Source organism: Barnesiella sp. An22, assembly GCF_002159975.1.
In the GTDB taxonomy this organism is placed as follows: domain Bacteria; phylum Bacteroidota; class Bacteroidia; order Bacteroidales; family Barnesiellaceae; genus Barnesiella; species Barnesiella merdigallinarum.
The window spans coordinates 1-115,343 of sequence record NZ_NFJR01000002.1 but is presented as its reverse complement, the minus strand read 5'-3'; the positions used below and the strand labels follow the sequence as shown (position 1 = coordinate 115,343).

General features: G+C 54.5%; 87 protein-coding genes and 3 tRNA genes (1 of these 90 running past the window's edge). 32 read left to right on the top strand and 58 right to left on the bottom strand.

Translation table 11 applies throughout. From position 1 onward, the window contains the following. Both B5F38_RS03045 and B5F38_RS03040 read left to right on the top strand, forming a co-directional pair. Positions 1-1,717 carry the 3' portion of a family 10 glycosylhydrolase gene (locus B5F38_RS03045; RefSeq protein WP_158096832.1) on the top strand. It extends 65 nt beyond the left edge of the window, so the window shows 1,717 of its 1,782 coding nt (coding positions 66-1,782); its start codon lies beyond the left edge, outside the window; it ends in the stop codon at positions 1,715-1,717. Between the two features lie 125 nt (positions 1,718-1,842). Beyond that, positions 1,843-3,246, top strand: a complete 1,404-nt coding sequence (locus B5F38_RS03040) for a mechanosensitive ion channel domain-containing protein (RefSeq protein ID WP_087407857.1) — start codon at positions 1,843-1,845, stop codon at positions 3,244-3,246. On the opposite strand, the gene mfd is transcribed toward B5F38_RS03040, so the two are convergent. Together mfd and polA are read right to left on the bottom strand one after the other, a co-directional pair. Further along, positions 3,185-6,529 carry a transcription-repair coupling factor gene (mfd, locus tag B5F38_RS03035; RefSeq protein ID WP_087407856.1) on the bottom strand — a complete coding sequence of 1,115 codons (3,345 nt, stop codon included), beginning with the start codon at positions 6,527-6,529 and terminating at the stop codon, positions 3,185-3,187. The genes B5F38_RS03040 and mfd overlap by 62 nt on opposite strands. A 79-nt stretch (positions 6,530-6,608) precedes the next feature. Further along, positions 6,609-9,398: a DNA polymerase I gene (gene polA, locus B5F38_RS03030; protein WP_087407855.1), complete on the bottom strand. Its 2,790-nt coding sequence runs from the start codon at positions 9,396-9,398 to the stop codon at positions 6,609-6,611. Between the two features lie 117 nt (positions 9,399-9,515). Here polA and B5F38_RS03025 point away from each other — a divergent pair, with 117 nt between their 5' ends. After that, the gene (locus B5F38_RS03025; protein ID WP_087407854.1) at positions 9,516-10,490 is read left to right on the top strand and encodes a polyprenyl synthetase family protein; all 975 of its coding nucleotides are present in this window, start codon (positions 9,516-9,518) and stop codon (positions 10,488-10,490) included. 95 nt (positions 10,491-10,585) lie between these two features. On the opposite strand, the gene B5F38_RS03020 is transcribed toward B5F38_RS03025, so the two are convergent. After that, positions 10,586-12,259, bottom strand: a complete 1,674-nt coding sequence (locus B5F38_RS03020; RefSeq protein ID WP_087407853.1) for a nucleoside kinase — start codon at positions 12,257-12,259, stop codon at positions 10,586-10,588. Positions 12,260-12,442: 183 nt separating this feature from the next. On the opposite strand from B5F38_RS03020, the gene B5F38_RS03015 reads away from it, so the two are divergent. Further along, on the top strand, positions 12,443-14,266 hold the full coding sequence (locus B5F38_RS03015; protein WP_087407852.1) for a Na/Pi cotransporter family protein: 1,824 nt from the start codon (positions 12,443-12,445) through the stop codon (positions 14,264-14,266). Between the two features lie 82 nt (positions 14,267-14,348). Here the strand turns inward: B5F38_RS03015 and B5F38_RS03010 are convergent, their stop codons facing one another. Next, the gene (locus B5F38_RS03010) at positions 14,349-15,047 is read right to left on the bottom strand and encodes an NAD-dependent deacylase (protein ID WP_087407851.1); all 699 of its coding nucleotides are present in this window, start codon (positions 15,045-15,047) and stop codon (positions 14,349-14,351) included. A 244-nt stretch (positions 15,048-15,291) separates the two neighbouring features. Between B5F38_RS03010 and B5F38_RS03005 the strand changes: the two genes are divergently transcribed. Then, positions 15,292-15,876 carry an FKBP-type peptidyl-prolyl cis-trans isomerase gene (locus B5F38_RS03005; RefSeq protein ID WP_087407850.1) on the top strand — a complete coding sequence of 195 codons (585 nt, stop codon included), beginning with the start codon at positions 15,292-15,294 and terminating at the stop codon, positions 15,874-15,876. A gap of 94 nt (positions 15,877-15,970) precedes the next feature. After that, positions 15,971-16,768, top strand: a complete 798-nt coding sequence (locus tag B5F38_RS03000) for an FKBP-type peptidyl-prolyl cis-trans isomerase N-terminal domain-containing protein (protein ID WP_158096831.1) — start codon at positions 15,971-15,973, stop codon at positions 16,766-16,768. 158 nt (positions 16,769-16,926) lie between these two features. On the opposite strand, the gene B5F38_RS02995 is transcribed toward B5F38_RS03000, so the two are convergent. From B5F38_RS02995 to B5F38_RS02965, 7 genes are read right to left on the bottom strand one after another with little or no spacing between them, the layout of a single operon-like run. Then, positions 16,927-18,036, bottom strand: a complete 1,110-nt coding sequence (locus B5F38_RS02995; protein WP_087407848.1) for an ABC transporter permease — start codon at positions 18,034-18,036, stop codon at positions 16,927-16,929. Positions 18,037-18,051: 15 nt separating this feature from the next. Beyond that, complete coding sequence (locus tag B5F38_RS02990; RefSeq protein ID WP_087407847.1) at positions 18,052-19,155, bottom strand: ABC transporter permease; 1,104 nt, start codon at positions 19,153-19,155, stop codon at positions 18,052-18,054. Positions 19,156-19,159: 4 nt separating this feature from the next. Further along, entirely contained in the window at positions 19,160-19,903 is a 744-nt protein-coding gene (locus tag B5F38_RS02985) for an ABC transporter ATP-binding protein (RefSeq protein WP_087407846.1), read from the bottom strand. Then, positions 19,900-20,823, bottom strand: a complete 924-nt coding sequence (locus tag B5F38_RS02980) for an ABC transporter ATP-binding protein (protein ID WP_087407845.1) — start codon at positions 20,821-20,823, stop codon at positions 19,900-19,902. Before B5F38_RS02980 ends, B5F38_RS02985 begins: the two co-directional genes overlap by 4 nt. 12 nt (positions 20,824-20,835) lie before the next feature. Continuing rightward, positions 20,836-21,738 carry an HlyD family efflux transporter periplasmic adaptor subunit gene (locus B5F38_RS02975; RefSeq protein ID WP_087407844.1) on the bottom strand — a complete coding sequence of 301 codons (903 nt, stop codon included), beginning with the start codon at positions 21,736-21,738 and terminating at the stop codon, positions 20,836-20,838. Between the two features lie 29 nt (positions 21,739-21,767). Beyond that, on the bottom strand, positions 21,768-23,021 hold the full coding sequence (locus B5F38_RS02970) for a TolC family protein (RefSeq protein WP_087407843.1): 1,254 nt from the start codon (positions 23,019-23,021) through the stop codon (positions 21,768-21,770). A gap of 47 nt (positions 23,022-23,068) precedes the next feature. Then, entirely contained in the window at positions 23,069-23,722 is a 654-nt protein-coding gene (locus tag B5F38_RS02965; RefSeq protein ID WP_087407842.1) for a TetR/AcrR family transcriptional regulator, read from the bottom strand. A gap of 296 nt (positions 23,723-24,018) precedes the next feature. Between B5F38_RS02965 and B5F38_RS02960 the strand changes: the two genes are divergently transcribed. Further along, on the top strand, positions 24,019-24,480 hold the full coding sequence (locus B5F38_RS02960; RefSeq protein ID WP_025278550.1) for an Lrp/AsnC ligand binding domain-containing protein: 462 nt from the start codon (positions 24,019-24,021) through the stop codon (positions 24,478-24,480). A 139-nt stretch (positions 24,481-24,619) separates the two neighbouring features. Here the strand turns inward: B5F38_RS02960 and B5F38_RS02955 are convergent, their stop codons facing one another. The 6 genes from B5F38_RS02955 to pnp all read right to left on the bottom strand — a co-directional run bounded on the left by B5F38_RS02955 (position 24,620) and on the right by pnp (position 32,815). Further along, positions 24,620-25,993, bottom strand: coding sequence for an MATE family efflux transporter (locus tag B5F38_RS02955; protein WP_087407841.1), 1,374 nt, complete (start codon positions 25,991-25,993; stop codon positions 24,620-24,622). Positions 25,994-26,010: 17 nt separating this feature from the next. Then, a complete protein-coding gene (locus B5F38_RS02950; protein ID WP_087407840.1) occupies positions 26,011-27,822 on the bottom strand; it encodes a 4-hydroxy-3-methylbut-2-en-1-yl diphosphate synthase in 1,812 nt (603 codons plus the stop codon). A 27-nt stretch (positions 27,823-27,849) separates the two neighbouring features. Continuing rightward, positions 27,850-28,356, bottom strand: a complete 507-nt coding sequence (gene purE / locus B5F38_RS02945) for a 5-(carboxyamino)imidazole ribonucleotide mutase (RefSeq protein WP_087407839.1) — start codon at positions 28,354-28,356, stop codon at positions 27,850-27,852. Positions 28,357-28,378: 22 nt separating this feature from the next. Then, positions 28,379-28,993, bottom strand: a complete 615-nt coding sequence (locus B5F38_RS02940; protein ID WP_087407838.1) for a hypothetical protein — start codon at positions 28,991-28,993, stop codon at positions 28,379-28,381. A 25-nt stretch (positions 28,994-29,018) separates the two neighbouring features. Continuing rightward, positions 29,019-30,488: an RNA polymerase factor sigma-54 gene (gene rpoN / locus B5F38_RS02935; protein WP_087407837.1), complete on the bottom strand. Its 1,470-nt coding sequence runs from the start codon at positions 30,486-30,488 to the stop codon at positions 29,019-29,021. A 161-nt stretch (positions 30,489-30,649) separates the two neighbouring features. After that, a complete protein-coding gene (gene pnp, locus B5F38_RS02930) occupies positions 30,650-32,815 on the bottom strand; it encodes a polyribonucleotide nucleotidyltransferase (protein ID WP_087407836.1) in 2,166 nt (721 codons plus the stop codon). A gap of 268 nt (positions 32,816-33,083) precedes the next feature. On the opposite strand from pnp, the gene B5F38_RS02925 reads away from it, so the two are divergent. The 3 genes from B5F38_RS02925 (at position 33,084) to B5F38_RS02915 (ending at position 35,491) form a co-directional block, all read left to right on the top strand. After that, on the top strand, positions 33,084-34,226 hold the full coding sequence (locus tag B5F38_RS02925) for a redoxin domain-containing protein (protein WP_158096830.1): 1,143 nt from the start codon (positions 33,084-33,086) through the stop codon (positions 34,224-34,226). A gap of 169 nt (positions 34,227-34,395) precedes the next feature. Next, positions 34,396-34,866, top strand: coding sequence for a transcription elongation factor GreA (greA, locus tag B5F38_RS02920; protein WP_087407834.1), 471 nt, complete (start codon positions 34,396-34,398; stop codon positions 34,864-34,866). 229 nt (positions 34,867-35,095) lie between these two features. Beyond that, complete coding sequence (locus B5F38_RS02915; RefSeq protein ID WP_087407833.1) at positions 35,096-35,491, top strand: HIT family protein; 396 nt, start codon at positions 35,096-35,098, stop codon at positions 35,489-35,491. Positions 35,492-35,611: 120 nt separating this feature from the next. Here the strand turns inward: B5F38_RS02915 and B5F38_RS02910 are convergent, their stop codons facing one another. Genes B5F38_RS02910 through aroQ form a run of 5 tightly spaced genes read right to left on the bottom strand, consistent with a single transcriptional unit; the run spans position 35,612 to position 39,791 of the window. Next, positions 35,612-36,853, bottom strand: a complete 1,242-nt coding sequence (locus tag B5F38_RS02910; RefSeq protein ID WP_087407832.1) for an ABC transporter permease — start codon at positions 36,851-36,853, stop codon at positions 35,612-35,614. Between the two features lie 9 nt (positions 36,854-36,862). After that, complete coding sequence (gene rbfA / locus B5F38_RS02905; RefSeq protein ID WP_087407831.1) at positions 36,863-37,198, bottom strand: 30S ribosome-binding factor RbfA; 336 nt, start codon at positions 37,196-37,198, stop codon at positions 36,863-36,865. A gap of 55 nt (positions 37,199-37,253) precedes the next feature. Next, complete coding sequence (locus tag B5F38_RS02900; RefSeq protein ID WP_087407830.1) at positions 37,254-37,889, bottom strand: O-methyltransferase; 636 nt, start codon at positions 37,887-37,889, stop codon at positions 37,254-37,256. After that, positions 37,886-39,352 (bottom strand): pyruvate kinase, encoded by a 1,467-nt coding sequence (gene pyk / locus B5F38_RS02895; RefSeq protein WP_087407829.1) that lies wholly within the window; start codon positions 39,350-39,352, stop codon positions 37,886-37,888. The genes B5F38_RS02900 and pyk overlap by 4 nt, the downstream gene beginning before the upstream one ends. Positions 39,353-39,365: 13 nt before the next feature. Beyond that, positions 39,366-39,791, bottom strand: coding sequence for a type II 3-dehydroquinate dehydratase (gene aroQ / locus B5F38_RS02890; RefSeq protein WP_087407828.1), 426 nt, complete (start codon positions 39,789-39,791; stop codon positions 39,366-39,368). Between the two features lie 395 nt (positions 39,792-40,186). Here aroQ and xerD point away from each other — a divergent pair, with 395 nt between their 5' ends. The 4 genes from xerD to B5F38_RS02870 all read left to right on the top strand — a co-directional run bounded on the left by xerD (position 40,187) and on the right by B5F38_RS02870 (position 46,300). Then, positions 40,187-41,113, top strand: a complete 927-nt coding sequence (gene xerD, locus B5F38_RS02885) for a site-specific tyrosine recombinase XerD (RefSeq protein WP_087407827.1) — start codon at positions 40,187-40,189, stop codon at positions 41,111-41,113. A gap of 139 nt (positions 41,114-41,252) precedes the next feature. Beyond that, complete coding sequence (locus B5F38_RS02880; protein WP_087407826.1) at positions 41,253-42,935, top strand: tetratricopeptide repeat protein; 1,683 nt, start codon at positions 41,253-41,255, stop codon at positions 42,933-42,935. Between the two features lie 176 nt (positions 42,936-43,111). Further along, positions 43,112-45,562, top strand: a complete 2,451-nt coding sequence (locus B5F38_RS02875) for a YfhO family protein (RefSeq protein WP_087407825.1) — start codon at positions 43,112-43,114, stop codon at positions 45,560-45,562. Positions 45,563-45,574: 12 nt separating this feature from the next. After that, positions 45,575-46,300 (top strand): hypothetical protein, encoded by a 726-nt coding sequence (locus B5F38_RS02870; RefSeq protein WP_087407824.1) that lies wholly within the window; start codon positions 45,575-45,577, stop codon positions 46,298-46,300. A 6-nt stretch (positions 46,301-46,306) separates the two neighbouring features. Here the strand turns inward: B5F38_RS02870 and ribF are convergent, their stop codons facing one another. Beyond that, positions 46,307-47,230, bottom strand: a complete 924-nt coding sequence (gene ribF / locus B5F38_RS02865; protein WP_087407823.1) for a riboflavin biosynthesis protein RibF — start codon at positions 47,228-47,230, stop codon at positions 46,307-46,309. Continuing rightward, entirely contained in the window at positions 47,227-47,862 is a 636-nt protein-coding gene (locus B5F38_RS02860) for an HAD family phosphatase (protein ID WP_087407822.1), read from the bottom strand. The genes ribF and B5F38_RS02860 overlap by 4 nt, the downstream gene beginning before the upstream one ends. A 278-nt stretch (positions 47,863-48,140) precedes the next feature. Here B5F38_RS02860 and B5F38_RS02855 point away from each other — a divergent pair. Continuing rightward, positions 48,141-48,214: transfer RNA gene (locus tag B5F38_RS02855), tRNA-Ile, on the top strand. Between the two features lie 199 nt (positions 48,215-48,413). Here the strand turns inward: B5F38_RS02855 and B5F38_RS02850 are convergent. The 20 genes from B5F38_RS02850 to recF form a co-directional block, all read right to left on the bottom strand. After that, positions 48,414-49,835: a Gfo/Idh/MocA family oxidoreductase gene (locus B5F38_RS02850; RefSeq protein WP_241147794.1), complete on the bottom strand. Its 1,422-nt coding sequence runs from the start codon at positions 49,833-49,835 to the stop codon at positions 48,414-48,416. An 88-nt stretch (positions 49,836-49,923) separates the two neighbouring features. Then, on the bottom strand, positions 49,924-52,185 hold the full coding sequence (locus B5F38_RS02845; protein WP_087407820.1) for a putative Ig domain-containing protein: 2,262 nt from the start codon (positions 52,183-52,185) through the stop codon (positions 49,924-49,926). Positions 52,186-52,272: 87 nt separating this feature from the next. Next, complete coding sequence (locus B5F38_RS02840; RefSeq protein ID WP_087407819.1) at positions 52,273-53,019, bottom strand: endonuclease/exonuclease/phosphatase family protein; 747 nt, start codon at positions 53,017-53,019, stop codon at positions 52,273-52,275. Positions 53,020-53,030: 11 nt separating this feature from the next. Continuing rightward, on the bottom strand, positions 53,031-53,768 hold the full coding sequence (locus B5F38_RS02835; RefSeq protein WP_087407818.1) for a GDSL-type esterase/lipase family protein: 738 nt from the start codon (positions 53,766-53,768) through the stop codon (positions 53,031-53,033). A gap of 7 nt (positions 53,769-53,775) precedes the next feature. After that, positions 53,776-54,612, bottom strand: a complete 837-nt coding sequence (locus tag B5F38_RS02830) for an endonuclease/exonuclease/phosphatase family protein (protein ID WP_143240891.1) — start codon at positions 54,610-54,612, stop codon at positions 53,776-53,778. 31 nt (positions 54,613-54,643) lie between these two features. Then, positions 54,644-56,302, bottom strand: coding sequence for a RagB/SusD family nutrient uptake outer membrane protein (locus B5F38_RS02825; protein ID WP_087407816.1), 1,659 nt, complete (start codon positions 56,300-56,302; stop codon positions 54,644-54,646). A gap of 28 nt (positions 56,303-56,330) precedes the next feature. Further along, the gene (locus B5F38_RS02820) at positions 56,331-59,666 is read right to left on the bottom strand and encodes a SusC/RagA family TonB-linked outer membrane protein (RefSeq protein ID WP_158096829.1); all 3,336 of its coding nucleotides are present in this window, start codon (positions 59,664-59,666) and stop codon (positions 56,331-56,333) included. Between the two features lie 279 nt (positions 59,667-59,945). After that, entirely contained in the window at positions 59,946-60,923 is a 978-nt protein-coding gene (locus B5F38_RS02815; protein WP_087407814.1) for a FecR family protein, read from the bottom strand. A gap of 54 nt (positions 60,924-60,977) precedes the next feature. Beyond that, complete coding sequence (locus tag B5F38_RS02810) at positions 60,978-61,574, bottom strand: RNA polymerase sigma-70 factor (RefSeq protein WP_087407813.1); 597 nt, start codon at positions 61,572-61,574, stop codon at positions 60,978-60,980. Positions 61,575-61,672: 98 nt separating this feature from the next. Next, the gene (locus B5F38_RS02805) at positions 61,673-62,278 is read right to left on the bottom strand and encodes a WG repeat-containing protein (RefSeq protein WP_087407812.1); all 606 of its coding nucleotides are present in this window, start codon (positions 62,276-62,278) and stop codon (positions 61,673-61,675) included. 197 nt (positions 62,279-62,475) lie between these two features. Continuing rightward, a complete protein-coding gene (gene kbl, locus B5F38_RS02800) occupies positions 62,476-63,669 on the bottom strand; it encodes a glycine C-acetyltransferase (protein WP_087407811.1) in 1,194 nt (397 codons plus the stop codon). Between the two features lie 6 nt (positions 63,670-63,675). Further along, positions 63,676-64,632: an NAD-dependent epimerase/dehydratase family protein gene (locus B5F38_RS02795; RefSeq protein WP_087407810.1), complete on the bottom strand. Its 957-nt coding sequence runs from the start codon at positions 64,630-64,632 to the stop codon at positions 63,676-63,678. A 127-nt stretch (positions 64,633-64,759) separates the two neighbouring features. After that, positions 64,760-65,884 (bottom strand): Fic family protein, encoded by a 1,125-nt coding sequence (locus B5F38_RS02790; RefSeq protein ID WP_087407809.1) that lies wholly within the window; start codon positions 65,882-65,884, stop codon positions 64,760-64,762. A 291-nt stretch (positions 65,885-66,175) separates the two neighbouring features. Further along, entirely contained in the window at positions 66,176-67,987 is a 1,812-nt protein-coding gene (locus B5F38_RS02785) for a DEAD/DEAH box helicase (RefSeq protein WP_087407808.1), read from the bottom strand. A gap of 256 nt (positions 67,988-68,243) precedes the next feature. Then, complete coding sequence (locus B5F38_RS02780; protein WP_087407807.1) at positions 68,244-69,296, bottom strand: tyrosine-protein phosphatase; 1,053 nt, start codon at positions 69,294-69,296, stop codon at positions 68,244-68,246. An 84-nt stretch (positions 69,297-69,380) separates the two neighbouring features. Beyond that, entirely contained in the window at positions 69,381-70,325 is a 945-nt protein-coding gene (locus B5F38_RS02775) for a carbohydrate kinase (RefSeq protein WP_087407806.1), read from the bottom strand. Between the two features lie 13 nt (positions 70,326-70,338). Then, the gene (locus B5F38_RS02770) at positions 70,339-70,956 is read right to left on the bottom strand and encodes an SIS domain-containing protein (protein ID WP_087407805.1); all 618 of its coding nucleotides are present in this window, start codon (positions 70,954-70,956) and stop codon (positions 70,339-70,341) included. A gap of 250 nt (positions 70,957-71,206) precedes the next feature. Then, a complete protein-coding gene (locus tag B5F38_RS02765; RefSeq protein WP_087407804.1) occupies positions 71,207-71,650 on the bottom strand; it encodes a thioesterase family protein in 444 nt (147 codons plus the stop codon). A 10-nt stretch (positions 71,651-71,660) separates the two neighbouring features. Next, a complete protein-coding gene (locus tag B5F38_RS02760; RefSeq protein WP_087407803.1) occupies positions 71,661-71,951 on the bottom strand; it encodes a DUF721 domain-containing protein in 291 nt (96 codons plus the stop codon). Beyond that, positions 71,948-73,054 (bottom strand): DNA replication and repair protein RecF, encoded by a 1,107-nt coding sequence (gene recF / locus B5F38_RS02755; RefSeq protein WP_087408040.1) that lies wholly within the window; start codon positions 73,052-73,054, stop codon positions 71,948-71,950. The genes B5F38_RS02760 and recF overlap by 4 nt, the downstream gene beginning before the upstream one ends. A gap of 254 nt (positions 73,055-73,308) precedes the next feature. Here recF and B5F38_RS02750 point away from each other — a divergent pair, with 254 nt between their 5' ends. The 4 genes from B5F38_RS02750 (at position 73,309) to B5F38_RS02735 (ending at position 74,746) form a co-directional block, all read left to right on the top strand. Then, complete coding sequence (locus tag B5F38_RS02750; protein ID WP_087407802.1) at positions 73,309-73,980, top strand: tetratricopeptide repeat protein; 672 nt, start codon at positions 73,309-73,311, stop codon at positions 73,978-73,980. An 82-nt stretch (positions 73,981-74,062) separates the two neighbouring features. Next, positions 74,063-74,554 (top strand): 6,7-dimethyl-8-ribityllumazine synthase, encoded by a 492-nt coding sequence (ribH, locus tag B5F38_RS02745; RefSeq protein WP_087407801.1) that lies wholly within the window; start codon positions 74,063-74,065, stop codon positions 74,552-74,554. A 27-nt stretch (positions 74,555-74,581) separates the two neighbouring features. Beyond that, positions 74,582-74,664, top strand: a tRNA-Tyr gene (locus tag B5F38_RS02740). Between the two features lie 9 nt (positions 74,665-74,673). Continuing rightward, positions 74,674-74,746, top strand: a tRNA-Gly gene (locus B5F38_RS02735). 327 nt (positions 74,747-75,073) lie between these two features. On the opposite strand, the gene B5F38_RS02730 is transcribed toward B5F38_RS02735, so the two are convergent. From B5F38_RS02730 to B5F38_RS02670, 13 genes are all read right to left on the bottom strand, one after another. Beyond that, entirely contained in the window at positions 75,074-75,754 is a 681-nt protein-coding gene (locus tag B5F38_RS02730) for a hypothetical protein (RefSeq protein ID WP_087407800.1), read from the bottom strand. Positions 75,755-75,796: 42 nt separating this feature from the next. Continuing rightward, entirely contained in the window at positions 75,797-76,078 is a 282-nt protein-coding gene (locus tag B5F38_RS02725; RefSeq protein WP_087407799.1) for a hypothetical protein, read from the bottom strand. Further along, complete coding sequence (locus B5F38_RS02720) at positions 76,075-76,347, bottom strand: hypothetical protein (protein ID WP_087407798.1); 273 nt, start codon at positions 76,345-76,347, stop codon at positions 76,075-76,077. Before B5F38_RS02720 ends, B5F38_RS02725 begins: the two co-directional genes overlap by 4 nt. 39 nt (positions 76,348-76,386) lie before the next feature. Beyond that, positions 76,387-76,887: a hypothetical protein gene (locus B5F38_RS02715; RefSeq protein WP_087407797.1), complete on the bottom strand. Its 501-nt coding sequence runs from the start codon at positions 76,885-76,887 to the stop codon at positions 76,387-76,389. Between the two features lie 63 nt (positions 76,888-76,950). Next, entirely contained in the window at positions 76,951-80,187 is a 3,237-nt protein-coding gene (locus tag B5F38_RS02710; protein ID WP_087407796.1) for a glycoside hydrolase family 2 TIM barrel-domain containing protein, read from the bottom strand. Between the two features lie 48 nt (positions 80,188-80,235). After that, a complete protein-coding gene (locus B5F38_RS02705) occupies positions 80,236-81,096 on the bottom strand; it encodes a helix-turn-helix domain-containing protein (RefSeq protein WP_087407795.1) in 861 nt (286 codons plus the stop codon). 186 nt (positions 81,097-81,282) lie between these two features. Beyond that, positions 81,283-83,430 carry a tetratricopeptide repeat protein gene (locus B5F38_RS02700; protein WP_087407794.1) on the bottom strand — a complete coding sequence of 716 codons (2,148 nt, stop codon included), beginning with the start codon at positions 83,428-83,430 and terminating at the stop codon, positions 81,283-81,285. Between the two features lie 95 nt (positions 83,431-83,525). Next, complete coding sequence (locus B5F38_RS02695; protein WP_087407793.1) at positions 83,526-84,617, bottom strand: hypothetical protein; 1,092 nt, start codon at positions 84,615-84,617, stop codon at positions 83,526-83,528. Between the two features lie 105 nt (positions 84,618-84,722). Beyond that, positions 84,723-85,808 carry a gliding motility protein GldN gene (gldN, locus tag B5F38_RS02690; RefSeq protein ID WP_241147793.1) on the bottom strand — a complete coding sequence of 362 codons (1,086 nt, stop codon included), beginning with the start codon at positions 85,806-85,808 and terminating at the stop codon, positions 84,723-84,725. 31 nt (positions 85,809-85,839) lie between these two features. Then, positions 85,840-87,414 carry a gliding motility protein GldM gene (gene gldM, locus B5F38_RS02685; protein WP_087407791.1) on the bottom strand — a complete coding sequence of 525 codons (1,575 nt, stop codon included), beginning with the start codon at positions 87,412-87,414 and terminating at the stop codon, positions 85,840-85,842. A 4-nt stretch (positions 87,415-87,418) separates the two neighbouring features. Then, positions 87,419-88,456 (bottom strand): gliding motility protein GldL, encoded by a 1,038-nt coding sequence (gldL, locus tag B5F38_RS02680; RefSeq protein WP_087407790.1) that lies wholly within the window; start codon positions 88,454-88,456, stop codon positions 87,419-87,421. A gap of 34 nt (positions 88,457-88,490) precedes the next feature. Then, on the bottom strand, positions 88,491-89,906 hold the full coding sequence (locus tag B5F38_RS02675) for an SUMF1/EgtB/PvdO family nonheme iron enzyme (RefSeq protein WP_087407789.1): 1,416 nt from the start codon (positions 89,904-89,906) through the stop codon (positions 88,491-88,493). A gap of 9 nt (positions 89,907-89,915) precedes the next feature. Then, complete coding sequence (locus B5F38_RS02670) at positions 89,916-90,863, bottom strand: type IX secretion system membrane protein PorP/SprF (RefSeq protein ID WP_087407788.1); 948 nt, start codon at positions 90,861-90,863, stop codon at positions 89,916-89,918. Between the two features lie 463 nt (positions 90,864-91,326). Here B5F38_RS02670 and B5F38_RS02660 point away from each other — a divergent pair, with 463 nt between their 5' ends. The 5 genes from B5F38_RS02660 to B5F38_RS02640 are packed head-to-tail and all read left to right on the top strand — an operon-like array spanning position 91,327 to position 96,067. Further along, the gene (locus B5F38_RS02660; protein WP_087407786.1) at positions 91,327-92,781 is read left to right on the top strand and encodes a lipopolysaccharide biosynthesis protein; all 1,455 of its coding nucleotides are present in this window, start codon (positions 91,327-91,329) and stop codon (positions 92,779-92,781) included. Next, positions 92,778-93,728 carry a glycosyltransferase family 2 protein gene (locus B5F38_RS02655; protein ID WP_087407785.1) on the top strand — a complete coding sequence of 317 codons (951 nt, stop codon included), beginning with the start codon at positions 92,778-92,780 and terminating at the stop codon, positions 93,726-93,728. The genes B5F38_RS02660 and B5F38_RS02655 overlap by 4 nt, the downstream gene beginning before the upstream one ends. Further along, complete coding sequence (locus B5F38_RS02650) at positions 93,719-94,633, top strand: glycosyltransferase (RefSeq protein ID WP_087407784.1); 915 nt, start codon at positions 93,719-93,721, stop codon at positions 94,631-94,633. The genes B5F38_RS02655 and B5F38_RS02650 overlap by 10 nt, the downstream gene beginning before the upstream one ends. A gap of 4 nt (positions 94,634-94,637) precedes the next feature. Further along, positions 94,638-95,321 (top strand): CatB-related O-acetyltransferase, encoded by a 684-nt coding sequence (locus tag B5F38_RS02645; protein WP_206422468.1) that lies wholly within the window; start codon positions 94,638-94,640, stop codon positions 95,319-95,321. Then, positions 95,318-96,067, top strand: coding sequence for a glycosyltransferase family 2 protein (locus tag B5F38_RS02640; protein WP_162611667.1), 750 nt, complete (start codon positions 95,318-95,320; stop codon positions 96,065-96,067). Before B5F38_RS02645 ends, B5F38_RS02640 begins: the two co-directional genes overlap by 4 nt. A gap of 57 nt (positions 96,068-96,124) precedes the next feature. Here the strand turns inward: B5F38_RS02640 and B5F38_RS02635 are convergent, their stop codons facing one another. Continuing rightward, complete coding sequence (locus B5F38_RS02635; RefSeq protein ID WP_087407782.1) at positions 96,125-97,714, bottom strand: DUF6377 domain-containing protein; 1,590 nt, start codon at positions 97,712-97,714, stop codon at positions 96,125-96,127. Positions 97,715-98,086: 372 nt separating this feature from the next. Here B5F38_RS02635 and B5F38_RS02630 point away from each other — a divergent pair, with 372 nt between their 5' ends. The 8 genes from B5F38_RS02630 (at position 98,087) to metG (ending at position 115,207) form a co-directional block, all read left to right on the top strand. After that, on the top strand, positions 98,087-99,916 hold the full coding sequence (locus B5F38_RS02630) for a glycoside hydrolase family 13 protein (protein WP_241147798.1): 1,830 nt from the start codon (positions 98,087-98,089) through the stop codon (positions 99,914-99,916). A 167-nt stretch (positions 99,917-100,083) separates the two neighbouring features. Next, the gene (locus B5F38_RS02625) at positions 100,084-102,267 is read left to right on the top strand and encodes a glycoside hydrolase family 97 protein (protein WP_087407780.1); all 2,184 of its coding nucleotides are present in this window, start codon (positions 100,084-100,086) and stop codon (positions 102,265-102,267) included. A 185-nt stretch (positions 102,268-102,452) separates the two neighbouring features. Next, positions 102,453-105,515 carry a TonB-dependent receptor gene (locus B5F38_RS02620; protein ID WP_087407779.1) on the top strand — a complete coding sequence of 1,021 codons (3,063 nt, stop codon included), beginning with the start codon at positions 102,453-102,455 and terminating at the stop codon, positions 105,513-105,515. 20 nt (positions 105,516-105,535) lie between these two features. Next, on the top strand, positions 105,536-107,173 hold the full coding sequence (locus B5F38_RS02615) for a RagB/SusD family nutrient uptake outer membrane protein (protein ID WP_087407778.1): 1,638 nt from the start codon (positions 105,536-105,538) through the stop codon (positions 107,171-107,173). Between the two features lie 40 nt (positions 107,174-107,213). Further along, on the top strand, positions 107,214-108,323 hold the full coding sequence (locus tag B5F38_RS02610; RefSeq protein ID WP_087407777.1) for a SusE domain-containing protein: 1,110 nt from the start codon (positions 107,214-107,216) through the stop codon (positions 108,321-108,323). Positions 108,324-108,350: 27 nt separating this feature from the next. Continuing rightward, positions 108,351-110,324, top strand: coding sequence for a SusF/SusE family outer membrane protein (locus tag B5F38_RS02605; protein WP_087407776.1), 1,974 nt, complete (start codon positions 108,351-108,353; stop codon positions 110,322-110,324). Between the two features lie 136 nt (positions 110,325-110,460). Further along, positions 110,461-112,515, top strand: a complete 2,055-nt coding sequence (locus tag B5F38_RS02600; protein WP_087407775.1) for an alpha-amylase family glycosyl hydrolase — start codon at positions 110,461-110,463, stop codon at positions 112,513-112,515. A 649-nt stretch (positions 112,516-113,164) separates the two neighbouring features. Continuing rightward, positions 113,165-115,207, top strand: coding sequence for a methionine--tRNA ligase (gene metG / locus B5F38_RS02595; protein ID WP_087407774.1), 2,043 nt, complete (start codon positions 113,165-113,167; stop codon positions 115,205-115,207). The last annotated feature ends 136 nt before the right edge of the window (positions 115,208-115,343 follow it).

Sequence of the window (115,343 nt, the reverse complement as noted above, 5' to 3'; positions counted from 1 at the left end):
GCCCAAACGAGAATTACGGGCTACGTGGCTGGCCTCGGTAAGCAATATCGACTGGCCCAAATCGACTCAGACGGCCGCACAGCAGCAGGCTGCACTGGTCGAGATACTCGACGGTATGCAGGCGGCCCGCATGAATGCCGTCTACATGCAGGTGCGTCCCATGTGCGATGCGCTGTATCAGTCGGCCTACGAGCCGTGGTCGCAATACCTCACCGGCACGCGAGGCAAGGATCCCGGCTACGACCCGCTGGCATTTGCTATCGACGAGGCACACAAGCGGGGCATGGAGCTGCATGCCTGGATCAATCCCTATCGTTACGAGAGCGTGAAGAACATGCACGGGGCCGATGACCCCATCCGCAAGAATCACCCCGAATGGTTGCTCGAGTATTCGTCGAGCTATATCCTCGACCCGGGCAATCCCGAAGTGACCGCCTATCTGGTCGATGTCATCGAGGATATTATCACCCACTACAACGTCGACGGCGTTATCTTCGACGACTATTTCTATCCCTACGAGGGAACTACCAACCAAGATGCCTATTCGCAGAGCCTCTACAAACCGGCCGGCAAGGATGTGGGCGACTGGCGTCGCGAGAATGTAAACACCTTGATGGCCGACATATACAGTATGATTCAGGCGACGAAGCCTACCGTGAAATTCGGTATCGGGCCCTTCGGTATCTGGGGCGGTCCGCAGAGCGTGGCCAACGCCTACGGCATCGACTACCTGAACACGAGCGGCGGCACGAGCGCCTATTCGCAACTCTATTGCGACGGGGTGGCCTGGCTGAAGGCCAAGAGCATCGACTACATCTCGCCGCAATGCTACTGGCCCAGCTTCAACACCCGGGCCTGGGGCTACAAGACGCTGGTGCCCTGGTGGGCCGGAGTGGCCGAGGTGATGGGGCGCCACTTCTACTCGAGCATGCGCATCTCGACCATGCCGCAGAGCGCTCCGCAACGCCGCAGCATCCTGCAACGGCTTCGCATCACCGAGAGCGAATACGACAACCTCTCGATGGTCGAGCGGTCGGTAGCCGCTACGGCTGCTCAGGGGACCGAAGAGTGCGGTTTCGAGGTGGACATGAATCGGTCGACCGACCTGCTGGGGGCTCCGGGCCATGTCTTCTTCAACACGACCCAGTTTTTCAGCTATGGTCTGGCCGACTATCTGGCCGAGGAGAAGTTTACCCAACCCGCCCTGACCCCGCTCATGTCGTGGAAGACACCCCAAACGCTCCCCCGGATTACCGATATAACCCTCTCTGGCAACACCCTTTCGTGGCAGGCACCCGGGGCCGACGAGACCATACGATATGCTCTCTATTATGTGCCTAGCCGGGTGGTCAACAGTCCTGCCACGTATGAAAAGTCGACCTATCTGCAGCAGATTACCTGGGAGACGAGTGCCGACGTGTCGTCGTGCACGCAGTCGGGCTACTACTTTGTGGTGACGGCTATCGATGCCGCCGGCAACGAGTCGGAGCCCTATGTGAAGACCCCTTCGGGCATACAGACCGGCCGGGCCGAATCGCTGGCCGTGTATGGGGCGCAAGGTGTCGTGTGCGTATCGGCTCCCGAGGCGACGACCGTGCGGGTCTATGCCGTTACCGGGCAACTGGTGCGCGAGGCCGAGGTCGAGCGGGGCACAACCGAGATTACCCTTCCTGCCGGGCTCTACATAGTCAATGGCTACAAAGTAGTCGTTCGGTAGTTGCTTTTAGTTTTTTATGAAGATGGAGCTTCTCTCGTTTTTGGGGAGAAGCTCCTTTTTTTGTGTGAGGGTGGGGTGAACCCTACGAGCCGGTGCGGCGTTTTTAGAAGAAAAAAACGGAAACGATGAATAAAGCGTACGAGATAGCCGACCGGCTCATGGCCTGGGTGTCGGATTTGTTGCAGCGGTTCACCGGCGAGCCTTCGCCGGTGTGGGACCAGATTGTGTACAGCCTGCTGGTCTTTGTCATTGCGATTGTGGTGGGCCGCATCTTGCGGGCCATCGTGATTTACGGGATTCACCTCGTGGCCCGCTATCGGGGCGGCAGTTTGATGAAGGGGCTGGTCAAGGCGCACCTCTTTACCCGACTGACGCACATCATTCCGCCGTTGGTCATCCTGTCGCTGTTGCCGTTTGCCTTTCACGGCACGCCGGCCTTCCTGAAACTTATCGAGAAACTCTGCTGGATTTATGTGTTGGGGGTGATTGTCTTCTCCCTCAATACGCAACTGTCGGTCTTTTGGGAAATCTATTCGAGCCGTACGACCCTGCGCAACCGTCCCATGAAGGGGATGATTCAGATTATCCGGGGGCTGTTGGCCGGTTTCTGGGTAATCGTGTCGGTCTCGATTCTCATCGAGCGGTCGCCCATGGCGCTCATTACGGGACTGGGTGCTTTTGCCGCGGTGCTGATGCTGGTGTTTAAGGATAGCATTTTGGGTTTTGTAGCCGGGGTACAACTGTCGCAAAACGACATGATTCGCAACGGCGACTGGATTGTGGTGCCGGGCGGCAGTGTAAACGGCATTGTCATCGACGTGTCGCTCGACACGGTGAAGGTGCAGAATTTTGACAATACAATCGTGACCCTGCCGCCCTATTCGCTCGTATCGGGCGAGGTGCAGAACTGGCGGGGCATGACCGATGCGGGTGGCCGGCGCATCATGCGCTCGTTGACCATCGACATCAGCACGGTAAAATTCTGTACGCCCGAGTTCCTGGAAAAGATGAAGGAGGTGGCGATTTTGCGCGATTTCATCGAGAAAAAGGAGGCTCAGCAGCAGCGGGGCGTCGTCGAAAATACCCAGAACAGCGAGGGTTTGGTAAACGGAACCATCGAGACCAACCTGGGTCTCTTCCGGGCTTATATGACCCTCTATTTGCAGCAGCACAAGTTTATCGGTAGCCAGATGCTTCTGATGGTGCGGGCCCTCGACCCGACCGACAACGGCCTGCCGTTGCAGCTTTACTGCTTCTCGACCAATACCGATTGGGTCAGCTACGAGTCGATTCAATCGGAGATTTTCGAACACTACATGGCCATCATGCCTACGTTCGGGCTCTATCCCTTCCAGAATCCATCGAGTCGCGACTACATCAATGCCGCCTTGATTACGGCCGGTCATCACCCCGACGAGATGTGGGGGATACCCTTCGGTACGATGCGTGCGTCCGGTTCGCCGGCGGCTAAACCGGATCGGTCTGCAGCACCTCCTCAAGCACCGCAACCGCCGATTCCACCGAAGTAATGTCCTTGATGGCCAGCGAGCGGCGACCCTTTATCTCGCGCAGTTTGCATTGACGCGGGTTCTTCTGCAGGTAGGCCAGTATGCGGCCGAAGGCAGCCGACTGGTAGTAGGCCACGTGTTCGTCGGAGACAAAGTAGAGGTACATCTGCCCCTGTTTCAGCCCCACCTTTTCGATACCCAGCTGCTTGGCGAGCCGCCGCAGACGCACGATGCGTATCAGCTCCATGGCCTCGTGGGGGATGCGGCCAAAGCGGTCTTCGAGCCGTTCGCAGAACTGGCGGATGTCGGTCTCGCGCTCCATGTTGTCGAGCTCCTGGTAGAGCGAGATGCGCTCCGACTCCTGCGGCACGTAGTCGGCCGGGAAGAGTACCTCGAGGTCCGACTCGATGGTACACTCCGAGACAAACTCTTCGGGTTTCGCGTCGGAGTCGGCACCGTAGTAGAGGTCGCTGAACTCGTCGTTTTTCAACTCGTCGACCGCCTCTTTCAGAATCTTCTGGTAGGTTTCATACCCCAAATCGGCGATGAAACCGCTCTGTTCGGCCCCCAGCAGGTTGCCGGCGCCCCGGATGTCGAGGTCCTGCATGGCGATGTGTATGCCGCTGCCCAGCTCCGAGAAGCTCTCGATGGCCTGCAACCGGCGGCGGGCATCGACCGAGAAGGTGTGGCGGGGCGGGGTGAGCAGGTAGCAGAAGGCCTTGCGGTTGCTGCGGCCCACACGGCCTCGGAGCTGGTGCAGCTCGCTCAACCCGAAGTTCTGGGCATCGTTGATGATGATGGTGTTGGTGTTGGGCATGTCGATGCCCGACTCAATGATGGTGGTGGCCAGCAGCACGTCGTAGTCGTAGTTGACAAAGTCGATGATGGCCTGCTCCAGTTTCTCGGGCGGCATCTGTCCATGGCCGATGACCACGCGGGCATCGGGTACCAGGCGGTGTATGGTGTTCTCGAGTTCGTAGAGTTGCGGGATGCGGTTGTTGACGAAGAACACCTGTCCGCCGCGGCTCATTTCGAAGTTGATGGCCTCCTTGATAATATCGTCGTTGAAGGCGTGCACCTCGGTCTGTATGGGGTAGCGGTTGGCCGGCGGGGTGGTGATGACCGAGAGGTCGCGCGCCCCCATAAGCGAGAACTGCAGGGTGCGGGGAATGGGGGTGGCCGACATGGTGAGGGTGTCGACGTTGACCTTCATCTGTTTGAGTTTCTCCTTGACGGCTACGCCGAATTTCTGTTCCTCGTCGATGATGAGCAGCCCCAGGTCGTTGAATTTCACATCTTTCCCGATGAGCTTGTGGGTACCGATGATGATGTCGATTTTGCGGTCGGCCAGGTCTTTGAGTATCGCTTTCACCTCCGACGCCTTGCGGGCCCGGCTCAGGTACTCGACCCGCACGGGGAACTCCTTGAGCCGCTCCTTGAACGTCTGGTAGTGCTGGAAGGCCAGCACGGTAGTAGGCACGAGCACCGCCACCTGCTTGTTGTCGCAGGTGGCCTTGAAGGCAGCCCGTATGGCAATCTCGGTTTTGCCGAATCCCACATCGCCGCAGATGAGCCGGTCCATGGGCCGTTCGCGCTCCATGTCGGCCTTGACCTCGGCGGTCGATTTTATCTGGTCGGGGGTATCTTCGTAGATAAACGAGGCCTCGAGTTCCTGTTGCAGGAACGAGTCGGGCGAAAAGGCGAAGCCCTTCTCCTGCTTGCGGGCGGCATAGAGCTTGATGAGGTCGCGGGCAATCTCTTTCATCTTGCCCTTGGTCTTCTCCTTCATGCGCTCCCAGGCGCCGCTGCCCAGCTTGTTGACGCGGGGCGTCTCTCCCTCTTTCCCCCGGTATTTGGCCAGCTTGTGCAGGGCGTGGATGCTCACGAAGATAATGTCGTCGTTCTGGTAGGTGAGCTTGATAACCTCCTGCATCTTGCCGTTGATTTCGGTGCGGATGAGTCCGCCGAAGCGGCCGATTCCGTGGTCGACGTGCACGATGTAGTCGCCTACCTCTATCTGGTTGAGCTCCTTGAGCGAGAGGGCCAGTTTGCCCGAGCGGGCATGTTCGCTCTTGAGGGTATACTTGTGGAAGCGGTCGAATATCTGGTGGTCGGTGAAGCAGCACATCTTCAGATCGTTGTCGACGAACCCCTCGTGCAGCGTCTTCAGCACGGGGGTGAAGGTAATCGATTCGCCCCGCTCCTCGAAGATGGCCTGGAGCCGTTCGATCTGTTTTTCGCTGTCGCTGAGGATGTAGATGGTGTACTTTTTCTCGATGAATTGGGAGAACGACTGGCTCACCAGGTCGAAATTCTTGTGGTAGACCCCTTGCGGTGCGCAGTCGAACCGCATGACGGCGGGAGTCTTCGCCTCGCTCGAGGTACCGTAGTCGATGCGGCGGAACGACAGCGCCTTTTGGCGGAAGGCCGCAGGGTCGATAATCTTCTTCATGGCGTCGCGGTCGCCCTCCTCGGCAATGAGGGTCTGCTCCGAGAGCGACTCCGAGGCGACGGCCTCTATCCGGTCGAGTGCCCACGAGAGGTTGTGGCATACGAGAATGGCGTTTTTGTCGATGAAATCGAGCATCGAGATGCCTGAAGCCTCCTTCCCGCAGACATTCGAGACGATGTAGACCTCGTCGAGCCGTTCGGTCGAGAGCTGCGTCTCGACCTCGAAGGTGCGGATGCTCTCTACCTCTTTCCCGAAGAAATCGATACGGTAGGGCAACTCGTTGGTAAACGAAAAGACATCGAGTATACTGCCCCGCACGGCAAACTGCCCCGGCTCATACACATAGTCGACCTCGCTGAATCCCAGCTCGCGCAGCTTGTCGGCCAGAGCCACGATGTCGTACTTGCTCTTTTTGTCGATGTGGAGCGTCTGGTCCGACAGCGTATCGACCGGCACCACCTTCTCGGCAAGAGCCTCGGGATAGGTGATTACCAGCAGGGAGTCGCCTTTCTGGTTCAGCCGGTTGAGCACCTCGGTCCGCAGGATTTCGGAGGGAGGGTCGGGCTGTCCGTACTTGATGTCGCGCTTGTAGCCCGAGGGGAAGAGCAGGATGCGGTCGCTGCCGTTGATCTGCACCAGGTCGTTGTAGAGGTAGCCGGCTTCGTCGAGGTCGTTGGCGATGATGAGGTGCGGCTTCTTGTTCTCCAGCAAGTTGGAGAAGAGCAGAGCCGGGGCCGAGCCTTCGAGTCCCTGAATGAAGATGTTTTTTCTCTTGGAGTCCTTGACCAGCGATAAAAACGCATCACGCCTCGCCGACGTATTGAAGCGTGCAGAAAAACTTTGAATGTCCATGTTTATCGTTTACTAAACCGGGAAACAAAGTTACACAATTATTCGTCGTTACGAGGCGTATCGCGCTGTTATTTTGGGGTCAATGGGCCTCGAGCCAGTTGTGGCCGGTACCATAGTCGGCAACCAGCGGTACCTGCAAGGGGTAGGCGTTCTCCATCTCGTGGCGTACGATTTCCTGCACCCGTTCGAGTTCGTCGGTCGGGACGTTGAAGTTGAGTTCGTCGTGCACCTGCAGAATCATGCGGCTCTTCAGCCCCTCCTCTTCGAATCGCCGGGCGATGCGAATCATGGCAATCTTGATGATGTCGGCGGCACTGCCCTGGATGGGGGCGTTGATGGCGTTTCGTTCGGCATATCCCCGCACCACGCTGTTGTGCGAATGGATGTCGGGGAGCATGCGCTTGCGGCCGCAGATGGTCTCGACGTAACCCTTTTCGCGGGCCACCTCGATGCTCTTGTTCATGTACTCCTTGATTTGCGGGTAGCTCTCGAAATAGCCGTCGATTAGCTCTTTGGCCTCGCTGCGGGAGATGTTGAGCCGTTCGGCCAGCCCGAATACCGAGATGCCGTAGATGATGCCGAAGTTGGCCGTCTTGGCCTTCCGGCGCATGTCGGCCGTGACTTCACCGATAGGTACCTTGTAGATTTTGGCAGCCGTGGCGGCGTGGATGTCCGACCCCTCGCGGAAGGCCCCGATCATGTGCGGGTCGCCGCTCAGGTGGGCCATGATGCGCAGCTCTATCTGGGAGTAGTCGGCCGAGAAGAAGAGGCATCCCGGGTCGGGCACGAAGGCGCGGCGAATCTCGCGTCCCTCGTTGTCGCGTATGGGGATGTTCTGCAGGTTGGGGTTGCTCGAACTGAGGCGCCCGGTGGCGGTGACTGTCTGGTTGAACGAGGTGTGAATCTTCCCCGTCTTGGGATTGATGAGCTCGGGCAGGGCGTTGATATAGGTGCTCAGCAGCTTGCGGATGCCGCGCTGGTCGAGAATCTTGCCCACGATGGGATGCCGCGAACGCAGTTTCTCCAGTATCTCTTCGGTGGTGGAGTATTGTCCGGTCTTGGTCTTCTTGGCCTTCTCGTCGATTTTGAGCCGTTCGAAAAGAATCTCGCCCACCTGTCGGGCCGAACTCACGTTGAAGGTGGTACCGGCCAGCTGGTAAATCTCCTGTTCGAGTTCGCCTAGGCGGCGGGTGAGCAGGTCGGACGAGCTTTTCAGTTCGGCCGTGTCTACATTGACACCGGCAATCTCCATGTCGGCGAGCACTCGGGTGAGGGGCATCTCCATCTCGTAGAAGAGCTTCTCCATCTTATCTTTGGCCAGCTCCTTTTCGAGCCGGTTTTTCAGTTGCAGGGTCACGTCGGCATCCTCGGCGGCATAGGGGTAGACCTGCTCGACGGGTACCTGCCGCATGGAGAGCTGCTTTTTCCCCTTCGGGCCGATGAGTTCTTCGATTTCCACTGTCTTGTAACCCAGATAGATGCTGGCCAGATAGTCCATGTTGTGGTACTGTTCGGGTTGCAGCAGGTAGTGGGCCACCATGGTGTCGAAGAGGTTGCCTTTGACCTCGACCCCGTAGTTGTGCAGCACGATGTAGTCGTATTTGATATTCTGCCCGATTTTCAGCGAAGCGGGGTTTTCGAGAGCCGACTTGAAGATGCGCACCGTTTCGCGGGCCTTCTCCTGGTCGTCGGGCACGGGTACGTAGTAGGCTTCGTGCTCCTTGAGGGCAAACGAGAGTCCTACCAGTTCGACGCTCATGGGGTCGACTCCGGTTGTCTCGGTGTCGAAGGCAAAGGCCGGGGCGCAGGCCAGCAGGGCGGCGAGGTCCCACATCTTTTCGGCGGTATCGACGAGGTGGTAGGTGTGGGGTACGGTGTGGATGTCGGCCAGCTTCGACTCGGCCGGCTTTTCGTCGGCAGCCTCTTCGGCAGGTTGCGGAGCCTGGTCGAAGAGCGAGCGCTGCGGGGCCGGTTTGGGCGCGGCGGCCGTGGCCGCTTTGTTGCCCAGCACCCGTTCGGTGAGGGTGCGGAACTCCAGCTCTTCGAAGATGGGGCGCAGCTTCTCGCCGTTGACCGGTTCGCGGCGCAGGGCCACTTCGTCGAAGGTCAAGGGTACATCGGTGCGGATGGTGGCCAGGAATCGGGAGAATTCGATCTGCTCGCGGTTGGTCTCGATTTTGGTCTTGAGGGCCCCCTTCAGCCGGTCGGTGTGGGCCAGCAGATTCTCGATGCCGCCAAAGTCGGCGATGAGTTTCACGGCGGTCTTCTCACCCACGCCGGGGCAGCCCGGTATGTTGTCGGAACTGTCGCCCATGAGGCCCAGAATGTCGATGACCTGCTCGGGCGAGTCGATGCCGTATTTGGCCTTTATCTCGTCGGGGCCCAGTATCTCGAAGTCGCCGCCGAACTTGGGGCGATACATGAAGATGTGGGGCGATACCAGTTGTCCGTAGTCCTTGTCGGGGGTCATCATGTAGGTATCGAAATCCTCCTTCTCGGCCAGTTTGGCCAGAGTGCCTATCACGTCGTCGGCCTCGAAGCGGGGCACCTCGATGATGGGGATGTTGTAGGCCTCGATAATCTGCTTGATGATGGGCACCGAGTAGCGTATCACCTCGGGTGTCTCCTCACGCTGGGCCTTGTATTGCTCGTAGGCCTCGTGACGGAAGGTGGGACCCTGGGGGTCGAACCCCACGGCGATGTGCGAAGGATTCTCTTTCTTGAGCAACTCTTCGAGTGTATTGACAAACCCCAGAATGGCCGAAGTGTTTACACCTTTGGAGTTGATTCGGGGGTTCTTGATGAATGCGTAGTAAGAGCGGTAGATGAGCGCGTAGGCGTCTAACAGAAATAGTCTTTTCTCTTGCATGTCGGATATGCGGTTTGTAGATAAGAATTAAAAAAGCGTCATTGCAATGCGGTAAAATTACGATAAAAATACGGATTCTTTTGTTTTATTACTATTTTTGCAGCAGAATAAATTGATATGGATAAACTTTTGGTCATACGGCAACCTATAACCGACGAGCTCGACTTACTGAATAAGACCCTTACCGAGACACTGCACACGAACAGTCCCTTGATGAACGAGGTAATCAACACCTATCTCGAGAGTAAAGGCAAGCAGATAAGGCCTATTCTGGTATTGTTGTGCGCAAAACTGTTCGGCCCGGTACCACGCGAAGCAATCGATGCCGCCGCCTCGCTGGAGTTGTTGCACAACGCCAGCCTGATACACGACGATGTGGTAGACGAGTCGCAGAAACGCCGGGGGCTGCCTACGATCAACCATCTGTACGACAACCGCATTGCGGTGCTGACGGGCGACTATTTCGTGTCGTGTGCCCTGGCCTGTTCGGTGCGGACCAACCAGATGGCCATCATTGCCAGTTTGGGTGTGTTGGGTCGCGAGCTGGCTCGCGGGGAGATAGACCAGCTCTCCAATGCCCGGGAACATCGCCTTGACGAGGATGCCTATTTCGAGGTAATTCGCCGCAAGACGGCATCGCTCTTCTATGCCTGCATGCAGGTGGGCGCCTTGGCGGCCGGAGCCTGCGAAGCCGATGTAGAGCGGTTGGGGCAGTTTGGCGAAAAGCTGGGCCTCTGTTTCCAGATTAAAGACGACATATTCGACTATTTCGAAGACAAGGTGATAGGCAAACCCACCGGCAACGACCTGCGCGAAGGGAAGCTCACCCTGCCGCTCATCCATGCCATTACACAGGGTAAGGGCGAGGAGAACGAACGGATGCGGGCCTTGTTGAACGAGGAGCATCTCTCGGCCGAGAGTGTGCACACGCTCATCGAGTATGCCAAACGCGAGGGTGGTATCGACTATGCCTACGAGACCATGAAGCGGATACGCAACGAGGCCGTGGCTCTGCTCGAGGGATTCCCCCCTTCGGAGACGGTCGATGCGCTCATCTCCATACTCGACTATACGATCGAGCGCGAAAAGTAAGAAGACAGTTTTCTTTCCAGGAGACCAGAGAGATACGACAACGGGACTGCTCACGAGGGCAGTCCCGTTGGTCGTTTATGGGGTGAATGCAGGTATCAATATTTGAAGCTGCTGCCGCCGAGGAACTCGCGCAGAAGCGAGGTGGGCGGTATCTCGCGCTGGTTGATCGACTGGAAGTAGCCCAGGAAGTGGAGCAGACGGTGAGCCTCGGCATATTCGCGGCAGTTGTGCGGCACGGCGCTGAGAATGGGCTGTGCATAATCTTTCATCACGGCCAGCTCGAAGAGGAGCGACGAGTTGAACATGGCGTCGGCATTCTCCTGGTAGGGGAAAATCCACTTCTCTTCGCCTCGGCGCACGCTACCCCAGCGGGCTATGGTGCTTTGGGCCGAGGCACCGCGGTATTTGAAGTCGCGGATGATGCGGCGCAGCAGCCGGTTGTCGGCCGTGGGTATCCAGTTGTGGTCGTCGATTGAGATGGTGGTGAGGGCCGAGACGTAGATGCGGTACTTCAGGTGCGGCTCGATTTGAGGCGTCAGGTCGGGATTCAGCCCGTGGATGCCTTCGAGAATGAGCACGGCCCCCTCGTCGAGCTTCAGGGTGTTGCCTCGGTATTCGCGGCTGCCGGTCTCGAAATTGTAGGTAGGCATCGGTACCGTCTCGCCTTGCAACAGCCGGTTGAGGTCTTTGTTGAAGAGGTCGAGGTCGAGGGCATAGAGCGACTCATAGTCGTAGTCGCCCGTCTCGTCGCGGGGCGTATCCTCGCGGTTGACAAAGTAGTTGTCGAGCGAGATGGCCACCGGCTTGAGCAGGTTGGTCATCAACTGTATCGAGAGCCGTTTGGAGAAGGTGGTCTTACCCGATGACGAGGGCCCCGAGATGAGCACGATGCGGGTGCCCTCCTCGTGGTATCGGCGGGTGATGTCGTCGGCAATCTTGCTGATTTTCTTCTCGTGCAGCGCCTCGGCCACCTTGATGAGGTCGGTCGCCTGGCGGTTCTCGACCACTTGGTTCAGGTCGCCGATGTTGCTCAACCCCACGATGTGATTGAAGGTGAGGTACTCCTTAAAGGCGTTCAACATCTTCTCTTGCGGTTCGATAGGAGCCGGCGTGGTGGGGTCGTCAGGGGTAGGAGGCACGAGCAGCACCCCGCCGTTGTACTTGATCAAGTCGAAACCCTGCAGGTAGCCTGTCGAGGGGGTGAGCCAGCTGTAATACGAGTCGGCCAGTCCGTCGAGGGTATGGTATTGGGTGTAGAGCTGGCGGGTCGACTGCAGCAGTTCCACCTTGTCGAGCATGCCTTGTGCCCGGAATACCTCGATGGCATCGGCCGTGTGGCACTCGATTTTCTCGAAAGGAATGTCGGCTGCGATAATCTGGGCCATGCGCTCCTTGATGCGGGCGATAGTTTCGGGTTTCAGTGCCTCGGGGTTGTCGAGCAGACAGTAGTACCCGTGCGAAAGGGAGTGTTCGATGCGCAGTCGTGTGCCGGGCACGATGTCGCGGATGGCCTTGTACATGACAAAGCAGAGCGAGCGCACGTAGGTGCGCATGCCCGAGGGGTGGGTAATGTCGAGAAACTCTATGTCCTTGGGGCCGTATACCCGGTATCTCAACTCTTCGGTCTTGTTGTTGACATAGGCACATACCGGACGATGAGCCAGTTGCGGTTTGGCCATTTCGTAAATTTCGAGCAGCGATTCACCGCCTTCTACGCGAATGGTCTTTCCGGTGTTTACACAAAAAACGTCAAATTTTTCTCTTTCCATCGTAGTTTTCAGCTCAGGGTAGAGCCTTCTTTAATTCGTTAATAAAAGTAAAACAACAATCTTTCCTCTGGGCAACTATTTTTATTTGTATAAATTTGCAAACGAATGCTTTTTCCAGATGCAAGATTGAGTGTTAAATATACCACAAAGAGGATAATAAAACAACTTATTTAAGAAACTTTTATGGAGTACACATTTCTGGACTTCTTGACCTTAATCGGGTCGGTAGGCTTGTTCCTGTATGGCATGAAGGTCATGAGTGAGGGGTTACAGAAGGTGGCGGGCGACAGGCTGCGCAATATCCTGGCTGTAATGACGAAGAATCGGTTTTCAGGAATGTTTACCGGTATATTGATAACAGCATTGATACAGAGCTCGTCGGCCTCGACGGTGATGGTGGTGAGTTTCGTCAATGCGGGTCTGATGACTCTGGGGCAGTCGATGGCCGTCATCATGGGTGCCAATGTGGGAACCACCGTTACGGCCTGGATTATCTCTATCTTCGGGTTCAAAGTCAACATCACGCTGTTTGCCTTGCCTCTGATTGGTATAGGCACTCCGTTGCTCTTCTCGGGCAGCAGCACCCGCAAGTCGTGGGGCGAGTTTCTCATCGGCTTCTCGTTCCTCTTCATGGGTCTCGATTACCTGAACCACTCGGTCCCCGACCTGAAAAGCAATCCCGAGATATTCGAGTTCCTCACCTCGTATACCCAGATGGGTTTCCTCTCTATCCTGATATTCTGTGCCGTGGGCGCTATTGTGACGATGATTGTGCAGGCCTCGAGTGCCACGCTGGCCATCTCGCTCATCATGTGCAGCAAGGGATGGATTACCTTCGACATCGCCGCCGCCCTGATTCTGGGCAGTAACATAGGTACCACCATTACTCCGCTGCTGGCTTCGATCAGTGCCAACGTGTCGGCCAAGCGGGCCGCCATGGGGCACCTGCTCTTCAACGTGCTGGGGTCGGTTTGGACGTTGATTCTCTATTATCCCTTCATCCGCTTCATCGTGTGGATATGCACCTCGCTGGGGGTAGGCAATCCCAACGACCTGATGGCTTTCGTCTCGGCCAACGAGCAGACCAACCCTTCGCTCATCAATGCCCTCAACAACGGAGGCACTCTGAATACGCCCGACTTTGAACAGCAAAAGGCCCATTTCGAGGCCATGCAGTTCTCGGTATCGTTCGGCCTGTCGATGTTCCACACGGTCTTCAATGTCATCAACGTAACCATCATGATCTGGTTTACAGGGCTCTACGAGAAGATTGTCACCCACCTGGTGCGGGTGAAAGACAAGAACGAGGAGGAGTTCCAGTTGAAATTCATTTCGCGTGGTATGCTCTCGGCCTCGGAGTTGAATTTGCCCCAGGCTCATCAGGAGATTGCCGTCTATGCCGAGCGGGTGCAACGCATGTTTGGCATGGTGAAAGACCTCTTGCACGAGAAGGAGGGGAGCGAGGCCTATATGAAACTCTATAACCGCATCGAAAAGTACGAGCAGATTTGCGACCGCATGGAGCTCGAGATTGCCGGGTTCCTGAATCTGGTAGTGGGTGGCCGGTTGAGCTTCGAAGGCAAGATGCGGGTAAACGGCATGCTCAGTATCGTGACCGAAATCGAGAGCATAGGCGACTGCTGCTACAACCTGGCCCGCACGCTGCAGCGCAAGCAAGACTCGCACATCGTCTTCAACGACGAGATTGTGAGCAACATCGACGCCATGTTCCGCCTCAACTCCGAGGCGTTGTCGAATATGGTGGCGCTCTTGTCGAGCAACGAACCTCCCATGAGCGAGATTATGATTTCGTACAACAAGGAGTGCGAAATCAACAACTTCCGCAATCAATTGCGTAAATCGAACATCGAGAATATCAACAACAAGCATTACGAATATCAGGCCGGTATCTATTACATGGATATGATTTCGGAGTGCGAGCGGCTGGGCGACTATGTCATCAACGTAGTCGATGCCATCAAGCAGCAGGAGGTACGCCACGCCTGACCCGGTTTGTGATAGCCGTATAGCACAGAGCCCGCGGAAAACATCCGCGGGCTCTGTGTGTAATTGGGGAGCAGCAGCGAGGTCACGCCTCGTGTCGTAAATCTTCGATCAGTTCGGCCACGCCCTCCGAAGCCCCCTTCTGGATGACGTGTACGGGGCGGTTTATCGGTACCCGCACCTCTTTGGGGTCGATGAGGTAGATGGGTACCTGCGGGCGTACATAGGCCAGCAGCCCGGCGGCGGGGTAGACGTTGAGCGAGGTACCTATCACCACAAATATGTCGGCCTCTTCGGTGATGCGGATGGCCGGCTCGATCATGGGCACCGCCTCGCCGAACCACACGATGTGCGGCCGCAGCCGGTCGCCGTGCGAGTCGGTGGCATCGGGGGCCAGTTCGTACTGGTCGGGGGTGAGTTCGTAGACCCGGCTTTCGTCCTTGACCGACCGCACCTTGGTCAACTCGCCGTGCAGGTGGAGTACATGCGTGCTGCCGGCCCGCTCGTGCAGGTTGTCGACATTCTGGGTAATGATGGTCACGTCGTACTCTTTCTCGAGCTCGGCAAGCCCCTTGTGGCCCGCGTTGGGCTCGACGGTCAACAGCTCTTTGCGCCGTTTGTTGTAGAATCCCTGTACCAGGGCGGGATTCCGTTCCCAGCCCTCGGGGGTAGCCACATCTTCTACGGGATAGCGGTCCCACAGGCCGCCGCTGTCGCGGAAGGTAGAGAGCCCGCTCTCTACGCTCATGCCCGCTCCGGTGAGAACAACCAGTTTCTTTTTCATATCATGCAGACTTAAAAAGGTTTATCGCTTTTTGTGTGGGAAGAACCCACCTAAAATTAGCATAAAAGGGCGACGGGTGCAAACGATTTGTATAAAATATGTTGAAAAACGCTTCTGTACCGGGCTATTCGGGGCCAAATTATATTTTTTTTTAAGGAGATTTTATCGAATTAAGCATAAAAGCCCTATCTTCGCCACGCAAATATTGTATTTATGTTTGCTTAACTGTACAATAGAATAGAAAATGGACAAACTGAGTTATGCTTTGGGTCTCAGCATGGGGCACAATTTCCTGGGTTCGGGCATCAAGTCGCTGAATGTAGAGGACTTTGCCAAAGGCGTAGAGGCCGTATATAAGCACGAGAAGCCCGAGATTAGTTTCGAAGAGGCCAAACAGATTATCAACGAGTATTTCACCAACCTGCAAAACGAGATTGCCGAGGAGAACCGGCGGGCCGGCGAGGCTTTCCTGGCCGAGAATGCCAAGCGTCCCGAGGTAGTGGTTTTGCCCAGCGGTCTGCAATACGAGGTACTCGCCGAGGGTACAGGCCGCAAACCCAAGGCTACCGACAAGGTGCAGTGTCACTATCACGGTACGCTGATTGACGGACAGGTATTCGACAGTTCGGTACAACGGGGCACTCCCGCCGTCTTCGGGGTCAACCAGGTAATACCCGGTTGGGTAGAGGCTCTGCAACTGATGCCCGAGGGCTCGCGCTGGAAACTCTACATACCCTCCGATTTGGCATATGGCGAACAGGGCGCAGGGGGCAGCATCCCGGCCAACGCTACGCTCATCTTCGAAGTGGAACTGATAAAAGTATTGTAATTTATTTACCTCATAAACAATGAAAAAAAATATTTTATTCTTTGTGGCACTTGCCGGTCTTACGGCAATGTCGTCTTGCGGAAACAAAGCCGCTGTGAAACTCGAAAACGCTGCCGATAGTGCCAGCTATGCGCTGGGTGTTTCGAATGGTGCCCGTCTGGGCGAGGCCATGAAATCGGGTATGTACGACCAACTGAAAGGTATCGATACCGGCGACTTCATGAAAGGCTTTGCCGCTGCCATGAAATCGGACTCGACTCAACGCTCTTATGAAATGGGTTTGAGCCAGGGTCTCTATGTGAAAGAGATGTTGAAAAACATCAAGCAAGGCACGGGCCTCGAAATCGATGTGCCTACCTTTATTCAGGCTTACGAAAAGGCTTTGGCCGGTGATACCACGCTGTTGATTTCGGACATGGAGGCCAATGGCGTTCTCGACGCTATCTTCAGAGCTGCTGCCGAGGCTAAGGAAAAAGAGGAACTCGCTCGTTTGGCCGAGTCTCCCGAAGCTAAAGAAAACCTGGCTAAAGGTGAAGCCTTCCTAGCCGAGAAAGCCAAAGAAGAGGGTGTAGTAAAGACCGAATCGGGTCTGCTCTACAAAGTAGTTAAAGCCGGTCAAGGCGAAACGCTTCAAGCCAACCAACGTGCCAAAGTATCGTACAAAGGTACATTGATCGACGGTACTCAATTCGATGCCAATGCCAGCGCTACCTTCTCGCCTGCCGGTGTAGTGAAAGGTTTCGGCGAAGGTCTGCAACTGATGCAAAAGGGTGGCAAATACATCCTCTATATCCCCGCCGAACTGGGCTACGGTGTACGTGGTGCCGGCGACAAGATCCCGACCAACTCGGTTCTCGTATTCGAGGTTGAGGTTCTGGATATTCTGAAATAAGAGGATAATCTCCCGTGAGGGGAAGTGGGTTGCCACAAGGTGCCTCGACCCTTGCGATTGAACCAGACGATTGTATTTTCATAAATAGAGAGAAAGAGCTCGGTATCGCACCGAACTCTTTCTTTTTTTGTAGATCCCCTCGTTGTGAGTTTTGAGATTCAATTAGTCTTTTTGTAGCTCAGGATAGCCCACGAAACCATCGCGGCTCCGATGGTGAGCAGACCCGCCGCATCGGTCCAGACATCGGCCAGCGAGCTGCCTTTGATGTAGATGCCGCGCATGGCATCGGCATAGTAGCGCATGGGATTCAGGTAGGTGATGGCCTGTGCCCACCCGGGCATCGAGGCGATGGGGGTGAAGATGCCGCTCACCAGCATGAATACCATCATGAAGAACCAGGTGACAAACATGGCCTGCTGGGCATTGTCGCTGTAGTTGGAGATGAGCAGCCCCATGCCGGCCGTCACCAGAATGTTGCCGGCCGTGAAGAAGTACATCAACCCCACCGACCCGGCACACGTGTAGCCGAATACCCAGCGGGCAATCAGCAGGCAGGCCGTGAGCACGAAGAAGGCCACCAGCCAGTAGGGTATGAGTTTGCAGAGGATGAAGGCTCCCCGGTTTACGGGGGTGACGTTGATCTGCTCGATGGTGCCCCGCTCTTTTTCGCTCACGATATTGAGGGCCGGAAAGAAGCCCGTGAGCATGGTGATGGCGATGACGATGAGGGCCGGCACCATGAACTTCTTGTAGTCGAGATAGGTGTTGAAGTAGTATTTCGACGACACGTCGAGCTGCGGACCGGCTGCTGCCGTAGTGGGTTGGGTCGGTGCATTCTCGGCGTAGTAGCGTTGGATGCACGAGGTGAGGTAACCGGCCCCGATGCTCCCCTTCGTGCCGTTGATGGTATTGACCTTTACCCCCACGGGCAGCGCCTCGCCCCGCTCCAGACAGCGGTCGAAGTCCGATTCGATGGTCAGGATGGCGTCGGCTTTGTTCCGGTCCATCAGCTGCATGGCCCGGGCCGGGTCGTCGCACACTTCCACCAGGTTGAAGTAGCCCGATGCGGTACAGCTCTCTACCAGTTTCGACGAGGCGACCGACCGGTTGCTGTCGACCACCACCAGGTCGACGTTGCGTATCTCCATGCTCACGGCAAAGGGAAATACCAGCATCATCAGCACCGGGAAGGCGATGGCCATCTTGGGCAGACCGGGATCCCTGAAAAACTGCTTGAACTCTTTCTCCAGCAAATAAAGTAGAACCATAGAACGACCTCCCGATTATAATCTTCGTTTAAATAGCCTTACACTCACGACCAGCAGAAACAGCGTCATCACCAGCAGGATGATGAACTCGGGGTAGATGTAGCTGAAACCCACCCCCTCGATCATTATCTTCTTGACCATGATGATGTACCACTTGGCCGGGATAATATCCGAAACGTATTGCAGAATTACGGGCATGCTCTCGCAGGGGAAGATGATGCCCGAGAAGATCATCGTGGGCATCGTGAGTCCCATGCCCGAGATGAGCAGCGCCGTCTTTTGGGTGGCCGAAACCACCGAGATGAGCAGCCCGATGCCCAGCGATGCAAGAATGAAGAGCACCGACATCACCGCCAGCAGGAACAGGCTGCCCCGCAACGGTACGCCCAGCACGAAGCGGGCGAGCAGCAGGATGGTGACCAGATTGATGAGCGACAGCGCCAGGTAGGGGATAGCCTTGCTGACGATGACTCCCACGGGGCGGATGGGCGAGACGAGCAGCAACTCCAGGGTGCCGCTCTCTTTCTCGCGCACGATCGAGATGGCGGTCATCATCGAGCAGACCAGCATGAGGATAAGCCCCATGACACCCGGCACGAAGTTGTAGGACGACCGCACGGCGGGGTTGTACATGTATTGCACGTGCGGGAACGAGGCCGTTTGCGTGCCCTCTGACGCACTCAACTCGCTTTGCACGGTAGACAATACCCCGTTCACGTAATTGACAATCATTTGGGCCGTATTGGGGTCGGACCCGTCGCCGAGTATCCGTATGAATGCCTTGTCGTAGTGGCGCAGCCGCTCGTCGAAGTTGCGTTCGAAACAGACGGCCACGTCCGACTTCCCGGCCCGGAACCGCTCGGCCACCTCGGCTACCGACCCCAGTACGGCCGTGACGTGCAGATAAGGGTTCTGGTCGATGCGTGCCACCGTCTGCCTCACCGACGGGTCGGCCAGGTCGCCCACCACGTCGACCCGGGCATCGTGCACCTCGGTACTGACGGCAAAGCCGAAGAGGATAATCTGCACGATGGGCATCACCAGCACGATGAGGATGGTGCGCCGGTCGCGGAATATGTGGCGGAACTCTTTCTTGATGAACGACAAAAACTCTTTCATAGCCTTACTCTCTTTTGGCTTGGTAGGCCAGTTTACGGAATACCGCGTCCATATCGGCCGCCTGATGGCGTTGCTTCAGGGCTGCGGGGGTGTCGAGGTCGGCAATGACACCGTCGACCATAATCGACACCCGGTCGCAATACTCGGCCTCGTCCATGTAGTGGGTGGTGACGAATATCGTCGTGCCCGCCTCGGCCGTCTCGCAGATGAGGTCCCAGAAGAGCCGCCGGGTCTCGGGGTCGACACCGCCGGTAGGCTCGTCGAGAAAGACGATGGCCGGTTCGTGGATGAGGGCGATGCTGAAGGCCAGCTTCTGCTTCCACCCCAGCGGCAGGTCGCCCACCAGTTCGTCTCTCAGGTCGGTCATGTTCAGGTAGCGCAGCATCTCGTCGCTCTTTTGCCGGATGCGCTTGCCGCTTAAGCCGTAAATGCCGCCGAAGAGGCGGATGTTTTCCCACACCTTCAGGTCGGCATAGAGCGAAAACTTCTGGCTCATGTAGCCGATGTGACGCTTGATTTTCTCCTGTTCGCGGCACAGGTCGTACCCGTTGACCGTGCCGCCGCCCGAGGTGGGGAGGCTCAGGCCGCACAGAATCTTCATGGCGGTGGTCTTGCCAGCTCCGTTGGCCCCGAGGAATCCGAAGATTTCGCCCCGGTGCACCCTGAAGCTGATGTGGTCGACCGCCGTGAAGTTGCCGAACTTCTTGGTCAACTGCTCTACGATGATGATGTCGGTATTTTCGTTCACGCCTTTTGCCTTTCTTTTTTAGCCAGTTCCATGAAACAATCTTCGATGTTGGGCTCGATTTCGTGTACCGTTGCGTCGCTGAATCCCGCTGCCCGAATCTGGGTCTGCAGCTCGTCGGGGGCAATGGTGCCGGGTGCGACGGCCACGTGGTGCTCCGACCCGAACGAGAAGCACCGCAGCAGGTCGTTTCGTCGCCGCAGATACTTCAGCAGCGGATAGGCCGGGTGGCCCGACACGCCGAAGAGCCGGTGCGGATATTGGGCCACGATGGCCGCCGGGGTGCCGGTCTCGATGATGTGCCCCTGCTGGATGAGCGATATGCGGTCGCAGAGCGACGCCTCGTCCATGTAGGGAGTCGATACCAGTATGGTGACGCCGGCCTCGCGGATGCGATAGAGCATGTTCCAGAACTCTTTGCGGCTCACGGCATCGACGCCGGTGGTGGGCTCGTCGAGAAAGAGTACCGTGGGGCGGTGCACCAGGGCGCAGCAGAGGGCCAGCTTCTGTTTCATGCCGCCCGACAGTTTCCCGGCCCGCCGGTCGCGGAAGGGTTCGATCTGGGAGTAAATCTCCCGGATGTTTTCGTAGTTGTCGGCTACGGTGGTGCCGAACATGGTGGCGAAGAAGTCGAGGTTTTCGGCCACCGTCAGGTCCTGGTACAGCGAGAACCGTCCCGGCATGTAGCCGATGCGCCGCCTGATGGCCATGAAATCCTTCACCACGTCGAGCCCCTCGACGCGGGCGTGGCCGCTGTCGGGAAGGAGCAGCGTCACCAGTATGCGGAACAGTGAGGTCTTGCCGGCCCCGTCGGGTCCGATAAGGCCGTAAATCTCGCCCGCCCGTATGTCGAGCGAGACACGCTCCAACGCCTGGCAGGTCCCGTATCGCTTGCTCACCTCGTCTACTTCAATGGCTCCCATGGCTGCACCTCTCTATTTGAAACGGACGTACGCATACATGCCCAGTTTGAGGAAGCCGTCGTTCTCGAGGGACACCTTGGCGGCATAGACCAGATCGGCCCGCTCGTCCTGGGTCTGGATATTCTTGGGGGTAAACTCGGCCTCGTCGGCAATCCATACCAACCGGCCTTCGTACTGGCGGGGCTTGTCGGTACCGTCTTCGATGGTCACCTGCACGGTGTCGCCCAGCTTCACCTCGGCCAGTTGGGCCGTGGTGAGGTAGGCCCGCACGTAGACCTGCTTCAGGTCGGCCATCTTGAAGAGCGATTTCCCTGACGTCACCAGCTCTCCCGCTTCGGCAAACTTGGTCAGCACCGTGCCGTCGATAGGGGCCACGATGCGGCATTTGTTCAACTGGTCCTCCTTCTCGGCAATCTGCACGTCGTAGAGGGCCAGCTCTTCGCGAATGCCCGTGTTGTTGCGCTCGTAGGTCTGTTTCTTGGCCGCCATCTCGCGCCGGGTTACGGCAATCTGCGAGGCGAGGTCGTCGACCTGTTTCTGGGTAGCGGCATCCCTGGCCTCGAGAGCCTGGTACCGCTTGTAGTCGGCCTGCAGTTTCTCGAGCTGGGCCTGTTGCGAGGCCAGTTGCCGGTCGATGTCTACCAGTTTGGTCTGGGCGTTCGACCGCTTGCGCACGAGCTCCTGCTTCTGCAGGTAGGTCTGTACCGAGTCGATGACACCCACGGTCTGCCCGGCCGTGAGCCGGTCGCCTTCGGTCAGTTGCAGGGATACGATGCGGCCGTTGGCCTCGGCCGAAACCAGCACCTCGGTCGCCTCTATCTGACCGCAGGCGTCGAAGTCGCGCGAGTGGTCGGCACAACTGCCGAGGGTGAGAAGTGCCGTTGCCAGGGCTGTGTATAAAATTTTCTCTTTCATTGTCTCTTGAGTTTATGTTCTGTATCGGTTTACTGTCCCAGAGTGGTCTTCAGGTCGCAGATGGCCATGATGAGCTGCACCTGGTGGAGCGATTCGGCCACCCGGGCGTTGAACTCCTCGTCAATCATGTCCATCAGGTCGGTGAGCATGATGACCCCCTGCTTGTACTGCTCCTCGCCGGCTTGGCGAATATCCTCGCGCAGCCTGATGATTTCGCGGTCCTGCTCGAGCACCTGCCGGGCTTTGCGCACCTCGTTCAGGCGGTCGGTCACATCGAGCATCGTGTTGAAGACAAAGGTCTCCTGCTCGCGCTCGATGCGCTCTTTCTGTGCGGCTATCTTACGGATGTCGTTCTTGCGCGAATAGAGGGCCCCCAGGTTCCACTGCATCTTTACCCCCACGACGTAGTAGGGCTCGAACTCGTTTTTCAGGATGTTCAATCCCGGGCGCCCGATACCTCCCTGCAACGACAGGTTGAACTTGGGGTAGAGGTTGGTCTGCAAATCCTGACGCTGTACCCGGGTCTGCTCCAGCTGTGCCTTGTAGAGTTGCAGTTCGGGCCGCGCCAGGGTAGTAGTGTCGATTTGCAGGTCGACCGGCGGCTCTACGAACTGTGCTTGCGACAGGTCCTCGCCGGTGAGCCGCCCGAGCATGTCGACGTAGGCCTGGCGGTCGGAGTTCAGCGACGAGATGGTCTGCTTGTAGTTGAGTATGTTCACATCGACGATGCTCAAGTCCGACTTGTACGACACGCCGTGCTCGATGCCCGCCAGCACCGACTCGCGGTTGCGGTAGAGGCTCTTGATGGCAATCTCGTTTTGAGCAATCTGCTTGTCGATAAGCAGGATGCCCAGGAAGATATTCTCCACCTTCTGCCTGATGCTGTACAACGATACCTCTACCTGTTGGCTCTGTATCTGGGCATCGGCGCTCACCAGCCGCTTTTTGCTGGCCGTCGTGCCGCCGTCCCAGAGGGTCTGGCTCACCTCGCCCACCAGCGAATATTGGTCGTGAGGCAGGTTGAACTTGAACTCGGGTATCTCGAACGGCATCTCGACCACCTTTGACTGATATTGGGCTTTGCCGCTGATGGTGAGTTGCGGCAGCCAACTCTGGCTAGCGGTGGACAAATCGTATTTCTCGGCTTCACGGATGAGGCCGAGCTCCTGTATCTGCGGGTAGTTGTTGCGGGCCTTTTCCACACAATCGCTCAGGGTCACTTGAGCGGCGGCCGCACTGGCGATACCGGCCCACAGGATAAGAAAAACCCATCTTTTCATCATATCTCTCTCGTTAAAATGCTCCTTGTTTTTGATTCCTTCTTTCCCGGTTATCGGTCGGGCTCACATCGGCCGTACAGCCGGTGGTAGAGCAGGGCGATAATCTCGTCGTGCCGCCTCTTCAGGGCCTGGTCTATCTGGTCACGCGGCATTCCCACCGCCTGTTCCATCACCGGTACCGACATGTAGGTCGAGAAGCTCAGCGAAATGAGGTCGAGAAACAGTTGTTCGAAGGTGATGGGGTTGCACCGGCCGGCCCGCACCTCGTTGTCGAGCAGGACCTTGTGATGGCCGGCAAGTCCCGAAATGAGGCTTATGGTGCTTTCGCGGTAACGGTTCAGCAGTTCGGGGTTGTGCCGGGCTACGTCGTACAGGAAACTGACCAGTTGGCGATGCTGGTTGAGGAATTCGAGCAGACGGATTACGCCACCTTTCAGGTTGGGCCAAAATGCAATAGTTTCGGCCGACATGGCATTGCGTACCGAGGTAAACAGTTCGTGCAGGTTTTTGTCGAGAACCTTGAAGAAAATCTGTTCCTTGGTTTGGAAATAGTAGTGTAGCATGGCGTGTGTTACACCGGCCCGGCGGGCTATCTCGGTCGTAGTGGCCAGCAGGTATCCTTTCTCGAGAAACAACTCTTCGGCAGCCGCCATGACGGCTCCCTCGGTATTCTTTCTTTTGGTGTTGGGTTTGGCTTGTGACATAGGTCATGTTTTATTTAACAGCGCTGTTAATTGCAATTATAACTATTCTGGACAAAATCGACAATAAAAAATCGATTTTTAACACAATCGGGGAGGCGGCAGTCCGCTTCGAAAAGTGTTTCAGCCCTTCTGTATTCTTCATTTTTTTATGAAAAAGTATCTTATAAAGGCTCAATAAGCCATCTGTTTTTAGTAAGGGAAGTATCTTTTTGTCAAAAAAAATAGCTAAAACATAGTTGTATATTCAAAAAGAAGTGATATTTTTGTCGCAAAATGATTTATGTAAATAAAATTTTATGGAAAAGATAGATAATCTAGATCGTCAGATTCTCGAGATTATAATGCGCAATGCTCGCATTCCGTCGAAAGACGTAGCCGCCGAGTGCGGCGTTTCGCGTGCGGCTATCCACCAGCGCATACAGCGCATGATCGATATGCACGTGATTACCGGTTCGGGGTATCATGTGAACCCCAAGTCGCTGGGTTTCAGAACTTGTACCTATATTGGGGTGAAGTTGGAGAAGGGGTCGATGTATCGCGATGTAGTTCCCGAGCTCGAAAAGATTCCCGAGGTAGTGGAGTGCCACTTCACCACAGGTCCCTATACGATGTTGTGCAAGCTCTATGCCCGGGACAACGAGCATCTGATGGAGCTCTTGAACGACAAGATTCAGCACATCAAGGGGGTAGTTTCGACCGAGACGCTTATCTCGCTCGAGCAGAGCATGAACCGCGAAATTCCGGTGATGAAGGAGTAAGCAACGATTTGCACGGGACACGCTGTGCAGACTCGACGTATAAAGACGAGGATGGCTTCGACGCATGTAGCGCGGGGCCATCCTCGTTTGTTATCAGCGGGTTGGATAATAATCCATGGGGGAAGCATGCCGTATTTTCTCAAGCGGCGGGCGTTACCCGATTGTTTTGCCCCAGTTTCCGGTTGGTTTGCCAGAGCATCAGCAGGGTGACGAGGGTGGCAATCGTGTCGGATACCGGCATGGCGCCCCACACGCCGTTCAGTTCGAACAGGCGGGGGAAGATGAGCAGCAGCGGTATGAGAAAGATGACCTGCCGCGTAAGACTCATGAAGATGGCCTTCGAGGCCATGCCCAGCGACTGGAACAGGTTGGTGGCGACCATCTGGATGCCCACGATGGGGAAGACGCCCATGGCGATGCGCATGCCGTGTATAGCCACGTCGATAAGATGTTCGTCAGTGGTAAAGGCCCGTATGATGTAGTAGGGGAAGAAGGTGGAACCTATCCACCCCACCGTGGCGCAGAGGGTGGCCACGACACAGGTAATCTTGAAGGCCCGTTTCATGCGGTCGTAGTTGCCGGCTCCGTAGTTGTAGCCCACGACGGGCTGCATGCCCTGGCACAGCCCCACGATGAGCATCACCACCAGGGTGGCGTAGCTGTTGAAGATGCCGAAGGCACCAATGGCCTCGTCGCCTCCGTAGCGGTAGAGCGAGGTATTGATGATGGCGTTGATTACGCTGCTGGCGATATTGACCAGGAAGGGCGACATGCCTATGGAGACGATGTTGATGAGGATGGCCCACTCGAGCTTGAAGTACCGGCGGTGGAACCGCACGTTGCTGCGGGTGTTGCAGAAGTGTGCCATCACGAAAACCGCCGAGATGGCCATGGCTATGTCGGTAGCGATGGCCGCCCCCTTGATGCCCAGCTTGAGGCCGAAGATGAAGATGGGGGCGAGAACGAGGTTGGAGAAGGCGCCGATGAGCATCGTGTACATGGCCTTGCCGGGATAGCCCGAGGCCCGCATCATGTTGTTGAAGCTGTAGCACAGGTTGGTGCAGAGCATGCCGGGCATGATGTAGAGCAGGAACTCGCGGGCATAGGGTATGGTGCGGTCGCTGCCGCCGAAGCTGCGCAGAATGTCGTCCATGAAGATGACGAAGAGCGAGAGGTAGCAGAGGGCGAAGGTGACGGAGAGGATGAGGCTGTTGGCCAGAATCTTCTCGGCCTTCTCCTTGTCGTCCTGTCCCATCACAATCGAGATGCGGGCCGCCGCACCCTGTCCGACCAGCATGCCGATGGCTCCCGAAATCGACATGATGGGGAAGGTGAGGGCCAGCCCCGATATGGCGTCGGGGCCCACACCTTGCCCGATAAAGATGCGGTCGATTACGTTGTAGAGCGACATGACCATCGTCCCCACGATGGCCGGTACCGAGTACCGCCAAAGCAGTTTGCCCACGGGGAGCGTGGCCAGTTCGGCGCGAATATTGTTCTTGCTGTCGTTCATTGTTCAGGTCAGAAATCTCAAGCGGGGTCGCACCAGTCGCCGTTGGCTTTGATGAGGGCGATGAGCTTTTCGATAGCCTGCTCCTCGGGTATGTTCTTTTCGATACAGCTCTTGCCTTTGTAGAGGCTCACCCGGTTGCGTCCGGCACCCACGTAGCCGTAGTCGGCATCAGCCATCTCGCCGGGACCGTTTACGATACAGCCCATGACACCTATTTTGAGTCCGGTCAGATGCGAGGTGGCCGCTTTGACCCGGGCCAGAGTCGTTTGCAGGTTGAACATGGTGCGTCCGCAACTGGGGCACGAGATGTATTCGGTCTTGCTGAACCGCTTGCGGGCGGCCTGCAAAATGGTGAACATGTAGTCTGTGAGGCTCTGTGCTGCTATTTCTCCCTCGTTGCAGAGGTAGACACCGTCGATGAGGCTGTCGAGCAGGAAGGGGCCGAAATCGGCTCCGGCCTTCACTTGCAGCTCCTCGGGGTTGTTCTCGCGATAGTCTCGCTTCAGTATCACGGGGCAGGTGCAGCCGGCTGCGGTCAGCCGAGCCAAGGCAGCACGCGTGTCGCCCACAGGGTTGATGTGGTGCGAGGTGACGATGAGTACCACCCCCTTCTCGCCGGCCAACCGGTTGAGCAGCGGCTCGGTCAGTTCGGTCGTGTCGGCCTGCAGGAACCGCAGCGGAGCCTGGCACGAGGTCAGGGCTTGCCAGTCGGTTGCCCGGAAGAGCGGGTAGGTGTGAGTCTCGCCCCGGTAGAGGGGATAGTCGACAATCGAACGCACCGCACCCCCGGCCGCCTGGTCGCGGGTGTAGTAGAAGTCGGCTTTGGCTCCCTTGCCGGGTTTCCCCTCGGCCAGGACCACCGGCTGTTCGCCGGCGCCAATCCCCTCGATGTGCTCTTTGGGGCGGGCGGCCAACTGCTCGAGCGAGAGGTGGGGAGCCTCAATGGGTGTATGGCCGGCCCGGGCGGTGATGTAGTCGACCAGCTTGCGGGCCACCGGCACCTCGGCCTCGGGTGCTTCGCTCAGCGAAACCCGTATGGTGTCGCCTATACCGTCGGCCAGCAGGGTGCCTATACCCACGGCCGACTTTATCCGTCCGTCCTCTCCATCGCCGGCTTCGGTTACCCCCAGGTGCAGCGGGTAGTGCATGCCCTCGGCATCCATCGTCTGGATGAGCAGCCGCACGGTGGCTACCATCACCACCGTGTTGGAGGCCTTGATCGAGATGGCTACGTTGTCGAAATGTTCGTCGCGGCAGATGCGCAGGAACTCCATGCACGACTCGACCATGCCCGCCGGCGTATCGCCGTAGCGGCTCATGATGCGGTCGGAGAGAGAACCGTGGTTCACTCCCAGCCGGATGGCCGTGTGGTGCTCCTTGCAGATGTCGAGGAAGGCGACAAACCGCTCCCGCAGGCGTTTCAGTTCGGCGGCATACTCCTCGTCGGTGTAGTCTATCTGCTTGAAGGTGCGGGCGCTGTCGACGAAGTTACCGGGGTTGATACGCACCTTTTCGACGGTGCAGGCCGCTGCGTCGGCCGCCTTGGGGTTGAAGTGGATGTCGGCCACCAGCGGGGTGTGGTATCCCCGCTCATGAAGCTCTTTCTCGATATTGGCCAGGTTTTCGGCCTCGCGCACCCCCTGGGCGGTAAGTCTCACATAGTCGGCCCCGGCCTCGATAATGCGGATACACTGCTCTACGCTGCCCGGGGTGTCGAGCGTAGAGGTGTTGGTCATCGACTGTATGCGTATCGGGTACGACCCTCCGAGAGGCGTGTCACCTATCTGTACGACGCTGCTTTCCCGGCGACGGTAGTTGTAATAGTCCATGATAAAAGAGAACGGCGTGGATAGCGATTAGTTGGTTTTGAATTTGTATTTGACTTCGGCCAGCGCCTCATTGGCGGCAACGATTTTCTGGGTGAGTCCGGCTTTATATCGCTCCACCTTTTCGGCAATGGCGGCATCGCCCAGGGCCAGCATCTGGGTAGCCAGGATAGCGGCATTGAGCGAGGCGTTGATACCTACGGTAGCTACGGGGATTCCCGGGGGCATCTGCACGATGGCCAGCAGGGCGTCGAGACCCTCCATGCCCGATTTGATGGGCACACCGATGACGGGCAGCGGGGTCATCGAGGCGATGACGCCGGGCAGGTGTGCAGCCATGCCGGCCGCAGCGATAATGACTTTGATGCCGCGGGCTTTGGCTCCTTTGGCAAACTCCTCGACCTGAGCCGGGGTGCGGTGTGCCGAGAGGGCCAGCATCTCGAAGGGGATTTCGCACTCGTCGAGCAGCTTGGCGGCTTTCTCCATGACGGGGAGGTCGGAGGTGCTCCCCATGATTATACTTACAACAGGTTTCATAATGGTATATATTACTTATCGGTTATGCAAAAATAAAGAACATCGACCCGCAGCAGAGTATCCCCAGGGCAAATCCGGCGCCTACCTGTCCCAGCGTGTGGCGTTTGAGCAGGATGCGCGACGAGCCTATGGCACCGGCCAGCAGCACGGAGGCAATCTGCAGCGGCAGGATATAGGGGGTGAGCATGAGGCCGTAGAAACTCATCAGAAAGACCAGCGTCACCATGGAGCCGGCTGCCACCATGTGGGCGCTTATCTTCCAGTACCGGTTGATGAAGAGCGAGATGATGAGCGCGACGATGGCACCCGCGATGAAGGCGATAATCCAGCTGGGTATCCCGAATCGGTAGAGATAGAGGTAGCAGGCTACGTAGCAGGCGAAGTTGATGAGGTAGGGGATGGTACGCTCGGTGCGTTCGTGCAGCCTGAAGTCGCTGATGTGCCCCAGTTTGTAGAGAATATAGATGCCCAGCGAGGGGAGTATGCAGGTCGTGAGCAACACCCCCACGATGACGATGCCCAGCAGGCGGTCGCCGAAGATGCGCATGTACGACGTGTAGAGCGCGATGGCGATGCCGTAGGTAGGCATGAGCAGCGGATGAAACACGGTCGACAGTAGGGTTGCCAGTTTGTTCATAAGTCGTTATGTTTTTTTTAGTCGTTCAAATCTCTTTGCGCAACCGGGCCACGGGGATGGAGAGCTGCTCGCGATACTTGGCGATGGTACGTCGTGCTATGGGGTATCCCTTCTGTTGCAGCATCTCGCACAGCTTGTCGTCGGAGAGCGGCTTGCGCTTGTCTTCGTGGTCGACCAGCTCTTGCAGCAGCCGTTTGATTTCGCGGGTCGAGACCTCTTCGCCGGCATCGTTCTGCATGGCCTCGGAGAAGAAATATTTTAACGGATAAATACCGAAATTTGTTTGCACATACTTGCTGTTGCTGGCCCGCGAGATGGTAGAGATGTCGTAGCCGGTACGCTCGGCCACATCTTTCAGAATCATCGGCTTGAGGGTACGCTCGTCGCCGGTGAGGAAAAACTCCTTTTGCAGCTCGACGATGACCGTGATGGTCTTGAGCAGCGTCTCTTGCCGTTGCTTCACGGCGTTGACAAACCACTGGGCCGCGTCGAGTTTCTGCTTGACAAACAAGAGGGCATCGCGTTTGTCGCGGGTCTGGTTCTGTTTGTTCGACGAGTAGTCTTCCAGCATGTCCTGATAGTCGCGGCTTACGTGCAGCTCGGGTATATTGCTGTTGTTGAGGCTGATGGTGAGCTCGCCATCCTGAGCCTCGACGTAGAAGTCGGGGATGATGTGGTGCTCCGAGTTGCCCGAGTAGCTGTTGTTCCAGGCACTGCCCGGCTTGGGATTGAGCAGGGTGATTTCGTGAATGGCCTGTTTCAGCTCCTCTTCGCTCACGTTGCACTGGCGCATGATTTTGTCGTAGTGCTTCTTGGAAAACTCGTCGAACATCTGGTCCACGATTTTGTAGGCCAGCAGGTTGGCGGGTGTACCCTCGTGACGCTCGAGCTGCAGCAGCAGGCATTCGCGCAGGTTCGAGGCCCCCACGCCGGCCGGTTCGAACTCCTGAATCATTTGCAGAATATCCTCGACCTGACTCACCGGTACGTCGAGCCCCACCTGAAAGATGAGGTCGTCGGTGATGGCCTGGATGGGGCGCTGCAGATAGCCGTTGTCGTCGATGTTGCCGATGATATATTGGGCAATCTGATACGAGGTGTCGTCGAGCGGCTGTTCGCCCAACTGGCTCTCGAGGTAGTCGTGGAACGACGAAGCCGAGACAAAGGGAATATCCTCTTTCTTGTCGTCTTTCGAGAAGTTGTCGGCCTCGAGCCGGTAGTCGGGGATGTCGTCTTCGGTGCGGTAGTCGCCCAGCGAGAGCTCTTCGGCCGATTCGGTGGGATTCCCGTCTTCGTCGGCGTTGGGGTTGTAGTCGTTCAGGCTGTCGAGGCTTTCTTCCCGGCCCTCTTCCAGGGCGGGGTTGTCGACCAGCTCTTGTTGCACGCGCTCTTCAAACTCCACTTCGGTAAGTTCGAGGAGCCGGATGAGCTGTATCTGCTGGGGTGAGAGCTTTTGTTGCAGCTTCTGTTGTAGCTGCTGTTTCAGTGCTGCCATAGGCCGAGAATCATTTGCAAACGAAGGTAACGATTTTTACGCTAAATAAGTAAAAAAATGAGAATTTTTAACCCCGCGCAATATCTGTTTGAGGTAGGCGAAAAAAAAGAGCCGTATATCGGGATGATATACGGCTCGTATGGCGGAACAGATAGAATCTGTTACTGTTTCTTGTTGTCGCGGTGACGGTCGTTGCGCGGGGCTCTTTCGGGACGGGGCAACAGAGCTTTCATCGAGAGACGGTATTTGCCGGTCTTCTTGTCGATTTCGATGAGTTTCACCGTTACTTCGTCGCCTTCGTGGATACCCGAGGTCTCCATCGTCTCGAGACGGTCCCAGCTGATTTCCGAGATGTGGAGCAGACCATCTTTGCCGGGGAGAATCTCTACGAATGCACCGAAGGGCAGAATCGATTTCACTACACCGGTATAGGTTTCGCCCTCTTCGGGTTGAGCCGTGATGGCTTTGATGCGGCGTTTGGCATCCTGAATCGACTCGAGGTTGGCTGCCGAGATTTCGATGTGGCCCTCGTTGTCGATTTCGTCGATGGTAACGATGGCACCGCTGGCTTCCTGAATGCTTTGGATGATTTTCCCGCCCGGGCCGATTACGGCACCGATCATCTCTTTGGGGATAATCATCGTCTCGAGACGAGGCGCATGCGGCTTGAGGTCGGCACGCGGTTCGGCGATGGTGTCGGTGATGATGTTGAGGATGTGCATACGACCCTCGCGAGCCTGATTCAGGGCTTTCTCGAGAACTTCGTAGGAGAGACCGTCGCACTTGATGTCCATCTGGGTGGCGGTGATACCGTCGCGGGTACCGGTCACCTTGAAGTCCATGTCGCCGAGGTGGTCCTCGTCACCGAGAATATCGGAGAGGATGGCATATTTCACATTGTCTTTGTCGGTAATCAAGCCCATGGCGATACCCGAAACCGGTTTCTTGATTTGTACACCGGCATCCATCAGGGCCAGCGTACCGGCACAAACGGTAGCCATCGACGACGAGCCGTTCGACTCGAGAATATCCGATACGACACGGATTACATAGGGGTAATCCTTCGGAATCATGCGTTTGAGGGCGCGGTTGGCCAGGTTGCCATGACCGATTTCACGACGGCCTACGCCGCGTTGGGCTTTAGCTTCGCCGGTCGAGAAGGGGGGGAAGTTGTAGTGGAGCAGGAAGCGGTCGCGACCCTGGTTGAGCACGTCGTCGAGAATCTTCTCGTCGAGTTTGGTACCGAGGGTAACGGTGGCCAGGGCCTGTGTCTCACCACGGGTGAACACGGCCGATCCGTGAGGACCCGGCAGGTAGTCTACTTCGCACCAGATGGGGCGAATCTGCGTGGTGGTACGGCCGTCGAGACGGATGCCTTCGTCGAGAATGCAGCGACGTACGGCCTCTTTCTCTACATCGTGGTAGTAGCGGCGTACGAGCGGTTCCTTTTCGGCGAGCTCTTCTTCGCTCAGACCGGCCAGATAGTCGTCGACGATAGCGTCGAAGGCGTTTTGGCGGGCGTGCTTGTCGGCATTACCCGAGCGGGCAATGGCGTAAGCCTTGTCGTAGCATTTTGCCCACACGTCTTTGCGCAGATCTTCGTCGTTGGTTTCGTGGCAATATTCGCGTTTTACGGTCGAACCTACGGCCTCGGCCAACTCTTTCTGTACGAGGCAGTGAACCTTGATGGCTTCATGGGCGGCTTTGAGGGCTTCGAGCAGGTCGGCCTCCGAAACTTCGTCCATTTCGCCTTCGACCATCATGATGTTTTCATAAGTGGCACCTACCATCAAATCCATGTCGGCTCTTTCGAGTTCGCTGAAGGTAGGATTTATTCTGAATTTACCGTCGATGCGGGCAACCCGTACTTCCGAAATAGGACCGTTGAAGGGAATATCCGACACGGCCAGGGCAGCCGATGCGGCCAGACCGGCCAGGGCATCGGGCATGTCTACGCCATCGGTCGAGAACAGCATGATGTTCACGAAGGTGTCGGCGTGATAGTTGTCGGGGAACAACGGACGCAGTACGCGGTCTACCAGGCGGGCGGTGAGTATCTCGTAGTCTGAAGCTCGGCCCTCACGTTTGGTAAAACCTCCGGGGAAACGGCCGAAAGCTGAATAACGCTCTTTGTATTCTACTTGCAAAGGCATGAAATCCACGCCTTCACCGGCTTCTTGTGCCGAACATACCGTGGCCAACAGCATGGTGTTGCCCATGCGTACTTCTACGGCCCCATCGGCTTGCTTGGCGAGCTTGCCGGTTTCGATGGTGATGGTCCTTCCATCACCCAAATCGATGGTCTTCTTAATAACTTGTTTAATCATAAAATCGATTTTTCTGTATTTTTTTCTTCTCAAAATCACGCAAAGATAATGAAAGTTTGAATGCAAAACTATGATTATGAAATAAAAATGAAAAAATATCGCCTATAAAAGTAGTTTGGCGAACAGATAGTGCGGTTTTTTGCGGGGGCATTCTTTCATTTTGCTTTTGGTACAGAGGCACCGAGGCATTGGAATGTGTGAAAAAAAACATATCTTTGTAACTGGTTTTCTCCAAGGGGAGATGGCCATGAACTTAAAATCTGAAACAATGAGAAAGTGGATATTTTTATGTGCGATAGCCGTGGCTGTTACCTCGTGTAGCAAGCGGCAGTTTACCATCGAAGGCGACGTGACGGGTGCTCACGGACAAATGCTTTACCTCGAATCGCTGGCTACGGGACAGCCTGTGGCGCTCGACTCGGTGACTCTCGACGACAAGGGCGCTTTCAAATTCAAACAAGAGGCACCGCAATATCCCGAGTTTTATCAGCTGCGGTTGAATGGGGCTCTGGTTCATTTTGCCGTCGACTCTACCGAGACGCTGTCGTTCTCGGCCCGGGCTACCGATTTTGCCGACGGCTACGAACTGACCGGTTCGGACGAGTGTACCAAGATGCGCATCGTGACCGACGAGAGCGGTAAGTTGAAACGTCGCATCAATGAACTCAACAAAGCTGTATCGGCCAACAGCATCCAGGTCGATACCTTGCGGGCACAAGCTATTCAGGCTTTGGCCGAGTACAAGGAGAAGATGCTCAACCTGGTGCTGGAGAATCCGGCATCGGCCGCCGCTTATTATATCGTGTTCCAGGAGATTAACGGCAGTCGGGTATTCGACCCTTACAATGCCGAAGACCGCAAGTTGATTGCCGCCGTGGCTACGAGTTTCGATATGCACTATCCCGAGTCGCCCCGCGCCAAGCAGTTGAAGCAGATGACACTGGAAGCCATCGCTGCCGAGCGAGCTGCCCGCCAGAGTAACGAGGCCAATATCGAGGCAGAGACTACCTCGTATATCGACGTGGAACTGTATGACCAGTTGGGTCGCAAGCAGACCTTGGGCGAGCAGATGGAAGCCAATAAGGTGGTGCTTCTCAGTTTCACCGCTTACCAGACCGATTATTCCCCGGCTTACAATATGAAGCTGGCCGAACTCTACAAGAAATACAGGAGCCGCGGTCTCCAGATCTATCAGGTTTCGCTCGATGCCGACGAACAGTCGTGGAAGGTAGCTGCCGACAATCTGCCGTGGGTGTGCGTGCGCGATCCGCAGAGTGTCTATTCGCGCAACGCCGCTATCTATAATGTGAAGAACTTGCCTACCTGTTTCGTCATCGACAAGAACGACGGCATTGTGAAACGCATCGAGAAAGTGGGTGAAATCGAGGCTGCTATACAATCGCGTCTCTAATGAGCCGACAAGTAAACTTTTGACGATTCTCGGCGTTTTTTTTTGGAAGATTAAAAAAAGGGCGTATCTTTGTCACAGTGAAAGCACAAAAAGGAGTCCCGGCTAACGGCGGGATTTCTTTTTTGTTTAATATGGAATAATAATTTATAAACACTATAGGAGTAAAATTATGGCTATTACGTACATGACCGAAGAAGGTTACAAAAAACTGATGGAAGAGATAGCTTATCTCGAAAATGTGAAGCGTCCCGAAATCTCTCGTGCGATTGGCGAAGCTCGCGACAAAGGTGACCTCTCGGAAAATGCCGAGTATGATGCTGCCAAAGAGGCACAGGGCATGCTCGAAATGAAAATCTCGCAGTTGAAAGATCTCGTGGCCAACGCCCGTTTCATCGACGAGAGCAAGTTGAACACCCACACGGTGCAAATCTTGAACACCGTAACTATCAAGAATGTCAAGAATGGCGCGGTAATGAAATATACCATCGTGTCGGAGTCGGAGGCCAACCTGCGCGAAGGCAAGATTTCGGCCACGACCCCCATTGCCAAAGGTCTGCTGGGCAAGCAGGTAGGCGACATTGTCGAGATTCAGGTTCCCTCGGGCCTGATGTCGTTCGAGATTGTAGATATTTCCATTTAATCGCATAAGCCGGTGTGCACACGTTGCATATCGGCTTTTTTGTCACAGGCGTTCTCCCGTTCTCTCCTATAGTTTGCAGAGCGGGAGAACGCTTTTTTATTTCTTTTCGCTAACTTTGCATATGGTGAAAACCGGTGGTGGCCAGTCTTGGTCAATGGGAGACGGCGTTTCCCATCGACCTCTGCTCCTGCTTTCGCCATCTATTGTAAAAACTAAAAAACAAGAAACCATGGCAACCATTTTCAGTCGTATTGTAGCCGGTGAAATTCCGTGCTACAAAGTAGCCGAGGACGAGAATTATTTTGCATTCCTCGACATCAATCCCGTAGCCAAAGGGCATACGCTGGTGATTCCGAAAAAGGAGGTCGACTATATCTTCGATCTCGACGACGAGGCTTATGTAGGTCTCACCCGCTTCGCCAAACGGGTGGCCCGGGCTATCGAGAAGGCCGTGCCCTGTAAACGGGTAGGTGTGGCCGTGATGGGTCTCGAAGTGCCTCATACGCACATTCATCTGGTGCCTATCAACCACGAGTCCGATATGAATTTCTTCCGCGACAAGCTGTCGCTCGACGCTGCCGAAATGCAGTCTATTGCCGATGCGATTGCTCGCGAAATGAAGTGATGTGGAGATAGTCCAAGATAACGACGGGGCGGCTCAAAAACAGTTTTGGGCCGCCCTGTTGGTATGTTGGCATGGGATAAGGATAGTATATATTAAAGAGGTAGGTATGCGTGCCAGAGGTTACTCTCTATTTGATTTCTCGGCGAGCAGGCGCTTGCGCAGAAACTTGGCAGGATACCAGGCGGTAACGAAGCCCAGGATGAGGACGATGGCGGTGACGGCCAGCGTGTCGAACAGTTCGAGCCGTACGGGGTAGGCGTCGGTGATGAACATACCCTCGGTGCTGCCCAGCTTCAGCAATCCGTACTCCTGTTGCAGGTAGCAGAGTATCACCCCCAGAATGAGGCCCGAACCGGCCCCGATGGCCGAGATGAGCCACCCCTCGGCCAGGAATATGCGCGAGATGAGTCGGTCGTCGGCTCCCAGTTTTTGCAGGGTGTCGATGTCGCGTTTCTTGTCGATGATGAGCATCGAGAGGGCGCCTATCACATTGAAGGTGGCAATCATCAGGATAAACGAGAGGATGAGGAAGGTAATCCACTTCTCAATCTGTACCCACTTGTACCAGTCGTTCTGCTCGATGTGGGTAGCCACGCGGTACGAGTCGCCCAAAGTCTCTTTCAGCTTCTGGGCCACGGCATGCTCGGTGTAGTCGGGAGCGAGGCGCAGCTCGATGGCGGTTGCCTCGGTGGTGTAGCTGAACATCTCGCGGGCGGTGGCCAGGGGCAGAATCACCAGTTGGTCGTCGTAGATGGCCTGGTTGGAGCAGAAGACGCCGGCCACGAAGAAACGCCTGCTGTTGAACGATTGTGCCGGGTTGGCCAGATTGACCCGTCCCAGCCGGTTGGGAGCATAGAGCTCTACGGGGTAGGGGGTGTTGGTGGCGATACCCAGTTGGGCGGCAATGCCTATGCCCAGCGATACATAGTCGACTCGCCCGTCGTTGAGCATGAAGGTGCCGCTGGTGATAAGCTCCTCGATGTGCGACAGTTGGGTATAGTTGTCGGGAACCCCTTTTACCAGCACCGGTTGCTGGCGGTCCTTGTATTGGCACAGGGCACTCTCCTCGATGACGGGCGAGACGATGGTCACCTCGGGCCACGAAGCTATCTGTTTCAGCTCGGGAGCCTCGGTATCGAGCGTTTTCCCCTCACGCGGGGTAATCTTGATTTGCGGGTCTATCTGCGAATAGAGCGACCCGATCAGCTGCGTGAATCCGTTGTAGACCGACAGGGTGCAGATGAGTGCCAGCGTGGTAATGGCCACCCCGCACACCGATACGATCGATATGGCATTGATGGCGCTGTGCGACTTCTTGGAGAAAAGGTAGCGCCAGGCAATTTTGCGGGAGAGCCGACTCATCGGTATACGCTATTTTTTCAACAGCGAGTCGATATTCTCGATGTAGTCGAGCGAGTCGTCGAGGAAGAACGAGAGTTCGGGCGTCTTTCGCAACTGGAAGCGCACGCGCTGTGACAGTTCGTAGCGTATGGTCTTGGCGTTGGCGTTGATGTTGGCAATCATTTCGGCGCTCTTTTCGGGCGGGAAGATGCTCAGGTAGGCTTTGGCCGTACTCAGGTCGGGGCTGACGCGTACCACGCTCACCGAGATGATGATGCCGTGGGTCTTGCGGGTTTCGCCCAGAAAAATGTCGCTCAGCTCCTTCTGCAGCAGGCGGCTTATTTTGTTCTGTCGTGTTGTTTCCATATATAGCTCCTTTTTTTAGATATAACCAAGTTGAGTGGGTAAAGATTGTGTGGCATTACGGTTTTTTCCACAAAATGGTGAGCCCGTCGCGCAGGGGCAGAATCACCTTCTCTACCCGGTTGTCGGTGGCGACGAAGTCGTTGAAGCGTTCGATGCCCACCGTTTGGGCGTCGCGGCTGTGCGGGTCGGTCACCACCTTGCCGTCCCACAGGGTATTGTCGGCCAGGATGATACCCCCCGGCCGCACCTTGGGCAACACCAGCTCGTAATACTTCAGATAGTCGCGCTTGTTGGCGTCGATAAACACGAGGTCGTAGGTGTCGGCAAGGGAGGGGACAATCTCGCAGGCGTCGCCTATGTACAGTTTGATGCGGTCGCCTACGGGCGAGCGGTCGAAGTAGCTGCGGGTGAAGTCTTCGATTTCGTCGTCGATTTCGATGGTATGCACTTCGCCCCCTTCGCACAACCCCTCGGCCAGGCAGAGGGCCGAGTAGCCGGTGAAGGTGCCCAGCTCGAGGATGCGGTGCGGCCGCATCATGCGACAGAACATCTTGAGAATGCGCCCTTGCAGGTGGCCCGACACCATGCGGGGCCGCAGGTGATACAGGTGCGTATTCCGGTCGAGCGCGGCAAGCAGTTCGTCCTCGGGGTCGATGTGGGTCAATATGTACTCTTCCAGTTCGCGGGTCATGCTTCGGCGTCTTCGATATTGGGCAAGGTATAGTGGTTGAAGTTGTCGAGCACTTCGCTTATCCGGTTTATCTCGAGGAATGTGGTGCCTTTTCCTTCGCCGAATCCTCCGCCCAGATAGGCAATGAGGTCGTCGCGGTCGATGAGGTGCAGCTCCATGAGGTGGTTCAGACCGTTGAACAGGTATTCGCGCGAGGTGCGGGTGCGCTCCTGATAGAGGGGGAATACGCCGTAAGAGAGAGCCAGCAACCGTATGGTGCGCTCGTAGTAGCAGAGAGCCAGCACCGGGTAGCGTCCCCGGTAGGCAGCCACATAGCGGGCGGTGCGGCCCGTATAGCTGTCGGTGATGATGGCCTTTGTACCCAGTTTGTTGAAGGTCTTTACCGCCTGTTTGGCCAGGAACGAGGTGACGTCGGGTTCGTCGGCCGACGAAATGACCCGGATGTTGCTCTCGGTGAGCTTGTTGTTTTCGGCCTCCTCGGCTACGCGGGCCATGGTGGCTACCGCCTCGACGGGATATTTGCCGTAGGCCGTCTCGCCGCTGAGCATGAGGGCGTCGGTGTGCTGGTAGATGGCGTTGGCTATGTCAGTTACCTCGGCACGGGTGGGCCGGGGGTTCTTGATCATCGAGTGGAGCATCTGGGTGGCGACGATAACCGGCTTTTTGGCCTGGATGCACTTCTTGATGAGGCGGGCCTGGATGCCGGGAATCTTCTCCTGGGGTACCTCGATACCCAAGTCGCCGCGGGCTACCATCACGCCGTATGCGGCCTCGAGTATCTCGTCGATGTTGTCCACACCCTCTTGGTTTTCGATTTTGGCGATAATCTTGATCGGGCTCTTATACTCGTCGAGAATGGCCTGAATGTCGAGCACATCCTGTTTGCTGCGCACGAACGAGTGGGCAATGAAGTCGATTTCCTGCTTGATGGCATAGCGGATGTTGCGGATGTCGCGCTCGGTGAGCGAGGGGAGGTTGATGCGCACGCCCGGCACGTTGACACTCTTGCGGGCTCCCAGTTCGCCGTTGTTGAGCGACTCGCACAGCAGTTCGTCGTTCTCTTTGCCGCGTACGATGAACTCGAGTTCGCCGTCGTCGATGAGGATGTGGCTGCCCACCTCCAGGTCTTGGGCAAAGTTGGGGTAGCTTACCCCGATGTATCCGTGGCCGGTGAGGGTCCCCTCGCGGCCGGTAATGCGCACGAAGTCGCCCGTGACAAACGACAGATTGTTACCGTCGGCCAGTGCGGTGGTGCGCACCTCGGGGCCCTTGGTATCCATCAGGATGGCTATTTTGTTGGAGACGGCGCGCACGTTGTCGATGATTTTGCGGAATCCCTCTTCCTGCAGGTGGGCCGAGTTCATACGAACGACATTCATGCCGTTGTCGTAGAGTTGTTTGATGAAGTCGACATCGCAGCGCGAGTCGGATATGGTCGCTACTATTTTCGTGTATTTGGACATAGGTGAAAGGGGTTTATCGTTTTTTTTCAATCAAAGCCTCGATGGCAAGTCGGTACGAGTCGAGTCCGAACCCGATAATCGAGCCGGCAACGGCTGCCGCTATCATGGATTTGTGGCGGTACTCCTCGCGGGCGTGGATATTGGAGATGTGTACCTCGACCACGGGGGTCGGTACGGCACGTATGGCATCGCTCAAGGCGATGGAGGTGTGGGTGTAGGCTCCGGCATTGAGCACGATGCCGTCGCAAGAGAACCCCGCCTCTTGAATCTTGTCGATGAGTTCGCCCTCGATATTGGACTGGAAATAGCCGATGCGGTGGTCGGCATAGCGCTGTTGCAACTCGCCGAGAAAGTCGTCGAAACTTTTTTCCCCGTAAATGCTCTTTTCCCGTTTGCCCAACAAGTTGAGGTTGGGCCCGTTGATAATGAGTATATCCATAATAACAATCTTTTTTGTACGGAGAGTCTCTCTGCCGATTGTCCCTCCGGCCTTTTTGTCTATTTAGATTCGATGCGATAGGATACGGCTCGGCATAGTCCAATTTGAAAGTTTTGTTTTCAGTTGTCTCTGCACTCGCCTTTCGCTATCTTTTAGATAAGACAGGATGCGGCTCGGCAAAAAATCTCAAACGAGTTTGATTTTTCTGCACTCGCCTTTCACTATCTTTACAGAAGATAGGAGTCGGCTCGGCATAACCCAAACACGAAACTGGGTTTCGGTTTGTCTCTGCACTCGCCTTTCACTATCTTTGCCCTGAAAGCCGATGCTCCGGGATATTCTCCCTAAGATAAGGCAAAATTACGGAAAAAAATGATATATCGGATAAAAAGAGTATGCCAAAAGTCGATGCAGATAATTTGTTGAAGCGTTTTGGGCGCTATTTGAAGTTGGAACGAGGGCTTTCCACCAATACGGTAGAGGGCTATCAATGCGATGTCGAGAAGCTTGTGGATTTTATTCAGACCGAGAATCTCGATTGGAGTCAGGTTACCGGCGACGACCTGCACCGGTTTGTATGCACGTTGCAAGACCTGGGCATCGGAGCCCGGTCGCAGGCTCGCATCATCTCGGGAATCAAGTCGTTTTTCGGTTTCCTGAAGTTGGAGAAGCTCATCGAGAACGACCCTTCGGAGTTGATCGAGAGTCCGAAGCTGGGGGTGAAGTTGCCCGATGTGCTCACGGTCGATGAGGTAGACCGTATGGTCGAGTCGTTCGACCTGTCGCAACCCGAGGACCGTCGCAACCGAGCCATCATCGAGACCCTCTATGGTTGCGGGTTGCGGGTGTCGGAGCTGGTGGGGCTGCGTATCTCCGACCTCTATTTGACCGACGGTTATATCATTGTCGAGGGCAAGGGCGAGAAGCGTCGCCTCGTTCCCATCTCGCAGAACGCGATACGCGAGATAAACCTCTATCTGGAAGACCGGCGGGAGCTCGACATCAAGCGGGGCAGCGAGGATATTCTGTTTTTGAACCGGCGGGGGGCGAAGCTTACCCGGGTGATGGTCTACTATATTGTGAAACGGGCCTGCGAGCGGTGTGGCATTCGCAAGCAGGTGAGCCCCCACACGCTGCGTCATACCTTTGCCACCCACCTGCTCGAGGGGGGGGCCAACCTGCGGGCCATTCAACAGATGTTGGGGCACGAGAGCATCACCACCACCGAGATATATACCCACCTCGACAGGCAGTTCCTGCGGCAGGAAATCTTGCAATATCATCCCCGAAACCAGCGGAAAGCCCCCAATAAAGGGGGTTAGAGAAAAAAATTTGTATAAAAATAGTGAGAGTGTTCTATTTTTGTTTATTTTTGCCTTTAAATATGAAATGCACTAATTCTGTTCTTCAAAATAGGAAAGGAAATATTTCAAAAATAAGTGTAACCAAACAATTATTATTATGATTAAGAAAATCTATCTTCCCCTAATGCTTCTCATGACATTGGCATTTGTAGGGTGTAACAAAGACATGAAGCCGTTATCGGCCGATTATTTTACGGTGACCCCTTCTCCTCTTGAAGTAGTAGGTGGCCAGGTTCCTGCAACCATTACGGGAACTTTCCCTGAAAAGTATTTCGATAAGAAATCGGTAGTTACAGTAACTCCCTACCTGGTTTACGCCGAGGGTGAAACTGCCGGTACTCCGTTTGTTTATCAAGGGGAAAAGGTAGAAGGTAACGACCAAGCCATTTCGTACAAAATGGGTGGTGTTGTTTCCATGCCTGTAAACTTCAAATACATTCCCGAGATGCGTAAATCGGAACTGCAACTGGCTTTCAAAGTTCAAAGAGGTAACAAAACGTATGAATTGCCTCGTGTAACGGTTGCCGAGGGTGTCGTTTCTACGGCCGAAATCGCCAACGCTCAAGAGGTGAACCCCGCTATCACGCCCGACAAGTTCCAACGTATTATCAAAGAGACCTACTCGGCCGACATCATGTTCCTCATCCAACAGGCCAACCTGCGTGCCGAGCAACTGAAATCGGAAGAGATGAAAGCTCTCCACAACGAAATCAACGCTGCTGCCGAGGCTCCCAACAAAGAGTTGACCAACATCAACATTTCGTCTTACGCTTCGCCTGATGGTGGTGTGAAACTGAATACCACGCTGGCCGAGAACCGTGAGAAGAATACGGTTAACTACATGAAGAAGAGCTTGAAGAAAGACAAAGTTGAAGCCGACATGACTGCCGAATTTACGGCTCAAGACTGGGAAGGTTTCCAAGAACTGGTTTCGAAATCGAACATCCAAGACAAAGAGCTCATCCTGAACGTACTTTCGATGTACTCCGACCCCGAACAACGCGAACGTGAAATCAAGAACATGTCGTCGGTATTCAAAGTATTGGCCGAGGAGATCCTCCCGCAACTGCGTTATTCGAGAATCACGGCTTCGGTGAACGTAATCGGTAAATCGGACGAGGAAATCTCGAAACTGGCTCAAGAAGATGCTAAAGCCCTCTCGGTTGACGAACTGCTCTACGCTGCTACGCTGGTTAAGACCAACAAAGAGAAAGCTGCCATCTATACGAAAGTGATTGAAATCTATCCGAACGACTACCGTGGTTACAACAACTTGGGTATGGTTCAATACGAAGAAGGCGACCTCGCTGCTGCCAAAGCTAACTTCGACAAGGCTGCCCGCATCGCTCCCAATACTCCCGAGGTGGCTATGAACCAAGGTTTGATCGCTCTCTCGAACAGCGATTACGCTGCCGCCGAACAAGCCTTTGGCAAATCGGCCGGTGTTGAGGAACTCAACGAAGCTCTGGGTGTATTCTACATGAAGAAAGGCGACTACAACGCAGCCGTAAAAGCATTTGGCGATGTTAAATCGAACAACGCCGCTCTGGCTCAAATCTTGGTAAAAGATTACAGCAAGGCTAAAGCTACGTTGGCCGGTGTTGAAACTCCCAATGCCAATACTTACTACCTGATGGCCGTTCTGGGTGCTCGTACCAACAACGAACAAATGGTTGTTTCGAACCTGAAGAAAGCTATCAGCATGGATTCTGCAAAAGCTCAACAAGCTGCTACCGATCTTGAATTTGCCAAATTCGACATCACTTCGCTTGTAAAATAAGTTAGCAGATAAATAGACCATCATAGGGCCGAGGTTGCATGTGCAACCCCGGCCCTATTTTTTCTCCGAAAGGCAAAGTTGCCTGAAAGAGGGTTTTTGTTTCAGTTTGTTCGCCTGGGAGCGTGATAATTACGGTTAAACTTGTACATTTGCAAAAAAAATACAGATTCGTAACAATGAAAAGTCATAAGAACCTTTGGGCCCTCTTGCCGGTCCTGTTGTTTGTCGTCTTGTCGTTTATCTATTTCTCGCCCGACGTTGTCGAAGGCAAGATTCTGTTCCAACACGATACCCAGCAGGGGTTGGCCATAGGCCACGAAGCCAAGACCTACGCCGAGCAAACGGGCGAAATGCCTCGCTGGACCGGCTCGGTATTCTCGGGTATGCCTACCTTCCAGATTGCACCCACCTACTCGAGCAACGCTCCGCTGAAGGGGTTGCAGCACGTCTATAACCTGTGGCTGGTATCGCCCGTGTCGCTGGTCTTCATCATGATGCTGGGCTTCTATATTCTGCTGCTCACGCTCAACGTGCGGTGGTATCTGGCGGCCTTCGGTGCGGTGGCTTATGCCTTTTCGTCCTACTTCTTTATCATTATTGCGGCGGGCCATATCTGGAAGTTCATCACGCTCGCCTACATTCCCCCTACGATTGCCGGCATCATTCTGGCCTATCGGGGGCGCTATCTGTTGGGTGGAGCCCTGGCGGCACTCTTCGGCGCGTTGCAAATCATGTCGAACCACGTGCAGATGTCCTACTACTTCCTCTTTGTCATCTGTGCCGTAGTCGTTGCCTATGGCGTGGAGCACTACCGCTCGCACACCATGCCGCGCTTTTTCAAGGCCACCGGCGTGTTGCTGGTAGCTGCCGTGCTGGCCGTGGGTGCCAATGCTTCGAATCTGTATCACACCTACAAATATTCCAAAGAGTCGATGCGTGGAGGCCATACCGAGCTCTCTTCGCCCGATGGCGACAAGGTGGCCAAACCGGCCGGAAGCGGTCTGGACAAAGAGTATATCACCCAGTGGAGCTACGGCAAGATGGAGACTCTCACCCTCCTGATTCCCGACAGCAAGGGTGGTGCCAGCGGTCCGCTCTCTGAGAGCGAGCGGGCGGTGAAGGCGGCCAATCCCGAGATTCGTCCCTACCTGTCGCAACTCGATCGTTACTGGGGCGACCAGCCCTTTACCTCGGGACCGGTCTATGTGGGTGCCCTCATCTTCTTCCTCTTCGTGCTGGGTTGCTTCATCGTGCGCACGCCGCTCAAGTGGGCCTTGCTGGTGGTGACGATTCTGACCGTCATGCTCTCGTGGGGTAAGAACATGATGTGGCTCACCGACTGGTTTATCGATTACTTCCCCATGTACAACCGATTCCGTACGGTGTCGAGCATCCTGGTGGTGGCCGAGTTCTGCATGCCGCTGCTGGCCGTGCTGGCGCTGAAAAAGATATTCGACGACCCGTCGATACTCTCGCGTGAGAAACGGTGGTTCTACCTGAGCGGCGGCATTGTGGCCGGTATCGCTCTGCTGGCGGCTCTGGCCCCTGGCCTCTTCGATACCTTCTTGAAAGACTATGAGCGCGAAGCCGCCGGTCAACCCGGTTATGCCGAACTCTTTGCCGGTGTGGCCGAAGCCCGCAAGGCTATCTTCACGGCCGATGCCTGGCGATCGTTCATCATCGTGGTGCTGGGCTTTGCCGTGCTGTGGCTGCTCAATCGGAAGAAGGTGAGTGCTACCGTGGCCATGGTGGCCCTGGCGGTGATTCTGGTAGGCGATATGTATCCGGTCAACAAGCGCTATCTCAACAGCGACAACTTCGTGACACCGGCCCGCAAGACCAATCCCTTCCCCATGACCGATGCCGACCGCTATATCCTGCAAGACAAGGACATGAACTACCGGGTGCTCAATGCGGCGGCCGGCGAGACGCTGGCAGCCAGTTTCAACGAGCCCCGCACGTCGTATTACCACAAGTCGGTCGGCGGCTACCACGCCGCCAAATTGCGCCGCTATCAAGACCTGATAGACCGTCAGCTCGTCAATGGCAACATGGTGGTACTGAACATGCTCAATACCCGCTACATCATACAGCCGCTCGAGGATGGGCGCGAGACCGTCGTGCGCAACCCCGGAGCGCTGGGCAACGCCTGGTTTGTATCGGAGGTCGAGTGGGTCGACAATGCCGATGCCGAGATGGCAGCCATTACCGACTTCGACCCGTCGCACACGGCAGTGGCCGATCGCCGCTTTGCCCGGGAGATTGGCGACAAGGTGGTTCCCCCCGCAGCCGGCGACACCATCTACGAGACTGCCTACAAGCCCGACGAGCTCACCTATCGCTACCGTTCGCAACAAGGCGGTTTAGCGGTCTTCTCCGAGATTTATTTCCCTTGGGGCTGGCAGGTGACTGTCGACGGGAAACCCATCGATATGGTGCGTGTAAACTACGTGTTGCGGGCTGTCAATCTGCCGGCCGGCGAACACGAAGTGATATTCCGGTTCGACCCGCCCTCGGTACATACGACCGAAGCCATTGCCTATGTGTCGCTCTTCCTCATCCTGGCCGGCTTTGTGGGCACGGGGGTAGTCTATTGGCGTCGTCGTAAATCGGTCCCGCAAGCCTAAAAGCCGTAGTCTATGCAGAAGAAGTTCTGGAAGGAGTATACCTCGCCGATGAGCCGCATGCGTCAAGCCTGGGGCTTCGGTATCCACTCGCCCTTTGCCTTTCGTCTCATCACGAAGGTGATACGCGAGAAGGCCCGTTATTATGCCTACGACGATGTAGAGGCAATAGCTCGTGCTCGTGTCATTGATGCCCTTCAGCGGCGGCAGAAACGGCAGCGACGGCTCATCTCCAAGAGCCGGGGGCGTCTCTTTTTTCGGCTGACCAACTTCTTCCGGCCCGACGACATTCTCGAGATAGGCTCTTCGTGGGGCATCTCGTCGCTCTATTTGCGGCTGGCCGAGCGTTCGGCACGTCTGACGATAGTCGAGCCGAATGCCGAGATTGGCAGTTTTGCCGAACAGCTCTTTGCCGAGGCCGGCGAGCAGGCCGAATTTGTGCGGGAACCTCATGCCATTGCACTCCCCGATTATCTGGCCGGTGAGCACGAGGGTTTCTATATCGTGGTCAATCGTCTGCCCAAGGCTCAGTATCGGGCGTTGCCCCGGTTGCTCGACCCGGCGCTCGACAAGCCTTCGATATTGATAATCGACGGCATTCGCCGGAATAGTGCGGTGAAAGAGTGGTGGGAGTCGCTCCTCAAGGACGAGCGGGTGCGCGTGACGGTCGACATGAAAAATGTGGGGTTTGTCTGCTGCAATCCCAAACTGAACAAACAGGATTATCAGGTATCGTTGTAAGGGGGCCTATTCGGCCAGAATTTTGCGGATGGCGGCCTCGTCGGCTACCAGTTGGGCCTGCAGTGCCTCGATGTGGGCAAACGTCTGTTCGGGGCGTATATACTGCACCAGCTCCACCGCTAAAGCCTCGCCATAGAGATTGCCTGCGAAGTCGAAGATATTGGCCTCGATACAGTAGTCGTTGGGGCGGTTCAGGGTAGGGCGGTTGCCGATGTTGAGCATGCCGCCGTAGCGATGTCCGTCGGCCCGTACAATCCGCACGGCATATACCCCGTTTGCCGGAATCAGCTTATCGGGGTAGTCGATGTCGATATTGGCCGTGGGGAATCCCAGCTCGCGCCCCACATGAAAACCGTTCACCACATGCCCGTGAAGCGTATAGGGGTATGACAGCAGGTGGTTGGCTGTGGCCAGGTCGCCCTGCAACAGCAGCTTGCGAATGATCGACGAGCTCACCGGCCCGGCGTCGGTCACCAGCTCCTCGGCGTGTAGAATCTCCATCCCCAGCTCCTTGCCATATTTCACATAGTCGTCGAATCCCTCGGCCCGATTGTGACCGAATCGATGGTCGTAGCCGATAATCAGCCCCTTGACCCGGTACTGCGACGACAGCACCCGAAGGAAGTCGAAGGCCGAGAGCATGGACATCTCGCGGGTAAAGTCGAGAAAAATCACGCGGTCGACACCCGTTTGCCGCAGCAACGCCTCGCGTTCGTCGGGCGAAGTGAGCAGGCGAAACGGCACCTCGGGGTGCAACACCTGTTGCGGGTGCGTGCGAAACGAAATCACGGCCGATGCCAGTCGACGTGCAGCCGCTTCGGCCTCGACCCGGGCAATCACGGCCCGGTGGCCGCGGTGCACACCGTCGAATACGCCCAGCGTAGCAAACAGCGGTTGGTTCGGAGCTATGTCGGTCGGTCGGGTGGTCATGGGCGAGAGTTGAAAAAGTCGATAATGCCGCAGTCGGGCGTTACGAGATGAGTCTTGAATCCGAGAGCCGCGGCGGCATCGAGGTTCTTTTGCGAGTCGTCGAAGAAGAGCGTCTCCTGCGGTACGATGTGCGACGAGGCAATCACCTTCTCGAAAATCTCGGCATTCGGTTTGCAAGCTTTCAGCCGGTAAGAGAGGTAGATGTCGTCGAAATAATCCTCCACCGTCAGCCCCTCCTGGGCAAAACAGTCGGCAATCTTCGTATCGAACATGATGGGATTGGTGTTACTCAGCATCATCACCCGGTAGTGGCTGCGCAACCGGCGCAACAACTGCAGACGCTCGACGGGGATACCTACGAGAAACGCGTTGATGGCATCGACGATGTCGCGGTCCGACACCCCGTCACGACCGATGCGACGGTGCATGTAAGCCAGAAAATCGGCCGCCGATATTTCGCCGGCCTCCAGTTTCATAAACTCGCCCTGCTGGCCATACAGCCCCAGCATGTTGGCCGCCTGCGTGTCGCCCAGCGCCGCCAGCGCATCGACGCACTGCTGTTGGTCGAGGTCGATAATCACCCCGCCCAAGTCGAAAAGCAAATTGTGAATACCCGTCAATGAAGCCTCCATAGCTCTACAAGTTAAGTGATGCAAAAGTAGTGAATTTTGTGCAGCTATCGGGTATTTGTAAAGAGAATTTAGTACATCCGGGCCTGTTGCCGGGAGGCCCTGGCCGCTTCGATTGCACGATAGGCAGCCGTCGGCAATCCTCGACTCAGCCGCAATATCTGTCGTTGAACTCTGCCCGGACTCTATCGTCGCGATATTTTCGAGAAAAAACGGCAAAATATTTGTGGCTTTCTATGAAAACCGCTATCTTTGCACTCGCTTACGGAAATATCCGTGCCGGTCCTATAGCTCAGTTGGTTAGAGCATCTGACTCATAATCAGGGGGTCCTTGGTTCAAGCCCAAGTGGGACCACAACTTCAGAAAATCTATCAGGCGAAGCTCCCGCAGAGTTTCGCCTTTTTTATTTTGCCTCGTTTCGATACGCTCTCAAAAAATAGGCCGGGAGCATTGTCGCAATGTTCCCGGCCTGGTATCACTTATCTATCTTTCGAAAACTCAATTCTCATGGTTGAGCTCTACTTCACGTGTATGAGAAAAACATGTTTTGTCGTTACATATCTATCCGTTTCTTGAGTACCCGGCTTTTTTCAGCCAAGAATCCCATGACATGGCTCTCGATAGAGAGGTCGATTGTACTGGTTAGATAAGACGCATCGCGATTGGCTACGGCCAGCACAAAGTCTTTCACAATACCGAAATCGCCGCCGGCATGGCCTTCGTATCCCGGCAAGGAAGAAATATCCTTATTCCATACCAGTTGTTTACGGGTGAGAAAATCGGTAACGGTAAACTTCTTCATATCACCCTCGATCCATCCTTTTGTTCCCATAATGCGGGTCAGACGACCACCGGTTGCCGTGAATGCCTCCATCGAGAAGGCTCCGGTTATGTTGCCGTCGAACTCGAGAGAAGCTACGAAATGGTCGCACTGGTCGTTGTTGCAGCGGTAGACGCATTGTCCATACTCCGATGTTCTCAACTTTTCCAAAATGAGGCTGTCGTATTTCCGGTTGTGACAATCATTGTCGGGTATATCGAAAACATACAGGAACTGACGCTGTTCCAGATAGATTTTTTTTGCGGAGTAGGGGCATTCCGATTCTACCGGGCAGTCGAGACACCGTTCGGTAGACCCCTCGGGTGCATTCTCCCGCTTAAACAACTTCAACCCGCCATAAGCCGAAACCGACTTGCAGGGCTTGTTGACAAGCCACCGCATCATATCCATGTCATGACACGACTTGGCAATGATAATAGGCGTAGTATCTTTCGAACTCTTCCAGTTACCCCGCACATAAGAATGAGCCATGTGATAGAATCGGATACACTCCATATGCTGTATGCTCACCAAATCGCCAATCTTCCCCGAGTCGAGCACCTTTTTTAGAGCAATAAAATAGGGTGCATACCGCAACACATGGCAAATACCCACAATGCGGTCGTACCGCTTGGCATACTTCAAAATATCGGTACACTCTTTAATCGATTGTGCTACAGGCTTTTCCAATAGCAAATCATAACCTGCAGCCATCGCTTTCAAAGCCGGTGCATAGTGCAGGTTATCGGGGGTTGCGATAATCACGGCATCGGCAAACTTTGGCCGACTGAACACTTCACTCCAATCGTCAAAGCAATTTTCATCGGGTATCTGGTACAGATTCTTCATATACTCCTGTCGCTCCCGATTTATATCGGCAACACCCACAATCTTGAGCGATTTGGGATAATGCTCGGAGTAGCTGGCATACGTGCGACCACGGGCACCAGCCCCAATGACAATGGCCGTTACCGGCTTGTCGACCACGGCTTCCTGGCTCTCCAAATCCGATTCAAGCAGTTTGGCCAAATCGTCCGAACCGGCTGTGGCCGAGCCATTCAACGACTCTACAGTCTGCGATATGGCCTTGAAATCGGATAGAGCGGCAGCAACAGTCGTTGCTCCCATCAGCCTTAAAAATTCACTTCTTTTCATGTTCTAACACTACAAAAATAAGCGACGGCCCCGATATCCCGGACTAAAAGAAGATACCGGGGTCCGTCGTTAGAAAACCAAATTACTACTACTTCTTCACGATAAAAGGTTTGGTCAATCGACCTTCGTCGGTCGACAATACCAGATAATAAACACCTTCAGGCATATCGACTGTCGAGATAGCCTCGTCGATTACATCGCCATAGAATGCCTTGCTCCATACGCTGGTACCCAACGGAGTCACAATGTTGACTTGAGCCCGAACGCTCTTACCGAAGCTGGCCTTCATGGTTATTTCGCCATAAGCCACTGTGGGATATAACTGGAATGAATCGGCGCTTATACCCTCTATGCTACTGGGATCGTCGTTGGAAAGTATCATTTGCAGTTCCAGTTCATCGTCGCAACCCGACGCACCGGTAGCTTTCACCGTAAAGCTGTAAATGCCCTCTTCATTCGACTCGGAAGGAGTTCCCGAAATAAGTCCTTCGGGCGACAAGGTAAGGCCATCGGGCAAGGCCCCACCAGTAAGCGCACATGTAATACCCTCGCCCTCTATCTCGAGTTGGAGCGAATAGGGATAGCCTATATAGGCATCGGGACAATGGTCGGTCACGATAAACACATCGCAGCCTTCACCCGACTTGATAACCAGCGTGTACTCCTTCTGGATAGACGATGCAGCGTCCGATACCTGAAGCGTAAACGTGAACGAACCGTTCCGAGTAGGAGTTCCCGAGATAGCCCCGTCGTCGCTCAACGAAAGTCCATCGGGGAGTGCACCCTCGGTAATCTCAAACGACACAGCACCTTCGGTATTGTCGACAACGATATTGCTGTAATAGCGCTCACCAACGACTCCTGCTTCGAGAGTCTTGGTCTTCACCATCAGTACATAGGAATACAACACCGTGTACACATCATAATCGCCTACAAAAGGAAGCGTGAGGTCCACCCCATCGAAAACCGTAGAACCGTCTCGATGATGCCCCGTTACATATACTTTATCACAATCGGGCGACATGGTTACGCACCAGGCTACCTCGTGCTGGTTGGCGTTATCGGGAGTAATGGTCTTTTCAAGTTGTACCAGTTCCCAAGTTTCACCGTCATATTTAGCAAAGTAGCCATCATGGCCTTTGCAAGTATACTCCTTAGACTCGCCGCGGGGATTCATGTTCACGGCCGTTCCGCCTTTGGAACCATCGCCATTTATATTACCGGCCACATACACATCGTCGTTCTTGTCGATGAACAGAGCCTTTGCCTCGTCGCGACCGCTTCCACCCAGGTTCATACCGTCCAGATAGGCTCCCGCAGGTGAATACTTAATCAGGAACGAATCGAAATTTCCATTGAACCCGAGAGCCGGTTGTCCCTCAGGAGTAACAGCCGATTGGCAGTGCCCCCAGATATAAACATTCCCTTGAGAGTCGGAATCGATTGAGCGAGTATCGATACGGTTGGAGTTCTTTACATGGGTAATCCACTGTCCCACACCCTCGCGAGAGAGTTTGGCCACATAAGTATCCTGGGTAGACTCACCGCCTATGTCGGTTGTAATAGACTCCCCATCGGTACCGGTGAGGGTAAACGAAGAACCAAAACGGCCGGTAAGCAGGATATTCTCGTCTTTATCCAGTTTCACGTCCCAGCCATAAGAATATTTGGGGCCAAAGCCTGCAATAGCCCACTGGCATTCCAGCGAACTGTTGTAGCATGCCAAAAAGGTGCCGGTATCAGTTCCACCAATAGTCACGCTCTTTCCGTTTCCGAAATCGGTCTGTCCTATGGTCGAACCCGTCACGTAGATAAGGCCTTCGCTGTCGGTAGCAACCGAGTTACACAGAGAAGCTCCCGTACCTTTTATCACGGCCGAGTTTTTATAGGTTCCGTCTTTACCATAGACTACAATGCAGGCATCGGTCGACTGAGTAGCACTCCAGGTCTGGTCGGTGCCATCGATAGTTACGTCGCCCGCAATTTTGCCCACGGCCACAATGTCGCCACCCGAGGTAACCGCAATGCGCTCAAACGAATCGTCTTTCGTACCACCGACTACTCGAGCCCACTGGAAATTCAGTTCGGCATCATATTTCACAAGAATAGCGTCCATACCGCCACGGCCTTTTACCATCGTACCGTTGGTAAACTCCACATTTCCGCGGCAAATACCCGAAATATAATAGTTGCCGTCGGCATCGGTCAACGAGCTGTACGGCTCGTCGGCCCCCGTACTACCATACGAAGCCGCCGTTTCAAACTTGGCATCTTTGGCCATAGCTTCTCCTACACAAAATAAGGGAAGCAATATAATTCCTGCTCCGATGTAAATTTTTCTTAGTTTCATAACTCCATGTTTTTAATAGTAAATAATTTAGACGACGATTAAAATTAAACTGAGAATAAGACAATATGATACTCTTTTGGTTTCCTGTTATTTGGCCAGCTCGAGTGTGACCATGATCGGAAAATGGTCCGACAAGGTGTTGTCGGAAAACACTTTTGTTTCCTTGACTACCCAGCCACTCGACGGATAATAGCCTATATGGTCAAAGCCCTCGCTGAAAGCCAGAGTCCACACGCTCGACAGTTCATTTATCTCGGCCGTACCCACACGGCGGTTCATATCACCAGCCAAGAGATACCACTTGCCCATTTGGGGGATACGGGCCACCTCTTTAATCTGAGCCATGCCGTTATCGAGATTGGACATGTCGAGATGGGTGTCGACAATCGAGACCTCGGTTCCATCGGGCAAAGTAATATCGGCAATAGCGGCACAGCGCTGTTCGGTTCCGGCAGCACAAGGCAACATGATACGACGGGTCTCGTCGAAACTGTACTTGCTCAGAATGGCATTGCCAAATTTTCCTCCGTAGCAACTTTCGAGGGTGACGTAGAACATGCCCTGATACCCTGTAAGAGCAGCCAGTTCATTGAGCATATTGATATTGTTGTTAATTGTTCTCGGCTTATTGGCTCCCGAACGGTTGGTATAATACTCGACCTCTTGCAAAGCCACGATATCGGGATCTTGAGCCTTGATAAAGGCCGCAATATCGGCCATCGGGGCATCGTACCCCGCATGAATATTGAACGACATGATTTTAAGTTGAGTCTGAGCCGACACACTGCCCCACAGACACACACTCAGCAAAATGAATATAAATTTTTTGGTCATAATTTTAATTTTCAATTGTTTAAAGAATATTCTCGAGCTAATACATCGTAAATGGTCGATGCTATTAGCTGGTTACCTTCTATGCCGGGATGAATCCCGTCGGGAAATAAGTCCTGATGTCCTTGCAATGCAGTGTGCAGATCGATTACGGTGAGACCTTGAGTTTCGGCTACCCGCTCAATGGCAGGAATAATCTCGGAGGTAATCACCCCGTCATCGGCACCAATCGAATTGCTGTATGCAATTGCCGGAGTACACAGGAAAACTCTGGGCCGGGTAGACAGGCTGCGAAGCTCGAGCACGAAATCGGTCAAGTCGGACTCAAATTCCGCCCCGTGATTGGGCCAGTTGATCGACCGCGAATCGTTTGTTCCAAACTTGATAATGACAATGTTGGGGAGAAAGGCTTTTGCATTGGTAAACTCTTTGGTGTTCCAATAGGGCTGATTCCCGTTTTTCAGCAGGGTAGTACCGCTACAGCCAAAGTTGCCTACCTCGAAGTTTTCGCCCAGCATATTGCCCAGTAAGGCCGGATAACACTCTTTTTCCCGGTCGTTCAAGAACTGTCGAGCTCCGTAAGTAATACTGTTGCCTATGCAAGCTACTTTCCTGACCGACTCGATGACTGGCGGACGATCTCCTTTGGGATAATCATCATCTTCTCCCGAACAGCCAACAACAACTACAGCCAAAAGGGTAAAAGCCAGTACACAGGCGCCCCATGTTCTATAACAACTGTATTTTTTCATCTTTTCTCTATTTTAATCCTATTCGCAAAAACAAAGCCTTATGATTCGATACCGTGGCATCGCCTTTTACCATTACCGTCTGTGTTCCCCAATTTTGAGAAAGAGGGGTGAGAATGTAATCATACCTTGATACAGGCTCATCGGCAGGATAGGTATTCTCTGCTGCAAACTTGCAAGAACGACGGTATTTTGTTGTCAAGATATTGAGGACATTCCCCGACAAGTCCTCATGAATAGAGGCACAGATGACAATATTCTGTTTCACTTGGTCGGCATAAGCAGCCAGAGCCTCGGCCTGGCGAACCCTTTTGCTGGCATCGTTCCGATCGAACTGACAAGTAGCTACAAGAACCGTCTCGCCCGATTTCAATTCATAAGGCATGGTGAGTAACACCAACTCATTGTTCAAATTCACCTTATTAGTTCCATAAAAGCACTCTCGCACAAAAAGAGAGACACCGGTTTCGCCACCATCTTCACGCCCGGTCGAGGCAAATACGCCCTGCCTGCGGTTACCCTCTTTGCTGCACCGATAGGCAACATCGGCCACCAAATTGGTCTTGCCGGTACGGGTAGTCCCATAATCGACATCTTGCAAAGCCACCACATCGGTATTGTTTCCTTGAATAAATGCGGCCAAAGGTTCTACCTGGTACGAGCCTGAAGCCATACCCCTATTGGCGCTCAATGACAACAAAGAAAATGAACGGTCCCCGGCCAAGGTTACCAGAGATTCTTCACTTTCGGTTTCATCCGGCCCAGATAAAACTGGGTCGGACGAACCGCAAGCTGTCATTAAAAGCACTCCAAACAGGCATAAAATGAATTTACAATGAGTTCTCATATAAAAGATAGTTTAATGATTCTCAAATAGATTACCACCCGGGATTATTGGGCAACAAATTAGGGTTGCGCTGCGTTTGGGTAAACGGTATGGGCCACAGATAATTCTTCTCGGCCAAGAAGGTGCGGCCTTCCATCAGAATCAGATTCCCTTCGCTATCGGTAGGAATATCTTTTACATACTCATATTCACTCGCAGGCACGGTGCTTTTGCGCATGCCGGTCACATCTTTGGCCAGCAGGTCGCCCTGTTTCCAACGCATTAAATCGAAGTAACGCTCGCCCTCGAGAGCCAGCTCAACCCGACGCTCGCGGCGAATCTCATCGCGCAAGTCGAGGCCATAGGCTTTCAAAGTAGTCAATACCATCTTGTCGGCTCCCACCCGGTCGCGGAGCAGATTGATCGACTTGTCAATATCGGGCTGGGTAATAGCGTCGCCACGCATCTCCTTAGCCTCAATCCAGTTGAGCAAAACCTCGGCATAACGCATCAGCGGGATTGCATTCTGGTCTTTGTTATAGCGCGAAATAGCCGAGAGCTCTACAAATTTGGTAAAATACCAGCCGGTTGTCGTGCGGCAACTGGTTGCCGAGTTGGAGAACTTGGGTTGTTCATAAATCGTTTTTCCGGGATATCCGCCCCATTCAGCCCCGGGTTTCAAGATAGTCTGAGCCATACGGGGATCTCGGTTGTTGAAGATGGCTTCGTGGGTATTCTCACGATAACGGCTTGCCGGGATGGTTATAGGCAGCCCGTTGCACAGATAAGCATCCATGAGCGAACGAGTAGGCGCATAACGAGTTTCTTCGTTGGGCACCTGCAACTCACGGCTGAGGTTATGGGTCAACCCGGCCTCCTCGCTATACAGACGGGTAACGATAAACTCACGGTTGCTTTTGTTTGTTACCGGGTTGGCGGCAAGGGTAAACAACTCGTGGTAGGTCGTCTCGGGGTTGCCGTTGTCATACAACTTGTGGAAATTGGCGGTCATCACTTCCTCTGCTGCAGCAACAGCATCGTCCCAACGTTCGTGATACAGGGCAAAGCGCGACTTGAAAGCCCATGCGGCCTCCTTGGTAGGACGTCCCAATTCGGTATCTTTCAAATCTTTGGCATAGGGCAATGCCGTAGCGGCCAATTCATACTCATTGAGAATCCACTCAATCAGAGTCTCTTTGTCGGTACGCGAGCCGTACAGAGCCTCATCGCCTACATCGATGGTATTGACAACCAAAGGCACATCACCGAAACAGTTGACCAAGTAACTATACAAATAGGCTCGCATGAACCGAGCCTCACCGGCATAGCGCTCCCGAATCGAAGCCGAAACCTTCTGAGCCCGCTCATAGTTCTCCAAGAAATGGTTGCAGCGTCTTATCCCGTCATAGTCGTTGGTCCACTCGGAGTTAATAACCGACAAATCACTTGTAAAGTTACCGCTCCCGAGCGTCTTGTACTCCGACGAACGTTCACGAAAAACATTGTCGCCGAGAAATTCCATATCGACACTCATGTTTTTCCCCCGCAGGTAATTGATGCAGGCATTTGAAGCCAGTATCAGATGCTCCTCGGTCTCCCAGTAAGTCTCGTCGGTGAGCTCGTCCAAGGGTATCCTGTCGAGGAACGAATCGTTGCAGCCCGACCATACCAACATCGAGCAAAGTAAAATAGCTAAATATCTTGTTTTCATATATGCTTACTGTTTATATCATCGATAATTATTTGAACGTAATACTCAACCCAACTGAATAAGAAGAGGTAATGGGATAGTAGCCTCCATCGCTTACTGGGATTTCGGGATCATACGACGGGAAGAAATCGGTAAGAGTCCACAAGTTCTCACCCGAGAAATAAACTCTTAAATTCTCGATGTGCAATTTGGATATGATCCCTTTGCGAGGAATGGTATAGCCTACCTGCAAGTTCTTTATTCTCAAATACGAGGCATCTTCAATCCAGAAAGAGGAGAACTCGTCGCGGTTATAGGTCTCGTCATAAGTAAAACGCGGATACGAAGCATGGGGATTCTGGTTCTCCCAAGTCCAACGGTCGAGATGGGCTTTTTGAGGATAGTTGGCCAGTTCGGTAAACGCATGGCGACCCATACCTCCGATATAACCGGCACACTTGCCTACCCCTTGCAGCAACAGGCTGAAATCGATGCCTCTCCAAGCGGCATTGAGCCCGATGGTATAGTTGTAACGAGGTATCGAACTGCCTATATAGCAGCGGTCATCGGTAGGGGTAATTTTCCCGTCGCCGTTCAAATCGACATATTTAATATCACCCGGCTGCACCTTGGTGCGATACTCCTCGATGATGGGTGTAGTAGGTTTGGGAGTATAGGTGTTGGTAGCGGGATCGTAGTTGAAATCGTCGACCGTATACAAGCCATCGGCCTTATACCCCCAGAAAGCGTCGATAGGATAACCCACGGCACGTATCTGGTCGCCGCTAAAGTCGTCGGCCGTATTGCCCACACTTACCACCTTGTTTTTCACATCGGAGAACGAAAGATTCACTCCATAGGTAAAATCCTTACCTATCTTGTCTTGCCACGACAGGGCTATTTCCCAACCTTTGTTCTGCACCTTGCCGGCATTCTGGTACGGCTCACTCACACCCAACACATCGGGGAGTTTCACCTTCAACAGAATATCATCGGTATTCTTGATAAAGTAGTCGGCCGTCAACGACAGTCGGTTGCCAAACAGGTTGGCATCCAAACCGATGTTAGTCATTCTTATCGTCTCCCACGACAATATATTGTTCGATGCCTCACTCTGTTGCATCGATGAGGTGATTTCACCGCCGATAGGCATATTCGAGGTAGAGGGCTTGATCAAAGCCATATAGGGATAAAGCGACGAGGTGTATTGATTACCCAAGGTACCATACGAAGCCCGTATTTTCAAATTGTCGAGCCAGCTACGGGTCGACTCCATGAACGACTCTTCGGACATGCGCCATGCCACCGAAGCTGATGGGAAATAACCTCCTCGACAACTCTTATGGAACCTCGACGAGAGGTCGTAACGCAGGTTGGCTTCAACCAGATAGCGGTCGTTGTAGTTATAATTGATGCGACCAAAACCCGAGCGAATGGCCCAGTGGTTGTCATAACCACTATTGGTCTGCAAATCGGTTCCGGCATTCAGCACATGCAAGTCGTTCGATACCAAGTCCTCCCGACTGGCATCCATCTGCTGGTACAATTGCCATTCTTGCGAGAAACCGGCCAAAATATGGAACGAATGCTTGCCAATGGTTTTATCGTAATCGGCCTGAGCCATCAGGTTCTGATAACGCTGGGCAATATCTCGCTGGCTGAATTTGCTCGTGTTCGAGGTATAGGCCAACGGAGTATCGGTGTCGGGATAAAAGTGCTGTATGATGTTTTGCTGCTGTTTGCGCAACACATCAACCAATCGGGTAGCATATTGTACCTTGGCCGTAAGACCTGTGATGATTTTCAGTTCTGCACTGAAATTCAACGAAGTTTCCCGTTTGTGATAGTTGATGAAACCGCCATCGTAGGCTTGTGCAATGGGGTTGGCCGAGCTACCGCCATACCCCCATTGTCCGTCGGTAAACTTGACCGGGGTAAGAGGCGACGAGCGCAGAGCCTGATAGAAAAGGCCCGAACTTCCGCTGTCGCTGGTGGCCGGAGTCCAGTTATCCACATCGGTATAGCTCATGTTACCGTTAATCGTTAATCGGTCGAAAAGCTCGGTATTCAGTTTCATTCTTACGTTGTTACGAGCTGCATGATACCCATTGCCAACCATAAGGCCCGAAGTCGTGAGGTTTCCATAGGAGAGATAATATCCCATTGTTTTATTTCCTCCGTTGATATTGACGTTATGTCCGTGTTGTGGGGCATAATCTCGGGTGATTTCCTTTATCCAGTTGGTATTGGCTCTGAAGTTGGGGTCGGTTCCGTTAATGATGGCGTCGATATCCTCCTGAGTATAGCCCCAACTCTTATTCACATTCGACGTAGCCTCCTTCAGCAAGGTAAGGTACTCGACCGCATCGAGCATTTCGGGCAGCGCCGTAGGAGTCTGCATGGCAAAATAACCATTATACGAAACTGTGGGTTTCACCTCGCGACTGGCTTTGCGGGTTGTAATCAGGATAACACCGTTTGCGGCTCTCGACCCATAAATGGCCGATGAAGCGGCATCTTTCAGAACCGATACCGATTCTATATCGTCGGGATTCAAGGTATTCATATCGCCCTCGACACCATCGATAAGAATAAGCGGGTCGGAATTGTTCAAGGTACCCACACCGCGTACCCGAATCGAAGAGTTGTTGTCGCCGGGGCGACTCGTTGTATTGACGATAGATACACCCGGTAGCAAGCCTTGCAAACCTGTTGTCACGTTGGCTATGGGTCGGTTGGCCAGCACATCGTGATCGACCGATACGACCGAGCCCGTCAAGTTTATCTTTTTCTGTACACCGTAACCTACGACAACCACTTCGTCCATCAGGTTGGCATCTTCGTCCAATCTGACTTCAATCGAACTTCCTTCGGTCACTGCAACCTCTTCCTTCTTGTAGCCTATCGACGAAACTACCAGCATAGCCTGGCCAGAAACATGATCGATCGTAAAGTTTCCGTTCACATCGGTCGAGGTTCCCACCGACGAGCCCTTAACGATAATACTTGCCCCGATAATAGCATCGCCGTTTCCGTCGACCACTTTACCCGAAATAGCCCGACTCTCCTTGGCCGTTTTCTGCCTGGGCAGAAGCACAACGACATTATCGACTTTCTTTTCAAAAGTAATGTTGGTTCCCTTCAACAACTGCTTCATCGTCTCCTCCAACGAGGCATTGTCGGTCTTGATTGTTACCAATTTGTCAAGCCCGTCCAACTCTACATTATAAAAGAAATTGTAATCGCTCGATCGCTCTATCTGCTTCAAGGCTTCTTTTAAAGGCTTCTCCTTGATGTCTACTGTAATCTGCGCCTGAATATTCCATGCAAAGAGCACAAATAGCGCGATACATAGTTTCCGCATCTTAAAATGGTGTGATTTCATACGTTTTTCATTTTGTCTTATTAGTAAAAAGGTACCTGCAATAATGTGTGTTATTCTCAAATTTTTTTCATCGTCTATTAGGTATACAAGGTGAGGGTGCCGATTATCCAAAGTCATTCCGAAATTAACATTCGTTATTGTTTGTGACCTTGTTCGTATCCCTCGAGCCTTCTGTCGGGAATGCCTATAAATCGCCCAGCCTTGATATAAATACCAAGGCAACTGTCCTCCCCCCCCCCTTGGGGGAGAGGAGTATGATAGTGTGGAGGAGCAGTATCTTTATTTCTTACGAAGCACGATTACAGAATCGCGCACCTCGTAGTGTAAGGCCGATGTCATCGACAGAATATCCAGCGCATTGGTTATTCCGCCACTACCAATCGATCCGGTAAAGAAGTATTTTTCTTTGGGGAAATCCTGATCAAAAACAATGTTTACATTATAAACTCGAGACAAGATTTTAACAATATCTTCCAGCGATTCGTTTTCGAAACGCAGGTTGCCATTGGTCCATTCGACATATTCTTTGGAATAGACCTTGCCTACCGTCATCAATCCTGTTTGTTTATTATAGACCAATTTTTCATCGGGCTGCATCACACAGCGACCTTGTGCCGATGTTACATCGACTTTACCCGTCAGCAATACTACCGAGACATCGGGGTCATCTTTATAGGCGCTGATATCGAATGAAGTTCCCAGAACAGTAATTTCAAGTCCGGCGGCTTTCACGATAAACGGACGTTCTTTATCGGGCATCACCTCGAAGTAGGCCTCTCCATCGAGTTCTATAACCCGTTCTTTGCTTCCGAAATTTTGGGGGTAGCTTATCTGTGAAGCCGAGTTGATATTTACTTGTGTACCATCGGGTAACTGTACTTTAGCTCGTTCGCCGCTTTCGGCCGATACAATCAACGGAAGGGTGTCGGGGGTGGGCGTCGAAAGCAATTCATAGGTTATCAATGCCGCTACAATAGGCAGGCAGATAATGGCGGCCCAACGTATGAGTCGGGTAAAGACAATCCTTTTCGAGCGGGTTTTCTCTTCTCGAGAATCTATGGCTTCTTTAATGCGACTATACAATCGGTCGTAAACCTCCTTATCGAGAGAAGAATCGCATTTCTCGATTTCACGCATCATCCAGCGATCGAGCGAATCGTTGTTGCGTATCCATTTACACAACTCCTCGATTTCGGTTGGCGAAGCGTTGCCTTCCAGATATTTCTCAATGAGTATTTTGAATCTGTTCTTATCCATTGTTACTTTACTTAGTGTACAGGTAAACCTCTTCGCCTATCTAATTTTACATGGTTAAATAGTCTTAATTAGCACCGTGTATATGATTACGGTCAATAATTCGCCATAATGATTCATCAGCTTGTCTTTCATAAACTTGAGAGCCAAAGACAACTGAGTAGCCACGGTACTTTCCGAAATGTTCAACTCTAAAGCAATCTCTTTATTGCTCAAGTTTTTGCGCTTGCTCATGATGAAAATCTTTTTGCGAGATGGGGGTAACTCTTCGGCAAGTCGATCGATATACTTTTCCAACAGTTTTCCATCCAGAACCTCGTCAAGGTTATTGTCGCTATATTCTTGCGCCGATTCGAGCACATACTCGGCATAAATATACTCGACCGTTTGGCGCTGGTATATGTTCAGTAACAAGTTTTTAGCGATGGTACAGAGATAGGAAATCAATGATTTGTCGGGATTCACCTGGTCGTGTATCTCCCATAATCTTACGAATGTACGCTGAACAATCTCTTCGGCCCAATAGCTGTCGCCTTTCGAAATTTTCATAACGAAATTGTATAACTTGCCACTATACAACTTGTAAATTTTCTCGAAAGCATCGAAAGATCCTGACTTAAGGCCTATGATAATATCATCGTATTCGTGTTTCATTCCTGCAAATTATTATATGCAAATGTAAGTCATCTGCATAAAAACAGCATTGGTTCTTTGTTAATTTTCTAATACAGATTTATCGTTCTCCTGTGAAATCAATACCCCATCAATCGTCTGAGAGCATTCTCGGCATCATACGAAGAGGTAAAGTTAGGCTGAATCACGATTCGGTTGTTGCGGTCGATAGCGCCCCATTGCCCCCGCTTCATCTCGACCACGGCATATCCTTCGCGATTGAAAGCTCGGGCTCGGTAATATTGCGGCTTGATAAACCAGGTGCCATAGTAATCGAGGTAGCCGTACAAGCCGGTGCGGGAATCTTGCTCTTCCCACAATTCTATGCCCCGCATTCTGCCTTTACCCATCGAAAGGATAGCGGCATCGACATCGTAACCGTTGGAAAAGTTGAAATTGATAACGGTCTTTCCGGCCATATTGATGGCCCCGTAGCGGGCTCCCAAACGTACACGGGCCAACCCGTTGGCTCCAAATCGATTTGCCGACTGGTATCGGGGTTGGATGGCCCACAGGCCTAAATCGTTGACGTAGCCATATAAGCCGGTAGCCGGATTCTCGACCGGTGTCAGTCGTCGGGCCATTTGCGACGAGTAGTTGCCTGCATAAGGCGAAAATGGCATGATGCCGGTACACGAGAGCCACGTCATCGGAACTAACAGGAGTAAAAGTATCGGCGATTTCATGTGTTTCAATTTTAAGGTTATCTTCTCTATTTTTTCTTTCCCCTTTGATCTCAATAGGACAAATATAGCGAACTATTTTAAAAAATCAAATTTTTCAGATTCTCCTCTATGGCCTTGTAGCGTGTGTATAAGAACAGCAGAGGCTGCATCGTGTATGGCGATACAGCCTCTGCTTGGATATGGAGGAAATAAAACTTCTATTTGAGTACTCCCAGATTCTTGGCCACTTTGATGAAGGCGGCGATGCAGGCATCGAGTTCTTCGCGGGTGTGGGCTGCCGAGAGTTGTACGCGGATGCGGGCTTGTCCCTGCGGTACGACGGGGTAGTAGAATCCGGTGACGTAGATGCCTTCGTCGAGCATTTGGGCGGCAAAGGTCTGCGAGAGTTTGGCGTCGTAGAGCATGACGGCGCAGATGGCCGACTGGGTGGGCTTGATGTCAAAGCCGGCGGCCAGCATCTTGTCGCGGAAGTAGGTGACGTTTTCCATCAGGCGGGTGTGGAGTTCGTCGCTCTCGTCGAGCATCTTGAAGACTTCGATTCCGGCACCTACGACGGCAGGGGGCAGCGAGTTGGAGAAGAGGTAGGGTCTCGACCGCTGGCGCAGCATGTCGATAATCTCTTTGGGACCGGTGGTGAATCCGCCGATGGCTCCGCCGAAGGCTTTGCCCAGCGTGCCGGTGTGGATGTCGATGCGGTCGTAGAGGTTGAAGAGTTCGCTGACGCCGCGTCCGTGAGGACCTACGACACCGGCCGAGTGGCACTCGTCGACCATCACCAGGGCATCGTATTTCTCGGCCAGGGCACAGATTTTGTCCATGGGGGCTACGTTGCCGTCCATCGAGAACACGCCGTCGGTCACGATGATGCGGAAGCGTTGGGCCTGGGCCTCTTGCAGGCAGTGCTCGAGCTCTTCCATGTTGGCGTTGGCATAGCGGTAGCGTTTGGCCTTGCACAGGCGCACACCGTCGATGATGGAGGCGTGGTTGAGGGCGTCGGAGATGATGGCATCTTCGGCCGTGAAGAGGGGTTCGAACACACCGCCGTTGGCGTCGAAGCAGGCGGCATAGAGGATGGTATCCTCGGTTTTGAAGTAGCGGGCAATCGCCTTTTCGAGTTCGCGGTGCAGGTCTTGGGCTCCGCAGATGAACCGTACGGACGACATGCCGAAACCGTGTGTATCCATCGCTTTTTTGGCGGCGGCGATGAGCCGGGGGTTATCCGAGAGTCCCAGGTAGTTGTTGGCACAGAAGTTCAGTACTTTGCCGCTTTTCTCGGCAATTCTGATGGCCGAACTCTGGGGGGTGATGATGGTACGTTCTTCTTTGTACAATCCGTCGGCCTTGATCTGGGCGAGCTGTTGGGCCAGATACTCTTTCATTTGTGTAAACATAGGCGTTTATTTAAGGAGTTTCTTTTTGAGGTGTTCGATCATGTCTACCGACATCGATTCGAGGTCGTAGTCGGGTTTCCAGTCCCATTCGGCACGGGCACAGGAGTCGTCGAGCATATCGGGCCACGAGTCGGCGATCTGCTGACGCACGGGGTCTATTTTGTATTCGGCCTCGAAGTCGGGGTAGAATTTCTTGATTTCGTGATAGATGATTTCGGGGTCGAAGCTCATCGAGGCGATGTTGAACGAGTTGCGGTGTTTCAGTCGCGAGGGGTCGGCTTCCATGAGCATGACCATGGCCTTGAGGGCATCGGGCATGTACATCATGTCCATGAACGTGCCGGCCTTGACGGGGATTTCGAACTTCTCGCCTTTGACGGCTGCATAGTAGATTTCTACGGCATAGTCGGTGGTTCCGCCGCCCGGCAGGGTTTCGTAGGAGATGAGGCCGGGGAAGCGTACCGAACGGGTGTCGACTCCGTAGCGGTAGAAGTAGTAGTCGCTCAGCAGCTCGCACGATACCTTGCTCACGCCGTAGATAGTGCGGGGGCGTTGGATGGTCTCTTGCGGGGTTTTCATCTTGGGCGACGAGTCGCCGAATGCCCCGATGGAGCTGGGCGTGAAGAGCGAGCATCCTTTTTCGCGCGAGATTTCGAGCAGGTTGAGCACACCGCCTATCTGGATGTTCCAGGCCAGCAGAGGCTTCTTCTCGGCCTGGGCCGAAAGGATGGCTGCCAGGTTGTAGATGGAGTCGATTTTGTATTTGTCGACGATGGCGGCTATCTGGACGGCGTTGGTTACATCGGCGACTTCGAGGGGGCCGCCGTTTTTCAGTTCATCGCTCAGAGGTACACCCTCGATATATCCGGCTACGACGTTGTCGCTGCCATACTCGCTGCGGAGTTTTGTCATTAGCGCCGACCCTATTTGTCCGGTCGATCCGATTACAAGAATTCTTTTCATGTCTATGCTACCTTTTTGATCGGGTTGATGTGCTTTGATAGATTTATTAAGGTTCCTTGGGGCAAATATACACAAATTTTGTCGCCGTTGTTATTTCGAGTGAGATTATTCTTTCGTGTCGGTTGCGTTATTTTTTCACGGTGTATATGGTTCCTTTGAGCACGCCGTGCGACTCGATGAGGTTTTTCTGGCGCAGGTAGAGCAGGTCTTTCTTGAGGGTATTGATGGATATGGTTTTGAGTGCGTGGGCAATGTCGCCTACTTTGGCCGGCTCTTCCCGTTTGAGAAAGGCGAGTATCTGCTTTTGCCGGGCGTTGAGGTAGACGGGCGTGCCGGACTCTGCGACCGGCGATACCGGGGGCGCTGTGGGCTGGGCGGGTACGTCTGTTTCGGCTTGTCGGGGCAATGCGGTGGTCGCTTCGGCTTGTTCGGGTATGAGGCTGTGCAGCGATTGCAGCCAGGTGTCGCACAGGAACAGTACCCACGGTGTGATGTTCTCTTGGGTCGAATACCGGTTCTGTTGCCCTCGTTTCAAGGTTTGGTAGTAGGTGGTGCGCCGTTGTTCGATGAAGCTGTCGATCGAGATTTCCCGGGCCCACTCGTAGCGGTTTTGCAGCATCAGCAGGGTGGAGAGGATGCGCGAGAGTTCACCCTTCCCTTCGCGGAACGGGTGTATGGAGATGAACTCGTAGGCAAAGGCGGCAATGACGACGAGCGGGTGGTGGCTGTGATGCGTGAGTTCACGGTTGGTCCACTTGACCAGGTCGCCTATTTCGCTGTTGACCGACCCCGTGCGGCTGCGGTTGAAAAGTGTGGGTGCCTTGTAGTCGAGGAAGTTTACCGCAGCCGGGCGGACTGTGCTCGCTTTTCCCGGACTGTTGTTCTTTCCGTGGGGAAAGAGGGCCGTGTGCATGGCTACGATGGTATCTTCGCACAGCGGATATTTGCGGGCATCGGTGTAGAGTGCATTGAGTATGGTGTTGTAGCCGGTAACCAGACAGGCCCGTTTGTCGGGCGTATCGGATGGTTGGGCAAGTATCTTGTGAATCAGGGACGGAGAGCAGGGCATATTTTCGAGAGCCAGCGAGGCTGCAATGGTGGCCTCGATGGTTGGTTGCAGGGTTTCGTGCCGGGGTATCGTCTCTTTTCGACGGGTATGCCAGGCCGCCGTGAGGCTATCGATTGCCTGTAATTGGTTTTGTAACTCTTTAAATTCTGGTTCAGAGGGGTTTATTTTGAGGAATATATCCATAATATATCTATATTTTATACAAATATAGGGTGCTTTAATCGACTCTCCAAGCGGGAAAATCTTTTTTAGTATTTATTGGGTGACAGGCAGGGGGTGACGGGAATGGAATAGAGATGTGCAGGAGGGAGGAGGGTAGTTGCGGTTTCGTCGAGGGCGGGGAGTGGACGGTAATCGTGGGGACAGCGGCGCGGATATGCGGATAAGAGAACACCCCGACTCTTCATGCGGATGCAGAGGGTCGGGGTGATTGATGGGTTGTGCGGTCCCGACATTCGTCGGGACCGTATGGGTTTACTTGCGGCGCTCCTTGCGGGGGGTCGAGCTGCGGCGTTCGTGTTTGTAGCGGCTGTCGGCACTGCCTTTGCGCGGTGAGCCGTAGCGCTTCTCGCCCTTGCGGCGGCCGTCGCCTTCGCGCTCTTTGCCTCCTTTTTTACGGCCCTTGGCGGCGTAGTCCTTGTCGGTGGCAATTTCGGCATAGATGCGGTGTCCGTAAAATTCGTTCCCCTTCAGGGCTCCCACTACTTTCTTGGCGGCACCCTTTTCGACATCGAAAAGCGAGTAGGCGGGCAGCAGGTCGATGCGGCCGATATTCACACGTCCGGGCACGAGCGAGTTGATCATCTCGATGAGGTTGGGCGGGAAGAATCCGTGAGCCTTGCCCAGGTTGATGTAGATGCGTTCGAAGCCCTCCTCGGCCGTGCGGCTGTCTTTGTTGCGACCTTTCCGCCCCTCTTGGGCCCCTCCGTTTTCGGCTTTGGGTTTACGGGTATTCTCGTCGGGCAGGTCGAGGTCGGGGGTGTCGCGGTAGTAGTCGATGAGTCGGTTGAACTCGAGCGACACGATGCGCTTGATGAGGTCCTGTTCGTTGAGCCACCCCAGTTTACGCGAGATGTTGGGCAGGTATTTGGCAATCGCCTCTTCGTTGACCTTCACCTTTTCGATGCGGTCGGCCAGATTGAAGAGCTGTTTCTCGCAAATCTGTTCGCCGGTAGGCACCAGACCACGTTCGAATTTCTTGCCGATAATCTTCTCGATGGCCCGCATCTTTCCCTTTTCGCGGCTGTGGATGATGGCGACCGATACGCCCGATTTACCGGCCCGGCCGGTGCGGCCGCTACGGTGGGTATAGGTTTCGATGTCGTCGGGCAGACCGTAGTTGATGACGTGGGTCAGGTCGGTCACGTCGAGTCCCCGGGCGGCCACGTCGGTGGCCACGAGCAGCTGCAGATTGCGCAGGCGGAACTTCTGCATGACGGCGTCGCGCTGAGCCTGCGATAGTTCGCCATGCAGCGAGTCGGCGTTGTAGCCGTCGGCGATGAGCTGGTCGGCAATCTCCTGAGTCTCGCGGCGTGTGCGGCAGAAGATGATGCCGTAGATATTGGGGTAATAGTCGGCAATGCGTTTGAGAGCCTGGTATTTGTCTTTGGCATGCACCATGTAGTAGACGTGGCGCACGTTCTCGGCCCCCTCGTTGCGGCTGCCCACCACAATCTCCTGCGGGTTGTGCATGTAGGTGCGGGCAATCTGCTCGATTTCGCGCGGCATGGTGGCCGAGAAGAGCAGCATTTTGCGCTCCTGGGGCACCTGGGCGAGGATGGCGTTGATGCTGTCGAGGAATCCCATGTTGAGCATCTCGTCGGCCTCGTCCATGATGACGGTCGAAACGTGGTCGAGGCGTACGGTTTTCCGCTCGAGCAGGTCGAGCAGGCGGCCCGGCGTGGCCACGATGATGTGTACCCCCTTCTTCAGGGTGCGTATCTGGCTCTCGATGCTCGAGCCGCCGTAAACGGGCAGGATGGTGAGTCCGTCGATGTATTGCGAGTAGTCGGTGAGGTCGCCGGCAATCTGCAGGCAGAGTTCGCGGGTGGGCGAGAGAATCAATGCCTGAGGCTGGCACAGCGAGCGGTCGATGCGTTGTATCACGGGCAGGCCGAAGGCAGCCGTCTTACCCGTACCGGTTTGGGCCAGAGCCACCAGGTCGGTCTCTCCGTTCAGGAGGTGGGGGATTACCTGCTCCTGTACGGGCATGGGGTTTTCGTATCCCAGTTCGGTAATCGCTTTCAGTATCTCGTCGCAGATACCCAGTTCTTGAAATGTTTTCATCTATACAGTTGTCAGTTTTTTTGCTTTATCGCAGGAGCACAAGGGCTTTCTTCGTCCTCAAACGGGGCTAAGGGGAGAGGGTGTGCAGAAATTTTTCGTACGCCACGAGTTTGGTTTTCGCCGGCAAAGGTACGAAAAAAACGCAATATACCGCGAAGGGGATACACTCACTTCGATGTGGTTTTGTGTCGGGGGGGATATTGGGCCGCTTGTAGGGCGGACCTTTGCGGCAAGGACCGGCGGTCCCGGACGGAAATCAGTGCAACAGATATTGTTTCAGCTGTTTCCGCTTTTCGGGAGTGACGCCCAGCTCCTCTTCGAGGTAGTTGTTGATAGAGCCGTATTGCTGGCGTATATAGTCGCGGGCATAGGAGAGGAAGCGGCTGTCGGCGGTCTGGATGAGCGAGAGGGCCTCCTGGGTGCCGTCGCAGCAATCTTTCGGGTCGAAGGCCGTGCGGCGTTTGTCGAAGTAGCGGTTGGAGAGCAGGTAGTCGTTCATGATTACCTCCTCGGGCATGTCGAGGGCACTGAGCAGCAGCGATACGGCAAAGCCCGTGTAGTCCTTGCCGTTGACACAACTGAGCACGATGGGATAGTTGTCCTCGACCAGCAACTGGTTGAACATCGACTTGAAGGCCCGTTTCGAGCCCGATACCATGGCTACATAGAGGTCTTGCATGAAGAGGTTGGCATCGCCGCGCCGCAACTCTTCTTTCTGCAGACGGGGGAGCAGGTTCTGCCGATAGTGGAGAGCCCCCGGCAGGTTGATGACGTTGTCGAGCCCGAGCTCGGGGCTGGGCTTGATGACATCTTCGCTGTCTCTGAAGTCGATAAGCGTTTTTATGCCCATGTTTTTGAGCCGGTTGATGCTGCTTGCCGTGAGGGTATTGAATTCACCCGAACGGAATATTTTGCCCCAACGCAATTGCTTGCCGTTTTTCGAGGTGTATCCGCCCAGATCTCTGAAGTTTTCGATATATTTCAGCCGTTCGGCCCGGGCTCCCACGATGTGGTCGTCGTGCCCGTTGAACCGTAGCAGGAAGTAGGAACGCTGCGAGGGGATACTGTCGGGGATAAGAGTATAGCCGGTTTGAATGCTGGCTACTTTTATCGGGGTCTTTTCGGTATCGAACCGCTCGGGGTCGGTCGATTGGTATATCTGCACTTCGCCTTCGATTCTCGGAGTCGTCTCCCACTTCAACAAATAGTTGTTTTGCGGGTCGATTTCGCAAGCCACGTCGATGTCGGCGCTATGCGTAGCGCAGGCACTCAATGCGAGGAGCAAAGAACAAAGTTGTAGATAGCGCATATCTGTATCCGTGATGAAGATTTAGTGCAAAGATAAGACTATGCGATAGTTAGCTGTTCGTGGGTTTGTTTTATTTTAGAATATTTATAGGGAATTTGTACTATCTTTGCTTGTGTAGCCCGATGCAAAATCGGGATCGATGTAGTTGTCCATGCTCTGGCATACGGCCGAGGCGAAATCCATGCCGTATCGGATAATGGGGGTCCACTCATCGGGGGTAAGGGTGTAGAGGCGTTCGAGAGTAATCTCGTGTCGGATAAGCCCGAAGAGGATACCGGCATTGAACGAGTCGCCGGCACCGATGGTACTCACGGGTGTAACGGGTGTGGCCTCGAAGTGGCGGGTCCCCTGATTGCAGAAGAGTTCGGCCCCGGCACTGCCCCGGGTACAGATGAAGTTGGGGCAGTAGAACTGGATATGGTCGGTATAGATTTTCTGCGGTTCGGTCAGGTGAAACAAGTTGTTGAAGTCTTCGACCGAACCTTTTACCAGGTCGGCATATTCGAGATTCTCGAGAACCGAGGGCATCAGCTTCACCGCTTCATGGGCGTGGGCGTTGCGGAAGTTGGGATCGTAGTAAATGATGGCTTTACGCTCTTTGGCAAACTCGATGAGCTCGCTCACCTTGTCGCGCAAGGCTACGTTGAGGGCGAAGTATGAGCCGAAGACAACGATGTCGTCCTGCTCGATGCGGGGCCACACAAAGTTGAGTCTCTCTTGCGGGAACTGGTTGTAAAACATGTAACGGGCCTCGTTCTTTTCGTCGAGGAAGGCGAGCGAGATGGGGGTCTTCCCGTCACAGAAGATGTCGAGGTTTTCGGTGGCTACATGGTTTTTCTGCATAAAATCGAGAATCATGTCGCCCACTGTGTCGTGCCCGATTTCGCTGATGAAGGTGGCTGGAATGCCGAGCCGACCCAGCGAGATGAGGGTGTTGAACGTAGAGCCTCCCGGCACCGCATGCGAGGGTTGCTGGTTGCGGAAGATAATGTCGAGAATGGATTCGCCTATTCCTATGATTTTACGCATGGTATTGTGGGTGTTAACCTTTTTTCTGACTTTGTTCGCGGGAGCGGGTACCCAGATAGCCGCCGTGGTGGCGCAGGGCATACTGATGCACGTCGAAGTGGGTAGCCTCCATGGCACCTACTACCAGTATATCGCCGATGACGGTCATAAGTGTGGTCGATGTGGTGGGGGTGAGCCCGAGGGGGCATACCTCGCCGGGAGCTCCGGTGAAGAGGCAGACATCGGCCCGCTGGGCGAGTTCGCTCTGGTTGTTGCCGGTGATGACGATGAATTTCAGTTCGGGCATCAGGTTGGAAGCCAGTTGGAGCAACTCGAGTATTTCGCGCGTCTTGCCCGAGTTCGAGATGACCAGCATCAGGTCGTTCTTCTGCAAGATGCCCAAGTCGCCGTGTTGGGCCTCGCTGGGGTGGAGGAATACGGCCGGGATACCGGTTGAGCAGAAGGTTGTGGCGATGTTCATGGCAATCTGTCCGGCTTTGCCCATACCGCTGGTTACGAGCTTGCCGCCCTTCTGGTGCACTTGCTCGACGATGAGGTTGACTGCTTTTTCAAACTGGTCCGAGACGGGGATATCGAGAATGGCTTGTGCCTCTTTGTGCAGGATATCCTGTATTTTTTCGTTGAAATTCATGTTTATAGTAGATAGGGTTAAGACATCATCTATAAAATTGTTACAAAAATAGTGAAAGGCGAGAGCAGAGGCAAGTGAAAATGAAATTTTCAAACTTGACTATGCCGAGCCGCATCCTATTTTCTGCAAAAATAGTGAAAGGCAGGGAGCAGAGACCGATGAAAATGAAATTTTCGAACTTGACTGTGCCGAGCCGCATCCTATTTTCTGCAAAAATAGTGAAAGGCGACGGATTTGCGGGGTGTAGCGGCTATTTTTTTCGCAGCTCTTTCCCCTCGAATCGGCAGATGGCCTCTTTCCATTCGTCGCTGATGGCAGCTGCTGTACCGGCTTTGACATCGAATCCCACCATGACGGTGCGGCATACCCCTTTTACCTGTCCGGTTTCGGTGTTGACAATCTGTTGTAACAATTTGAAACTGCGGTTACCTATTTCGGTGGTGCAGGTTTGCACGGCAATAGGTTCGCTGGGGTAGGTGGGCGATACGAAATCGGCGTTGACGTTGGCGATGACGACGTCGGCCTTCTTCCAGTCGATGTTCTGGGCCTTGACCGCTTCGAAGTAGCGCGATTTACCCAGATCGTAGAATGCGAAGTAGACCGAGTTGTTGACATGTCCCAGCAGGTCTACGTCGTTGAAGCGCAGTTGCAGGGGCAGCGTGTGGTGGAATATCGGGGTTTCGGTAGGTTCCATAAATCGTATTTTATCTGAAAACAATATTGTCGATGACCGGGTGGCCAAACTCTTCGGTATAGCGGCGCAGCAGTTCGTTGCGCAGCATCATCAGCTCGTTGCGCAGCACAGCCGAGGACAGGTGTACGTAGAGGGTGCGGTTGCGCACCTGCAGCGATTGGGTGTAGGCGTTTACCGTTTCGCCGGCAATCTTGGGCCACAGGCGTATGAGCTGGGTCTCGTCGAGCTTTTGCCCCATGTCGTTTACGTCAATAAACTGGGCGATAATCTCTTTGATGGATAGCGGTTCCTGCTTCTTCATAACATGTTTCCCTCCAAAAGGTTGAACTCTCCGTCGGTGACGGAGAAGATGCTGTATGGCGACCCGATCGACTGCACGATTTCATCGAGATACTGGCGGTTGGTGTCGGTGATGAATATCTGCCCGAAGTGGTCGGACGATACGAGCCGGACAATCTGCTTCACCCGCTCGGCATCGAGCTTGTCGAAGATGTCGTCGAGCAGCAGCAGGGGGACAGTCTCGCCCTGCTCACGCAAAAAGTCGTATTGGGCCAGCCGCAAGGCTATCAGGTAGGTCTTGCACTGCCCTTGCGAGCCTATGCGCTTCATGGGATAGTCGCCCAGCATCATCTCCATGTCGTCGCGGTGTATGCCTCGGGTGGTGTAGCCGATGGCCAGGTCGCGCTGGCGGGTAGCCTTCAGTTGGGGCAACAGCGGTCCGTCGGCCAGATGCGAGGTGTAGATGAGGTCGGCCACCTCGTTTTGCGAGGCAATCTCGCCATAGAAGCGGCGAAACACGGGAATGAAGGCTTGCAGAAACCGACGGCGGCTTTCGTAGATTTCGGCGGCGGCACTGTCCATCTGCACCTCCCAGATGTCGTAGAGCATCTCGTCGGTGCACTCCTGCCGCAACAGCGCGTTGCGTTGTTCCAGCGCCTTGTTGTAGCGGATGAGGATGCCCAGGTAGGGCTTGTCGAACTGGCTGATGACCTGGTCGATAAATTTGCGCCGCTCTTCGCTGCCGCTCAAAATCAGTTCGTTGTCCGAGGGGGTCGAGAGCACCAGCGGGGCAAACCCGATGTGGTCCGACAGCCGGTCATACTCCTTCTTGTTGCGCTTGAAACTCTTCTTTTGCCGGCGCTTGATGCCGCAATACAGCTCCTCGTCGTTGCCGTTGCGCTCGTAGTATCCCTGTATGACAAAAAACTCCTCGCCGTGGCGGATGTTTTGCGAGTCGGGGTTGCGGGTGTAGCTTTTGCAAAACGAGAGGTAATAGATGGCATCCAGCAGATTGCTTTTCCCCATGCCGTTGTTTCCCAACAAGCAGTTGATGTTGGGCGAGAATTGCAAATCTGCCTGGGCGATATTTTTGAAATTGACTATCGATAGCCGGGAGAGAATCATGTCGGGTTTGTCGTTTTGTTTCCACAAACATACGCAAATTTTTTCGGTTTCGAACATAAATGCCTTGCCGAAATAGCCCGGCCCTCCTCCCGCCGCGGGGCAAAAAAATAGTTTCTCTCGCGCTATTAGTGCTTCAACTACAAAAAAATGAAGATGAAATTTTATTTATATAAAGAAATAAGTTACTTTTGTCACTCAATTCCCCGCGTAGGGATTGAACATTAGGATAAAAATAATTAAAAGACAAGAAAAATATGGCAGAAAAAGAAAAAGACGAGCTTGAGAAAATGAACGAAGCTCTCTCGATGTCGGAACAGTTTGTTGAAAAGTATCAGAAACCTCTCTTGTGGGGTCTGCTTATCGTGGTGGTAGTTATCGGTGCCATCCTGGGTGTGCGTCACTTCTACCTGTTGCCCCGCGAAGACAAGGCACAAGCTGCTATGTATCAGGCTGTAATGGCTTTTGAAAACGACTCTATCGACTTGGCAATCAACGGTAATGAAAAATTCGACGGCCTCTTGGCTATCGTCGATCAATATGGCTCGACGGCTGCCGGCAATCTGGCAAACGCCTATCTGGGTCTGGCCTACTACGAAAAAGGCGAATATGAGAACGCCCAGAAATACCTCTCGAAATTCAGCGCCGACGAATCGGTTCTGGCTCCTGCCGTGATGGCTGCTATCGGCAACTGCTTGGTCGATATGGAGAAATACGACGAGAGCGTGAAATATTTCGAGAAAGCTGCCAAGGCTTCGGACAACGCCGTATTCAGCCCCGTCTATTTGAAAAAGGCTGCCGCCGTATATGAGAAGCTGGGTAACAAAGAGGCTGCCGTGAAACTCTATCAGGAGATTAAGGACAAATATCCTACCTCGAACGACGCCCGCGGCATCGAACGCTACATCGAGCGTGCTCAAAGCAAGTAATCAAGTTTATCTAATCACATAACGATAAGGCCGTCTCTCGCAAGAAAGGCGGCCTTATTTCGAAAAAAAGGAAGGAATAGTTATGGCTACTGCCTATCACAATCTATCGGACTACGATGCCAACAGCATGCCCGATGCGTCGGAGATGCGGGTGGCTATTGCCGCTGCCGAGTGGAATGCCGAGATTACCGATGCCCTGCTGAAAGGGGCTGTCGATACCCTCGTACGCAACGGTGTGAAACAAGAAAACATCTTTGTGGCCCGCGTGCCGGGTACCATCGAGCTGACGTTTGCCTCGCAACAGATGGCCGAGTTTTATCAGCCCGATGCCGTTATCGCCATCGGCTGTGTGGTGCGCGGCGATACTCCGCACTTCGACTATGTGTGCCAGAGTGTGACGCAGGGCATTACTCATCTCAATACCCTCTTCGGTATCCCCTTTATTTTCGGGGTTCTCACTACCGATAACATGGAGCAGGCGCGCGACCGTGCCGGAGGCCGATTGGGAAATAAAGGTGACGAAGCTGCCGTTACGGCGATAAAAATGCACGATTTCGTTTGCAAATTAAAATAAAGCGTATTATCTTTGCACACGCTTTCAGGGCAAATACCAGAGTGGCCAAATGGGGCAGACTGTAAATCTGCTGGCTTACGCCTTCGGTGGTTCGAATCCATCTTTGCCCACACCAAATTGCGGAAGTAGCTCAGTTGATAGAGCATCAGCCTTCCAAGCTGAGGGTCGCGAGTTTGAGCCTCGTCTTCCGCTCTACAAGAAACACCCGGTAGATAATCTTCTGCCGGGTGTTTTTGTTTTTTTTCTCTCGTTCTGTGGGGGTCGGGGGTAGTAGAAAATCGTGGAGGGGAATAATCTGGACATGTCAGCCTGCACCCTGTCATTCCCGCTTGATGCGGGAGCTGCGAGCGTGTCGTTTGCAGATGCTCCCCTTTGCCGGGATTTCTGGATTCCGCGTCGTGGCACGGAATGACTCCGGGGGCGATTACTCCCAGTCACCCTGCACGCGATATGAGCTCCAAATGGATACAAGGGGGGAAATGTTTTATTCCCAGGATTCCGTGTCGCGATATATCTCTACTATTTCAGCTGTTCGATAGCTATATCGGGGATGTTCAAGACCGTTCTGAAGAAAGTTTTTACGTCGTCGGCTTTCTTTACCTGACCCAGTTGCCGGTTGATAATCCACGAGGCGTAGGCCTGTACGATTTTCTCCGATTGGGGGATGAACAAGACCAGGCAGTTGATGCCCTTGTTGAAGCTGTAGAGGTATATGCAAGGAGCTTCGGGTTGGTTGCTGTGGAATACATCCTCGCCGGTGAGCAATGAGGTTGCGGCTATGGCCGTGGAGCCCGACTGGGCATTGATGAGTGCGGGAATGCTCCGGTACAACCGCTCGTAGAGTTTGGAATCGAGACCGGGAGCCATCCGGGTGAGGTAGTCTGTGAAGGGTTTCAGGTTGTCGATGGCAAATACTTTGTAGTCCGACTGGTAGTTGCCGGAGGCGAACTCCCGTACCCGTTGAGTAATCTCGGTATGGGTCGTAACATATTTGATGTAGTTGGAGTCGTTGGCCAAATCGTGCATCTCGTGAATGAGGTCGAGTCCTTTGCGCAAAAGGAAATCGGGCTGTTCGTCGATATAGATGGCGGTAGGGCCGTCGCCTTGTCCGATGATCGAGGTGGTGGAGCCTTGCTGTTTGCAACTTATGCCGTTCAGGGCAATGAGGATAGCTGTTGCTATGAGCAGTCGGTTTTTCATGGATGTGTGTTTTAGATGTTTGTGATTGGTTCTATTCCCTGCTTATGCAACGAAGTGGAAATAGATGACCAATATGATAAACAGATACACCGCCCAGGCGACGACGGTATAGAGCATCTCCCAGTTGGCATAGGGTTCGTTGTGCTTCCGGCACCAGCGTCGGTGGGTGATTAGCCCCCACAGCGGTATCAGAAACAGGACTATCGACAGGGCTATGAGCCATGTGTGCCCCACGATGAGGCAGAGGGCGGCAAACCCGGTTTCGACGAAGGCTATCAGCTCGATATATTTCAGGCGGATAACCGACTTGCTTTTCTTTTTCATAACGTAGCGATTAAATCATGACCGGTCCAATAAGTAAATACACACCAGTAAAGCAAATAGAGAATCCACCAGGGGACAAACAGGGATTCGTCGTTTCGCTTGCACCAGAAGGGATAATAGACCAGCAGGCCGAGCAGCACGGTGCAGGCTGCCAGCCCTATCCAGGCTATGGCGGTGGCCAGGGTGCTCATGGCCGACAAAATGAAGCATACCGTGATGAGGGTATCTACCTGGTTTTCATATTTGTTTAATTCGAATAGATTGGACATAAGTTTTTGGAGGGTTTGAAAGGTTGTTTCTGTTGTATCTTACGAAAGGCGTTTGCGCCGTTTGATTTCGGCCTTCAGCTTGTTGAGCCACTTGTCGTAGGTCGACTCGGTGAGCAGCATGGTGCGGGAGTCCTGTTTCTGGTTGTGCCCGTCTTTGCGGGTAACAATCAGCGCGTTGCGGTAGAGCGATAGCTTCACCTCGGTCTGTTTCGAGGGGAGGGGCAGCACCAGGAATACCGCCTCGGTCGATTCTCGTTCGGTGGCTTCGCCAAAGGCTTTCAGATTCCATTCCACGTCGTCGCGTTCGAAATATTGCATGCCTCGTATGATGCCGCTCTCCTTGTTGGCTTCGACGATGGTGAACTGTTCGGCCTGGAGCAACGACAGGGTCGAGTAGTAGACCAGGTCGTAGTCTTCGTCGAGACATTCGGAGGTGATGCGGGTCACGTCGTCGGAGGTGAGGTTGAGACTTTTGAACAGGCTGCACGAGGTGAGGAGCAGAAGCGAGAGCGCGAAGAGCAGATGGGTAAATCGGTACATAATGGTTTGTTGTTTTTTTTGATGTTCACGCCCGGACTATGACCCGGGCGTGAACGGTATTCTTCAGTATTGTTTGATGGCCGGCTCTATCGAGGCGCTTTTGCCGAGCGGAACGAAGGTAAAGCCATAGGTAATCTTGCGGATGGCCGGGTCTATCTGATAGACCTTGTGCGGCTTGGCCCCCCAGGAGTCGTCGCCGCCCAGACCCATCATGCGGCAGTCGACAAAGAGGTCGACGAGCGCTTCGGGTTTGGGGTCGCAGTTGTGGCGTTGACGGGGATTCTCGGGACGTTGGCGACCGTCGTCGCGGGTCTCACCGCTGTCGAGCGACTCGAGCGTATGGTTCGAGGCATTGAATTCGACAAGCGAGTCGGCTACGATGAGCAGTTTACCCCGGTTTCCCGAGAGGGCCAGCCAGCTCACATCGGTGCGGTGGTTGTTCTCCTGCGGCCGTACATAGGGCTCGTAGAGGTCGGCAATATCGGCTCGATAGCGGTCCACGAAGCAGCTGGAGCGGCGGTCGATGTAGTTCTCCCACGGGCCACGGCCGTAGTATTCGAGGCGGGTGAATGAGGCGGGCATCTGCATGCGCAGCCCCACGCGGGGAATCATGGGCGCCCGCGAGTCGGTCAGGCGCAGGGTGTTGTCGACCTTCACCACACCGTTACCCAATAGGGTGTAGGTGATGGTCCACTCGGCCTCGGTTTGCGGATAGGTGTAGAGGCAGGTCACGCGCAGGGTGCTGCCATCGCCCGGCTCGACGGTGAACGAGCGGGCCTCGGGGGCCTGTTGCGAGGCCTCTTTCCAGGCACCCAGCAGGCGGGGCGAGTTGTAGCCGTAGTCGTTGTCGGTGGGGGCTCGCCAGAAGCTGGGGCGGGGACCGAAACCGTCGAGCAGATATTCACAACCCTTGTAGCGGTAGGAGGTCATCAGACCGGTAGTCTTGTCGAAGGTGATATCGAAATCCCGGCCCGAGAAGCAGACCGAGTTGCCCTTTTCGGTCTGGGCAATCGATTCGCCCGAGGGCTGGGCCACGGGTCTTACGGCCGGCTTCACGGCTATCTGTTCGCGGGCTATGGCATAGCCTTTGGGCAGGAAGGGTTCGGCCTCTTTCTGCCGGGCCTCGAATTCGATGCGGTAGTCGACCGCCTCGTCGTTCATGGCAGGCAGCCCTTTCAGGGCGACGGTCGTTTGCTGGCGGGGTGGCAGCGACAGGTCGAACCGGCCGGTCTTCAGACTCTTGCCGTTGCCTTTGACCGTATAGACAAAGTCATATTTGTCGAGCGGGGTGAAGAAAAATTCGTTCTTCACGTCGATGGTGCCGGCCGTTTTGTCGAAGTTGAGAAACTTGATATTCTGGTACACCTTGCCCATCTCGATGGTCTGGGGCTTGATGCGGCGGTCGGGGTAGACGATGCCGTTGATGCAGAAGTTGCCGTCGGAGGGGGTGCCGGTGGGTCCGTAGTCGCCGCCGTAGGCCCAGAACTTTTCGCCTTGGGCATTGGTCATCTCGAGGCCTTGGTCCACCCAGTCCCAGATGCAACCGCCCTGCAGCAGGTCGTGGGCTTCGATGACATCCCAGTAGTCCTGGAAGTTGCCCAGACTGTTACCCATGGCGTGAGCATACTCGCAGAGGATGAGCGGACGGTCGGACGCCGGGTCGAGGGCATAGCGCTCGATGCCCTCGGGCGAGGTGTACATGGGGCAATAGATATCGGTATTCCACTCCAGTTCGGCCCGCTCGTACTGGATGGGGCGCGAGGCATCGCGCTGCTTCAGCCAGCGGTAGGCCTCGTAGAAGCAGTAGCCGTTGCCCGCCTCGTTGCCGAGCGACCAGATGATGACCGAGGGGTGATTCTTGTCGCGCTCGACCATGTCGTGCAGGCGGTCGAGGTGTACCGGCAGGTAGAGCGGATTGTTGCCCAGCGTGCCTCCCTTGCGTCGGTCGTAGCCCATGCCGTGTGTCTCGATATTGGCCTCGTCGATGACGTAGAAGCCGTATTCGTCGCACAGTTCGTAGAAGCGCTTTTGCTGCGGATAGTGGCAGGTGCGCAGGGTATTGACGTTGTATCGTTTCCACAATTCAAAATCCTTGAGCATGGTCTCTTCGGTCACGTAGTGGCCGGTGAGCGGGTCGTGTTCGTGCACGTTCACCCCCTTGAGCAGGACAGGCTTGCCGTTGACGAGCAGTTGCCTGTTTTTGATTTCGACTGTACGGAACCCGACCCGTGCGGGAATGTATTCGCAGTTTTCTCCGTGGCTGTTGCGGGTCGAGATGAGCAGGTCGTAGAGGTGAGGCGTCTCGGCGGTCCAGGCCTTGACGCGGTCGATGGTGGCGTCGAACTTGACGCAGTTCGAGTTGCAGGCGTCGAGGGTAATGGTCTGTTCGCCCTGGGCCACGATTTGCGGCTTGCCGGTCGAGCGGTCGGTCAGCTGGTAGGCGACGGTCATCGGTTGCGCGCTCGTCTGGTCGTTTTGCAGCACGATGCCAAGGTGGAACACTCCGTCGGTGTACGACTCGTCGAGAGACGACTGTACCTCGAAGTCGGCCACCCGGGTTTGCGGTTGGGCATAGAGGTAGACGTCGCGCTCGAAACCGGTGAGGCGCCAGAAGTCCTGCCCCTCGAAGTAGTTGGCATCGGAGAAGCGGTGCATCTGTACGGCCAGCGTGTTCGTACCGGGGCGAACCTGAGCGGTAATATCGAACTCTGCCGGTACCTTGCCCGTTTTCGACAGGCCTATGAACTCGCCGTTGAGGTAGAAGTAGGCGGCCCCTTTCACCGCCTCGGCACAGAGGACGATGCGTTTTCCCTGCCATGAGGCGGGGAGGTCGAAGGAGCGCAGATAGCTCCCCGTCGGGTTCCAGGCCTCGGGCACCATAGGCGGATTGGGAGCTTGCAGATATTGCGGGAAGCCCGGCGAAATGAACTCGTAGCCGATGTTGACATAGATGGGGTCGCCGAATCCCTGCAACTCCCAGTTGCCCGGCACTTCGATGGTGTTCCACCCGGTTGTGTCGTAGCCGGGTTGCATGAAGTCGGTGGGGCGTTCACGGAACTGTTCGGTATAGTGGAATTTCCAAGTGCCGTTCAGCGACAGGTAGTCGCTGCCCCGTTCCCGTTCGCCGGCCAGAGCCGAGGCTGCGCTGTGATATGTCGTAAACGCAGCGTGCGGCGGCAGCTTGTTGATGTCGATCAGCCGGGGGTTGGTAAGTTCGGCAAACCGATTCTGCTGCTCTTGAGCCCGGGTCGAGCCTGAGAGCAGGAAGATAGCCGATAGAAATAATGCCATGTTCTTCATGTGGATAGTTATCTGTTTTCTTGTGAATGATGATCGATGGTTGTGCCGTTATTTGCGGCGGTATGCCGAGGGCGATTGGCCTGTATTCTGTTTGAAAAACTTGCCGAAAAACGACTGGTTGGCAAAGTTCAGTTCGTCGGAAATCTCCTGAATGCTCATCGTCGTGGTCTTCAGCAGCCGTTTGGCGGTCATGGTCACAAAGTCGGCAATGATTTCGTGAGCCGTCTTGTGGCTCATCTGCTTGATGACCGACGAAAGGTGTTTGGGCGATATGCACATCTTGTTGGCGTAGAAGTTGACCGTGCGCTCCTCCTTGTGATACTGCTTGAGGAGCGTGAGAAATTTCCACAAAATATCTTCCTGTCGCGATATTTTGGAGCGGTCGCTCTTCTCCCGGGCGGTGAATATTCGGTTCAGCTCCAGCGTAAAGGCCGAGAGAATGAAGCGTATGATGATGGCTTGTGCATTCGCTTCGTAGCGACTTTTCAACAGGTTCAAGTACTGCGTCATCACCTGAGTCTCGTCGAGCGAAAGCTGGGTGTGGGGATGCTTGGCGATGTAGGAGCTGAGCGAGAATACCGTATCGAGGTCGATAAAGGCGTTCCACTCCTTGGCCGAAGTCCCCTGGATAGAAAAATAATGAGCCTCGAAATCGCTGCTCGTTGCAAGCGGCCGCCACATCGAGTTGGGATAGATGAACGTGAGGCTGCCCGGTGTGAGCGTATAGTCGGCAAAATTGATTTGCAGCTCTTTGCGCCCCCCGGTACACAAGATAATGGTAAGTTGGTCGGGTGCTATGCAGAGGTTGGCATCGTCGTTGGCGACAAGCTCATCGAACGAGATGGGAATGAGGTCGGACTGCCGGTGCGGCGTGGCGTTCAATTCGTTTGTTTTCTGTGGCGTTTGCATATATAAACCTCTATTCTTCTGTTGTAAAGATAGAGACCAAAGATAACAGTTCTTGTCCAGTCGTGCAACCCATTTGTCCCGGTACCTGGATTGAATAGTGATAAAAGTTCTGAAAAAGTGGAGCCCAACAAAAAAAGTCGCCCCCGGTAAGAGGCGACTTTTGTGGTGTATGAACTTGTCTGAAAGTTATTCTGTCGATTGTTCTTGCAATTCTTTGATAAGAGATTCAATGGCTTCTATATACTCTTGTTCTACATCGGTATATTGGGCCATGCGATTGTAAATAGTCAAAGCCTCTTGCAGTTCTTTTATGGCTAAATCGAATCGTTGGGTATCGGCATGCAAAAGAGCCAAACCGATTAGCGTCCTGGCCACCTTGCTTTCGAAGGCTTCTGGATTTTTCTGGGCCAGACGACGTCGAATCTCCAGAGCCTCGTTATGCTCCTTTTCCGCCAAGTCGCGTCGTTGGATATCGTCATGCAAGAGAGCCAGATTGTTCAGCGTACTGGCCACATCGCTCTCGAAAGCCTCGGGATTTTTCTGGGCCAGACGACGTCGAATCTCCAGAGCCTCGATATACTCCTTTTCCGCCCAATCGAGCCGTCGGGTATTCTTATGCAAGAGAGCCAGATTGTTCAGCGTCAAGGCCACATCGCTCTCGAAGGCCTCGGGATTTTTCTGGGCCAGACGGTGGTAAATTTCGAGAGCCTCGATATACTCCTTTTCCGCCAAGTCGAGCCGTTGGGTATTCTGATGCAAGACAGCCAGATTGTTCAGCGTACTGGCCACATCGCTCTCGAATGTCTCGGGATTTTTCTGGGCCAGACGACGTCGAATCTCCAGAGCTTCGGTATACTCCTTTTCCGCCAAATCGAGCTGTTGGGTATCAGAATGCAAGTTCGCCAGATTGTTCAGCGTCCTGGCCACATCGCTCTCGAAAGCCTCGGGATTTTTCTGGGCCAGTCGTCGCTGAATCTCCAGGGCTTCGTTATACTCCTTTTCCGCCAAGTCGAGCCGTCGGGTATTTTTATGCAAGACAGCCAGATTGTTCAGCGTCCTGGCTACATCGCTCTCGAAAGCCTCGGGATTTTTCTGGGCCAGACGGTGGTAAATTTCGAGAGCCTCGATATACTCCTTTTCCGCCCAGTCGAGCTGTTGGGTATCAGAATGCAAGAGAGCCAGATTGTTCAGCGTACTGGCCACATCGCTCTCGAAAGCCTCGGGATTTTGTGCAGCCAGCGTTCGATAAATAGTCAACGCTTCTTCGTACAGGGTACCCACCAAATGGTATTGTTTGTTGTTTTGTAGGAAATCGGCATAATCCAGGAGCAATTCGGCCACTTTCTCCGGGGCGATACGGTTATGGGCTACGGCAATGGCCTTGTCATAAACGGTTATTACCTCGGCAACCCAGCCTCTCTCCATTTCATTTTGCAATGTCTTGATTTTTAAACGATACTCCTCGATATTCGATTCAAGGGCCTTGAGGGTTTCCGATTCAATTTCGCGCACGGCGTCCAAGCGAGCTGCATTGGCTTCGGCATCCCGGGTAATCTCGTCCAAGTTGAGTATGGCATTGGCCCCCTTGTTGTCGCCGGCCTCGAAAAGCCGCATCGCTTCGGTGAGGCGGGCCGAGGTGGTTGTCGACGAGAGTCGTGTGATGAGTTTGGCCGTATCGAGCAGGCTGCTCTCCATCGCCTTGCGTCGTTCTTGTAAATCGTGCAACTCTTGCCGGAAATCCAAGTCACCGGGATATTTCAAGACACGGGCCTGTGTGGCTTCAATCTGCTTCAGCAGTTGCAGATACTCGGGGTTGTTCCCGGCAAAGGGTATGTTTTTAAGTTCGACAAAGGGTTGCCCGTCGATTTCGACCTGCGAATCGCGTACTTGGAGCATGGCCTCCGAACCTTTGTTTTGATATGCCTCGAACTGGAGCAGGAAGTTGAGTTTCAGGGTATCGACATTCTCGAACCGACAGAAGAAGTGTCCGTATTGGGTGTCGAAACTCTCCTTGAAAGCCCTTAATTCGGGTGTTATCTCGTCGGCATCTTTGAAATAGACATACAGTTTCTGCGGGTTGCGTCCGGCGCATAGCTCCGAATAAGCCGTATCGAACTCGCTTTTGGTGTAGTCGCCGAATCGGGTCCAATAGAGTACCAGGCACAATTCGCAGTTTTTCAATTCGCGATTGTATTCTTCGTGATTATCTATCGGTTCGATTTCTATTCCCCGAGGTTTAAGAATACGGTTAAGGTGCTGTATCATATCGGCAAATTCCAGTCGTTCGAGCCGGAGCTCCTCCGATGAAGCGATAAATACTTTGAGTGTTCTCATGAGTGGGTGTGATTAGTAAATCATATTATACGAAAGGGAAATACATTGCTAAGAATGATTTCTCTCTCGGTTTATTATAAATATTATCAGTCCCTTTATTCTTGTTTCAATCGGTTCTCTTGAAGAAATTCAGTATAATTTCGAAGCAGTTCGGCGAATTTTTCGGGAGTAATACGACCGCGAGCTATTGTTATAGCTTTGTCGTAGACCGCAATTACATCATCAATCCAACCTTTGGGCTTGTTGCTTTGCAAGGTTTTGATTTGAAGCCGATACTCTTCAATATTCGATTCAATAGCCTTTTGAGTTTCCTCCAATATTTCTGCAATTGCATTTAAACGAGTTGCTGTTTCCTCTGCATCGCGAAGTGTTTCATCAAGATTGAGTATGATACTGGCCCCTTTGTTGTCACCTGCTTCGAAAAGCCGCATCGCCTCGGTGAGATGGGCCGATGGTATTGTCGATGAAAGCCTCGTGATGTGTTTGGCCATATCGAGCAGACTGCTCTCCATCGCTTTGCGCTGTTCCTGTAAATCGTGTAGTTCCTGCCGGAAATCCAAGTCATCGGGATATTTCAAGACACGGGCTTGAGTGGCTTCAATTTGCTTCAGCAGTTGCAGATATTCGGGGTTGTTACCGGCAAAGGGTATGTTTTTAAGTTCGACAAACGGATGCCCGTCGATTTCAACTTGTGAATCGCGTACTTGAGGCTGGATTTCGGGTGCCAAATCCAAATAATTTTCGAGTTGAAGTAGGAAAGAAAGAATTAGGTCATCAACAGTATCGAATTGACATGGGACGTGGCCATAGGTTGTAGCGAAATTCTCCTTAAAGGCTTTTAGCTCGGGGGAAATCTCTTCGGCTTTTTTGAAGTAGACATACAGTTTCTGCGGGTTGCGTCCGGCGCATAGTTCCGAATAAGCAGTATCAAGTTCACTCTTGGTATAGTCGCCAAAGCGGGTCCAAAAGAGAACCAGGCACAGTTCGCATTTTTTTAGCTCTTGATTATACTCTTCTTGTTTGTGCAGCGGGCCCATGGATGCATCGAGATATTCCCACTTGACGGGTTCAATCTCTACATCTTTCGGCTTGAGAATGCGGTTGAGGTGCTGAATCATATAGGTGAGCTCCAATCGCTCGGGCTTCAGTTCCTCTGATGAGGCTATAAATACTTTGATGGTTTTCATGGTATGATGTGAATAGTATGATACAAAATTAGTGAAATAATATGTAAAAGCAAAAAAAGTCGCCCCGGGTGAGAGGTGACTTTTGTGGTGTATGGAGGTCGGTTTTTATCGGGTTCGTCGTACCGAGCGGACAGGAGCCGATGAGGTCTTTTGCTGCTTGGGTTGCTTTTGCTTTTTGGCTTTGGCCTCTTTCTGTTTCTTGGCTCGGGAGGAGCGCGAGGTACTTTTTGCCTTCTCCTGTTTGTCGGTGGTTACCTCCTCGCCGTTGGCCTGAGCCTCTTTGGCCTCCTGAGCTTCGCGGGCTTTGGCCAGCTCCTCGGGGGTAGGTACCCACAGGTTTTTGTTGAAATTCTTCAGCTGGGTCTCGATGCTGTCTTGAGCCTGTTTGAGCGTCGAGTCGTTGGGGTACATCTGCATGAGCGACTGGTTGCGGAGGTTCTGGGTCTTGTAGATTTCGCCGTCGTACATGCGCATCTGGAAGTAGTCGTCGTAGTTATACTGCGCGATGTTGTTCTCGTTGCTGGCCAGGATATACTGACGGGCGATGTAGGGGCGGATGTCGTTGTACTTGACCCAGAACATGGGGTATTTCACCGGCTCGCCGCCGAAGTCGCCGGTGCGGTGCAGCACGGGGCAGAGGGCCTCGATCGAGGGTTTCAGCTGCGAGGTGCGGCGGTCGAATTTCCACTTCTCCAGAATGTAGTACGAGAGTACCTCGTTGGCGGGGATGTCGCTCTCTTCGAGGGTGAACCGGGGGTTCTTCTCGGAGTAGCCCTTGGCCTCGGCATAGAGTATGTGGAAGCGGTCGAACATCTCGCGCACCTTGATGCGGTATTCGTCGGTGAAGATTTCGCGCCCGTCGAGGTATTCGTATGCGGCTATCTGGTTGTTGGCCAGCAGCTTCATGATGATTCGGAAGAGGTTCTCCTGATCGGCGGTCGACTCTTCGGGGTAGTAGAGCGGCAGATTCTTCTCTTTGGTGAGGTCGATTTGCCGATAGATGACCCGCATCCAGGGGATGTCGGCGTCCGAGGCATCCTGGGTGTCGTAGAGCGACTGGGCCCGCACGCTCAACTGGGTGTCGGGCTTTTTGCTGTCGTTGGAGTCGCTTTTCTTGATTACTTGCGCTTGACCTCCCACCACCGAGAGCAGCAGGCCGAGGGTGAGGCAGCTTTTTATCAGGATATTCATGTTTATCGAATTGTATGTCATGTTATTAGCCTTAGTTTACAATTACTTCGATAGGCGAGAGGTCGCGCTCTATGCCGTCGGGACCCACGGCCCGAACTCTCGAGATGTAGAACCGCTTGCCCCGCGAGAGCCGGCGGAAGGAGTCTTTCTGCCGTTGCGAGAAGTTGGCTCCGTCGGAGACTTCGGGAATAGCATTACCCATGGAGTCGAAGAAGACCGTTTCGAATCGCAATACGCGGTACGACACGTTCAGTAGGTCGTCGTCGATGGCTGCCTGTATGCCGGGGGCTGCGAGCAGCCGGGTCTTGGGGAAGGGTTTCCCGCCTTTGTATTTCTGTTCATAGCCGTTTTCGTCCTTGTAGGCGATGTAGGGCATGGGGTCGGGCAGTTGCCGCACGCGGAACTGGGTGTTGGCTACCGTCTGCGAACGGCCGTCCATGGTGGCCGTTACGGTGATGACGGCATTTTGTCCCACCTTGGAGGGTTTGGCAATCCAGTTGTCGCCTTGCCGGGTGAGGGTTCCGTTGGTCATCGTGGCCTGGATGGCGTGGTTGGGGATGCCGGGAACCGATATGCTGATGGGGTTGCCGATACCGGCGTAGAGTACGTTCATCAAGGTGGCCGAGATGGTGGCGCTGGGTTCTACTACGGTGTAGGACGAGGAGAACTCGTGGCGCGTCATGGAGCCGTCGCCCCGCGGTACCTCGAGGTATCCCTTGAAGTCGAATATGCCGGTGCTGCCGCAATAGGTCTCGTAGAGGCCGCGGTTCTCGTCGGGCAGACGCTTGCCGTTGATGTAGATGGCCGGCCGCTGGGTGGTATCGATGGCGGCCAGCACGATGTTGGCGCTGTATTTGCCGCCCCGCATGATGTTTTTGGAGTTGGGGATGACAAAGGCGTTGAGCTGGTTCACGCGCACGTCGCCCTCGTCGATGTTGTTGATGAGGGTGTGCAGGGCCTCACTCTCGGCGTAGCGCACGTCGCTCTGTATTTTGGTGAGGATGGTGACGGCGGCGATGACGGGCATGTTTTCAAACATGGTCGTCTCCCACAGAGAGGGGTTGTTCACCACCCGTCTGCTGCCCGAGTGAATCGAGGTCGAGAGGTAGTTTTCGATGGTGGCCCGTTTCACCGAGTCGGTCATGAAGCCGCTGATGAGGGTACGGTAGTCGTCGATCTTTTTTCTCAGTTTCGCACCTTGCCGTTGGGCGGGCGAGAGCATGATGTATGAGGCGGCCTCGAGGTCGTCCTGGCGTTCGATATTGTTCACGTCGCCGTCTTTACCGTCGGCTTTCTTGACGATGAGGGTCTTGAGCGAGTCGATGTAGTTGTACAGCTCTGAGGTTTGTCTTTTGACATCCAGCGATTTTTTGTACCACTGGCCGCCCTTTTCGGGGTTCTGGCTGTTGAAGGCAGCCAGTTTCTGGTAGAGGGCGTCGTTTTGGAGCGAAGCATTCGAGGTAGATCTTTCCAATCCGTCTTCAACCTGCTTGAATCCGTTGAGCACATCGGACGACACGTTGAGGGCCAGCATGGCAGTGAGGACGATATACATGAGGTTTATCATCTTCTGCCGGGGTGAAAGTCTGTTGTTATTCGATGCCATGTCGTTACTTTTGTTCGGGGTCGTCTTTGGGTTTCTCGGTCGGGTCGGGGGTGGGTGCGGGTGCAGGTGCGCCTCCCATGGGCCGGTACATGTTGATGGTCATGGCGGTGATCATCTTCTCGTAGACCGAGTTGAGTTGTTGTATGTATTGGGTCATCTTTTCGGCCTCCTGGCAGTAGCGGGTACTGTCCGATGCCGAGCGTTCGTACATGTCGCGTATGTTGCGCAGGCCGGTGTTCACGCGGTCGATGTTGTCGATTTGCGAACTGATGCTCTTCAGCTGTATCTCGTAGATGGTGTTCAAGCCGTTGATGTTGCGGTTGAGGGTCTCCATGCCGGTGACGTAGCCTTGCGAGGTGTCCGAGATGCCCTCGGAGTTCTCGGTGATGTTGCGGTACGACTGCAACAGCGTGTTCGATACGGCCGTGAGGCTTTCGGTGGTCTGGCGCAACCGGTCCATCTGCTCGGCGATACCCGAGAGTTGGGTAAGGTATTGCTGGGTAGCGTCGGTGAGTTCGGCCATGCGCGAGAGCTGGTCGGCTGCGGCCGACATCTTCTGGATGCTGTCGGTGAGGCTTTGGGTATCGGCTTCGCTCAGGTTGAGACCTTCGGGGATACCTACGGCCCGACGGGCGTCTGCGGCCGATACTTCGAGTTGGCCGCCTCCGGCATATCCACCGCCGTTACCGCCGTTACCACCATTGCCGCCTTTGCCGTTACCGCCGATGATGACGGTTCCGCCACCACCGCCCGAGAAATCGGGACGGTCTTCGGGGTTCTTGCTGTTCAGCACGGGGAATACCTCTTCCCAGTGATAGGTCTTGGGCGGGGTATCGAAGGCCGAGAGGATGAACATGAGCACCTCGGTACCCATACCGATCGACAGCAGCAAGCTGCCGCCGGGGAGGTGCAGAATCTTGAACAGGGCACCCCAGATAACGACGGCGGCGCCTAAACTGTATGCAAAATTGAAAAAGCGTTGTCCCTTGTCGCTCGAAAGGAACTTTTCAATGCGGTTTTTATATCTTTTGTATTTTCCCATGATTCCTGAACTGTTTTATATAGGTGGGGTTGAATTATCTACGTACTTTGGCGAACCCGATCTGGGAGCGTACGCAGCGGAAGCCGATGTAGGAGCGTTGCTCGTTCTGGTATTCCCACATGCGTATGTCGGAACGGATAAAGTTCGACACATCTTTCCACGAACCGCCCCGTACCACCTTGCGCTTCATGCGGTAGGGGTCCTCTTTGGCGGCGTTGTACTTGTACTCGGGGTTGAGGTCGCTGGTGTTTTGCGAGATGGCCTCGGTGTAGGCCGTCGAGGTCCACTCCGATACGTTACCGGCCATGTCGTAGAGACCGAACTCGTTGGGCGAATAGGAGCCCACGGGCGAGGTGATGAGGTTGCCGTCCTTCACGTAGTTACCGTCGTCGGGTTTGAAGTTGGCATAGAAGCACCCCTTTTCGGCCATCGGCAGGTTGCCGGCCCAGGGGTATTTGTTCTCGTTCTTTCCGGCACGGGCGGCATATTCCCACTCGGCCTCGGTGGGGAGGCGGTAGGGCTCTATCACGACGGAGTTGCGGCCGAGCGAGCCCTTGAGCAGGGCGGTGCGCCAGGCGCAGAAGGCGTTGGCCTGTTCCCACGACACACCCACCACGGGATAGTCGTTGTAGCCGGCGTGCGAGAAGTAGAGCCGCACGTAGGGTTCGTTGTAGGCATTCTCGAAATCGTTGACCCATACCGTGGTGTCGGGGTAGATGTTGATGATATAGGTGTTGAGGAAATCGAACTCGCTGCCCAGGGGACGGGTGATGGTCTCGCGGATGATGCGGCCGTCGTCGTCGATATAGGCGGTGTCTTTCGAAATCATCACCACTTCGTCGTAGTTGGGGGTGTGGTCGGTGTTGAGGTCGCGCAAGGCGGGGTCGAGGCGGTTTTTCCGCTTCGAAGCCTCGGTATAGTCATACACCTCGTACCGATAGTTCATTTGCGAGGCGTCGAGCTGTTTCTGACCCGTAATGGGGTTGATGCGGTAGACGCTCTCGATGGCGCGGGCCTCGTCTTCGGTGGGGTTGCGCCAGGGGATAGCCTTGTCCCAGTTGAGGCGGGGCTTGATGGGGTTTCCTTCGCGGTCCTCTTCGATTTTGAAGACCTCGTTACCGCCGTAGGCAGGGTCGGCCAGACGCTCGCGGATGATGGAGTCGCGCACCCAGAATACAAACTGTTTGTATTTCGAGTTGGTGATTTCGGTCTCGTCCATCCAGAAGGCGTCGATCGAGACCGATCGGGGTTCCTGCTGGGTGCCCCAAACCGTGTCCTTCTCGGCGGGTCCCATCTTATACGAACCGCGGGAGATGAGTACCATGCCGTAGGGGGTGGGCTCATTCCATGCCGTACCTCCGACTCCTGTCACTTCACCGCTGTGGCGCGACGAGGGGGAGCACGATGCGAGGAGAATGGCGAGTGTGATATACACGATTATCTTTTTCATAGGCTACAGCTACATTATGCGTATGCTTTTATGTTTGTTCTTGTTCTTGTCCGACAGGTCGAGTTTCAAACGGTATCCGAGAAAGACCTCGTGGCTCCCGCTGCTGGCTTTGACGATAGCCGATGCCGGGTAGTCGTAGGCATATCCCGCGATGAAGTTCTTATATTCGGCACCTATCATGAATATGTAGGCATCTTTCCAGCGGTAGGAGAGGCCACCCCAAAACAACTTGTTGTATTTCAAGCGGCACGACAATTCGTATTGTGTCACGTTGAGGTTGCTTTTCACCATCATGGAAGGCTGCACTTCATATAACGTGTTTTTAATGGGAATATTGCTTCCGGCGATAAAATAATAGGATCGGCCGATATAGGTTTCGTATTTGTCCTCAAAAGTGAGATGGGGCTCGTTGAGGTGCGACACCGACAAGCCGGCATAGAACCAGGGGTGCGAGTACCACACGCCGAACGACATGTCGAAGGTCATGCCTTGCAGCTCGGTGGTGGGTATTCCGTCGTCGGTCGCCTGGTGATAGTCGCTCGTGGGGATGCTCACCTGGGTTCCGTCGAACCGTTCGTCGAGCATGCCCAACTGCACGCCCAGGCTGAGGACGCCCGTCCACAACTTCAGTTTGAAGGCGTATTGCGCCCCTACAATCAGGTGGGAGTAGAGACCCTCGGTCTCGGAGGTGACGACCAGACCCACGCCGTGGTTCTGTTTCAGAAACTTGAAGGGCATGTCGCCGGTGACGAAGTAGGTCTGCGGTGCTCCCGGCATGCCTATCCACTGTTGCCGGGTCGAAGTGAGTATGTTCAGTTTGTCGGTGCTGCCGGCGGCTGCCGGGTTGTAATAGCCGGGGAGCGCCCAGTATTGGCTGAACTGCGTGTCGATCTGGGCCTTTGCAGGGGCAAAGACCAGACAGCACAAGGCAACGACAACGATTTTCGCAATCTTCATACTCTCTTTCCCGGACGCTTTTCGGTGGCGTTCGTCAAAATCCCGGTATTTATAATAACTGAAAACAGCCTTTAAAATTGTTTGACACAACCGATTTCGGGCGCGAAATTACGAAAAGTGAAAGTATATGCGTGCTTTTTCGTCTCGAAAAATGTGCTTACAACCGCTCTCGGGGCGTTGTCGTCGGTTGTCTGTGGAGCTCGTGACGGACTTGGCTGATAAAAATCTGGAGCCGGCTTGTTTTTCTACTTTCGACTTTCTCATCTTTGCAGAAGACAAGATGCGGTTCGGCATAGCCAAAAATGAAAACTTGGCTTTCTTTTTGCCTCTGCTCTCACCTTTCATTATCTTTGTTACACGAAGATAAGATGCGTCTCAGTATAAAAATCAAGCGAGCTTGTTTTTCTACTTTCGACTTTCATTATCTTTGTAGGGCAGAAGGTTATCGACTGCCATTGGGTATATGGAAGAGAATTTGAAGAAAAAGACGACAAAGGCGCTCGTGTGGAGTTCGGCCGACAAGTTGGGGCAACAGCTGTTCTATCTGGTGGCCGGCATCATCTTGGCGCGGCAGCTTTCGCCTACCGACTACGGAAAGGTGGGGGTGCTTACCATCTTTATCGCGCTCTCGGGCATCTTGATCGATAGCGGTTTCTCTTCGGCACTTATCCGCAAGAAGGAGGCGACGCAGGCCGATTACAGCACGGTGTTCTATCTCAATATCGCCATCAGTTGCCTGCTCTACGGGTTGCTCTACGCGGCCGCTCCATGGATTGCCGACTTCTTCAACGAGCCCGACCTTACAGCCATCTGCCGGGTGCTCTTTCTGGTTATCCCCATGAATGCGCTCTCGCTCATTCAGCAGACGCTGCTTTTCAAGCACTTCAAGCTCTCGGTGAATGCGCGGGTCAACCTGTGGGCACTGGGGCTGGCCTCGATTGCGGCGGTAGTGATGGCCTACTGCGGCATGGGAGTATGGGCACTGGTTACCCAGACGCTGGGGTTGGCTGCACTGCGGGCCCTCTTTTTCTGGCTCTTTAACGACTGGCGGCCGCAGTGGGTCTTCCGCATGGAGTCGTTGCGCGAGTTTTTCGGCTACAGTTCCAACCTGGTGGTCTCGGGCATCATCAACAACGTATTCAACAAAATCTATCCCATCATCATCGGTAAGTTCTACGGCATGACACAGACGGGCTATTATACCCAGGCCGACAAATATCAGGATATAGCCTCGTCGCTCATCAGCAACATATTCCGCTCGGTAGCCTTTCCGGTATTCTCGACCGTGCAGGACGACCTGCCGCGGCTCAACCGCATCTGCCGGAAGAATGTGCGGGCCATCGCCTTCTTCATTTTCCCCATCATGCTGCTCATGATTGTGGTATCCTACCCGTTTATCCTCCTGGTGCTCAAGGCTCAGTGGCTCCCTTCGGTGCCCTACTTCCGATTGTTGTGCCTCTCGGGTATCTGCTCGCCCTTTATCATTCTCTTTTACGATTTGTTCAATAGCTTGGGCTATTCGCGACTCAATCTCTTTATCGAGATTGGCAAGAAGTCTTATCTCTTTCTGGGTATCGCCCTGTTCTATTCGTCGGGTATTATGAGCCTTATCGTGTGGTGGGTCTCGTATTCGTTGCTGTCGCTGGTCACGGGCATATTTTTTGCCCGCAGGTTCATCGGCTATGGCTTTGGCGGATACCTCAAGGATATATCTCCTTATTTCCTGCTGGCATTAGGTTCGGCCATCGTTTCGGCTGGAGTCTACCTGTTGTTGCCGGGCGACGTGTGGAGGTTGTGCATTGTGCCGTTGGTCTACGCTGTCGCCTACCTGGGCGGAGCCTATCTGCTGAAGCTGGAGATGTGGCAAGAGAGCATGTCGATGTTGAAAGCCCGCTTGCAGAAAGGAGGTGAGGCATGACGTTACAGAATGGAGCTCAGTGCCCCCGGGTGCTCACGATTATCGTCTCGTACAACTTCGAGCCGTGGATAGAGCGTTGTCTGGGTAGCCTCGAGCAGTCGCACTATCCGACCGATGTAGTGGTGGTCGACAATGCTTCGACCGACCGCACGGTAGAGATTCTCGCTGAGAAATATCGATGGGTTCGTCTGTTGAGGAGTCAAAGAAACTTGGGCTTCGGACAGGCCAACAACTTGGGCATGAAGATAGCTATTGACGAAAATTACGACTATGTATTTCTGCTCAATCAGGATGCCTGGATTGAGCCCGACACCATAGGTTCATGGGTGGAGTTGTCGCAGCAGAATCCCGAGTATGGCGTGATTTCGCCGGTTCATTTCAACGGACAGGGCAGTCGTCTCGACAGTTCATTTGCCCGATATATAGGAGGTAAATTACCCATTTCATCGAAAAAATCGGCTCTCGTCGAGGTGACGTTCATCAATGCGGCATTTTGGTTTATACCCGTAACGGTATTGCGGAAAGTGGGTGGCTTCTCGCCCCTCTTCTTCCATTATGGCGAGGATGTCGACTATATCCACCGAGTCCGTTACTACGGCTATCGGGTGGGGTATGCTCCGCAGACAAAAGGGTATCACGACCGGCAGGATCGGCCTACACCTCGTGCCATGCAGATGCGCCTTGACCGCATCTATTACCTCACAGTGGTTGCCGATGTAAACGGCTCTCTTTTCAGCCGTCTGTGGGGAGGTATCCTGGCTCCGTGGAAACCGGCCTTGCGGGCTCTCTTGCGAGGGCGCTGGAGCGAGGTCCTTTTCTATGTTGCGGCAAGCGGTCGACTATTGTGGCAGTACAGCTACATTACCGCCGTGAGGGAGAGCTGCAAGCGAGGTCTCCCGGTATTCCTGGAATCTATTCATTCGAAAATACGACCGATATGGAATTAGCTCCTGTCATATTGTTTGTCTACAACCGGCCCGAGCACACCCGTATCTGCCTGGAGCATCTGGAGCAGAACAAGCTGGCTGCCGAGAGCGAGCTTTACATCTTTGCCGACGGGGCCAAACCGGGCGGCGAGGAGGCCGTGGCAGCCGTGCGCCGGGTGGTGTCCCGGCCCTGGAAATTCCGCCGGGTGACGGTGGTGGAGCGTCCCGAAAATAGGGGGTTGGCCGCCAATGTCATCGACGGAGTCACGACTGTGCTGAAGCAGTACGACCGGGTGATTGTGCTGGAAGACGACCTGGTGGTGTCGCCCTGGTTCCTGCGCTTTATGAACGAAGCCCTTGAGACCTATAAAGAGGAGGAGCAGGTGTGCCATGTGACTTGCCACATGCTCGACCACAAGGGCCGCTTGCCCGAGACCTTCCTCATCAAGTGGTGCAACAGTTGGGGGTGGGGTACCTGGCGTCGGGCCTGGCAATACTTCGAGCCCGACGGGGCCAAGCTGTTGCACGAAATCGAGTCGCGCGGGCTCTGCTGGCAGTTCGACCTCGACGGCGGCTTTCACTTCACCCAGATGTTGCGCGACCAGATTGCCGGGCGCAACAACTCGTGGTTCGTGCGGTGGTATGCCTCGCTCTTCCTGCGTGACAAACTCATGCTGGGCACCGAGCGGTCGTTGGTCGACAACGTGGGTTTCGACGGCAGCGGCACCCACTGCAACACCATGCAGCTCTGCACGCAGACCCTCGACCCCAATCCCATCGAGGTGGTGCCCATTTCACCGATCAAGGAGTGCCAGCTTGCCCGCAAGGTCTACTCGCGTACCTATCGTTACAACTATTCCTACCGGCACAAACTGCTGGTATTTATCGGCAACCTGTGGATTCGATTATTTAAAAAGAGGAGATGAACCGATGAGAGACTTAACCCGCCTGGCCAGCCGCATCGTCATGTTTTTCATGCAGTTTTACTACCGCCTGGCCCACCATTCGCGTGTATCGTACAAGGCTTATATCAACGGCCGTACCCGCCTCGAGGGCTACAACACCATACAGGACAACGTGCTGCTGGCCGGGGCCCACATAGGCCGGGGTACCTACATTTGCCGCGGCAGCAACTTCACCGATGCCGAGGTGGGGCCCTTCTGCTCCATCGGGCGCAACGTGCGCATTGTCAACGGGCAGCACCCCACCCACACCTTTGTCTCTACTCACCCCGCCTTCTTCTCGCCCCACGGTCAGCCGGGATTCTCGTTTGTGCGGGAGCAACGGTTCGAGGAGAGCCGCTACTGCGACCCCGAGCGGGGCATCAGCATCGAGGTGGGGGCCGATGTGTGGATGGGCAACAACGTGACGCTTATGTCGGGCATACGCATCGGTACGGGGGCTGTCATTGCCACGGGAGCCGTGGTGGTGAACGATGTGCCGCCCTATACGATTGTAGGCGGGGTACCGGCCCGCGAGATACGCAAGCGGTTTGACGACCGGCAGATTGCCTATCTGCTCGCCTCGCGCTGGTGGGAGCGCCCCTTCGACCAGCTCCGCCAACAGGCCGACAGCTTTACTGATATAGAGTTATTTATGAAAAACAAGTTATGATGGAGAGTCCGCTTTTCTCGATTATCACGATTACCTTCCAGGCGGAGGCTACATTGCCCGCCACGTTGCAGAGTGTCGAGTGCCAAACCTTTACCGATTATGAATATCTGGTGGTCGACGGAGCCTCGACCGACGGCACGGTAGCCCTGGCCCGGGCCTCGCGGGCCGTCACCTCGGTGACGAGCGAACCCGACCGGGGGCTTTACGACGCCATGAACAAGGGACTGCGCCGGGCTAAGGGCCGATACCTCATCTTCCTGAATGCTGGCGATGCCCTGCATGCCCCCGATACGTTGCAGAAAATAGCCCGTTCCATCGAAAAAAACGATCCCGACATCGTCTATGGCGAGACGGCTCTCGTCGATGCCCAACGCCGTTTCGTGGCCATGCGTCGGTTGCAGGCCCCCGAGGTGTTGACGGTGAAGAGTTTCCGCATGGGTATGCTGGTGTGCCACCAGGCTTTCGTGGTGCGGCGGACGATAGCTCCCGAGTATGATTTGCAATATCGCTATTCGGCCGATTACGACTGGTGTATCCGCTGCATGCTGGCGGCCCGCACGATTACCAACACGCACGAGACCCTCGTCGACTACCTCAACGAGGGGGTTACCACCGCCAACCGCAAGGCCTCGCTGCGTGAGCGATATGCGATTATGTGCCGTTACTACGGCACGCTGCCCACCTTCGTGCGTCACCTGTGGTTTGCCGTGCGTTTTGCCGTGGCCCGATTGACCGGCCGCGAATAATAATATACAGCTTATGGAACAGGCACCGGCCGCACCGCTCCCGACCGCTCCATGCGGTTACAGATTCATCACCTCCTGTTCGAATCGCTCCTTGTCGCCGGCCGCCTTGTTGCGTATCTTACTGCGGTAGTTGTATACCGTGGCCAGCGAGTAGCTCAGGAAGTGGGCGATGCGGTTGGCATCGGTTACCCCCAGACGGATGAGGGCAAAGATGCGCAACTCGGTGTTGAGCAGTTCGCCCGGTTTGGGATAGATGCGCCCCTCCTCGACCAGCAGCTTGTTGAAGTCTTCGATGAAGTTGGGGAAGAGGTCGAGAAACGACTTGTCGAACTCGCGGTAGAAGGCCTCGCGCTCGCTGCGCAGGAACTGGTCGGAGCGTATGGTCTTGAAGAGTTCGTCGATTTTGGAGGTCATGGCCAGCTTCTCCAGCGAACGGCGGTATTGCTCCAGTTTCTCGAGGTAGCCCACGCAGCGGTCCAGATAGCGGGCTATGTACACCTCTTTGATTTTGCCGATTTGTGCCAGCGTGGCGTTCGAGTTTTTCAGTTCGCAGTTGGCCTCGTACAGGCTCTTCCGCATGGCCGAGAGCTTCTTCATCCAGTGGTACAGGTAGAAGACCGCCACAATCAGCAGCAGCGACAATACGCTTATGCCCATCAACATGCCGCGCACGACCGACTGCTCATGCTCGTCTTTCTCGCGATAGGCCCGGTCGATGATGGGGTAGAACTCGGTCACCTCCAGGAACCGCAGGCGGGCGTTGCAGCTCACGGCATCCTCCATCGAGCAGTTCAGGTAGCAGTAGGCCCGGTCTATGTCGCCCTGTTCATACATCAGCCAGGCCAGTTTCTGCAGCGAGGCATACTCGCGTACCACCCGCTCCAGGTCGCAAATGGCGGTCTGTGCCAGGTAGTAGATCTGTTTCTCCACGTCGCCCTTGGCCCGATAGGCATCGTACATGGTGTAGTTGAGATACGACAGGTACTGCATGTCGCGGACCGTGGCCAGTTGCTTGTCGAGCATCGGGATAGCCTCGTCGGGGTTGCCGTTCAGAGTCAGCCGCTCGGCCATCAGGATGGTGCGGTCGGTCTCGTTCAGGGGAAATTGGGCGATGGAGTCGCGATAGAGGTCGGTCTTCTCCAGATACTTCTGCTTCACCTGCGGGTCTACGATGTTGTCGGCCAGCCAGCCATAGCACGAGCGGCAGGCATAGTAGTATTTGAGGCGGGTCTCCTCGCCCAGGCGACCGGGATTTATGGTCTCCAATTCGAGCAAGGCATCGTTGTACATGCCCATGACGCTCATCACCTCGGCCCGGCATATCGTGTGTTCGGCCTTGCTGTCGGGGAATATGGGGTCTGGGTTTATCTCCTCCTTCAGATTGAGGTAGCGGGTAGCCGAATCGGCTTGATAGTGAAGGTATTCATAGAAAAGCGAGTTGCAGAACCTGTACTTCTCCGATGCCGATGAGGCTTGGCGTAACTTTTGTTTCAACTCTCCGATTTTGGCCTCCTTGCGAGACCGGTAGCTCTCCTTCTGTGCAATCACGGCATCCAATCGTTCCAGTACCTGTTGTGTCTCTGTATTCTCTGCACCGGCCACGGGGCAAAGAATCAGCATCCATAGAGCAAATACAACCTTACGCATAAACAGTTTTTAATCCTTAATACAAATATATAATAAATTTTCCATTAAAAAATGAAAACGAGAGGGATTATTCTCGCCTTGCTCGAAGTTCTGGGAGCGGGTAGAAATCGAGTGGGGGAGTACCCCGGGGGCTTTGTGGCCATACACCCCCTTTATGGGGAGACGAAATGGTTTGAAAAAGCGGGAACAGGCGTTGAAACGGTTTATATTTTCTGATTTGTAGAAAAATCTAATCAATTGTATTACAGGTGTATGAACCGTTGCATCATTTATAAAAATATTCTAATTCCATGGCTACGTTCACATTTTTTTTATATTTGTATACACCAATATTCTAATAGTATGAAAAGGACCTGCACATTGTTTATCATCATGTTTAGCTTCTTGATTTGGCCGGCTCATCTCTTTGCCTCTGCACCGATTGTAAAGAAAGTTGCTCCTACCTTCTGGTGGGCGGGTATGAAGAATCCGGAGTTACAGATTTTATTGTATGGCGACCGCATTGCCGCCTGCGACGTGACCCTCTCGAGTCGCGACGTAGAGCTGAAAGAGGTCGTGAAACAGACCAATCCCAACTACCTGTTGTTGTATGTCGACCTCTCCGAGGCGGCTCCGCAGACCTTCGACATTGTGCTGAAGAAGGGAAAAAAGGTCGTTACGGTCCCCTATGAGCTGAAAGCCCGCAGCCGGAACGGCAACGACATCGAGGGCTTTACCGCCTCGGATGTACTCTATCTGATTATGCCCGACCGATTTGCCAACGGTAACCCCGACAACGACGTGGTGCCCGGCATGTTGGAGAATAAGGTCGACCGCAACGGACAGTATGCCCGCCACGGCGGCGACCTGAAGGGGGTGGCCGACCACCTCGACTATCTGGCCGATTTGGGCGTGACTACCATCTGGCTCAACCCCATTCAGGAAAACGACATGCCCGACGGTTCGTATCACGGCTATGCCATCACCGACTACTATCAGGTAGACCGCCGCCTGGGCAGCAACGAGGAGTTCAAGGCGTTGGCCGAGCAGGCTCACCAGAAGGGGCTGAAGGTGGTGATGGATATGATTTTCAACCACTGCGGCAGCGAGAACTACCTGTTCAAGGATAAGCCTTCGACCGACTGGTTCAACTTCAAGTCGCACTATACCCAGACCTCATTCAAGACGGCCAGCGTGCAGGACATCCATGCCAGCGAGTATGAGCGTCGGCTGGCTACCGACGGCTGGTTTACCCAGGTGATGCCCGACTTGAACCACCGCAACCGCCACGTGGCCCGCTACCTGATTCAGAGCAGCATCTGGTGGATCGAGTATGCCGGTATCAACGGCATCCGCCAGGATACGCACCCCTATGCCGATTTCGACTTCATGTCGCAGTGGTGTCGCGAGGTACTCGACGAGTATCCCCGCTTCAACATCGTGGGCGAGACGTGGCTCAACAGCAATGTGCTGGTGTCGTTCTGGCAGAAGGACAGCCGGCTGGCTGCACCCCGCAACTCCAACCTGCCCACCGTCATGGACTTCCCCCTCACCGACCTGATGAACAAAGCCTTTGACGAGGAGACGACCGACTGGGGCGGCGGCCTCTACCGGTTGTACGACTACCTCACGCAAGACCTGGTCTATCCCAATCCCATGAGTCTGCTCATCTTCCTCGACAACCACGACACCTCGCGTTTCTACAAGAAAGCGGAGGATACCGCCAACCTCACCCGCTACAAACAGGCGCTGCTCTTCCTGCTCACCACACGCGGCATCCCGCAACTCTACTACGGCACCGAGATTGTGATGGCGGCCGACAAGAGCGAAGGCGACGGTATGCTGCGTCGCGACTTCCCCGGCGGCTGGTCGGGCGACAAGAGCGACTGCTTCACGGCCGAGGGGCGCTCCGACCTGCAAAACGAAGCCTTCGACTACACCCGCAAGCTGTTGAACTGGCGTAAGGGCAACGACGTAATCGGGAAAGGGAGTCTGACCCACTTCTCGATAATGAGTAACGTATATGTGTATGAGCGGAAGTATGGCGAGCATTCGGCCGTTGTGATTATGAACGGGTCGGACGAGCCGCAAGAGATCAACCTCACTCCCTATCGCGAGGTGTTGCCCGCAGCTTCGGCTACCGACTTCTTGAGCGGCCGCACGGTCGAACTGGGGGAGAAACTCTCGCTCGAGCCTCGCGAATCGCTGCTGCTCTGCTTCTAAACCGTTTATAATATTTCGGTGGAGCGAAAGATTCAATTGTTTGTAAATAAGAAGTTTGAGAAGATAAAGCGTTTATAAATTTATTCTATCCGAATAGAAAGGGCTCTTTATCCTCTAATTTTGAAACCAAACTCAAACACGTAACAAGTTAACCAAAAAAACGCACCATGAATAGCATCAAACATCTCATCCTGGCCGGGGCCATGGTATGTATACCCATCCTGTCGAATGGCCAGCAGTTGGTTTCGCCAGACGGCAATCTGGTGATGAACTTCAGCCTCACTGCCAACGGGGCACCTGCCTACGATTTATCTTATAAAGGAAAGCCGGTCATCAAGACCAGCACCCTGGGTCTGGAACTCAAGCAGGAGGACCCCAACGCACAAACCGACTTTCAACTCTCCGGTCCGAAAAAAATCGAAGGGCTGGAAGCCAAGGCCAATCTGATGAACGGATTCACGGTGGCCCAGACTCAGACATCGAGTTTCGACGAGACCTGGACTCCGGTTTGGGGCGAAGAGAGCCAGATACGCAACCACTACAACGAGCTGGCCGTGACCCTCGACCAGCCTCAGAACAAACGTCAGATTGTCATTCGCTTCCGGCTGTTCAACGATGGTCTGGGCTTCCGCTACGAGTTCCCGCAGCAGAAAGAGCTCAACTATTTCGTTATCAAGGAGGAGCACTCTCAGTTTGCCATGGCCGGCGACCATACCGCCTTCTGGATTCCGGGCGACTACGATACCCAGGAGTACGACTACACCACTTCGCGCCTCTCCGAGATTCGGGGGCTGATGAAGCAAGCCATTACGCCCAACTCGTCGCAAACTCCCTTCTCGCCCACCGGCGTGCAGACGGCCCTGATGATGAAGACCGACGACGGCCTCTACATCAACCTGCACGAAGCCGCTCTGGTCGATTACTCGTGCATGCACCTGAACCTCGATGACAAGAACCTGGTGTTCGAGTCGTGGCTCACCCCCGATGCCAAAGGCGACAAGGGCTACATGCAGACCCCCTGCCGTTCGCCCTGGCGCACGATTATCGTGAGCGACGATGCCCGCGACATCCTCGCCTCGCGCATCACCCTCAACCTGAACGAACCTTGCAAACTCACCGATACCTCCTGGATAAAACCGACGAAATACATCGGCATCTGGTGGGATATGATTACCGGCAAAGGCACCTGGGCCTATACCAACGACCTGTATAGCGTGCATCTGGACGAGACCGACTACTCCAAGACCAAGCCCAATGGCACCCACTCGGCCAACACCGAGAACGTGAAGCGCTACATCGACTTTGCGGCGGCCAACGGTTTCGACGCCGTGCTGGTCGAAGGCTGGAACATCGGTTGGGAAGACTGGTTCGGGAACAGCAAGGATTATGTATTCGATTTCGTAACACCCTATCCCGACTTCGACGTGCAGGAGATTCACCGCTATGCGGCCGAGAAAGGGGTGGAGATGATCATGCACCACGAGACCTCCTCGTCGGTACGCAACTACGAACGTCACATGGACAACGCCTACCGCTTTATGGTCGACAACGGTTACCATGCCGTCAAGAGCGGATACGTGGGCGACATCATTCCCCGTGGCGAACACCACTACGGGCAATGGATGGTCAACCACTACCTCTATGCCGTAGACAAGGCTGCCGACTATAAGATCATGGTCAATGCCCACGAGGCTGTGCGTCCCACCGGATTGTGCCGTACCTATCCCAACCTCATCGCCAACGAGTCGGCCCGGGGTACCGAGTACGAGGCATTCGGCGGCAACCACGTGAACCACACCACCATTCTGCCCTTTACCCGCCTCATTGGCGGCCCGATGGACTACACCCCGGGTATCTTCGAGACCGATTGCAGCAAGATGACCCCCTCGAACACCTCGCGTGCCCGCACCACGCTGGCCCGTCAGCTGGCCCTCTATGTGACTATGTACAGCCCGCTGCAGATGGCTGCCGACATTCCCGAGAACTACCAGCGCTTCCCCGATGCCTTCCAGTTCATCAAGGATGTGGCCATCGACTGGGACGAGAGCAAATACCTGGAGGCCGAGCCGGGCGAATACATCACCATAGCCCGCCGGGCCAAGGGGACCGACGACTGGTACATAGGCTGTACGGCCGGTTATAACGGACATAAGTCGGAGCTCGTGCTCGACTTCCTCACCCCGGGCAAGAAGTACGAGGCCACCATCTATGCCGACGCCAAGGATGCCCACTGGGAGACCAATCCGCAGGCCTATACCATTACTCACAAGAAAGTAACCAACAAGAGCAAACTCAAACTTACCGCAGCCGTGGGTGGCGGATACGCCATCTCGATTAAAGAGATTAAGTAAATTTCTCCCCTCGTGAAAGAAGTCGAGGCTCCCGTCGGGGAGCCCAGCCTCTTTCTCTATCGCGGAGGCACACGGTATTTTCACTGAAGTCATTGATTCGTAGCTGCAAAGGCGTTATGTCTGGAGGGGCCCGCATTCGATGATTCCAATAATATTAAGAAAACTTTTTACTTTAAGCTAATAACATGAAAAGAAAAATTCTGAAAATTGCGAGCAAAATCCTATTATGGTGTATAGTAGGTTTCTTGCTACCTGCACATGCTTTCGCACAGAGCATGACAGTGAAGGGTGTTGTATTGGACAACACGGGTATGGCTATTATCGGAGCCAACGTCCTGGTGAAGGGAACTGGCAACGGAACGAGTACCAATATCGACGGAAACTTTACCATCAAGGCCAACAAGGGCGACATCATCGCCGTTTCGTACATTGGCTATCAACCTCAGGAACAACCCGCCAGCGAGTTGATGAAATTTGTTTTGCACGAAAACGAAGAGCTGCTTGACGAGGTGGTTGTGATTGGTTACGGTACGGTGAAAAAGACCGACCTCACCGGTTCGATTACCGCCATCAAGGCCGAGGACATCAACCGTGGTGCCGTCACTTCGCCCGACCAGATGCTGCAGGGCAAGGTACCGGGCCTGTTGGTTACTCCCGCAGCGGGCGACCCCACCGGTAGTGCAACGATTCGTATTCGTGGCGCCGCTTCGTTGAAGGCCAAGAACGACCCCTTGATCGTAATCGACGGGGTACCTGTTACGGCCGAGGGTGGTGCCGGCATGGCCAACCCGCTGGCATCGGTCAACCCCAACGACATCGACACCTATACGGTATTGAAGGATGCTTCGGCCACCGCCATCTACGGTTCGCGTGCTTCGAATGGTGTGATTATCATCACCACCAAGAAGGGCACCGGCAAGAATGTGCAGGTGAGCTACAACTCCAGCTACAGTTTGAAACAGAACAGCTCGACACTCGACGTGATGACGGGCGACCAATATCGCGACTACATGCGCAGCACCTATGCCGGCACCAGCCGTCTGGAGACCGTAGAGTCGCTCATGGGTACGGCCAATACCAACTGGCAGGACCTCATCTACCGCACGGCCTTCACGACCGACCAGAACCTGAGTGTCTATGGCAATGTGAAAGGCAAGTTCCCCTACCGGGTGAGCATGGGCTACACCTACGACGAGGCTACGTTGAAGGTGGGCGACAACCAGCGTGCCAACCTCTCGATAAGCATGACTCCCAAATTCTTCGATGACCACCTGAGCGTGAACATCAACGCCAAGGGTATCTACAACAAGGCCAACTATCCCAACTCGGGAGCCGTGGGCAGCGCCATCTCCTTCACCCCGACGCAGGAACCCTACTTCCGCAATGCCGACGGCAGCATCAACAAAGAGCTCTTCAACGGCTACTGGAACTGGAACGTGGGCGGTCAGGTAAGTACCAACTACGGCATCAACCCCCTGTCGCAACTCTACGACTATACCAACCGCAACGACTCGTGGCGTTCGTTGGGTAACGTGCAGTTGGACTATAAGATTCACGGCCTCGAAGACCTGCGCCTGAACCTGAACCTGGGTTACGACGTGGCCCGTACCGACGGCTACAAATATGCCGCTCTCGGGTCGGTAACCTCGGCTCGCAACAACATGTCGGGTCGCGACCTCTACGAAGAGTATGCCAACATCAACTCCAACACGCTGCTCGAGCTGTATGCCAACTACAACAAGCAGTTCGGTATCCACCACCTCGATGTGATGGCCGGTTACTCCTGGCAACACAACTATGTGAAGTACGACAACATCTCGTTCTATAACGCCAACCGCGACGAGGTTTACCTCGACAGCCCCTCGGACCGTCGTGAGTATTATCTGCTCTCGTTCTTCGGCCGTGTAAACTACTCGATCGACTCGAAATACCTGTTCACCTTCTCGTTGCGCGACGATGCCTCTTCGCGTTTCTCCAAGGAGAACCGCTGGGGTCTCTTCCCCTCGGCCGCCTTTGCCTGGAATATCGTGGAAGAAGACTTTATCAAGGACCACCAGACACCGCTCTCCAACTTGAAAATTCGGTTGGGTTGGGGTCGCACCGGTCAGCAGGACATCGGTATGGACAACTGCTACGCCTATCAGCCGCGGTATGTCATCTCGACCAGCCCCAACATGATGATTCCCGGATTCCCCGGTTTGGGCGACGGCGTTGACGGCTATGCCTATACCATCTCGCCCATGGCCTACAACAAGAATATCAAGTGGGAGACCACCGAAACCTACAACGTGGGTGTCGACTTCGGCTTCCTGAACGGCCGCATCAGCGGTAGCGTGGATGCTTATCTGCGTCACACCTACGACCTGCTCAACGACATCACCACGCCGCTCGGCTCCAACTTCTCCAACACGGTGATTACCAACGTGGGCGACATGGAAAACAAGGGCGTGGAGGTGAACTTGAGCTTCGTACCCATCGAGACCAAAGACCTGCACTGGGACATCAACCTGAACGGTACCTGGCAAGACACCAAAATTACCAAGCTGAGTAATGTGCCTACCGAGGACTATCTGGGCGTACGCGTCGGTTCCAACCTGAGCGGTACCAGCGGATACTCGTCGCTCTACCGGGTAGGCTATGCTCCCTACACCTATCACCTCTTCCAACAGGTATACGACTCCAACGGCAACCCCATAGAGAATGCGTTGGTCGACCGCAACGGCGACGGCCAAATCACGCAGGACGACCGCTATGTGACCGGCAAGAGCATCATGCCCTATTTCTATTTCGGTATCAGCACGCAAATCGTGTACAAGAACTGGGACTTCGGTTTCAATGCCCACGGTTCACTGGGCGGCTATGCCCTCAACAAGGTGGCCAAGGATAACTCCAGCGGTTACAAGGACGACTACACCAAGGGCTACATCGACAACCTCATGCCCATTTGCCAGAAGACCGGTTGGACTGAGAGCCTCACCGAGTTCCAGCACTTCTCCGACATGTTCCTCGAGGATGCCTCGTTCTTCCGCATGGACGACATCAACGTAGGCTACACCTTCGACAAAATCAAGAACTGGAAGGGCAAAATCCGCATCGGTGCTTCGGTACAGAATGTATTTGTCATCACCAAGTACAGCGGCCTCGACCCCGAACTCACGGTCAACAGCAGCGGCGAACTCGACGGTGTGGACCAGAACCTCATTCCCCGTCCCCGTCTCTACACCTTGCGACTCAACATTAACTTCTAATCACCCTAAGATACAGCATTATGAAAAAACTGATATATTATACACTGGCCATCGCAGCGACGGCGCTCTCGATGACCTCCTGTCTCGGCGACCTGGATACCGTACCTCTGAACGAGACAGACAAGACCGGCGAAACGGCCTACCAGAACATACAGGACTTTCAACGGGGACTGGCTTACATCTACGGCTCCTTCTCGCTGTCGAGCCAGAACGACCCGGGAAAGGCCGACATCAATGTCGACGATGCCGGACAGAGCGAGTTTATCCGCCAGATTGTGGTGCTGAACGAGATGAGTACCGACGCCATGAAATGTATCTGGGGCGACAGCTACATTACCGAGACCCAAACGGCTTCGTGGACAGCCGGCGGTAATGCCGCCCTGGTGGCCACCTACACCCGTGGTCTCATCACGGTTACCCGTGCCAACGAGTTCCTCACCCGTGCCACGGGCCGCGAGATGGACGGTCTGCCCGGACTGATTGCCGAGGCCCGTTTCCTGCGCGCCTATGCCTATTTCGTGTTGATGGATCTGTATGGCAATCCGCCCTTTGCTACCGAAGAGAACATCGGTGGCGGTTCGCTGCCGACGCAGATAGGACGTCCGGCGCTGTTTGCCTGGATCGAGAGTGAGCTGAAAGCGCTGGCCGACCCCAACAGCGCCATGCCCAACGTAGGCGAGGTTCCCTATCCGCGTGCCACGAAAGGCAGTGCACAGGCTCTGCTGGCCCGCCTCTATCTCAATGCCGAGGTCTATACCGGCACTCCCCGTTGGGAAGATGCCCGCACGGCAGCCGAGAAGGTGATTGGCATGGGTTACGGCTTGTGCTCGAACTATGCCCACCTCTTCCTGCAGGATAACGGCGAGAATCCCGACGCTCAGAAAGAGATGATTTTTGCCATCGGTTACGACAGCAACCAGATGCAGAGCTGGGGTGGAACCACCCACCTGGTGAGCGGTAACGTGCACGATGCAGCCAGTCAGGCCATTGCCAAGGAGCTGGGCTTCGGCGACAACACCTTCATGTCGCCCGAGCGTTGGAACGGATACCACATCCCCAACGAATACGTAGAGGCCAACTTCGAGATGAAGAATGTCTCGTGGGGCGGTACCGGCATCGGTTACGACCGCGAGGGCAGCGACAAGCGCGCCTTCTTCTGCAACACGGGTTGCGAGAAAGAGTTCGACCTGAAGGTGGCCGAGACCGGCTGGCGCTGCTGGAAGTTCAACAGCATGGATTCTCAAAATCAGCTCCACCTCGACAACAACTTCTCGTCGGCCGACTTCCCCGTGATTCGTCTGGCCGAGATGTACCTCATCTACGCCGAGGCACAAGCCCGCCTGGACAACGGCATTACCACCGACGCCAAGGCCCTCGGTTATATCAAGCAGTTGCGCGACCGTGCCGGGCTCGATACTCCCGCATCGATCGACCTCGACTTCATCCTGAAAGAGCGTGCCTGCGAGTTGATGATGGAGGGTCACCGTCGTACCGACCTCATTCGTTACGGCTACTTCACCTCCATGAGTTTCCCCTGGCCCTACAAGGGCGGTGTGCCCACCGGAGCCGTAGAGATTCCGGCCTATCGCACCATATTCCCGCTGCTCGACAACGACGTGGCCGAGAACTCCAACCTCACGCAGAATCCGGGTTACTAATCATCACCACAATATCATCAATCCTCAATAAGAAACGATTATGAAACTATTCAAAAATATAGCATTATTCGCAGCGGTAGCCCTGCTGGCCGGCTGCGAAACGGAGATAGATACTCCGCAACTCAATGCGCCTGCCGACTTTGTGGCTCCCGTCATGAGCGATTGCGGCAACGTGGTTGTCAATGCCGACAACTCCGACGACGAGAATGTCATCTTCTCGTGGACTCCGGCCGACTTCGGGCAGCCGGTGCAGATACTCTATTCGGTCTATCTCACCCTGGGCGAGAAAGAGGGCTTGTTGGGAACGACCAACGGCACCTCGCTGGCCGTGAAGAAGGGCGACCTGAATGGCGTGGTGATCAATAGCCTGGGTGTGACCAAAAACGACAAGGCCGAGGGCGTGACCGCCTATGTATCGGCCCAGATTGCCAGTGCCGCCTATGCCGAGGTGGTGAAATCGCCCCTCTCCAATCCCTTCTCGGTACAGACCTATGCCGCCCCGCTTAAGTGGCTGTTCCTGTGCGGCGAGTTCAACAAGTGGACCATCGACCAGGCATCCCAGTTCTGGGAGACCGGTGGCGGAACCAATACCTACGAGTGCATGGTCGACCTCTCCATCCCCTCGGATTGCACGCCTACCGATGGCGAAAACTCCTACTTCAAGGTGACGGTGGCCCGGTCGTGGTCCGATGCCAACTGGGGTTACAGTGCGTTGCAGTCGAACTGGACCAACGTGGAGAACAACGACAACAACCTCAACCTGCCCATTACCGAGACCAACATCTATGCCTTGTCGGTCAATACTGTGGCCATGTCTATCACGCAGACACCCATAGGTAAGACCCTGGGTCTGGCCGGCGACTTCTCGGGTTGGGCCGACGGTGCCGATGCACCTCTGGTTTATGACTGGACCGACAATACCTGGAAGACCGCACCCCTCGAACTGGAGGGTGGCAAGGAGTTGAAGGTGCGTGCCGATGGTGCCTGGACTACCAACTGGGGCGGTGACGGCTCGACCAGTACCGATGTGCCCGGCGGTTTCGTGCTGGCAGCCGGTGGCGATAACCTCAAGGTGCCCGAGAGCGGAACCTTCGTGGTCGTGCTCCATGCCAACCGCACCCCCTATGTACTGGAATTTCAAAAACAATAAAACCGATAACCTTTAATCGATACAATCATGATAAAATATCTCAAATACATAGCCATAGCAGCCATCACCCTGATGGCCGCCACGGGGTGTCAGGACGACCCGGAAGATACCTTCTCGACCGCGCCTGTGGCTCCTTCGTTGCAAAACAACGGGAGCATCCTGATGACCCAGAACACCATGGACGAACCTATCCGGTGGGCCTGGACCGCCGCCCGTTTCCTGAAGGGTGATGTCACCTATTCGCTCTTCGTGAAGTATGGGCAGGAAGAGCCCGTGCAGGTAGGCGGGAGCACCACGGCTCTGACCCTCACGATGAGCAAGACCGCATTCCGCACCTTGCTGGAGGGCATTACCGCCATTCCCGAAAACTCGACCTTCGACCTCAACTTCTATGTCGAGGCTGCCGATGCCGAGGCGGTCTACAAGTCGGCCGAGCTGATGATGACCGTCTACTCCTACGGCAACTTTATTTCGGCCGTAGCCACACCGGCCGAGAGCGAGTTCACGCTCGACATCAACAACCTCACCGAGGAGCTCACGTTGCTCACCTGGGAGCCGGCCCGGCTGAACTACAACGAGGCCATCACCTACGACGTGCTGGTTAGCTGCGGGGGAGGCGAGCCCGTTACCGCCGCTACCGGTCTGACCGAAACCTCCTGCACCCTTACGGTCGACGCGTGGAACGAACTCTTTGTGAGTGCCGGGGCTGTCGAGGGGGCTGCCAGCGAAGTCTCCTTCACCGTAAAGGCCTATTCGCCTTCGTGTGAAGAGGGGTTGCCCTCGGCTCCTGCCACCATGACGGTGACTACCTACAAAGCCAACTTCCCCGCCTTCGTCACGTTGAAAGGTACCGACAAGCAGATACCTCAGAGCTCGGCTCAGAAGGGGTTGTTCGAGTGCTTCGTCAACTTCACCGAGGCAGCCAGCTTCACCTTCGAAGATGGTGATGCTCAGGTAGAGTATGGCGCTGATGCCCAGTTTGCCAACGATGCCAACGGTAACCTGGTGGCCAGCGGTGCCCTGACCGAGGGCGGAAGCGCCATCGGCGTAGAGGCCGGTTTGTATCGCGTATGTGCCAACATCAAGTTCAAGAACTTCATTTTGGTGAAGATCGAGAGCATGGGTATGATTGGCAACGCTACCCCCGGCGGGTGGGATGCCGAGACGCCCATGACCTACGATGCCGCCTCCAACACCTTCACCCTGAAGACCACCTTGACCGAGAGCGGCGAGTATAAATACCGCGCCAACAACAACTGGGGCTATGCCATCGACGGTGAGGGCAGCTTCTCCGACGGAACTCCCAACATCGTATTCGACAAGGCTACCGGCGAGTACAACGTGACTCTCGACGTCAGCAAGCATCCCTATGTGGCCAAGATTGTGAGCACGGCCTTCCCCACCGAAGAGTATATCTACGTGCCCGGTAACCACCAGACCCCCACAACGTGGGATCCCGCTACGGCTCCGGCCCTGCGTTCGCTCGAGATGAACGGCATCTATACCGGTTTCAGCCGCTTGGACGGTGAGTTCAAGTTCACCCTGGCCCGCAACTGGGAAGGCGGCGAGTACAACAGCACCCACTTCACCGATTATAGCGAGGGCCTCGCACCGGCCAGCGGCAGCACCAACATCAACATGGCCAATCCGGGCTTCTACTACATCGAGGCCGACGTGATGACACAGAGCCTTAAGGCTACCCTCATCGAGAGCTGGGGCCTTATCGGTGCCGCTACTCCCGGCGGATGGGATAGCGAAACGGCCATGACCTACGACGCCGAGAAAGGTTGCTGGAGCTGTACGGTTGCCCTCACGGCCGGTGAGATGAAGTTCCGGGCCAATGGCACCTGGGATTCGGGTGTCGACCTGGGCGGCTCTTTGGACGATCTCGTATTCAAAGGGAGTAACATTGCGGTGGCCGAGGCCGGTACCTATCTCGTAGAGATGTACCTGCAACGCACCAGCAGCACACAGATGTACTGCACACTTACCGCTCAATAGCAGAAATCCGATAGCACAGAGAGACCGGCCGGACCCCGGGTTCTCGGGTAGAGACCGGTCTCTCTCTTTTTATTTCAATAGCCGCAGTCCTTTGCGGAAAGCGGGTATCGCAATTCACGATTATGGATAAGACAGTATGAAAAAATTTCTATTCTCATTGCTGGTAGGGTGTAGCCTGTTGTTCGCCGGTACGGCGTGCACCGAAGAGCACTTTGTCGGCGACGATAACGGGGCCGGCGGTTCGGGCCAATGGACCGATGTGGTTCCCTCGCCCGACGAGTGGGACGGTACTCCGCGGACCGACATCACCTATCAGTTGCTCGTCTACTCGTTTGCCGACAGCGATGGCGACGGTACGGGCGACTTCAACGGCATCACCGCCAAACTCGATTACTTGCAACAGTTGGGCATCACGGCCATCTGGTTGTCGCCCATACACCCCGCCATGTCGTACCACGGTTACGACGTGACCGACTATACAGCGGTGAATCCGCAATACGGCACCCTCGACGACTTCGACCGGCTGGTGAGCGAGGCCCGGGCGCGGGGCATAACCATCTATCTCGATTACGTGATGAACCACACGGGTCGCAATCACCCCTGGTTTACCCAGGCCACCTCGTCGCTCGACAATCCCTATCGCGACTATTACACCTTTTCGCAAGATCCGGCGGCCGATATTCAGGCTGGTCGGGTGCCCATGATTGCCAGCGAGGGGGCAGCCGGCTATAAGTCGGGCGAATGGTTTGCCGTGCCTACCGAGGCCGGCGGCTACTACACCTTTACCCTCGACTGGAGCTCGCCGTCGCAACCCACGGTCACGGTGACCCAGGCCTCCCGGGCCGATGTCGACGCCGACAACACGAGCCCTTCGACCAGTAGCGACAAGTATCTGTACTACGGCGATGCCGTCTGCAAAAAGTTCTACGACAAGGGAAACGGCATCTACGAGCTGACGGTCGACTTTGCCTCGTCGTGGGGATTCCTCATTCGCACCAGCAACACCCAGTGGGGCAACTACAAATATGGTGCGGCCCGGCAGGGCGACCAGGCCCGATTGGGAGAGCCCTTTGCCCTGAAGCAGGGCGAGAATGCCCAGAATATTTTGCTCGAGGGGATGGAGATGTGGTATTTCCACTCGGCTTTCGGTACCGACTGGTTTGCCGATTTGAACTACGGTCCCGTAGACCAGGCGGCCGAGTCGCCCGCCTATCAGGCCATCAGCCGTGCGGCCAAGGGTTGGATAGACCGTGGGGTAGGGGGCTTCCGCCTCGATGCCGTGAAGCACATCTACCACAATGCCACCTCCGACGAGAACCCCCGTTTCCTGCGCCTCTTCTACGGCGACATGAACAGCTATTACAAGCAGCAGGGCCACACCGACGACTTCTACATGGTGGGCGAGGTGCTTTCGGAGCACAACGAGGTGGCTCCCTATTACCAGGGGTTGCCGGCTCTGTTCGAGTTCTCGTTCTGGTATCGGGTAGAGTGGGCCATCAACAACAACCAGGGCTGCTATCTGGTCAAAGACCTGCTTTCGTATCAGGAGGAGTATGCCGCTTATCGACCCGACTATATCCGGGCTACCAAACTGAGCAACCACGACGAGGACCGGGCGGCCTCGAAGCTGAACCGCTCGGCCAACAAGTGCCGCCTGGCTGCGGCCGTTTTGCTCACGGCACCGGGTTCGCCCTATATCTATTATGGCGAAGAGCTGGGCATCTATGGCACCAAGGCGAATGGCGACGAGTATGTGCGCAGTCCCATGCTCTGGGGCGACAGCTACACCACGAGCTACACCTCCAAGGTAGACCCCTCGGTGGCTTCGCAGGTGAAGCCGGTGAGCGAGCAGCAAACCGATGCGACTTCGCTCCTGAACACCTATCTCGCTTTCACCCATGTGCGTCAGACCTATCCGGCTTTGGCTTCGGGTACGATGTCGCGGCACGAGGTCTATAACGAGGAGAATACGCAATATTCCACGGTTGCCGCCTGGTATATGACGGCGGGCGACCAGCGGGTACTGGTCGTGCACAATTTCGGGAGTGCTATTATCAGTCTGCCGCTTCTCGACCCGATAGAGAAGGCTGTAGCCACATCGGGTTCGGTGGCCTCGAAGGTAGAGGGCGAGACGACTACCCTCAGGCTGGGGGCCTATTCGTCGGTAGTCTATCTGTTGAAGAACAACTGACCGGGTGTCGGGCGCTTGAGAGCCCCGACCGACGGTGGAAACGTGATAGTGTAATTGGTAAGCGACGGCCTCTTTGCGGGGCCGTCGCTTGGTTTATAGCGGGTTGCCCGAAGGTCCTGGAGTCCCGTTTCTCTCTTGGACTTTGAATAAGTCAGGATGCGGTTTGGCAAAAAAACTCAAACAAGTTTGGCTTTTTTGCGCTCACCTTTCGCTATCTTTGGATAAGCCAGGAGTCGGTTCGGCAAAGTCAAATGTTGAAAACTTCGTTTTCCATTTGCCTCTGCGCTCACCTTTCTGCTTATCTTTGAATAAGTCAGGATGCGGTTCGGCAAAAAAACTCAAACAAGTTTGGTCTTTTTGCGCTCACCTTTCACTATCTTTGGATAAGATAGGAGTCGGTTCGGCATAGACAAATGTTGAAAACTTCGTTTTCCATTTGCCTCTGCGCTCACCTTTCTGCTTATCTTTGGATAAGATAGGATACGGTTCGGCAAAAAAACTCAAACAAGTTTGGCTTTTTTGCGCTCACCTTTCACTATCTTTGTACAAAATGCCGAAAACCGTGCGGGAACCGGGATACCGACCGTGCGGAAATCGGTGGGGAAAATACCCCTAAGGTTGTATTTAACTGGATAGAAATTAAGGAAATATGGAGAAGAAATTCAAACGTACGCTGGTTACGACCGCATTGCCCTATGCCAACGGTCCTGTGCATATAGGTCACTTGGCAGGTGTGTATGTACCGGCAGATATCTACACACGGTATCTGCGCTTGAAGGGCGAAGATGTGATTATGATAGGCGGTAGCGATGAGCACGGTGTGCCCATCACCATCAAGGCCAAAGCCGAGGGGGTGACCCCGCAGGATATTGTGGACCGCTACCACAACATTATTAAGAAATCGTTCGAGGAGTTTGGCATATCGTTCGATATTTACTCGCGCACGACTTCGGCCATCCACACGCAAATGGCTTCCGATTTCTTCCGCAAACTGTACGACAAGGGCGAGTTTATCGAGAAGACCTCGATGCAGTATTACGACGAGGAGGCCAACCAGTTCCTCGCCGACCGCTATATCACGGGTACCTGTCCGCACTGCGGCAACGAGCACGCCTATGGCGACCAGTGCGAGGCTTGTGGTACTTCGCTGAATGCGACCGACCTCATCAATCCCAAGTCGGCCATCACGGGCAACAAACCGGTGTTGCGCGAGACGAAACACTGGTATCTGCCGCTCGACAAGTGGGAGCCCTTCCTGCGTCACTGGATTCTCGATGAGCACAAGGAGTGGAAACCCAATGTTTACGGCCAGTGCAAGTCGTGGCTCGATATGGGGCTGCAACCTCGCGCCGTGAGCCGCGACCTCGACTGGGGTGTGCCGGTGCCGGTCGAAGGGGCCGAGGGCAAGGTGCTCTATGTGTGGTTCGATGCTCCCATCGGTTACATCTCGAATACCAAGGAGCTGCTGCCCGATACGTGGGAGCTCTACTGGAAAGACTCCGAGACGAAGATGGTGCACTTCATCGGTAAGGACAATATCGTGTTCCACTGTATCGTATTCCCGGCCATGCTGAAGGCTGAGGGCAGCTACATCTTGCCCGACAATGTGCCGGCCAACGAGTTCCTCAACCTCGAGGGCGACAAGATTTCGACCTCGCGCAACTGGGCCGTATGGCTGCACGAGTATCTCGAGGACTTCCCCGGCAAGCAGGACGTGCTGCGCTATGTGCTCACGGCCAATGCGCCCGAGACGAAAGACAACGACTTTACCTGGAAGGACTTCCAGGCCCGCAACAACAACGAGCTGGTGGCTATTCTGGGCAACTTTGTGAACCGTGCCCTGGTGCTTACCCACAAATATTTCGACGGCAAGGTGCCCGAGGCCGGCGAGTTGACCGACTACGACCGCGAAACCTTGAAGGAGTTTGCCGACGTGAAGGCTTCGGTAGAGAATTATCTCGACCACTACCGCTTCCGCGATGCCCTCAAGGAGGCCATGAACCTGGCCCGTATCGGCAACAAGTATCTGGCCGATACCGAGCCCTGGAAGTTGGCCAAGACCGACATGCCGCGGGTGGCTACCATCTTGAATCTGGCTTTGCAGATCACGGCCAATCTGGCGATTGCCTTCGAGCCCTTCCTCCCCTTCTCGGCCGAGAAGTTGCGCGGCATGCTTCACATGGGTCACTGCGACTGGAACATGCTGGGTCGTACCGACATTCTGCCGGCCGGGGCCGAACTGGGCAAACCCGAACTGCTCTTCGAAAAAATCGACGATAGCGTAATCGAGGCTCAGGTGAACAAACTGCTGGAGACCAAGAAGGCCAACGAGCTGAAGAATCACAAGGCTGCACCGGTGCGCGAGAATGTGGCCTTCGACGACTTTGCCAAACTCGACATCCGCGTAGGCAAAGTGCTCGAGTGCCAGAAGGTGCCCAAGGCCGACAAGCTGTTGCAGTTCCGCATCGACGACGGTCTGGGCGGCCGCACCATCGTGTCGGGTATTGCCAAGCACTACAAGCCCGAGGATCTGGTGGGCAAGAATGTCTGCTTCGTGGCCAATCTCGAACCCCGTAAACTGAAGGGCATCGAGTCGCAGGGCATGATACTCTCGGCTGAGGATGCCGATGGCCGACTGATTGTCATCTCGCCGGCTACCGACGAGATTGCTCCGGGTTCGGAGGTGAAATAGAGAGACGTACGATAAAATCGTGATACAGAGAGGGTGACCCAAAAGTCAAAGACTTTAAAGGGTCATCCTTTTTTGTTTGGATTACGCCAGATGGTCACAATGAGAGAATGAATGCGTGAGAGTGAGTGTGGAGGGG

Excerpts from the sequence above, each read along its gene's own strand:
- B5F38_RS03040 (WP_087407857.1), top strand. The coding sequence starts at position 1,843 with ATGAATAAAGCGTACGAGATAGCCGACCGGCTCATGGCCTGGGTGTCG.
- mfd (WP_087407856.1), bottom strand. The coding sequence starts at position 6,529 with ATGGACATTCAAAGTTTTTCTGCACGCTTCAATACGTCGGCGAGGCGT.
- polA (WP_087407855.1), bottom strand. The coding sequence starts at position 9,398 with ATGCAAGAGAAAAGACTATTTCTGTTAGACGCCTACGCGCTCATCTAC.
- B5F38_RS03025 (WP_087407854.1), top strand. The coding sequence starts at position 9,516 with ATGGATAAACTTTTGGTCATACGGCAACCTATAACCGACGAGCTCGAC.
- B5F38_RS03020 (WP_087407853.1), bottom strand. The coding sequence starts at position 12,259 with ATGGAAAGAGAAAAATTTGACGTTTTTTGTGTAAACACCGGAAAGACC.
- B5F38_RS03015 (WP_087407852.1), top strand. The coding sequence starts at position 12,443 with ATGGAGTACACATTTCTGGACTTCTTGACCTTAATCGGGTCGGTAGGC.
- B5F38_RS03010 (WP_087407851.1), bottom strand. The coding sequence starts at position 15,047 with ATGAAAAAGAAACTGGTTGTTCTCACCGGAGCGGGCATGAGCGTAGAG.
- B5F38_RS03005 (WP_087407850.1), top strand. The coding sequence starts at position 15,292 with ATGGACAAACTGAGTTATGCTTTGGGTCTCAGCATGGGGCACAATTTC.
- B5F38_RS02995 (WP_087407848.1), bottom strand. The coding sequence starts at position 18,036 with ATGGTTCTACTTTATTTGCTGGAGAAAGAGTTCAAGCAGTTTTTCAGG.
- B5F38_RS02990 (WP_087407847.1), bottom strand. The coding sequence starts at position 19,155 with ATGAAAGAGTTTTTGTCGTTCATCAAGAAAGAGTTCCGCCACATATTC.
- B5F38_RS02980 (WP_087407845.1), bottom strand. The coding sequence starts at position 20,823 with ATGGGAGCCATTGAAGTAGACGAGGTGAGCAAGCGATACGGGACCTGC.
- B5F38_RS02975 (WP_087407844.1), bottom strand. The coding sequence starts at position 21,738 with ATGAAAGAGAAAATTTTATACACAGCCCTGGCAACGGCACTTCTCACC.
- B5F38_RS02970 (WP_087407843.1), bottom strand. The coding sequence starts at position 23,021 with ATGATGAAAAGATGGGTTTTTCTTATCCTGTGGGCCGGTATCGCCAGT.
- B5F38_RS02965 (WP_087407842.1), bottom strand. The coding sequence starts at position 23,722 with ATGTCACAAGCCAAACCCAACACCAAAAGAAAGAATACCGAGGGAGCC.
- B5F38_RS02960 (WP_025278550.1), top strand. The coding sequence starts at position 24,019 with ATGGAAAAGATAGATAATCTAGATCGTCAGATTCTCGAGATTATAATG.
- B5F38_RS02955 (WP_087407841.1), bottom strand. The coding sequence starts at position 25,993 with ATGAACGACAGCAAGAACAATATTCGCGCCGAACTGGCCACGCTCCCC.
- B5F38_RS02950 (WP_087407840.1), bottom strand. The coding sequence starts at position 27,822 with ATGGACTATTACAACTACCGTCGCCGGGAAAGCAGCGTCGTACAGATA.
- purE (WP_087407839.1), bottom strand. The coding sequence starts at position 28,356 with ATGAAACCTGTTGTAAGTATAATCATGGGGAGCACCTCCGACCTCCCC.
- B5F38_RS02940 (WP_087407838.1), bottom strand. The coding sequence starts at position 28,993 with ATGAACAAACTGGCAACCCTACTGTCGACCGTGTTTCATCCGCTGCTC.
- rpoN (WP_087407837.1), bottom strand. The coding sequence starts at position 30,488 with ATGGCAGCACTGAAACAGCAGCTACAACAGAAGCTGCAACAAAAGCTC.
- pnp (WP_087407836.1), bottom strand. The coding sequence starts at position 32,815 with ATGATTAAACAAGTTATTAAGAAGACCATCGATTTGGGTGATGGAAGG.
- B5F38_RS02925 (WP_158096830.1), top strand. The coding sequence starts at position 33,084 with ATGAGAAAGTGGATATTTTTATGTGCGATAGCCGTGGCTGTTACCTCG.
- greA (WP_087407834.1), top strand. The coding sequence starts at position 34,396 with ATGGCTATTACGTACATGACCGAAGAAGGTTACAAAAAACTGATGGAA.
- B5F38_RS02915 (WP_087407833.1), top strand. The coding sequence starts at position 35,096 with ATGGCAACCATTTTCAGTCGTATTGTAGCCGGTGAAATTCCGTGCTAC.
- B5F38_RS02910 (WP_087407832.1), bottom strand. The coding sequence starts at position 36,853 with ATGAGTCGGCTCTCCCGCAAAATTGCCTGGCGCTACCTTTTCTCCAAG.
- rbfA (WP_087407831.1), bottom strand. The coding sequence starts at position 37,198 with ATGGAAACAACACGACAGAACAAAATAAGCCGCCTGCTGCAGAAGGAG.
- B5F38_RS02900 (WP_087407830.1), bottom strand. The coding sequence starts at position 37,889 with ATGACCCGCGAACTGGAAGAGTACATATTGACCCACATCGACCCCGAG.
- pyk (WP_087407829.1), bottom strand. The coding sequence starts at position 39,352 with ATGTCCAAATACACGAAAATAGTAGCGACCATATCCGACTCGCGCTGC.
- aroQ (WP_087407828.1), bottom strand. The coding sequence starts at position 39,791 with ATGGATATACTCATTATCAACGGGCCCAACCTCAACTTGTTGGGCAAA.
- xerD (WP_087407827.1), top strand. The coding sequence starts at position 40,187 with ATGCCAAAAGTCGATGCAGATAATTTGTTGAAGCGTTTTGGGCGCTAT.
- B5F38_RS02880 (WP_087407826.1), top strand. The coding sequence starts at position 41,253 with ATGATTAAGAAAATCTATCTTCCCCTAATGCTTCTCATGACATTGGCA.
- B5F38_RS02875 (WP_087407825.1), top strand. The coding sequence starts at position 43,112 with ATGAAAAGTCATAAGAACCTTTGGGCCCTCTTGCCGGTCCTGTTGTTT.
- B5F38_RS02870 (WP_087407824.1), top strand. The coding sequence starts at position 45,575 with ATGCAGAAGAAGTTCTGGAAGGAGTATACCTCGCCGATGAGCCGCATG.
- ribF (WP_087407823.1), bottom strand. The coding sequence starts at position 47,230 with ATGACCACCCGACCGACCGACATAGCTCCGAACCAACCGCTGTTTGCT.
- B5F38_RS02860 (WP_087407822.1), bottom strand. The coding sequence starts at position 47,862 with ATGGAGGCTTCATTGACGGGTATTCACAATTTGCTTTTCGACTTGGGC.
- B5F38_RS02850 (WP_241147794.1), bottom strand. The coding sequence starts at position 49,835 with ATGAAAAGAAGTGAATTTTTAAGGCTGATGGGAGCAACGACTGTTGCT.
- B5F38_RS02845 (WP_087407820.1), bottom strand. The coding sequence starts at position 52,185 with ATGAAACTAAGAAAAATTTACATCGGAGCAGGAATTATATTGCTTCCC.
- B5F38_RS02840 (WP_087407819.1), bottom strand. The coding sequence starts at position 53,019 with ATGACCAAAAAATTTATATTCATTTTGCTGAGTGTGTGTCTGTGGGGC.
- B5F38_RS02835 (WP_087407818.1), bottom strand. The coding sequence starts at position 53,768 with ATGAAAAAATACAGTTGTTATAGAACATGGGGCGCCTGTGTACTGGCT.
- B5F38_RS02830 (WP_143240891.1), bottom strand. The coding sequence starts at position 54,612 with ATGAGAACTCATTGTAAATTCATTTTATGCCTGTTTGGAGTGCTTTTA.
- B5F38_RS02825 (WP_087407816.1), bottom strand. The coding sequence starts at position 56,302 with ATGAAAACAAGATATTTAGCTATTTTACTTTGCTCGATGTTGGTATGG.
- B5F38_RS02820 (WP_158096829.1), bottom strand. The coding sequence starts at position 59,666 with ATGAAATCACACCATTTTAAGATGCGGAAACTATGTATCGCGCTATTT.
- B5F38_RS02815 (WP_087407814.1), bottom strand. The coding sequence starts at position 60,923 with ATGGATAAGAACAGATTCAAAATACTCATTGAGAAATATCTGGAAGGC.
- B5F38_RS02810 (WP_087407813.1), bottom strand. The coding sequence starts at position 61,574 with ATGAAACACGAATACGATGATATTATCATAGGCCTTAAGTCAGGATCT.
- B5F38_RS02805 (WP_087407812.1), bottom strand. The coding sequence starts at position 62,278 with ATGAAATCGCCGATACTTTTACTCCTGTTAGTTCCGATGACGTGGCTC.
- kbl (WP_087407811.1), bottom strand. The coding sequence starts at position 63,669 with ATGTTTACACAAATGAAAGAGTATCTGGCCCAACAGCTCGCCCAGATC.
- B5F38_RS02795 (WP_087407810.1), bottom strand. The coding sequence starts at position 64,632 with ATGAAAAGAATTCTTGTAATCGGATCGACCGGACAAATAGGGTCGGCG.
- B5F38_RS02790 (WP_087407809.1), bottom strand. The coding sequence starts at position 65,884 with ATGGATATATTCCTCAAAATAAACCCCTCTGAACCAGAATTTAAAGAG.
- B5F38_RS02785 (WP_087407808.1), bottom strand. The coding sequence starts at position 67,987 with ATGAAAACATTTCAAGAACTGGGTATCTGCGACGAGATACTGAAAGCG.
- B5F38_RS02780 (WP_087407807.1), bottom strand. The coding sequence starts at position 69,296 with ATGCGCTATCTACAACTTTGTTCTTTGCTCCTCGCATTGAGTGCCTGC.
- B5F38_RS02775 (WP_087407806.1), bottom strand. The coding sequence starts at position 70,325 with ATGCGTAAAATCATAGGAATAGGCGAATCCATTCTCGACATTATCTTC.
- B5F38_RS02770 (WP_087407805.1), bottom strand. The coding sequence starts at position 70,956 with ATGAATTTCAACGAAAAAATACAGGATATCCTGCACAAAGAGGCACAA.
- B5F38_RS02765 (WP_087407804.1), bottom strand. The coding sequence starts at position 71,650 with ATGGAACCTACCGAAACCCCGATATTCCACCACACGCTGCCCCTGCAA.
- B5F38_RS02760 (WP_087407803.1), bottom strand. The coding sequence starts at position 71,951 with ATGAAGAAGCAGGAACCGCTATCCATCAAAGAGATTATCGCCCAGTTT.
- recF (WP_087408040.1), bottom strand. The coding sequence starts at position 73,054 with ATGATTCTCTCCCGGCTATCGATAGTCAATTTCAAAAATATCGCCCAG.
- B5F38_RS02750 (WP_087407802.1), top strand. The coding sequence starts at position 73,309 with ATGGCAGAAAAAGAAAAAGACGAGCTTGAGAAAATGAACGAAGCTCTC.
- ribH (WP_087407801.1), top strand. The coding sequence starts at position 74,063 with ATGGCTACTGCCTATCACAATCTATCGGACTACGATGCCAACAGCATG.
- B5F38_RS02730 (WP_087407800.1), bottom strand. The coding sequence starts at position 75,754 with ATGAAAAACCGACTGCTCATAGCAACAGCTATCCTCATTGCCCTGAAC.
- B5F38_RS02725 (WP_087407799.1), bottom strand. The coding sequence starts at position 76,078 with ATGAAAAAGAAAAGCAAGTCGGTTATCCGCCTGAAATATATCGAGCTG.
- B5F38_RS02720 (WP_087407798.1), bottom strand. The coding sequence starts at position 76,347 with ATGTCCAATCTATTCGAATTAAACAAATATGAAAACCAGGTAGATACC.
- B5F38_RS02715 (WP_087407797.1), bottom strand. The coding sequence starts at position 76,887 with ATGTACCGATTTACCCATCTGCTCTTCGCGCTCTCGCTTCTGCTCCTC.
- B5F38_RS02710 (WP_087407796.1), bottom strand. The coding sequence starts at position 80,187 with ATGAAGAACATGGCATTATTTCTATCGGCTATCTTCCTGCTCTCAGGC.
- B5F38_RS02705 (WP_087407795.1), bottom strand. The coding sequence starts at position 81,096 with ATGCAAACGCCACAGAAAACAAACGAATTGAACGCCACGCCGCACCGG.
- B5F38_RS02700 (WP_087407794.1), bottom strand. The coding sequence starts at position 83,430 with ATGAGAACACTCAAAGTATTTATCGCTTCATCGGAGGAGCTCCGGCTC.
- B5F38_RS02695 (WP_087407793.1), bottom strand. The coding sequence starts at position 84,617 with ATGAAAACCATCAAAGTATTTATAGCCTCATCAGAGGAACTGAAGCCC.
- gldN (WP_241147793.1), bottom strand. The coding sequence starts at position 85,808 with ATGAATATCCTGATAAAAAGCTGCCTCACCCTCGGCCTGCTGCTCTCG.
- gldM (WP_087407791.1), bottom strand. The coding sequence starts at position 87,414 with ATGGCATCGAATAACAACAGACTTTCACCCCGGCAGAAGATGATAAAC.
- gldL (WP_087407790.1), bottom strand. The coding sequence starts at position 88,456 with ATGGGAAAATACAAAAGATATAAAAACCGCATTGAAAAGTTCCTTTCG.
- B5F38_RS02675 (WP_087407789.1), bottom strand. The coding sequence starts at position 89,906 with ATGAAAAAGATAATCGTGTATATCACACTCGCCATTCTCCTCGCATCG.
- B5F38_RS02670 (WP_087407788.1), bottom strand. The coding sequence starts at position 90,863 with ATGAAGATTGCGAAAATCGTTGTCGTTGCCTTGTGCTGTCTGGTCTTT.
- B5F38_RS02660 (WP_087407786.1), top strand. The coding sequence starts at position 91,327 with ATGGAAGAGAATTTGAAGAAAAAGACGACAAAGGCGCTCGTGTGGAGT.
- B5F38_RS02655 (WP_087407785.1), top strand. The coding sequence starts at position 92,778 with ATGACGTTACAGAATGGAGCTCAGTGCCCCCGGGTGCTCACGATTATC.
- B5F38_RS02650 (WP_087407784.1), top strand. The coding sequence starts at position 93,719 with ATGGAATTAGCTCCTGTCATATTGTTTGTCTACAACCGGCCCGAGCAC.
- B5F38_RS02645 (WP_206422468.1), top strand. The coding sequence starts at position 94,638 with ATGAGAGACTTAACCCGCCTGGCCAGCCGCATCGTCATGTTTTTCATG.
- B5F38_RS02640 (WP_162611667.1), top strand. The coding sequence starts at position 95,318 with ATGATGGAGAGTCCGCTTTTCTCGATTATCACGATTACCTTCCAGGCG.
- B5F38_RS02635 (WP_087407782.1), bottom strand. The coding sequence starts at position 97,714 with ATGCGTAAGGTTGTATTTGCTCTATGGATGCTGATTCTTTGCCCCGTG.
- B5F38_RS02630 (WP_241147798.1), top strand. The coding sequence starts at position 98,087 with ATGTTTAGCTTCTTGATTTGGCCGGCTCATCTCTTTGCCTCTGCACCG.
- B5F38_RS02625 (WP_087407780.1), top strand. The coding sequence starts at position 100,084 with ATGAATAGCATCAAACATCTCATCCTGGCCGGGGCCATGGTATGTATA.
- B5F38_RS02620 (WP_087407779.1), top strand. The coding sequence starts at position 102,453 with ATGAAAAGAAAAATTCTGAAAATTGCGAGCAAAATCCTATTATGGTGT.
- B5F38_RS02615 (WP_087407778.1), top strand. The coding sequence starts at position 105,536 with ATGAAAAAACTGATATATTATACACTGGCCATCGCAGCGACGGCGCTC.
- B5F38_RS02610 (WP_087407777.1), top strand. The coding sequence starts at position 107,214 with ATGAAACTATTCAAAAATATAGCATTATTCGCAGCGGTAGCCCTGCTG.
- B5F38_RS02605 (WP_087407776.1), top strand. The coding sequence starts at position 108,351 with ATGATAAAATATCTCAAATACATAGCCATAGCAGCCATCACCCTGATG.
- B5F38_RS02600 (WP_087407775.1), top strand. The coding sequence starts at position 110,461 with ATGAAAAAATTTCTATTCTCATTGCTGGTAGGGTGTAGCCTGTTGTTC.
- metG (WP_087407774.1), top strand. The coding sequence starts at position 113,165 with ATGGAGAAGAAATTCAAACGTACGCTGGTTACGACCGCATTGCCCTAT.